At 71.1% G+C, this 98,904-nt stretch carries 93 protein-coding genes and 2 pseudogenes (1 of these 95 cut by a window edge); 47 read left to right on the top strand and 48 right to left on the bottom strand.

Annotation, left to right across the window (positions count from 1 at the left end; all coding sequences use genetic code 11):
* The 3 genes from ACZ5XS_RS20295 to ACZ5XS_RS20285 all read right to left on the bottom strand — a co-directional run.
* A partial coding sequence (locus ACZ5XS_RS20295) for a PAS domain-containing protein (RefSeq protein ID WP_468653145.1) occupies positions 1-1,502 on the bottom strand: 1,502 nt, incomplete at its 3' end.
* A gap of 429 nt (positions 1,503-1,931) precedes the next feature.
* Positions 1,932-2,231, bottom strand: a complete 300-nt coding sequence (locus ACZ5XS_RS20290) for an acyl-CoA thioesterase (RefSeq protein ID WP_468653143.1) — start codon at positions 2,229-2,231, stop codon at positions 1,932-1,934.
* Between the two features lie 8 nt (positions 2,232-2,239).
* Positions 2,240-3,034: a MarR family winged helix-turn-helix transcriptional regulator gene (locus ACZ5XS_RS20285; protein ID WP_468653155.1), complete on the bottom strand. Its 795-nt coding sequence runs from the start codon at positions 3,032-3,034 to the stop codon at positions 2,240-2,242.
* 153 nt (positions 3,035-3,187) lie between these two features.
* On the opposite strand from ACZ5XS_RS20285, the gene ACZ5XS_RS20280 reads away from it, so the two are divergent.
* The 5 genes and pseudogenes from ACZ5XS_RS20280 (at position 3,188) to ACZ5XS_RS20260 (ending at position 6,345) form a co-directional block, all read left to right on the top strand.
* Positions 3,188-4,348: an ABC transporter substrate-binding protein gene (locus ACZ5XS_RS20280; protein WP_468653141.1), complete on the top strand. Its 1,161-nt coding sequence runs from the start codon at positions 3,188-3,190 to the stop codon at positions 4,346-4,348.
* A 97-nt stretch (positions 4,349-4,445) separates the two neighbouring features.
* Positions 4,446-4,988 (top strand): ABC transporter ATP-binding protein C-terminal domain-containing protein, encoded by a 543-nt coding sequence (locus tag ACZ5XS_RS20275; protein ID WP_468653139.1) that lies wholly within the window; start codon positions 4,446-4,448, stop codon positions 4,986-4,988.
* Positions 4,897-5,127: pseudogene (locus tag ACZ5XS_RS20270) on the top strand (hypothetical protein); the annotation flags it as partial. The gene ACZ5XS_RS20275 and the pseudogene ACZ5XS_RS20270, both read left to right, overlap by 92 nt.
* A 4-nt stretch (positions 5,128-5,131) precedes the next feature.
* Positions 5,132-5,737 (top strand): ABC transporter ATP-binding protein, encoded by a 606-nt coding sequence (locus ACZ5XS_RS20265; protein WP_468653137.1) that lies wholly within the window; start codon positions 5,132-5,134, stop codon positions 5,735-5,737.
* Positions 5,734-6,345, top strand: a complete 612-nt coding sequence (locus ACZ5XS_RS20260) for a branched-chain amino acid ABC transporter permease (protein WP_468653153.1) — start codon at positions 5,734-5,736, stop codon at positions 6,343-6,345. Before ACZ5XS_RS20265 ends, ACZ5XS_RS20260 begins: the two co-directional genes overlap by 4 nt.
* Before the next feature lie 199 nt (positions 6,346-6,544).
* Here ACZ5XS_RS20260 and ACZ5XS_RS20255 read toward each other — a convergent pair whose 3' ends face one another.
* Positions 6,545-7,510, bottom strand: coding sequence for a pirin family protein (locus tag ACZ5XS_RS20255; RefSeq protein ID WP_468653135.1), 966 nt, complete (start codon positions 7,508-7,510; stop codon positions 6,545-6,547).
* A 135-nt stretch (positions 7,511-7,645) separates the two neighbouring features.
* Here ACZ5XS_RS20255 and ACZ5XS_RS20250 point away from each other — a divergent pair, with 135 nt between their 5' ends.
* Both ACZ5XS_RS20250 and ACZ5XS_RS20245 read left to right on the top strand, forming a co-directional pair.
* Entirely contained in the window at positions 7,646-8,122 is a 477-nt protein-coding gene (locus tag ACZ5XS_RS20250) for a MarR family transcriptional regulator (RefSeq protein ID WP_468653133.1), read from the top strand.
* 101 nt (positions 8,123-8,223) lie between these two features.
* Positions 8,224-8,571 carry a tetratricopeptide repeat protein gene (locus ACZ5XS_RS20245; protein WP_468653131.1) on the top strand — a complete coding sequence of 116 codons (348 nt, stop codon included), beginning with the start codon at positions 8,224-8,226 and terminating at the stop codon, positions 8,569-8,571.
* 88 nt (positions 8,572-8,659) lie between these two features.
* On the opposite strand, the gene ACZ5XS_RS20240 is transcribed toward ACZ5XS_RS20245, so the two are convergent.
* Positions 8,660-10,108 carry a PepSY-associated TM helix domain-containing protein gene (locus ACZ5XS_RS20240; protein WP_468653129.1) on the bottom strand — a complete coding sequence of 483 codons (1,449 nt, stop codon included), beginning with the start codon at positions 10,106-10,108 and terminating at the stop codon, positions 8,660-8,662.
* A gap of 149 nt (positions 10,109-10,257) precedes the next feature.
* Here ACZ5XS_RS20240 and ACZ5XS_RS20235 point away from each other — a divergent pair, with 149 nt between their 5' ends.
* Positions 10,258-10,989, top strand: a complete 732-nt coding sequence (locus ACZ5XS_RS20235) for a peptide deformylase (RefSeq protein WP_468653127.1) — start codon at positions 10,258-10,260, stop codon at positions 10,987-10,989.
* Here ACZ5XS_RS20235 and ACZ5XS_RS20230 read toward each other — a convergent pair.
* A complete protein-coding gene (locus ACZ5XS_RS20230; RefSeq protein WP_468653125.1) occupies positions 10,986-12,419 on the bottom strand; it encodes a dihydrolipoyl dehydrogenase family protein in 1,434 nt (477 codons plus the stop codon). The genes ACZ5XS_RS20235 and ACZ5XS_RS20230 overlap by 4 nt on opposite strands.
* A gap of 120 nt (positions 12,420-12,539) precedes the next feature.
* Here ACZ5XS_RS20230 and trxA point away from each other — a divergent pair, with 120 nt between their 5' ends.
* A complete protein-coding gene (trxA, locus tag ACZ5XS_RS20225; protein WP_383872777.1) occupies positions 12,540-12,926 on the top strand; it encodes a thioredoxin in 387 nt (128 codons plus the stop codon).
* Positions 12,927-12,944: 18 nt separating this feature from the next.
* On the opposite strand, the gene ACZ5XS_RS20220 is transcribed toward trxA, so the two are convergent.
* The 4 genes from ACZ5XS_RS20220 to ACZ5XS_RS20205 all read right to left on the bottom strand — a co-directional run bounded on the left by ACZ5XS_RS20220 (position 12,945) and on the right by ACZ5XS_RS20205 (position 17,385).
* Positions 12,945-14,381 (bottom strand): benzaldehyde dehydrogenase, encoded by a 1,437-nt coding sequence (locus tag ACZ5XS_RS20220; protein ID WP_468653123.1) that lies wholly within the window; start codon positions 14,379-14,381, stop codon positions 12,945-12,947.
* A gap of 30 nt (positions 14,382-14,411) precedes the next feature.
* A complete protein-coding gene (locus tag ACZ5XS_RS20215) occupies positions 14,412-15,590 on the bottom strand; it encodes a 4-hydroxybenzoate 3-monooxygenase (protein WP_468653121.1) in 1,179 nt (392 codons plus the stop codon).
* A gap of 18 nt (positions 15,591-15,608) precedes the next feature.
* Complete coding sequence (locus ACZ5XS_RS20210) at positions 15,609-16,643, bottom strand: LacI family DNA-binding transcriptional regulator (protein WP_468653119.1); 1,035 nt, start codon at positions 16,641-16,643, stop codon at positions 15,609-15,611.
* 73 nt (positions 16,644-16,716) lie between these two features.
* A complete protein-coding gene (locus tag ACZ5XS_RS20205; protein WP_468653118.1) occupies positions 16,717-17,385 on the bottom strand; it encodes a TetR/AcrR family transcriptional regulator in 669 nt (222 codons plus the stop codon).
* 118 nt (positions 17,386-17,503) lie between these two features.
* Between ACZ5XS_RS20205 and ACZ5XS_RS20200 the strand changes: the two genes are divergently transcribed.
* Positions 17,504-18,067, top strand: coding sequence for an NAD(P)H-dependent oxidoreductase (locus tag ACZ5XS_RS20200; protein ID WP_468653116.1), 564 nt, complete (start codon positions 17,504-17,506; stop codon positions 18,065-18,067).
* Positions 18,068-18,187: 120 nt separating this feature from the next.
* Here the strand turns inward: ACZ5XS_RS20200 and ACZ5XS_RS20195 are convergent, their stop codons facing one another.
* Positions 18,188-19,093, bottom strand: a complete 906-nt coding sequence (locus ACZ5XS_RS20195) for a LysR family transcriptional regulator (RefSeq protein WP_468653114.1) — start codon at positions 19,091-19,093, stop codon at positions 18,188-18,190.
* A 113-nt stretch (positions 19,094-19,206) separates the two neighbouring features.
* Between ACZ5XS_RS20195 and ACZ5XS_RS20190 the strand changes: the two genes are divergently transcribed.
* A complete protein-coding gene (locus ACZ5XS_RS20190; RefSeq protein ID WP_468653112.1) occupies positions 19,207-19,461 on the top strand; it encodes a hypothetical protein in 255 nt (84 codons plus the stop codon).
* A 28-nt stretch (positions 19,462-19,489) separates the two neighbouring features.
* On the opposite strand, the gene ACZ5XS_RS20185 is transcribed toward ACZ5XS_RS20190, so the two are convergent.
* A complete protein-coding gene (locus tag ACZ5XS_RS20185) occupies positions 19,490-20,458 on the bottom strand; it encodes a TerC family protein (RefSeq protein ID WP_468653110.1) in 969 nt (322 codons plus the stop codon).
* A gap of 246 nt (positions 20,459-20,704) precedes the next feature.
* Between ACZ5XS_RS20185 and ACZ5XS_RS20180 the strand changes: the two genes are divergently transcribed.
* From ACZ5XS_RS20180 to ACZ5XS_RS20165, 4 genes are all read left to right on the top strand, one after another.
* Positions 20,705-21,688 carry an alpha/beta hydrolase gene (locus ACZ5XS_RS20180; RefSeq protein WP_468653108.1) on the top strand — a complete coding sequence of 328 codons (984 nt, stop codon included), beginning with the start codon at positions 20,705-20,707 and terminating at the stop codon, positions 21,686-21,688.
* A gap of 938 nt (positions 21,689-22,626) precedes the next feature.
* Positions 22,627-23,619 carry a helix-turn-helix domain-containing protein gene (locus ACZ5XS_RS20175; protein ID WP_468653106.1) on the top strand — a complete coding sequence of 331 codons (993 nt, stop codon included), beginning with the start codon at positions 22,627-22,629 and terminating at the stop codon, positions 23,617-23,619.
* A 183-nt stretch (positions 23,620-23,802) separates the two neighbouring features.
* Positions 23,803-24,261: a MarR family winged helix-turn-helix transcriptional regulator gene (locus tag ACZ5XS_RS20170; protein ID WP_468653104.1), complete on the top strand. Its 459-nt coding sequence runs from the start codon at positions 23,803-23,805 to the stop codon at positions 24,259-24,261.
* Positions 24,258-25,451 carry a CaiB/BaiF CoA transferase family protein gene (locus ACZ5XS_RS20165; RefSeq protein ID WP_468653102.1) on the top strand — a complete coding sequence of 398 codons (1,194 nt, stop codon included), beginning with the start codon at positions 24,258-24,260 and terminating at the stop codon, positions 25,449-25,451. The genes ACZ5XS_RS20170 and ACZ5XS_RS20165 overlap by 4 nt, the downstream gene beginning before the upstream one ends.
* Positions 25,452-25,508: 57 nt before the next feature.
* Here ACZ5XS_RS20165 and ACZ5XS_RS20160 read toward each other — a convergent pair whose 3' ends face one another.
* From ACZ5XS_RS20160 to ACZ5XS_RS20150, 3 genes are all read right to left on the bottom strand, one after another.
* Positions 25,509-26,186 carry a formylglycine-generating enzyme family protein gene (locus ACZ5XS_RS20160; protein ID WP_468653100.1) on the bottom strand — a complete coding sequence of 226 codons (678 nt, stop codon included), beginning with the start codon at positions 26,184-26,186 and terminating at the stop codon, positions 25,509-25,511.
* Between the two features lie 125 nt (positions 26,187-26,311).
* Entirely contained in the window at positions 26,312-27,205 is an 894-nt protein-coding gene (locus ACZ5XS_RS20155; RefSeq protein WP_468653098.1) for a hypothetical protein, read from the bottom strand.
* 101 nt (positions 27,206-27,306) lie between these two features.
* The gene (locus ACZ5XS_RS20150; protein ID WP_468653096.1) at positions 27,307-27,918 is read right to left on the bottom strand and encodes a hypothetical protein; all 612 of its coding nucleotides are present in this window, start codon (positions 27,916-27,918) and stop codon (positions 27,307-27,309) included.
* Positions 27,919-28,513: 595 nt separating this feature from the next.
* On the opposite strand from ACZ5XS_RS20150, the gene ACZ5XS_RS20145 reads away from it, so the two are divergent.
* The 3 genes from ACZ5XS_RS20145 (at position 28,514) to ACZ5XS_RS20135 (ending at position 32,904) form a co-directional block, all read left to right on the top strand.
* Positions 28,514-29,320, top strand: a complete 807-nt coding sequence (locus ACZ5XS_RS20145; RefSeq protein WP_468653094.1) for a pectate lyase — start codon at positions 28,514-28,516, stop codon at positions 29,318-29,320.
* A 260-nt stretch (positions 29,321-29,580) separates the two neighbouring features.
* Positions 29,581-31,659, top strand: a complete 2,079-nt coding sequence (locus ACZ5XS_RS20140) for a bifunctional polysaccharide deacetylase/glycosyltransferase family 2 protein (protein ID WP_468653092.1) — start codon at positions 29,581-29,583, stop codon at positions 31,657-31,659.
* Positions 31,660-31,689: 30 nt separating this feature from the next.
* Complete coding sequence (locus tag ACZ5XS_RS20135; RefSeq protein ID WP_468653090.1) at positions 31,690-32,904, top strand: LCP family protein; 1,215 nt, start codon at positions 31,690-31,692, stop codon at positions 32,902-32,904.
* 20 nt (positions 32,905-32,924) lie between these two features.
* On the opposite strand, the gene ACZ5XS_RS20130 is transcribed toward ACZ5XS_RS20135, so the two are convergent.
* A complete protein-coding gene (locus tag ACZ5XS_RS20130) occupies positions 32,925-34,112 on the bottom strand; it encodes a N(5)-(carboxyethyl)ornithine synthase (RefSeq protein WP_468653088.1) in 1,188 nt (395 codons plus the stop codon).
* Between the two features lie 675 nt (positions 34,113-34,787).
* Between ACZ5XS_RS20130 and ACZ5XS_RS20125 the strand changes: the two genes are divergently transcribed.
* From ACZ5XS_RS20125 to ACZ5XS_RS20115, 3 genes are all read left to right on the top strand, one after another.
* Positions 34,788-35,864: a fatty acid desaturase family protein gene (locus ACZ5XS_RS20125; RefSeq protein ID WP_468653151.1), complete on the top strand. Its 1,077-nt coding sequence runs from the start codon at positions 34,788-34,790 to the stop codon at positions 35,862-35,864.
* Positions 35,865-35,955: 91 nt separating this feature from the next.
* The gene (locus ACZ5XS_RS20120) at positions 35,956-36,438 is read left to right on the top strand and encodes a DUF2975 domain-containing protein (protein ID WP_468653086.1); all 483 of its coding nucleotides are present in this window, start codon (positions 35,956-35,958) and stop codon (positions 36,436-36,438) included.
* Positions 36,438-36,701, top strand: a complete 264-nt coding sequence (locus ACZ5XS_RS20115) for a helix-turn-helix domain-containing protein (protein ID WP_468653085.1) — start codon at positions 36,438-36,440, stop codon at positions 36,699-36,701. The genes ACZ5XS_RS20120 and ACZ5XS_RS20115 overlap by 1 nt, the downstream gene beginning before the upstream one ends.
* Positions 36,702-37,505: 804 nt before the next feature.
* On the opposite strand, the gene ACZ5XS_RS20110 is transcribed toward ACZ5XS_RS20115, so the two are convergent.
* Positions 37,506-38,792 (bottom strand): MFS transporter, encoded by a 1,287-nt coding sequence (locus ACZ5XS_RS20110; protein WP_468653083.1) that lies wholly within the window; start codon positions 38,790-38,792, stop codon positions 37,506-37,508.
* Positions 38,793-39,252: 460 nt separating this feature from the next.
* Here ACZ5XS_RS20110 and ACZ5XS_RS20105 point away from each other — a divergent pair, with 460 nt between their 5' ends.
* From ACZ5XS_RS20105 to ACZ5XS_RS20095, 3 genes are all read left to right on the top strand, one after another.
* On the top strand, positions 39,253-39,744 hold the full coding sequence (locus ACZ5XS_RS20105) for a nucleotidyltransferase domain-containing protein (protein WP_468653081.1): 492 nt from the start codon (positions 39,253-39,255) through the stop codon (positions 39,742-39,744).
* A 171-nt stretch (positions 39,745-39,915) separates the two neighbouring features.
* A complete protein-coding gene (locus tag ACZ5XS_RS20100) occupies positions 39,916-41,580 on the top strand; it encodes an alkaline phosphatase D family protein (RefSeq protein WP_468653079.1) in 1,665 nt (554 codons plus the stop codon).
* A gap of 167 nt (positions 41,581-41,747) precedes the next feature.
* The gene (locus tag ACZ5XS_RS20095) at positions 41,748-43,112 is read left to right on the top strand and encodes a carbohydrate-binding protein (protein ID WP_468653077.1); all 1,365 of its coding nucleotides are present in this window, start codon (positions 41,748-41,750) and stop codon (positions 43,110-43,112) included.
* 90 nt (positions 43,113-43,202) lie between these two features.
* Here the strand turns inward: ACZ5XS_RS20095 and ACZ5XS_RS20090 are convergent, their stop codons facing one another.
* The 5 genes from ACZ5XS_RS20090 to ACZ5XS_RS20070 are packed head-to-tail and all read right to left on the bottom strand — an operon-like array spanning position 43,203 to position 47,127.
* On the bottom strand, positions 43,203-44,291 hold the full coding sequence (locus ACZ5XS_RS20090) for a serine hydrolase domain-containing protein (protein ID WP_468653075.1): 1,089 nt from the start codon (positions 44,289-44,291) through the stop codon (positions 43,203-43,205).
* On the bottom strand, positions 44,288-45,208 hold the full coding sequence (locus tag ACZ5XS_RS20085; protein ID WP_468653073.1) for a DUF6895 family protein: 921 nt from the start codon (positions 45,206-45,208) through the stop codon (positions 44,288-44,290). Before ACZ5XS_RS20085 ends, ACZ5XS_RS20090 begins: the two co-directional genes overlap by 4 nt.
* Positions 45,205-46,215 (bottom strand): DUF6895 family protein, encoded by a 1,011-nt coding sequence (locus ACZ5XS_RS20080; protein ID WP_468653071.1) that lies wholly within the window; start codon positions 46,213-46,215, stop codon positions 45,205-45,207. The genes ACZ5XS_RS20085 and ACZ5XS_RS20080 overlap by 4 nt, the downstream gene beginning before the upstream one ends.
* Positions 46,212-46,925 carry a hypothetical protein gene (locus ACZ5XS_RS20075; protein WP_468653069.1) on the bottom strand — a complete coding sequence of 238 codons (714 nt, stop codon included), beginning with the start codon at positions 46,923-46,925 and terminating at the stop codon, positions 46,212-46,214. The genes ACZ5XS_RS20080 and ACZ5XS_RS20075 overlap by 4 nt, the downstream gene beginning before the upstream one ends.
* A gap of 13 nt (positions 46,926-46,938) precedes the next feature.
* Positions 46,939-47,127, bottom strand: a complete 189-nt coding sequence (locus ACZ5XS_RS20070) for a hypothetical protein (RefSeq protein ID WP_468653067.1) — start codon at positions 47,125-47,127, stop codon at positions 46,939-46,941.
* 349 nt (positions 47,128-47,476) lie between these two features.
* Between ACZ5XS_RS20070 and ACZ5XS_RS20065 the strand changes: the two genes are divergently transcribed.
* Positions 47,477-48,145 carry a TetR/AcrR family transcriptional regulator gene (locus tag ACZ5XS_RS20065; RefSeq protein ID WP_468653065.1) on the top strand — a complete coding sequence of 223 codons (669 nt, stop codon included), beginning with the start codon at positions 47,477-47,479 and terminating at the stop codon, positions 48,143-48,145.
* A 101-nt stretch (positions 48,146-48,246) separates the two neighbouring features.
* On the opposite strand, the gene ACZ5XS_RS20060 is transcribed toward ACZ5XS_RS20065, so the two are convergent.
* A complete protein-coding gene (locus ACZ5XS_RS20060) occupies positions 48,247-48,930 on the bottom strand; it encodes a hypothetical protein (protein ID WP_468653063.1) in 684 nt (227 codons plus the stop codon).
* A gap of 120 nt (positions 48,931-49,050) precedes the next feature.
* On the opposite strand from ACZ5XS_RS20060, the pseudogene ACZ5XS_RS20055 reads away from it, so the two are divergent.
* The 3 genes and pseudogenes from ACZ5XS_RS20055 to ACZ5XS_RS20045 all read left to right on the top strand — a co-directional run.
* Positions 49,051-50,172, top strand: a pseudogene (locus ACZ5XS_RS20055) (amylo-alpha-1,6-glucosidase); the annotation flags it as partial.
* 162 nt (positions 50,173-50,334) lie between these two features.
* A complete protein-coding gene (locus ACZ5XS_RS20050; protein ID WP_217237638.1) occupies positions 50,335-50,703 on the top strand; it encodes a BlaI/MecI/CopY family transcriptional regulator in 369 nt (122 codons plus the stop codon).
* The gene (locus tag ACZ5XS_RS20045; protein WP_468653061.1) at positions 50,700-51,611 is read left to right on the top strand and encodes a M56 family metallopeptidase; all 912 of its coding nucleotides are present in this window, start codon (positions 50,700-50,702) and stop codon (positions 51,609-51,611) included. Before ACZ5XS_RS20050 ends, ACZ5XS_RS20045 begins: the two co-directional genes overlap by 4 nt.
* Before the next feature lie 300 nt (positions 51,612-51,911).
* On the opposite strand, the gene tnpA is transcribed toward ACZ5XS_RS20045, so the two are convergent.
* Positions 51,912-52,340 (bottom strand): IS200/IS605 family transposase, encoded by a 429-nt coding sequence (tnpA, locus tag ACZ5XS_RS20040; protein WP_468653059.1) that lies wholly within the window; start codon positions 52,338-52,340, stop codon positions 51,912-51,914.
* 23 nt (positions 52,341-52,363) lie between these two features.
* On the opposite strand from tnpA, the gene ACZ5XS_RS20035 reads away from it, so the two are divergent.
* The 4 genes from ACZ5XS_RS20035 (at position 52,364) to ACZ5XS_RS20020 (ending at position 58,000) form a co-directional block, all read left to right on the top strand.
* Entirely contained in the window at positions 52,364-53,644 is a 1,281-nt protein-coding gene (locus ACZ5XS_RS20035; RefSeq protein ID WP_468653057.1) for an RNA-guided endonuclease InsQ/TnpB family protein, read from the top strand.
* A 329-nt stretch (positions 53,645-53,973) separates the two neighbouring features.
* Entirely contained in the window at positions 53,974-54,834 is an 861-nt protein-coding gene (locus ACZ5XS_RS20030) for a DUF5134 domain-containing protein (protein ID WP_468653056.1), read from the top strand.
* 478 nt (positions 54,835-55,312) lie between these two features.
* Positions 55,313-55,606: a heavy-metal-associated domain-containing protein gene (locus ACZ5XS_RS20025; RefSeq protein WP_468653054.1), complete on the top strand. Its 294-nt coding sequence runs from the start codon at positions 55,313-55,315 to the stop codon at positions 55,604-55,606.
* Between the two features lie 111 nt (positions 55,607-55,717).
* The gene (locus tag ACZ5XS_RS20020) at positions 55,718-58,000 is read left to right on the top strand and encodes a heavy metal translocating P-type ATPase (protein ID WP_468653052.1); all 2,283 of its coding nucleotides are present in this window, start codon (positions 55,718-55,720) and stop codon (positions 57,998-58,000) included.
* A gap of 254 nt (positions 58,001-58,254) precedes the next feature.
* Here the strand turns inward: ACZ5XS_RS20020 and ACZ5XS_RS20015 are convergent, their stop codons facing one another.
* The 3 genes from ACZ5XS_RS20015 to ACZ5XS_RS20005 form a co-directional block, all read right to left on the bottom strand.
* On the bottom strand, positions 58,255-58,548 hold the full coding sequence (locus ACZ5XS_RS20015; protein WP_468653050.1) for a putative quinol monooxygenase: 294 nt from the start codon (positions 58,546-58,548) through the stop codon (positions 58,255-58,257).
* A gap of 31 nt (positions 58,549-58,579) precedes the next feature.
* Entirely contained in the window at positions 58,580-61,141 is a 2,562-nt protein-coding gene (locus ACZ5XS_RS20010) for a GH32 C-terminal domain-containing protein (RefSeq protein ID WP_468653048.1), read from the bottom strand.
* Between the two features lie 223 nt (positions 61,142-61,364).
* Positions 61,365-62,327 (bottom strand): carbohydrate kinase family protein, encoded by a 963-nt coding sequence (locus ACZ5XS_RS20005; protein WP_468653046.1) that lies wholly within the window; start codon positions 62,325-62,327, stop codon positions 61,365-61,367.
* A 260-nt stretch (positions 62,328-62,587) separates the two neighbouring features.
* On the opposite strand from ACZ5XS_RS20005, the gene ACZ5XS_RS20000 reads away from it, so the two are divergent.
* The 4 genes from ACZ5XS_RS20000 to ACZ5XS_RS19985 all read left to right on the top strand — a co-directional run bounded on the left by ACZ5XS_RS20000 (position 62,588) and on the right by ACZ5XS_RS19985 (position 66,732).
* Entirely contained in the window at positions 62,588-63,616 is a 1,029-nt protein-coding gene (locus ACZ5XS_RS20000; protein WP_468653044.1) for a substrate-binding domain-containing protein, read from the top strand.
* A 180-nt stretch (positions 63,617-63,796) separates the two neighbouring features.
* Positions 63,797-64,792 (top strand): ABC transporter permease, encoded by a 996-nt coding sequence (locus ACZ5XS_RS19995; protein ID WP_217237647.1) that lies wholly within the window; start codon positions 63,797-63,799, stop codon positions 64,790-64,792.
* Complete coding sequence (locus ACZ5XS_RS19990) at positions 64,789-65,625, top strand: ATP-binding cassette domain-containing protein (protein WP_217237648.1); 837 nt, start codon at positions 64,789-64,791, stop codon at positions 65,623-65,625. Before ACZ5XS_RS19995 ends, ACZ5XS_RS19990 begins: the two co-directional genes overlap by 4 nt.
* A gap of 75 nt (positions 65,626-65,700) precedes the next feature.
* A complete protein-coding gene (locus ACZ5XS_RS19985) occupies positions 65,701-66,732 on the top strand; it encodes a LacI family DNA-binding transcriptional regulator (RefSeq protein ID WP_468653041.1) in 1,032 nt (343 codons plus the stop codon).
* Positions 66,733-66,763: 31 nt separating this feature from the next.
* Here the strand turns inward: ACZ5XS_RS19985 and ACZ5XS_RS19980 are convergent, their stop codons facing one another.
* Positions 66,764-68,152: a glycoside hydrolase family 43 protein gene (locus ACZ5XS_RS19980; RefSeq protein WP_468653039.1), complete on the bottom strand. Its 1,389-nt coding sequence runs from the start codon at positions 68,150-68,152 to the stop codon at positions 66,764-66,766.
* Between the two features lie 256 nt (positions 68,153-68,408).
* Here ACZ5XS_RS19980 and ACZ5XS_RS19975 point away from each other — a divergent pair, with 256 nt between their 5' ends.
* The 9 genes from ACZ5XS_RS19975 to egtD all read left to right on the top strand — a co-directional run bounded on the left by ACZ5XS_RS19975 (position 68,409) and on the right by egtD (position 77,341).
* The gene (locus ACZ5XS_RS19975; protein ID WP_468653037.1) at positions 68,409-69,833 is read left to right on the top strand and encodes an amidase; all 1,425 of its coding nucleotides are present in this window, start codon (positions 68,409-68,411) and stop codon (positions 69,831-69,833) included.
* Between the two features lie 26 nt (positions 69,834-69,859).
* On the top strand, positions 69,860-70,078 hold the full coding sequence (locus ACZ5XS_RS19970) for a hypothetical protein (RefSeq protein ID WP_254401349.1): 219 nt from the start codon (positions 69,860-69,862) through the stop codon (positions 70,076-70,078).
* A 135-nt stretch (positions 70,079-70,213) separates the two neighbouring features.
* A complete protein-coding gene (locus ACZ5XS_RS19965) occupies positions 70,214-71,701 on the top strand; it encodes an SPFH domain-containing protein (RefSeq protein WP_468653034.1) in 1,488 nt (495 codons plus the stop codon).
* A gap of 61 nt (positions 71,702-71,762) precedes the next feature.
* Positions 71,763-72,209 carry a type II toxin-antitoxin system PemK/MazF family toxin gene (locus ACZ5XS_RS19960; RefSeq protein WP_468653032.1) on the top strand — a complete coding sequence of 149 codons (447 nt, stop codon included), beginning with the start codon at positions 71,763-71,765 and terminating at the stop codon, positions 72,207-72,209.
* A 368-nt stretch (positions 72,210-72,577) separates the two neighbouring features.
* On the top strand, positions 72,578-73,915 hold the full coding sequence (egtA, locus tag ACZ5XS_RS19955; RefSeq protein ID WP_468653030.1) for an ergothioneine biosynthesis glutamate--cysteine ligase EgtA: 1,338 nt from the start codon (positions 72,578-72,580) through the stop codon (positions 73,913-73,915).
* On the top strand, positions 73,912-75,258 hold the full coding sequence (egtB, locus tag ACZ5XS_RS19950; RefSeq protein ID WP_468653028.1) for an ergothioneine biosynthesis protein EgtB: 1,347 nt from the start codon (positions 73,912-73,914) through the stop codon (positions 75,256-75,258). The genes egtA and egtB overlap by 4 nt, the downstream gene beginning before the upstream one ends.
* Positions 75,258-76,049, top strand: a complete 792-nt coding sequence (gene egtC / locus ACZ5XS_RS19945; protein ID WP_468653026.1) for an ergothioneine biosynthesis protein EgtC — start codon at positions 75,258-75,260, stop codon at positions 76,047-76,049. Before egtB ends, egtC begins: the two co-directional genes overlap by 1 nt.
* Positions 76,046-76,297 carry an L-histidine N(alpha)-methyltransferase gene (locus ACZ5XS_RS19940; protein ID WP_468653024.1) on the top strand — a complete coding sequence of 84 codons (252 nt, stop codon included), beginning with the start codon at positions 76,046-76,048 and terminating at the stop codon, positions 76,295-76,297. Before egtC ends, ACZ5XS_RS19940 begins: the two co-directional genes overlap by 4 nt.
* Positions 76,298-76,360: 63 nt before the next feature.
* Positions 76,361-77,341 carry an L-histidine N(alpha)-methyltransferase gene (gene egtD, locus ACZ5XS_RS19935; RefSeq protein ID WP_468653022.1) on the top strand — a complete coding sequence of 327 codons (981 nt, stop codon included), beginning with the start codon at positions 76,361-76,363 and terminating at the stop codon, positions 77,339-77,341.
* A gap of 297 nt (positions 77,342-77,638) precedes the next feature.
* On the opposite strand, the gene ACZ5XS_RS19930 is transcribed toward egtD, so the two are convergent.
* The 11 genes from ACZ5XS_RS19930 to ACZ5XS_RS19880 form a co-directional block, all read right to left on the bottom strand.
* Complete coding sequence (locus tag ACZ5XS_RS19930) at positions 77,639-78,409, bottom strand: cysteine hydrolase family protein (RefSeq protein WP_468653020.1); 771 nt, start codon at positions 78,407-78,409, stop codon at positions 77,639-77,641.
* The gene (locus ACZ5XS_RS19925) at positions 78,402-79,997 is read right to left on the bottom strand and encodes an amidase (RefSeq protein ID WP_468653018.1); all 1,596 of its coding nucleotides are present in this window, start codon (positions 79,995-79,997) and stop codon (positions 78,402-78,404) included. The genes ACZ5XS_RS19930 and ACZ5XS_RS19925 overlap by 8 nt, the downstream gene beginning before the upstream one ends.
* Positions 79,994-80,425, bottom strand: coding sequence for a cupin domain-containing protein (locus ACZ5XS_RS19920; RefSeq protein ID WP_468653016.1), 432 nt, complete (start codon positions 80,423-80,425; stop codon positions 79,994-79,996). Before ACZ5XS_RS19920 ends, ACZ5XS_RS19925 begins: the two co-directional genes overlap by 4 nt.
* Positions 80,426-80,436: 11 nt before the next feature.
* A complete protein-coding gene (locus ACZ5XS_RS19915; protein ID WP_468653014.1) occupies positions 80,437-81,222 on the bottom strand; it encodes a creatininase family protein in 786 nt (261 codons plus the stop codon).
* Positions 81,219-82,595 carry an FAD-binding oxidoreductase gene (locus tag ACZ5XS_RS19910; protein WP_468653012.1) on the bottom strand — a complete coding sequence of 459 codons (1,377 nt, stop codon included), beginning with the start codon at positions 82,593-82,595 and terminating at the stop codon, positions 81,219-81,221. Before ACZ5XS_RS19910 ends, ACZ5XS_RS19915 begins: the two co-directional genes overlap by 4 nt.
* Positions 82,595-83,767: a substrate-binding domain-containing protein gene (locus ACZ5XS_RS19905; RefSeq protein WP_468653010.1), complete on the bottom strand. Its 1,173-nt coding sequence runs from the start codon at positions 83,765-83,767 to the stop codon at positions 82,595-82,597. The genes ACZ5XS_RS19910 and ACZ5XS_RS19905 overlap by 1 nt, the downstream gene beginning before the upstream one ends.
* 74 nt (positions 83,768-83,841) lie before the next feature.
* Positions 83,842-84,723, bottom strand: coding sequence for an ABC transporter permease (locus ACZ5XS_RS19900; protein WP_468653008.1), 882 nt, complete (start codon positions 84,721-84,723; stop codon positions 83,842-83,844).
* Complete coding sequence (locus ACZ5XS_RS19895; RefSeq protein WP_468653006.1) at positions 84,720-85,478, bottom strand: ABC transporter ATP-binding protein; 759 nt, start codon at positions 85,476-85,478, stop codon at positions 84,720-84,722. The genes ACZ5XS_RS19900 and ACZ5XS_RS19895 overlap by 4 nt, the downstream gene beginning before the upstream one ends.
* 118 nt (positions 85,479-85,596) lie before the next feature.
* Positions 85,597-86,814: an amidohydrolase family protein gene (locus ACZ5XS_RS19890; protein WP_468653004.1), complete on the bottom strand. Its 1,218-nt coding sequence runs from the start codon at positions 86,812-86,814 to the stop codon at positions 85,597-85,599.
* A gap of 2 nt (positions 86,815-86,816) precedes the next feature.
* Complete coding sequence (locus ACZ5XS_RS19885; protein ID WP_468653002.1) at positions 86,817-87,701, bottom strand: MBL fold metallo-hydrolase; 885 nt, start codon at positions 87,699-87,701, stop codon at positions 86,817-86,819.
* A complete protein-coding gene (locus ACZ5XS_RS19880; RefSeq protein ID WP_468653000.1) occupies positions 87,698-88,219 on the bottom strand; it encodes a flavin reductase family protein in 522 nt (173 codons plus the stop codon). Before ACZ5XS_RS19880 ends, ACZ5XS_RS19885 begins: the two co-directional genes overlap by 4 nt.
* A gap of 193 nt (positions 88,220-88,412) precedes the next feature.
* Between ACZ5XS_RS19880 and ACZ5XS_RS19875 the strand changes: the two genes are divergently transcribed.
* Positions 88,413-89,054, top strand: a complete 642-nt coding sequence (locus tag ACZ5XS_RS19875; protein ID WP_468652998.1) for a helix-turn-helix domain-containing protein — start codon at positions 88,413-88,415, stop codon at positions 89,052-89,054.
* Between the two features lie 140 nt (positions 89,055-89,194).
* Positions 89,195-89,320, top strand: coding sequence for a hypothetical protein (locus tag ACZ5XS_RS19870; RefSeq protein ID WP_468652996.1), 126 nt, complete (start codon positions 89,195-89,197; stop codon positions 89,318-89,320).
* Between the two features lie 275 nt (positions 89,321-89,595).
* On the opposite strand, the gene ACZ5XS_RS19865 is transcribed toward ACZ5XS_RS19870, so the two are convergent.
* From ACZ5XS_RS19865 to ACZ5XS_RS19825, 9 genes are all read right to left on the bottom strand, one after another.
* A complete protein-coding gene (locus tag ACZ5XS_RS19865; protein ID WP_468652994.1) occupies positions 89,596-90,204 on the bottom strand; it encodes a TetR/AcrR family transcriptional regulator in 609 nt (202 codons plus the stop codon).
* A gap of 289 nt (positions 90,205-90,493) precedes the next feature.
* On the bottom strand, positions 90,494-91,498 hold the full coding sequence (gene hpaD, locus ACZ5XS_RS19860) for a 3,4-dihydroxyphenylacetate 2,3-dioxygenase (protein WP_468652992.1): 1,005 nt from the start codon (positions 91,496-91,498) through the stop codon (positions 90,494-90,496).
* Complete coding sequence (gene hpaE, locus ACZ5XS_RS19855; RefSeq protein ID WP_468652990.1) at positions 91,498-92,982, bottom strand: 5-carboxymethyl-2-hydroxymuconate semialdehyde dehydrogenase; 1,485 nt, start codon at positions 92,980-92,982, stop codon at positions 91,498-91,500. The genes hpaD and hpaE overlap by 1 nt, the downstream gene beginning before the upstream one ends.
* Complete coding sequence (gene dapA, locus ACZ5XS_RS19850) at positions 92,979-93,926, bottom strand: 4-hydroxy-tetrahydrodipicolinate synthase (RefSeq protein WP_468652988.1); 948 nt, start codon at positions 93,924-93,926, stop codon at positions 92,979-92,981. Before dapA ends, hpaE begins: the two co-directional genes overlap by 4 nt.
* Positions 93,923-95,380, bottom strand: coding sequence for a fumarylacetoacetate hydrolase family protein (locus tag ACZ5XS_RS19845; RefSeq protein WP_468652986.1), 1,458 nt, complete (start codon positions 95,378-95,380; stop codon positions 93,923-93,925). Before ACZ5XS_RS19845 ends, dapA begins: the two co-directional genes overlap by 4 nt.
* 15 nt (positions 95,381-95,395) lie before the next feature.
* Complete coding sequence (gene hpaB, locus ACZ5XS_RS19840) at positions 95,396-96,847, bottom strand: 4-hydroxyphenylacetate 3-monooxygenase, oxygenase component (RefSeq protein ID WP_468652984.1); 1,452 nt, start codon at positions 96,845-96,847, stop codon at positions 95,396-95,398.
* 38 nt (positions 96,848-96,885) lie between these two features.
* Positions 96,886-97,389: a flavin reductase family protein gene (locus tag ACZ5XS_RS19835; RefSeq protein ID WP_468652982.1), complete on the bottom strand. Its 504-nt coding sequence runs from the start codon at positions 97,387-97,389 to the stop codon at positions 96,886-96,888.
* A 184-nt stretch (positions 97,390-97,573) separates the two neighbouring features.
* Positions 97,574-98,203: an MBL fold metallo-hydrolase gene (locus ACZ5XS_RS19830; protein ID WP_468652980.1), complete on the bottom strand. Its 630-nt coding sequence runs from the start codon at positions 98,201-98,203 to the stop codon at positions 97,574-97,576.
* Positions 98,204-98,904, bottom strand: partial view of an S-(hydroxymethyl)mycothiol dehydrogenase gene (locus ACZ5XS_RS19825; protein ID WP_468652978.1) — the 3' portion only. Its footprint extends 382 nt past the window's final position; the window shows 701 of its 1,083 coding nt (coding positions 383-1,083); its start codon lies beyond the right edge, outside the window; its stop codon occupies positions 98,204-98,206.

Genomic DNA, 98,904 nt, shown 5'->3' with positions numbered 1-98,904 from the left:
TGGATGCCGTGCCCGACCACGTCGCCGACGACCAGGGCGACCCGTGCGCTGGACAGCGGGATGACGTCGAACCAGTCGCCGCCCACTCCGGCGAGCGCGCTGGCGGGCAGGTATCGGGAGGCGACGTCCACGGCTTGCTGCCGTGGCAGCTGTTGCGGCAGCAGGGTCTTCTGCAGCGCTGTCGCGGTGTCGCGCTCGTGGGTGTAGCGGCGGGCGTTGTCGATGAACACGGCGGCCCGGCCGGTGATCTCTTCGGCAAGCAGCAGATCGTCCTCGCTGAAGGGCTCCTGCCGTTGATGGCGGACGAAGACGGCGATGCCGAAGGTGGTGCCGCGAGCACGCAGGGGCACGGCCATGACGGAGTGCATCCCGAAGGCGCGGACCGAGGATTCCCGGCGCGGGTGCCCCACTGACCAGTCGGCCTTCGACGGTTCGAACGTCGCGTGGAGCACGGCCCGGCCTGTGGCGAGGCACTCGGCGGTCGGCGAGTCGGCGGCGTAGGCGTCCACCTCCCCGAGGGGGACGACCGCCTCCGGAGTGCCGGGGAGTACGGACTGGTGGGCCACACGGCGCAGGCGGACAGCGCCCGGTCGGGCGGTTGCAGGCACCGGTCGGGGGACGGGGTCGGGGAGCAGATCAACGGTGGCGAAGTCGGCGAACTCCGGCACCGCCACCTCGGCCAGTGCTTGCGCTGTGCGCGCCACATCGAGGCTGCTGCTGATCCGGGCGGTGGCGTCGTTGAGCAGCTGCAGCCGCTTGCGCGCCCAGTACTGCTCGGTTATGTCGTGGCTCGCCATCCCCACGCCGCACACGGCGCCGCCCTCGTTCCGCACCGGGTACGCGACGTGGGACCAAGCATGCTCCCGGCTGTCGCCGGGAGCCTGCGCGTAGGTCTCCACGTGCTGCGGCTCCTCGCTTTCCAGCACCTGGTGCACGGCTCGTTCCAACCGTGCGGCTACCGGATGGAGGTCGCACTCCGAGAACCGCAGCCCGCGCATCTCAACCTCGTTGAGGCCCAGCGCACTCTCTGCGAAGTTGTTGGCCAGGCGCACGCGCAGACGCGTGTCGAACATAAGCGTCCCGCAGCTGGGCGACTGATTGAGCATCCATTCCATGAGCGGCTTGTCCTGCGGGGTAGCGGCCCCGGCGAGGGAACAGATCAGAAGCCAGTCCGGGCCCGTATCCCTCATTGTCCGGTGGTGAGCGAGCAGACCGGCCTCCACCCGGTGCCCGTCCCGGTGCCGCAGCCGCGCCCGGCCGCTCCATCTCCGCTGGGCCTGGATCTCGCGCAGCGTCTCCGAAGGAAGTTCTTCATCGAGCAGGCGGGCAGCGGGCGTGCCGACGATCATGTCCGGCAGGTAGCCCAGCAACTGCCGGGCACCCTCGCTCCATTCCGTCACCATGCCCTGCTGATCGACAACAGCCCACGCCGAGCCACCGTCGTCGACCATGTCGCCGGGCAGGCCCGGACGTTCGGCGATGGGGGTCCGTCGCTGTTCCATCGCCGTCTCGTTTCCACTGAGGCTCGGGGGCTTCCGCTTGTCGGCGCCGCGCTGCGCGTCCGCCCCCGTGTCTCCATTATGGCTCGCCCCACCCGAACGGCACCTGGTGGCGCTTCGTCAGTGGGTGACGGCAGAGAGAAGGGCTTGTCGTCATGTCGTCGTTCAGCGGCCGTGGAAAGCTGCTGTCCGGCGGTGACCTCGATGGAGGTGGAGCGGTTACGGGGCGGGGGAACCGGCCGGACGGTGCGCGCGGCCGGCGCTTCATCGCGCTGGAACGCGGAGTGCCGGCCTCCTTCTCGGACCGGGCCCCGTGCAAGAACAAGGTCCACGGGCGCCGTCCCGAGCGGTACTGGCCGAGGCCGAGCACCTGCGCGGACAGCGGGCCGCCGCCGGTGATCCCGCCGAACGGGTCGTGATCGACCGGTCCCCCTATGAAGTCGTGGCCGATCGCCCGGCTGCCTCCGTGGACGCACCTGCTGTCAGCGCCGTGCGCCAGGCGGCCGGCCAGGGTGCGCTGCCGCCCGCCTCCTTGTCGGGGACGTACACGGTGACGTAGCTGCCCCGGGCGGCACGTCGGCGCGGCCCGCTGGCGGCGGCCTCCCGCCACACCTCGAAGGCGAAGGTCATCGTGGACCGGCCGAGGCGGACAAGCTCGATCCGGGTCAATACCTCCTCGCCAAACCGCAGGGACGCCTCGAACTCCACCTCGTAACGCACTCTGGGCGCCACCGGGTGATCTATCGCGATACGGCAGATATCGGTTGGTACGCGGGCCACCGCGCACGCAGGCGATGGAACCGGGTCTGGGCCTGGCGGCGGTCGGGCATACCGAGCGCAGAAGCGATCTGCTCCCAGGTCTGCCCCTGGGCTCGGGCTTGGTCGATGAGCTTGAGCTCAGTGAACTCGACATCGCTGCGGGCATGGGAGATCCGGGCCAAGCCGGCTGTGAGGTCCTCGTCGGCCAGAGCGTCGACCATCGCCGTGACGTCATCAGAATGATGACCCTCCGAAGGAATGTCATCGTTTTGATGACAATCGGGGATCTCCCCGCTCGGGACAGGGACATCACCCAGCCCCTTACGGATCCCGGGCTGCAGCAGTGCCGTGCAGATCCCTTCCAGCTCATCAAGCTGCTGGGGGCTGAGCACGTCGAGGACCGCTGAGCGCACGGCCGCCACATGGCCCGGGGCTATGGCCGCCACCTTGGCGTATCCCGCGTCGGTCAGCACGGCGACGCTGCCCCGTCCGTCCTCGGCGGCACGCTCGCGGCGGACCCATCCCCGGCGCTCCAGGCTCGCCACCTGATGAGACAGTCGCGACGGAGAGCCGTAAGCCCTGGATGCCAGGTCGGTCATGCGCACGGCCCGCCCCGGCGCCTCCGACAGTGCGGAGAGGACCCCGTACCCGAACTGCGTCAAACCGGCGGCACGCTGCAATTGCGCCTCCACCTCGTCGGGCAGCGAAAGGAGCACGGCCGCGAAGAGCCGCCACACCCGCTCTTCACGCGCAGTCAACCAGGGCACCTGTTCCATCACACCGACACGATACGAGAGTCCCGCTCGGCCCGAGCGGGCGCGTTGGGACAGACCTGTGTGACAGCCGAAATACTTGACGTCTCAATGAGATGGTCGTAGCGTCGCCGCCAGTTACTTGAGACTTCAGTTACTTCGAAAGGGCTCGGTCCCATGACCTCATTCAGCAGGCGGCGGATACTCGGCGGCGCGAGCGCTGCACTCGGTACGGTGGCGCTGGGCACGTCGATCACCACCGGCAGCGCCGCTGCCGCACCCAGGGACGACGCGGACTCGGCATCCGGCTTCCGTAGGCGCGTGCCGGAAGAGAAGAAGTCTCTCGACGAGTTGTACGCCGACGCCAGACGTGAGGGCGGCGAACTCGTCATCTACGCCGGCGGCGACACTCCTGACGCACAGGACGCAACAAAGCAGGCGTTTGTGTCACAGTTCCCGGGCATCAAGCCCACCGTGGTCGTCGACTACAGCAAGCACCACGACGTACGCATCGACAACCAGATCGCCACGGACACGCTCGTCCCCGACGTGGTGCAACTGCAGACCGTGCAGGACTTCACCCGGTGGAAGGCCATGGGCATGCTCCGGCCGTACAGGCCGGCCGGCTTCTCCGCGCTGTACCCCCAGTTCAGGGACCCGGACGGCGCGTGGGTGAGTATCGCGGTGGTTGCCTTCAGCTACATGTACGACCAAACCCTCGGCAGCGACGGCCCAGCCACACCGCGGGACCTGGTCGACCCGCGGTGGCAGGGCGCCCTCTCCTCCACCTACCCGCACGACGACGACGCGGTCCTGTACCTGTACAAGCTCTACACGGAGGCGTACGGCTGGGACTGGGTGCGCCGGCTCGCCGCGCAGAACGTCCAGTTCGGCCGCGGCAGCGTCACTCCGATCTTCTCGGTCGCAGGCAAGCAGAAGCTGATCGGTATCGGTGGCGCCGGCTCACTGACCGGGCCCATCGCGCCCGGCGTGAAGTGGGCGGCGCCGGACGGCCACCCCTTCATGGCGTGGGGACAGCGCGCGGCGATCCTCCGCCGCGCCAAGCGCCCCGCCGCAGCCAAGCTCTACCTCAACTGGCAGCTCTCCCGCCCCGTGCAGGAGCAGTCCTTCGACGGCTGGTCGGTGCGGACCGACGTCACTCCCCCAGGCGGGCTCAAGCCGATCTGGGAATACCCCAACGCCCATCTCGACGGGTTCCCGCGCTTCATGGCGGACCGCGCCGAGGTCGAACGCTGGAAGCAGACCTTCGCCCTCTACTTCGGCGAGGTGCAGGGCGCCCCCACCCCGGGCTCGCTCGGGCTGCACCCCGGCCAGTAGAGCGGCCATGCGGGTGCGATCGGCCACCTAGGCCCACCCGTCCCGCGCTGCGGCGGGCCGCCCGGCGCAGCGCGAAGCGGCACGCCCCGAGGGCGGCGTGAGCTTCCAGCACCATGACGTCACCCGTTGGAAGGCCGACCGCCGCTGCCGCAGTGGCATCGGGCGCTCGCACCAGGTGCCGCGGCCGTTCACCGGCATGACCGCGTACGAGCACGTCCTGGTCGCGTCAATGGCGGGGGCGGCCCTGTGGCGGCGCGCGGCTCAGGAACACGCACTCGACGTGCTCCAACGCTGTGGCATGCTCGCAGTCGCCAACCGGCCCGCCTCGGCACTCACCCTGCTGGAGCGCAAGCGGCTGGAGATGGCCAGGGCGCTGGCCACCGATTCCCAGGTGCTGCTGCTGGACGAGATCGCCGGCGGCCTCACCGACGTAGAGACCACAGAACTGGTCCTCACCATCCGGCAGTTGCGCACGGACGGCCTGGCGATCGTCTGGATCGAGCATGCGATCCACGCTCTGTTGCGGGTGATCGACCGTCTGGTCTGCCTTGCGCAGGGCCGGGTGCTGGCCGAGGGCGAACCCGAGACCGTCATGTCCGATCAGCGCGTCATCGAGGCCTATCTGGGGAGCGCGGCATGAGCCTGCTGTCCGTGGAGAACCTGGAAGTCCTGCACGGCCTGCTGCACGCGGTACGCGATGTGTCGTTCGCTCCGAGGGCGACGACATCGCGCTCGTCGGGGCCAACGGCGCCGGCAAGTCGACCCTGATACGGGCCGTGGCCGGTGCGCACCGGCCCGCGCAGGGCCGCATCGCCCTGGACCGGTGCGAATGTCACCACCCGGCGCGCGCACGACCGTGTCGCGGCCGGGATCGCGCTGGTCCCCGACGGGCGGCGACTGTTCGCCGACCTGACCGTCGAGGAGAACCTGCTGGTCGCCGCGCGTGTCCGGCGACCCGGACCGTGGGGCCTGGCCGCTGTCGTGGCCGCCTTCCCACTGCTCGACGGGCTGCTGCGGCGGCGGGCCGGCGACCTGTCAGGCGGGCAGCAGCAGGCCGTGGCCATCGGCCGGGCCCTGATGACCAACCCCCGCCTGCTGCTTCTCGACGAGGTTTCGCTCGGCCTCGCCCCCGTCATGGTGGACACCCTCTGCCAGTCACTCAGCACCATCCTGTCCGGCGGTACGACCGTGCTGCTGATCGAGCAGGACCTCGGCCGCGCGCTGGGCGTGGCCCAGCGGGTGCTGTGCATGCTCGAAGGCCGCGTCGTACTGGACGAACCGGCCGCCCACGTCACCCGCGAGCGGGTGGTCGAGGCGTACTTCGGGCTGGGCCGCGCCACTGCCGACCGGCAGGACCTTCACGACGACGCTGCCAGGGAGCCGGCATGAACTGGATCAACGCCGTGGTGCAGGGCGTCATCCTCGGCGGCCTCTACGCCCTCTTCGCCTGCGGGCTGTCGCTGATGTTCGGTGTCATGCGGACCGTCAATCTCAGCCATGGCGACCTCGCGATGCTGGGGGCCTTCCTTATCGCCGTCCTGGCGGCGGCGGTGGGGATCAACCCGTTCTTCGCCCTGCTGCTGGTGCTGCCGGTGATGGGGTTGATCGGAGTCGCGTTGCAGCACGGCGTCCTCAGCACCGCACTGCGCAGCGGTGAGATGTCCCCGATGCTGGCCACCTTCGGACCAGGATCCGGACCAGGTGCGGACCAACTCGGCTCAGCACCAAACGATTCCACCCTTTGCCGCAGGTCAGAGGTGACGGTGATCGTGTACCACCAGCAGACGAAGAACCTACTGGTGGTCCTACAGCACAGTAGTAAGCAGCGACGGCACGGACCTTGTCGACTCTCGACAAAACGACAACACAAGCAGCGTCGTCCAGCGCCGACGCCCGACTCGGCCGCGCGTCAGGTCAGCATTCGTCCGGTCGCCGCCGAACCCGCAAAGACCGGCTTCCGTGGCAGAGCTGCGAAGAGAACCTGGCGATCCACCTGACAATACGTCAGCAAAGTCAGCGTAGGTCAGCAAAGGCTCTGCCGCAGCCGCCCACAGACAGCCACCCGTGGAATCGCCAGCAACACCGACCCGCGCCGGCCACCTGCTCAGCCGCAGTCCGGCGAGCGGTCGAAGAGCGTAAGGCATTGCCTGGCCGCCTCCCGCTCGACAGCCACCGACCTTCAGGCATTCCCGCAGGTCAGCGCACCCTCCCCCTCGGCTTCAATGCCACAGGCGGCAGCTCCGGAGCGGGCAGCGGGGCACCGTCATACCCCTTCACCTCGCCGAACCTCGACCCCTCCATCCAGTCCCGGCGCGCCTGTTCGATCTCTTCCTGGGAGCGCCCGATCCAGTTCCAGAACATGATCAGCTCCTCCTCGAACGGCTCACCGCCCAGAAGCATCAGGTCCGCGTCCGACTCGGCACGCAGCGGGAGTTCGGTGCGGCCGCAGCCGAGGTAGAGCATCGAACCTGGCAACAACGGCACACCGTCCACATGCGCCTCGCCGGACATGGACAGCACGGCGTACTCGAAGTCCGGCTCCAGCGGCAGGCGTACGTCCGTGCCGCGGGCGAGGGCGAGGTCGGCGCCGACGATCGGGGTGTAGGTGGTGCCGGGCGAGGTCGCGCCGTCGAGGGTGCCGAGGATGAGCGTGGCCGTCACGCCCGGCGCCGTGACGAGGGGCAGCTCGGCGTGGTGCTCGAAGTGCGGGTCGGTGTGCCGGTGGCCGTCCGGGAGCGCGACCCACAGCTGGGCGCCGTGCAGGAGGGCGGCGTGGGGCCGGGGGCTCTCCTCGGAGTGGCTGATCGCCCGGCCGGAGGTCATGAGGCCCAGCTCGCGTGGGCGGATCGTCTGGAGGCTGCCGGTGGAGTCGCGGTGCAGCACCTCGCCCTGGTGCAGCCAGCTCACGGTCTGCAGACCCATGTGGGGGTGCGGCGGCACCTGCATACCGGGTTCGTCGGCGATGTCGTCGGGGCCGTAGTGATCGACGAAGCACCAGGCGCCCACCATGCGGCGGCCCAGGTTGGGCAGCAGGCGGCGGACTTCGGTGGACTCGCCGAGCTTGACGTGACGCGGGCTGAGGAGTTCCCGGACGGGCTCGGTCACCACGAAGCCGCGGCCGCCGCACAGGGCGGGAACCGCCTCGCGATCAAGATTGCTCATGGCGCTCAACCTAGCTCCGCGGGGGCTCCCGCGTCAGGTCAACGAATCGTCGCCATATTTAATAGCCATGGATATAGTCGCCATGTACTGTATTTATGCCCGGGGAGCCACCAACCGAGGGACAGAGGAGCAGTCATGACCACCGCTTCACCCACTACCGCACCTGCCGCACCCACTGCCGCGCCCACCGTCGACGGCCGCGCGATCGCGCTGGCCCACTACGCCGGACGCGCGGTCCTGGAGAGCGTCCTGACCCGCCACGGCCTGACGTTCCAGCAGTCGGTGACGCTCAGGCCTGTCGCCATCGCCGACACCGCCGTCGAGCGCGACGAACTTGTCGCGCAGGTCGCCGACGCGCTCAAGATCGGGGCGGCGGACGTGCACGGCGTCGTCGATGAGCTGGCCGCCCAGCGGCTGATCGCCGTCGAGGGTCCGAAGCTGCTCGTCACGGACGCCGGACGGGACCTGTACGCCGGGACGAGCACCGAGACCGGGAAGATCTCCGCCCGGATCTATGCCGGCCTCTCCGCCGAGGACCTCGCGACCGCCGGGCGAGTACTCGCCCTGGTCACCGAGCGGGCGAACGCGGAACTGGCCGCGCCCGCCGAGTAAGTCACAGGAGCCGCAGGAGCCGCACCAGCCGCCGTAGCCACGAAGAAGTAGTGGAATGTTTGACCATCTCGCGCGGTTGAAGGCGCCGAAGGAGGTCAGCAGTGGACATGACGTACTACGACCACGGAACGCCGGCCGATCGCTGGGAGCGGGCGGGGATGTTCTTCGACGCGAAGGACTACGCCGCCGCGGCGCGGGTCCTGGGCGAGCTGGTCGAGGAGGTGCCGGAGCAGACCGGACCCCGGCTGCTGCTGGCCCGCGCCTACTACCACTCGGCGCAACTGCGGCGCGCGGAGAGCGAGTTGCGCGTGATCGTCGAGCGGGACCCGGTGGAGCACTACGCGCGGCTGATGCTGGGCCGCACCTTGCAGCGGCAGGGCCGGCACGAGGAGGCGGAGCCGCACATGCGCCTGGCCTCGGCGCTCGCGGGCGACTTCGAGCAGCTCTGAACCGACCGTTGTCCGGGCCCGGTTCCCTCCCTGGGAGCCGGGCCCGCGCGCCCTGTGTCGTCACGCCACCCTCGGCGGTCGCAGCCCGCTACGTCGCGTCGGCGCCGCTCGTCCGCGTGCGCCGGCCCCGCCGGTGGGCGATCTCGCCGAGCACGACGTCCACGGCGACGAACGCGGCCAGCGGGATGCCGAGCAGCGGGACGAAGTAGCCGAGTACGGCGATCACCGCCACACACGGCAGCAGGATCTGAGGCGGCACCTGCTGCCAGGCACCGCGCGGGATCGGCCGGCCGAAGGAGGACCCGCGGCCGCGCTGCCACCACATGCGGTACCCCAGCGCGATCAGCAGGATCAGCGAGAGCGCCAGCAGCATCAGCGTGATCTGGTTGACCAGACCGAACAGGACGCCGGTGTGCAGGTCGATGCCCCAGCGGGTCAGCTTGGCCAGCACCGGGTAGTCGGCGAACCGCAGGACGTCGGTGACCTCACCGGTGGCCGGGTCGATCGCGACCGAGTCCTGCTTCTCGGGCCAGCTGCGCTGCACCTGCCTCACGACGTACGCCGACGAGGCGTCCGCCGGCGGGACGAGCTCGACGGGGTCGCCCAGTCCTTCCGCGCGGGCGGCGGCCAGGATCTTGTCGAGGCCCACGCCGTGTTCCGCGTCACCGGCCGAGTCGGACGCGCCGTGGCCCGAGTGCTCGCCGGCCGCGGTCGACGTGACCGACGGGGTGGACTGGCCGAGCGAGGTGCGCAGTTCGTCGATGTTCGCGCCGGCGTAGGTCGACCAGGTCAGGCCGGTCGCCGACAGGAAGATGAAACCGGCCGCGGCCCACACGCCGACGGTGCCGTGCAGGCCGAGCGTGCGGCGGCGTCCGCCGGTGCCGCGCACCTTGCGCAGGGCGCGGCGGCGGGACAGCCACAGGATCAGGCCGCCGGCCGCGATCACCCCCAGCCAGCTCGCGGCGAACTCGCTGTACAGGCGGCCGTTCTCGCCAAGGTGCAGGTCGCGGTGGAACTCGTCGATCCAGGTGCGCAGCGGCAGCGCGCCGGTCGAGCCGTACTGCTCCAGCGCGCCCTGCACCTTGGCGGTGTACGGGTCGACGAACACCGCGAGGGTGTGGTTCGGGTCGACGCCCTCGACGCCGGACAGCAGCACCCTGGTGGTCGCGTCGTCCTCGGGCGAGGGGCGTATCGCCGAGACCGTGCCCCCGGGGTGCGCCTCACGGGCGGCCGCCACCTGCTCGGAGATCGGCAACTTGGCGTCACCGACGGCGGAGACGGTCGTCTCGTCGGCGTAGACGATCTTCTCGGCCTGGAACGCGCCGGCGTACAGGAAGCCGGTGACGGCGGCGACGAACAGGAACGGCGCGACGAACACGCCGGCGTAGAAGTGCAGGCGCAGGATCAGCGGGCGCAGCGGGGCCCATCTGCTGGGGGACGACGGCGCCGTGGCGGCGGGTTTCGGGGCCTCGTCCGATGGGGGTCCCCCCGCTGGAGCGGAGCCGGAAGTGGGGGAGGTCGAGGGAGCGGTGGACATCGGCGGGCTTCTCCCGGGGCAGGGGATGATTCTCGGCTGTAGCGGTCCAGAAGTCGGGGAGAAGGGGCGCCGAGTTCCCGAGGGCTCTTGTGGTGTGCGTCACACCGGACCGTGAGAGGTGCTCGGACGCCTCGTGGCATCCTGGCGCGATGGCATCTTCCCGTGATCGCGCGCCCCTGGCGGAACTGGTCGAGGAACTGCTGGCCGCGGACGGGCCGTTGCCCATCGTCGCCGCCGGTGATCCGGTGCTGCGGCGGGGCACCGAGCGCTTCGACGGACAGCTGGAGCCCGCGCTGCTGGCCCGGTTCGTCGAGGCCCTGCGGGTCACGATGCACGCGGCGCCGGGCGTGGGCCTCGCCGCGCCTCAGGTGGGCGTGCCGCTTCGGATCGCCGTCATCGAGGATCCCGCCCCGGTGCCTGAGGAGGTACGGCTGGTGCGCGGGCGGGTGCCGCAGCCGTTCCGGGTGCTGGTCAATCCCTCGTACGAGCCCGTGGGCACCGCCCGTGCCGCGTTCTTCGAGGGGTGTCTGAGCGTGCCGGGCTGGCAGGCGGTGGTGGCCCGGCCCGCCGAGGTCCGGCTGACCGGCCAGGACGAGGCGGGCCGCGCGGTGGACGAGGTGTTCACCGGCTGGCCCGCACGGATCGTCCAGCACGAGACGGATCACCTGGACGGCATGCTGTACCTGGACCGGGCCGAGCTCCGCTCGCTGTCCTCGAACCAGGCGATGGCGGAGCGGTGGACGCAGCCGTCACCTCAGGAGGCGGCCGCGTCCCTGGGCTTCCCGCTGCCCAAGGCCCAGCGCCTCATCGACGCAGGTGAGCGGGGCCTGGCGGCGTGCCAGGCCCCGCCTCTGCGGCATGATCTGCCGGAAAGGCCCTAGTTGTCCCGGTACGCCTCCAGCAGCCGCAGCCACACCTCGCTGATCGTCGGATACGACGGCACGGCATGCCACAGCCTGCTGATCGGCACCTCGCCGGCGACCGCGATCGTCGCCGAGTGGATCAGTTCGCCGACGCCGGGGCCGACGAAGGTGACGCCGAGCAGGATCTCGCGTTCCAGGTCCACGATCATGCGGGCGCGGCCCTTGTAGCCGTCGGCGTACAGGCCCGCTCCGGAGACGGCGGCGAGGTCGTGGTCGACCGCGCGGACGCGGTGGCCTGCCTGTTCCGCCTCCGCCAGGGAGAGGCCCACGGAGGCCGCCTCGGGGTCGGTGAAGACGACCTGGGGGACGGCCGCGTGGTCGGCGGTGGCGGCGTGGGCGCCCCAGGGGTCGGACTCCAGGAGGGGGACACCGGAGGCGCGGGCGGCGATGGCGGCGCCCGCGATGCGGGCCTGGTACTTGCCCTGGTGGGTGAGCAGGGCGCGGTGGTTGACGTCGCCCACGGCGTACAGCCACTTGCTGCCGGTGACGCGCAGGCTGTCGTCGACCTCCAGCCAGGAGCCGGGTTCCAGACCGATGGTGTCCAGGCCGATGTCGTCGGTGCGCGGGGCGCGTCCGGTGGCGAAGAGGATCTCGTCGGCCTCGATACGGTCACCGGTGTCGGTGACGACCACGACCGTGCCGTTCTCACGGGTGACCGACTCGACGGAGGTGCCGGTGCGCACGTCGGCGCCGGCCTCGACGAGGGCTTCGGCGACCAGTTCGCCGGCGAAGGGCTCCATGCGGTTCAGCAGGCCTTTGCCGCGGACGAGGAGGGTGACCTGCGAGCCGAGGGCCTGCCAGGCGGTGGCCATCTCGGTGGCGACCACTCCCCCGCCGACGACGACCAGCCGGCCGGGCGCCGCCTTGGCGCTGGTGGCCTCACGGCTCGTCCAGGGCTTCACCTCGGCGAGGCCGGGCAGGTCGGGCAGGACGGCGCGGGTGCCGGTGGAGACGGCCACGGCGTGCCGGGCCGTCAGTGTCTTCTGCCCGCCGTCGGGGCCGGTGACCGTGACCGTGCGCGGTCCGGTGAGGCGGCCGTGTCCGCGGTAGAGGTCGACGCCGATGCTGTCGAGCCACTGGATCTGGCCGTCGTCCTTCCAGTGGGAGGTGTAGTAGTCGCGGTGGGCGAGGACCGCGGCCGTGTCGAGGGGGCCCTGGACGGCCTGGCTCAGGCCGGGCGTGCGGCGGGCGTCGGCGCGGGCGATGACCGGGCGCAGCAGGGCTTTGCTGGGCATGCACGCCCAGTACGAGCATTCGCCGCCGACCAGTTCGCTCTCCACGACCGCGGTGGAGAGGCCGGCCGCACGGGTGCGGTCGGCGACGTTCTCCCCCACGGGTCCGGCCCCGAGCACCACGACGTCGTACGCGATGGATTCCGTTTCCGTCATGGGGTCAGTCTGGTGGGTGGTGTGCGCCGAGGCCACATGGGTACGTGCGCGGAATATGCACCAGGGCCGCCGTGTTGTGCCGACGGCTTCGCCCCCACACCAGGAAGTAGGGATCACGCCATGAGCAGCACCGTGGAGCTCACCAAGGAGAACTTCGACGAGACGGTCACGGAGAACGAGTTCGTCCTGATCGACTTCTGGGCGTCCTGGTGCGGTCCGTGCCGTCAGTTCGCGCCGGTCTACGAGAAGGCGGCCGAGGAGAACCCGGATCTGGTGTTCGGCAAGGTGGACACCGAGGCGCAGCCGGAGCTGGCCGCGGCCTTCGGTATCCAGTCGATCCCGACCTTGATGATCGTGCGTGACCAGGTCGCCGTGTTCGCCCAGCCGGGCGCCCTGCCCGAGGCCGCCCTGACGGACGTCATCGGGCAGGCCCGGAAGCTGGACATGGACGAGGTCCGCAAGGCCGTCGAGGACCAGCAGGAGCAGGCCGAGCAGAACGGCCAGTGACCCGCTCCGCCGAAGGCGCTAGAAGGGGTACGGCGCCACGTCCGGGCGCACGGTCGTCCAGCGCACGTCGGTGAAGGCCTCCAGGTTGGCCTCGCCGCCGAAGCGGGCGCCGGTGCCGGACGCGGCGACGCCGCCGAAGGGGGCCACCGCCTCGTCGTTCACGGTCTGGTCGTTGATGTGGACGATGCCGGTGGGGATCCGTTCGGCCAGGTCGAGACCGCGGGCGGCGTCCCGGGTGACGATGCCGAGCGAGAGTCCGTACGGGCCGGTCGCGGCCAGGGCGGCCGCCTCCTCGGACGTGCCGAAGGACCGTACGGGCGCGACCGGACCGAAGACCTCCTCCGCGTAGGCGGGCGTGCTTTCGTCGACGTCGGCGAGGACCGTCGGCCGGTAGAAGAGGTCCTCGTGCGTGCCGCCCGCGGCCAGTTTGGCGCCCCGGGCCGTGCTCGCCTCCACCAGGCCGTGGATCTTGGTGAGCTGGCCGGAGTCGATGATCGGGCCGAGGTGGACCTGGCCGCGGAACGGGTCGCCGACGGCGAGCGAGTCGGCCTTCGCGGCCAGCCGCTCGACGTACTCGCCGTACAGCGACTCGTGCACCAGGTGGCGGCCGGTGGTCATGCAGATCTGGCCCTGGTGGAAGAAGGAGCCCCAGGCGGCCGTGGAGATCACGGCGTCGAGGTCGGCGTCCTCCAGGACGATCAGGGCCGAGTTGCCGCCGAGTTCCAGGTGGACGCGCTTGAGGTGGCGTCCGGCGGCCTCGCCGACGGCCCGGCCGGCCGCGGTCGACCCGGTGAAGGAGATGACCGGCACCCGCGGGTCGGTGACCAGCGCCTGACCGGCGTCCGCGCCGCCCGGCAGGACGTGGAACAGCCCCTCCGGGAGGCCCGCCTCGGCGAAGACCGCGGCGAGTGACAGTCCGCCGCACACCGCCGTACGCGGGTCGGGCTTCAGGACGACGGCGTTGCCGAGGGCGAGCGCCGGGGCGACCGAGCGGATGGAGAGGATCAGCGGGGCGTTGAACGGCGAGATCACGCCCACGACTCCGGCCGGAACGCGCCGCGTGTAGGACAGCCGGGCCGCCTCGCTGGGCAGGACCTGCCCGGCCGGGCGGGAGGCGAGGGCCGCGGCCTCGTAGCACTCCTGGGCGGCGACATGCAGTTCGAAGTCGGCTTTGCCGGGGATGGAGCCGGACTCCCGGACCAGCCACTCGCGCAGTTCGTCGGCGTGCGCGGCGAACAGGTCGCCGGCCTTGCGCAGCACGCCCGCGCGGACGAAGTGGGGCACGCGGGCCCACTCGGCCTGGGCGGCGCGGGCCGCCTCGGCGGCGGTCGCGACGTCCTCGGCGGTGGCGAGGGTGACGGTGCCGAGCGTCTCGCCGGTGGCGGGTTCGGTGACGGCGTGTTCAGGTCCTGACATGGTGCGCGATTGCCAGGTCTTGGGGTCGAGCAACGGCATGACGGCTCTCCGTTCGGTCACCGGAGGGACTCACAGAGTGAGCGGGAGTCCCGAGTAGTTCGCGGCCAGTTCTGCCGCCGCGTGGCGGGATGCGGTGATCCGGCGCAGCCGTGCGAGCTGCATCCGGTCGTCGAACACATCCCCATTTGGTTGAGCGTGCAACATCCTAGTCATGTCGTACGAGAACCGGGTCGCCTGCCATACCCTCGCGAGGCACAACTCCGAGTAGCGTTCCAGCAGTTGCGCCGATCCGGTGCGATGCAGCTCGGTGAGGGCCCGGGCCAGGACGCGGACGTCGGACACCGCGAGGTTGAGGCCCTTGGCGCCGGTCGGCGGGACGATGTGGGCGGCGTCCCCGGCGAGCAGCAGCCGTCCGTGGCGCATCGGCTCGTGCACGTGACTGCGCATCGGCGTCACCGACGTGGCGGTGATCGGGCCGCGGGCCAGGGTCCAGTCGGCGTCGATCGCGAAGCGGGCGGCGAGTTCGTCCCAGATCCGCTCGTCGGGCCAGTCGCCCGGATCGGTCCCGTTCGGGACCTGGAGGTAGAGCCGGGAGACGGCCGGGGACCGCATGCTGTGCAGGGCGAAGCCGCGCTCACCCCGGGCGTAGACCAGCTCCTCGCAGGACGGCGGGACGTCGGCGAGGATCCCCAGCCAGGAGTACGGGTAGTCGTGGGCGTACGTCCGGCTCGTCGCCGTCGGGAAGGCGTCGCGGGCGACGCCGTGGGAGCCGTCGCAGCCGACGACCCAGTCACAGGCCAGCGTCCGTTCACGGCCCTCGTGCCGGAAACGTACGACGGGCCGCTCGCTGTCCGGCTTCTCGACCGCCAGCGCCTCGGCCCCGAACAACAGCGGTGGCCCCTGGTCCAGTTGGAGGGCGATGAGGTCCTTCACGATCTCGGTCTGAGCGTAGATCGTGACGCTGCGGCCGCCGGTGAGGGACGGGAAGTCGATGCGGTGGCGCTCGCCCGCGAACCGCAGCTCGATGCCGTGGTGCACCAGCCCTTCGGCGTCGAGCCGGTCGGCGGCACCCGCCTCACGCAGGGCGTCGACCGTGCCCTGCTCCAGCATTCCGGCACGCTGGCGCTGCTCGGCGTACTCCCGCGTCCTGCTCTCCAGGACCACGCAGTCGATGCCGGCCCGGTGCAGCAGCCGGGCCAGGAGCAGTCCGGCGGGGCCACCGCCGATGACGCCGACCGTCGTACGCATGGCCCGCCTCCCTGGGCTTCAGCTGGAGTCGCGGTGGACCACCGAGGCTCCCAGCACCGTGTGCGTCTCGGGCGCGGCGCCGGGGTTGCGCGCCGCGCGGTCGACCAGTTCGGCCAGGTCGCGGCCGGACGGCAGCTCGATGTGGACAGTACTCAGTCTGGGCCGTAGCAGCCGTCCGAGCATCAGATCGTCGGCACCGATCACCGCCGTCTCCTCGGGGATGCCGACGCCCTCGTCCTGCAGGGCGCGCATGAGCAGCATCGCGTACTCGTCGTTGTACGCGAACACGGCGTCCAGGCCGAGCGTGCGCCAGCAGGCGGCGAGCCGTGCGGCGGCGGCCTCCTCGTAGGCGAGGGGCAGGTCGGTGACGGTGGCGTCGGTGCCGTTCAGGGCCCGTCGTACGCCTTCCAGGCGGGGCGCGGAGAAGGCGTCCAGGCCGGGTTCCTCGGGGACGACGACGCCGATACGGCGCCGGCCGCGGGCGTACAGGTGGGTGCCGGCGCAGAGGCCGACGGCCTCGTGGTCCATGAGCAGGGCGTGGGCGCCCTCGACGGCCTCGGGGCCGAGGGTGACCACGGCCCGGGCGCCGGAGCGCTTGAGGACCGTGACGCCCTTGGGGCCGAGGCCGGTGCCGGGCACCAGTACGGCGACCGGCCGTAGTTCGGCCCAGGCGCGGGCGGCCTCGTCGCCGTGCACGCCGACCGCGCCGAACTGCACGACCGTGTAGTCGAGGCGGCCCAGGGCCCACTGGAGTTCGCTGATGAACTGGCTGTAGAGCGGACCGACCGGGAAGGCCGGCGCGGGCATCAGGACCATCCGGCTGTGCCCGGCGCGCAGGCTGCGGGCCGCCGCGTGCGGCACGTACCCGAGCTCCTTCGCGGCCTCGTGGACGCGGCGGCGGGTGGGCTCGCTGATCCGGACGGCGCTGGTGTTGTTGAGGACGTAGGAGACCGTCGCGCGCGACACGCCGGCCAGGCGGGCCACATCGGCGCTCGTGGGCACGGAGCGCGGTACGGCGGACACGGGCGCGGGCGTTTTCGGTATCTGCACCATGACGTACCGCATCTTTGCAGAACCTGTGCGTGGAACTTTCGGGTGGGGGAACTTCGCGGCGAAAAAAAGACGCTCAGCGCGACTGTTCGCCCGCGGTGGCCGTCATCCGGTCGACCAGGTCGCACCAGCCGGCCTCCAGGCGCTCAGGCGGCATCCCGCACTGCCGGCTCAGGTGATGGACCAGGTCGGGGCTCACATACCCCATCAGCGTGTGGGCGAGGAGCTCGACGTCCGCGTCCGGAACCGCCTGGCGCAGCAGTAGAGCGACATGGCTGTACAGGACGCGGCGGGGCGGGTTGGAGAACCGGCGTTCCGCGCTCGGTTCGGCAGCCAGCTGCAGGTCGAGTTCGTCGGCCGAGCGGCGCAGCATGGCGCAGCCGAACGCCCGCAGCCGCTCGACGGGGGGTGCCCCGGGGCCCAGCGGCGGCGGGCCGCTGAGGAAGGCGGCCTGGAACTTCTTCTCGGAGTGGTCGAGCAGGGCGGTCAGCAGACCGGTGCGGTCGCCGAAGCGCCGGAAGACCGTCCCCTTGCCGACGTTGGCGGCGAGGGCCACCGCCTCCATGGTCACGCCGGCCGCGCCTTGCTCCGCCACCAGCCGGGCGGCGGCCTCCAGCAGCCGGGCCCGGTTGCGCGCGGCGTCGGCGCGCAGGCAGGGCTCCTCCTCGAAGGAACCGACCTGCAGCAACTCGGGCTGGGCGGTGGGCTCCTGGGGGCGCGGGAAGGGAGGCAGGACGGCGGACATGAAAACAGCGTAAAGCATCGGGAACAAAACTGGACCGCGGTCCGGTTAGGGTGCTAGAAAGTTAAACGGACCTCGGTCCGGATTGTCACGGCACCGTTTAAGCACCCGGGAGTTTCGTATGTCTGTTCGTATCCTCGCGCTCGTCGGCAGCCTCCGCGCCGGTTCGACCAACCGCCAGCTCGCCGAGGCAGCCGTCAAGCACGCTCCCGAGGGCGCCGACGTGGTGCTGTTCGAGGGCCTGGCCGACATCCCCTTCTACAACGAGGACGTCGACGTCGAGGGCGGTGTCCCGGCCGCCGCCGCCAAGCTGCGTGAGGCCGCCGGCTCCGCCGACGCCTTCCTGCTCTTCTCTCCCGAGTACAACGGCACCATCCCGGCCGTCCTGAAGAACGCGATCGACTGGCTGTCCCGCCCGTACGGCGCCGGCGCCTTCGGCGGCAAGCCCGTCGCCGTGGTCGGCACCGCCTTCGGCCAGTACGGCGGCGTCTGGGCGCAGGACGAGGCCCGCAAGGCCGTGGGCATCGCCGGCGGCAAGGTGATCGAGGACCTCAAGCTCTCCATCCCCGGCTCCCTGACCCGCTTCGCCGAGACCCACCCGGCCGACGACGCCGAGGTGGCGGCGCAGCTCACCGAGGTCGTGACCCGTCTGCACGGCCACGCCGGCGAAGCGGTCGCCGCCTGACGGGTCCGGACCCCGCCCAGGTCTGGCACCGGCGTATCACCGCAGGTCCCGGAGGGGCCGGAGCGCACGCAGCGCTCCGGCCCCTCGGCGTTGTCCTGCGCGGGCCGCGCCGCTCGTACGTCATGCCACCGCCGTGGGCGCCAACTCCCGCAGCTCCGCCAGCGCGGCCACCACGGCCGGGCGGGTCCGGCCGCCCCGGCGGGTACAGGTGAGCAGTTTGCGGTGCGGGTCGCCCGTGCACTGCACGCGGGCGATCGGCAGGTGCGGGGTGAGGTGGGCCAGCCGGGGGATCAGCGCCACGCCCAGCCGGTTGGCGACCAGGTGGGCCGTGACGTTCCAGTCCAGGGCGTGGTGGACGATGTCCGGCGTGAACCCGGCCTCACCGCAGGCCGACAGCACATGCGGACGACAGGGGCTCTCGGGGAGCGGGGCGATCCAGTCCTCGCGCGCCGCCTCCGCGAGGTCGACGCGTCCGCGCCCGGCCAGCGGATGGTCCGCGGGGACGACCAGGTCGAAGGGGTCGTCCAGGAGGGGCTGCTGGTCGAAGCGCGCGTCGCCGAGCGGCGGGTTGTGCGGGGTCGCCTCGACGACCGCCAGATCCGTCTCCCCCTCGAACAACAGGTCGAAGCTCTCCGGAACGCCCGCCTCCCGGATCCGGACGGCCAGCCGCGGGTGCCGCTCGCGCAGCCGGGCCGCCATCGGGGCCAACAGCACCGAGATGAGCACCGGGAAACCACTCGCACGCAGCGGCCCGGCGGGCTCGCCGTGGTCGGCCCGCAGGTCGAGTTCGGCCTGTTCCCAGCGCGCCTGGATGGCGTCGGCGTGCGCGAGCAGGCTCTCGGCGGCCGGGGTGAGCCGTACTCCGCGCCCCTGCGGTTCGAGGAGGTCGACGCCCAGATCGCGGGAGAGCTGGCGGATCTGCTGGGAGGCCGCGGAGGTCGTGAAGTGCAGGGCGGCCGCCGCGGCGGTGACCGTGCCGTAGTGCGCCACCGCCCGCAGGACATGAAGCCGACGCAGGTCAATCATGAAGCCCACGCTTCAAGGTCTGCTCCGGAAAGTCAACCTGGACGAGCACGAAGACTCCGACGCACCCTGGCTGTGTCGCGACGGCCCATCAGCCCCCGTACGCAGGAGTCCCCATGACCAGCACGACCAGCACCACCAGCACCACCAGCACGACCAGCACGACCGGCGCCGTCTGCCCGCACTGCGGCCGGCCCGACGGCGCCGAACCCTTCCAGGTGGTGTCCCGGCACTGCACGGCGGCGGGAACCACGGTGTGGACCCGCTGCGGCTGCGGTTCGCTGCAGGTGCGCGTCGCCGACGGCCGGGGCACACGGATCGTCTCCCGCAGCCGCCCGGCCGCCGCCCGGGCCGGCTCCGCCGGCCGCTGAACTGAAGTCGAACGTGACCGGGGTGCCGTCAGGCCACGCGTTCGGGCTCGGCGGCCTCCTGCTTCCTCGCGGCCCGCAGGCTGGTCAGCGTGGTGACCGTCAGGACGAGCACGATGAAGCCCAGCGAGAAGGGGATGCCGATCTCCGGGACGTGGACGCCGGACTCGTGCAGCGCGTGCAGGACCAGCTTGACGCCGATGAAGCCGAGGATGATCGACAGGCCGTAGCTGAGGTGGACCAGCTTCCTGAGCAGACCGCCGATCAGGAAGTACAGCTGCCTCAGGCCCATCAGGGCGAAGGCGTTGGCCGTGAACACGATGTACGGATCCTGGGTGAGCCCGTAGATGGCGGGAATCGAGTCCAGGGCGAACAGCACGTCGGTGGAGCCGATCGCGAGCATCACGACCAGCATCGGGGTCATCACCCGCTTGCCGTTCTCCCGGACCCACAGCTTGGTGCCGTGGTAGCGGTCGGCCACACCGAAGCGCCTCTCCACCGCTTTCAGCAGCTTGTTCTCCTGGTACTCCTCGTCGTGCCCTTCCTTACGGGCGTCCTGGATCAGCTTCCAGGCGGTCCAGATCAGAAAAGCCCCGAAGAGGTAGAACACCCACGAGAACGCGGAGATGATCGCCGCACCGGCCGCGATGAAACCCGCCCGCAGCACCAGGGCCATGATCACGCCGACCATCAGCACGCGCTGCTGGTACTGGGACGGAACCGCGAACTTCCCCATGATCAGCACGAAGACGAAGAGGTTGTCGACGCTCAGCGACTTCTCAGTGACGTAGCCGGCGAAGAACTCACCGGTGGGCTCGGCACCACCGAAGAGGAACAGGGCGACGCCGAACAGGCAGGCAAGGACGACCCAGACGACCGTCCAGGTCCCGGCCTCCCGCACCGAGACGTCATGGGGCTTCCTGCCGATGAAGAAGTCCGCGGCGACCAGCGCGCACAGGGCTGCGACGGTCAGCAGCCAGACGGTGACGGAGACGTTCACTGATACTCCTGGTGCGTGGGGGGCATCGGCAGCGTCGTCAGCGCGTCGGATCCGTTCCACCGACGGTGGATGAAGAACTGGCCATGTCTCGGCAAAGAACGGCAGGTCAGACCAGGACATGGCGGAAAAGTGCGGGCGCCCACCCGCCGTACGGCGGGCAGGTCCCGCCGTACGGCGGCGCTCCGCGCCCGTCGTGTGCGCGAATCATGGCGCAACGAGTCGCCGCGCCCCGCGTCAGGAGATCCCATGAGCTTCGTCCCACCCCCGTTCGACCCGGAACTCGCCGCCGCCCTGGAGATGATCAAGGACGTGCTGTCCCCCGGTCTCACCCCGGAAGAGATCGACGTCCTGCGCACCGGGCCGGCCATCCTGATGCTGGCCGAGCTGGACCTGACCATGGACGGGCACTTCGAGGTCGAGGACCGTACGGTGCCGGGTCCCGAGGGGGAGCCCGACATCTCGCTGCTGATCTGCCGGCCGGCCGCACCTGAGCTCGCGGACGTGCCGCTGCCGGTCCTCTACCACGTGCACGGCGGCGGCATGGTCCTCGGCAACAACCGGGTCGGCGTGGACGTGCCGCTGACCTGGGCGAAGGAGCTGGACGCGGTCGTGGTGTCGGTGGAGTACCGGCTGGCGCCGGAGCACCCGCACCCGGCGCCGGTCGAGGACGTCTACGCCGGCCTCGTCTGGACGGCGGAGCACGCCGCGGAGATCGGCGGCGACCCGGACCGCATCGTCGTGGCGGGCGCCAGCGCGGGCGGCGGTCTGTCCGCGGCGCTGGCCCTGCTCACGCGGGACCGCAAAGGGCCGGAGCTGATCGGCCAGGTACTGCTGTGCCCGATGCTGGACGACCGCAACGACACCCCGTCCTCGCACCAGATGGCGGGCCTCGGCGTGTGGGACCGCACGGCGAACGAGACCGGCTGGGGAGCACTGCTCGGCGAGGCGCGCGGCGGTCCCGACGTGTCCGCGTACGCGGCGCCGGCCCGCGCCGAGGACCTGTCCGGGCTGCCGCCGGCCTTCCTCGACGTGGGTTCCGCGGAGACCTTCCGGGACGAGGTCGTCGCCTACGCCTCCCGGCTCTGGCAGGCGGGCGGGGTGGCCGAGCTACACGTGTGGCCCGGCGGCTTCCACGGCTTCGACGGCTTCGCCCCCCAAGCGGCGCTCTCCCAGACGGCCCGCGCGGCCCAGTCGACGTGGCTGCGGAGGTTGCTGGGCGGGGGGATCTGAGGCGAGGGGTCTGAGGCGAGGGGTCTGAGGCGCGGGGCGGGGCCCTGGGTCCCCGGGTTGCCTGGGGCGCGCGGCGCCTGAGACGCGGAGGGCCGGGGGTCTCGATCCTGGGGCGTGCGGCGTCTGGGGCGCGGAGGGTCCGGGACGCGGAGGGTCTGGGGCGTGCGGCGTCCTGGGGCGCGCGGCGTCCTGGGGCGCGCGGCGTCCTGGGGCGCGCGGCGTCCTGGGGCGCGCGGCGTCTGGGACTCGGGGCCTTTGGAACGCCGGGACTTGGGACATGGGGCTCTCTGGCCCAGGTCTCTGGGGCGCAGCTCTCTTGGGCGCAGCTCTCTTGGGCGCAGCTCTCTTGGGCGCAGCTCTCTTGGACACAGGAGGTCTCTGGGGCACAGGAGGTCTCTGGGGCACAGACCCGCGAGCGCAGGCCCTTGGAGCGTGTGCCCTTGGGCGCCACTCTCGGGCACGGGTCTCTCGGGCGCCGGCCCATGGAGCGCCAAGTGCCTCGGGCACGGGTCGCACGGGCGCAGGTCCATGGGGCGCAGACCTCCGGGAGCGCAAACCTCCGGGCACAGGCCTCCGGGAGCGCCAGGCCTTTCGGGCGAAGGCGCTGGAGGCGCAGGCACCTCGGGGCCGCAGCCGCTCAAGGCGCAAGCCTCCCCAGGCCGCAGGCACTGAAAACGCAAGCCTCCTGGGGTCACAGGCACTGAACCAGAAACGCCTCGGGGCCGCAGCCGCTCAAGGCGCAAGCCTCCCCAGGCCGCAGGCACTCAAGGCGCAAGCCTCCCCAGGCCGCAGGCACTGGCGGCGCAGGAGGACGCTGGATGCGCAAGCCTCTCGGAGCGCGGGCTCCGGGGGCGTGTGGCGACCTCCGGGGCCGTGCGCCCGAATGACCTCACCCCACAGGCACCGCCAAACGTGACGGAATAGCGCACCATGGACGCATGAAAGAGCTGGCCGGGCGCCTGACCGCGCTGGACCCGGACGCCGGCGCCGCCGTCCAGGTCATCGCCTACTTCGACCGACTGGCCGAGTCCCGGGCCGGGCTGGAGGCGCTGGTCCGTGGGGCCGCGGTGCTGGCCGGGGTGCCGGCGCGGCTGGTCGACGCCGACCGGCGGGTGCACGTCCGTGTCGAGGCCGACGGCACCCGCCGCGAGACGGACCGTCCGCCGGACGCCGCCTGGCCGTCCGCCGCGCTGGCGCCGGGCGGGGCCGCGACCCTGTGGCTGGAGCGGGCGGAGGCGGCGCCCCCCAGCGTGGTGGACGCGGTGATCCTGGAGCGGGCCGCCGGCGCCGTACGCCTCGTCCTCGACCGCACCCGGGGGCGGGCTCGCTCCGACGATCCCGCGCTGATCGAGACGGCCCTGGACGCCTCGGCCCCGGAACCCGCCCGGCTGCACGCGGCCCGCGGACTGGGCCTGGACCCCGCTGCCCCCGCACGCGCCCTGGCCCCGCGCGACGGCCGGCCCCGGATCGTCGCCGCGCACCCGGAGGCCCGGCTCCCCACCGGCCGGCTCGGCGTCGGCCCCGCCGTCCCGGTGCTGGACCTGCCACGTTCCTGGGCCGCCGCCCGTACCGCCCTGCGGTTCACCGCGGACGGCACCGCACAGGACCCCGGACCGCGCGTGGTGTACGCCGACGAGCTCGGCGGCATCGCCCTGCTGGCCGACCTGGTCGCCCCGGGCGCCGAACCGCCGCCCGACGTCCGGGCGCTGGAAGCGGCGGCCGCGACCACGCCCTGGCTGCCGGCCACCCTGCACGCCGTGGCCTCGACGGCGAGCCTGCGCGCGGCGGCCGTCGAGATCAACGTGCACCACTCCACGCTCCAGGACCGGCTGACCCACGCCGAGCACCTGCTCGGCTGGGCCCTGCGCACACCGCAGGGCCGACTGCGACTGCAGTTGGCCCTGACGATGCGGCACCTGGCGCGGTCGTAGCGGGTCACGCGCGCGCCGTCGGACGGCCATGGCGATTTCCCGGCGATCACGGCCAACTCACGGCCATCACGGCCATCACCATCACGGCGATGCTTGCATGCGCGCGATAAGCGCATCCGCTGGAAATTTCAAGCATGGCCTATCCTGGATGGTCAGTCACCTCGGGACGGAGGAGCAGGCCCCATGACCGCCACAGACCCCGCACTCACCGCCCTCGCACAGGGCTGGTGCGCCCTCTCCCTGCTGCACGGCAGGATCGAGGCCCACATCGAGCGGGCCCTGCAGGCGGGGCACGACCTGAGCGTGCGCGAGTACTCCCTGCTGGACGTCCTCGGCCGCCAGCACGACGGCGAGGGCGGCCACCTCCAGATGAAGCAGGTCGCCGACGCCGTCGTCCTCAGCCAGAGCGCCACCACGCGCCTGGTGACCCGCCTCGAAGACCGCGGCCTGCTCTCCCGCTACCTCTGCCCCACCGACCGCCGCGGCATCTACACCGACGTCACCGCGGCCGGTCGCGAACTCCTTGAAGAAGCCCGTCCCACCAACGAGAGGGCTTTGCGCGAAGCCCTCGACGAGGCCGCGCGGAACCGGGAACTCGCCCCGCTGGTACGGGCCGTCGAGACCCTCGGCGTAGCCGCATGAGCCTGCCGCCGCTTCCGCTGACCGGGATCACCGTGGTCAGCCTGGAGCAGGCGGTGGCCGCTCCCTTCGCCACGCGGCAGCTCGCCGATCTCGGTGCCCGGGTGATCAAGGTGGAGCGGCCGGGCGACGGCGACTTCGCGCGACGCTACGACACGACCGTGCACGGCCACTCCAGTTACTTCGTGTGGCTCAACCGGTCGAAGGAGTCCCTCACGCTCGACCTCAAGGACCCCCGGGGGCGCGAGATCCTGCACGAACTCCTCGATGGCGCCGACGTGTTCGTGCAGAACCTCGCACCGGGAGCCGCCGACCGGCTGGGCCTGGGCGTGGACGGCCTCCAGGAGCGGTGGCCGCGACTGATCCCGTGCACGATCTCCGGTTACGGCACCTCCGGGCCGTGGGCCGACCGCAAGTCGTACGACCTGCTGGTGCAGTGCCAGACGGGCCTGGTGTCCCTGACCGGCACGGCCGAAGAGACCGCCCGCGTCGGCATCTCCGTCGCCGACATCGCGGCCGGGATGTACGCCTATTCCGGCGTCCTCACCGCCCTGTTCACGCGCGCCACCACCGGCACGGCACACCCGGTGGAGGTGTCCCTGTTCGAGGCGCTGGCCGAGTGGATGGGCCAGCCCGCCAACTACACCCGGTACGGCGGCACCCAGCCCCCGCGCCTGGGCACCCAGCACGCCACCATCGCGCCGTACGGCGCCTACACGGCCGCCGACGGCAGGGACGTGCTGTTCTCCATCCAGAACGAACGCGAGTGGGCCGCACTGTGCGCCGACTTCCTCGGGCGGCCCGAACTGGCCGCCGACCCGCGTTTCGCCACCGGCTCCGACCGGGTCGTCCATCGCGATGAGCTCAACGCCGTCGTCGCCGAGCGCGTCGAGCGCTCCGCCGCCGAGGAGATCCTGAAGGACCTGGAGGCCATCGGCATCGCCTGCGCCGGGGTCAACGACATCGCCGGGTTCCTCGACCACCCGGTCCTCGCCGCCCGTGGTCGCTGGCGCGAGGTGGGCGTGCCCGGCGGGGCGACGGTGCAGGCGCTGCTGCCGCCGGCCGACCTGGCGGGGCTGCCGGCGCGCATGGACCCCGTGCCGGGTGTGGGCGAGCACACCGAGGCGATCCTCACGGAACTCGGCCGCGGCCCCGCCGACATCGAGGCACTGCGCGCCGACGCCGTCATCTGACCGCGGAGGACCACCGATGCGGCGGCCGAGTGCGGCCGGGCCGGCCGCGGGCGGGCCTCACCAGGACGTCCCGGAACGCGTGACGCGGAATCCGACGTCGTCCACCCGGAACGTCGGATGGCTGCGGCGGCGTACGGACGCCCGGCAGCTCCAGTGCTCGTCGAACCAGCCGCCGCCGCGCAGGACCCGGTAACTGCCGTAGACCTCCGGGTCGTAGAGATCCCAGCACCACTCCCAGACGTTGCCGAGCATGTCGTACAGGCCCCACGGGTTGGGCCGTCGGCCGCCCACCTCGTGGAGCCGTTCGTCCGAGGTGCCGCGGTACCAGGCGATCTCGTCGAGCGGCCCGTACCGCGGCCCGGTGGTACCGGCGCGGCAGGCGTGCTCCCACTCGGCCTCGGTCGGCAGCCGGTACCCGTCGGCGTCCGTGTCCCAGTCGACTGCTTCGCCGTCGGAGTGGACCCGGTACGCGGGGGCCAGCCCGGCCCGCTCCGACAGGGCGTTGCAGAACCGGACCGCGTCCCACCAGGAGACCCCCTCGACGGGTAACCGGTCACCTGGCGCCGCGCCGGGCCGATGCCCCGTCACCTGGGCGTACAGCTCCTGGGTGACGGGGTACGCGGCCAGCCGGTAGGGCCCGAGTTCCACCTTCCAGGTGCGTTCGGTCCGCCGGTCGGCCAGCGTGACCTGTCCGGCGGGGACGGCGATCATCCGGTGCTCCGCGCTCTGGTTCATGCGCGGATGATCTCACCGGCGGGCTGCGGGCCGGCCGGGGCCCGGCCGCTCGGTCCTGGTCCTGGTCCCGGTCCCGGTCCTGGTCCCGGTCCCGGTCCCGGTCCTGGTCCTGGTCCTGGTCCTGCTCAGTAGCCGTAGCGGCTCTTCACATGGCGCCAGAAGTCGCGGAACATCCACTTGTCGAACTCCGTGATCTGCGCGGCGCTGCCCGCCTTCATGAGGAAGCAGCACTGGCCGGTCGGGGTCCAGTCGTAGAAGTCGTCGAGGCCGAAGGTGTGGCCGACCTCGTGCAGGTAGATGTGGATGTTCTCCTGGTCCAGCGCGCCGGTGAAGTACTCCTGGCCGACCCGCTGGCCCCAGTCACCGCCGGCACCGCCCTGGAATCCCTTGGTCAGCCACAGCGACTGGTCGTAGTGGCGGGCGGCGCCGCCCGGGCACCTGGAGTAGTTGCCGTCCTGGTGGAAGAAGCGGCCGCAGTCCGGCGCGCACTGCGGGGCGCCGCCGCCGTCGAGGTTGCCCGCGTAGATGTCGACGGAGTTGTCGGTCCACTGCAGGGTCGACCGGGACTTGACCGCCCAGCCGACGATGTTGACGGGGACGGTGGTGTACGGCCAGGCGTTGTGTCCCCTGCCGCCTTCGACCATGGCCGCCGTCCACTTGCCGAACTGCTTCTTGAGCGCGGTGTGGATCCGGTCGCGCAGGGCGGCGCTGACCGGGGCGTCGGACTCCCAGCGGACGCAGTAGTTGACGCTTCCCTTGTTGGCCATGACCTGGTCCCAGCCGTAGTTCCGGAAACCGTGGAGGTCCGGGTAGGTCGACTGGACGTGGTTCCAGACCTCGTTCAGGGGCTGGACCAGGTTGGCGGGGGGATTCCAGTCGTCGGCGGCCGGGGCCGGGATGGCCGCGGCCCCGGCCGGAGTCGCCGCCGCCTGTGCCGGGGTCACCGACACGCCCGGCAAGGCGAACACTGCGGCCAGGGCGGCCAGGACGGCGATCAGACGCGCAATGCGGGTGCGCATGGTGAACTCCCTTGATGGGGTACGGGATTCACCTTCGTGTCGCCGCCGACGCCCGGCGGGTTGCCGCGTCCTGTCCGGCCGGTTGCCGCGCCCCGCCCGGCTCAGCCGGTGAGCGGTGCCGTCGCCAGGTCCGCCGTGGGCACCGTGGTCAGCTCCGTCGCCGTCGGAAGGTCCGCCGTCGGCACGGTGGTCGACTCTGGCGCGCCGCCGCCCAGCACTCCCGTGACCAGTCCGGTCACCGGCGTCAGCAGCCCGGTGACCTGGCCCAGTACCGCGCCCAGATCGAGCGAGGTGAGCGCCCCGAGGATTCCGTCGATCGACGACTGGAGCTCGGTGAGCAGGTCGGAGACCGGGTCGGCGGCCGCGGCCGCCGGCACCGAAGAAGCCAGCCGCTGCTGAACAGCGGCATGTGCGGTCCGTACGGCGCGGTCGTACGCGGCGGCGTCCGCCGGGTCGAGACGGCTGCCCTCCGACGCCGCGATGGAGTTGACCACGTCGACGAGCGGGGTGAACACGGCGGCGCGGTCCGCTCTTTCCAGCGCGTCGAGCCGTTCCACGACCGCGTCCGCCGCCGGGGCGGAGCGTGCCACGGCGGTCCGGTCCACGGCCTCCGAGGAGGTGTCGCTCGCGGCGGCGGTGCCGGCCGATGCGAGCAGCAAGGCCGAGCACAGCAGGGGCGGCAAGAGAAGACCGCGGGTAACCAGGTGACGCATGCACGTTCCTTTCCCTCACGCTGTTCACGCTGTTCAACGCTTTTCCTGCGCCCACCGTGGAAAGCACCCCGGCCCTCCGCAACCGCTCCTGCAGCCGGTGACCCGCCCGACGCCTCGGCGAGGTCACGCTGACCAGCACCTTCCCGGACAGCACGGCCGCTGTGAGCGCTACGGGCACGTTCGCCCGTCAGGGTGCGCCCCCTTTGTTCTGCTGCTCCGTCCGGACGGGCGACCGGGGACGGACACACATCTCACGGAATCCGCGACCTTCACAGAATTCCGGCAACCTTTGCGGCAGCGGTGGCGACTGGTGGGCGACGCGCTCCACGAACTGCCGAACGAAGGTCACCACGTGAGTACAAGAGCAGCCCTGCACCGCCGGACGCGGCGCGGGAGAACCAGCCGTCGGACTGTTCTGATCAGCGCGGTGGCCACCGCTCTGGTCGGGGGCGTGATCATCGGCGGTGTCCTGATGAGGTCATCGGCCTCCGGGCCGGCGGCGGCCAAAACCAGGTCCGCGCCGTCCGCTTCGGCGTCACCTTCCCCTTCGGGTTCGTCATCGTCTCCTTCCCCCTCGGCGTCCTCGTCGGCCTCCGTGTCCGCCTCGCCCTCGGCCTCGTCCTCGGCTTCGGCTTCGGCATCCGCGAGCAAGAGCCCGTCCGCCTCCGCCGCCAGGCGCCCCTCCCCCTCCCCCTCCCCCGCCTCCGCCCTCGGCTCCTGGCCGACCGCCACCGGGGGCAAGCCGGTGACGTCCACCATCCAGGTCTCCGGCAGCTACGACGGCGGCCTGCGACGCTTCTACGGCTCCGGCGCCCTGGGCGGCGACGGGCAGGACGAAAACCAGGACCCCGTCTTCGAACTCGCCGACGGAGCCGTCCTGAAGAACGTGATCCTCGGCGCGCCGGCCGCCGACGGCGTGCACTGCCTGGGCAGTTGCACCCTGCAGAACGTGTGGTGGCAGGACGTCGGCGAGGACGCGGCCACCTTCAAGGGCACCTCGCCCTCGGCCACGTACCTCGTCGTCGGCGGCGGCGCCCGGAAGGCGGACGACAAGGTCTTCCAGCACAACGGTGCCGGCACGCTGACGATCAGGAACTTCCAGGTCGCCGAGTTCGGCAAGCTCTACCGCTCGTGCGGCAACTGCGAGACGCAGTACGAGCGCCACGTCGTGATCGACAACGTCAGGGTGACCGCCCCCGGCAAGGTGCTGGCCGGCGTCAACGCCAACTACGGGGACACCGCCACCCTTTCCCGTGTGACGATCGTCGGCGACAGCGGCAGGGACATCACCGTCTGCGAGCGCTTCCAGGGCAACACCAGCGGCGCGGAGCCGAGCAAGATCGGCAGCGGTCCGGACGGCACGTCCTGCCGTTACAGCGCGTCGGGCATCGCCTACAAGTGACCGACGGCGAGTTCCTGTGAGACTCGGTGTTACGGCCATGCAAACGAAATGCCGTGGCTAGACTCCCGCCCCATGCGTAACTCCAGTCCCATCAGGCAGTGGAAGAAGACGTCCCCTCGCGCCTCGCGCCCCGACACCCACGACTGGAGAAGAACGGTCCGGAACGTGGCCCGTCGGGGCGCGAGGCGCCTCAAGGCGCCTGTGCCGCAGGCCACGTGCGACCCGCTCGGCACACCGGCCGAGAGGGGGGACGACGTTCCGTGAAAGCTCGGCACAAACAGTCCCGCGACCCGCGCGGACACTGGCTGTTACTGATACTCGTCCTCCCCGCGATGTTCGGGGCCCTGCTCTTCGAGGGCTGGACCAACCACGAGGTCGACGCGGCGAAGACACGGTCCGCGTGCACCTCGCCCGTTCCCGACGCCGTGGCCGGCGGCGGCCCCGTGGTGGGGATCAACCGCAACGGCATACAGACCGGCTCGATGCCCGCCCGCACCGTCGCGCTCACCTTCGACGGCGGTCCCGACCCCGTGTGGACCCCGCGCCTGCTCGACCTGCTGCGACAACACCGGGCGCGCGCCACCTTCTTCCTCTTCGGCTCCCAGGCGGCCCGCCATCCGGACCTGGTACGGCGGATCCGCGACGAGGGCCACGAGATCGGCTCCAACACGTACACCGGTGCCGCCCTGGGTGAGACGTCGCCCGCCCGCTTCTCCGCCGAACTGGACCTGACCCAAGGTGCGTTGGCCGGTACCGCGGGTCTTCGCACCAATCTGCTGCGGATGCCGCGGACCACCTCGCCGGACACCCTGTGCGGCCGCGAGTGGCAGGCGGCACGGCGCGCCACCGCCCGGGGATACGTCCTGGTCGCCGCCGACAAGGTGTCACGGAAGCCGGCACAGGGCCTGGTCCGGCAGCTCAGCCAGACGGCGACCGCGTACCGGCAGGCGGCGAAGCTGCTCGGGAACCGGAACGTCGACCGCTTCACCACCGTCTCGGCAGGGCTCCGGCTCACCCCGTACGCCCCGGTGTCGACCCTTGAGAGGTGGCGTGGCACCGCCCTCGTGTGGGCCACCACCGTCGGGCACGCGTTCTCGAACGCCATGACCTGGACGCTCGGCATCGCGGGCGCTCTCGGGGTGCTGCGGCTGGTGCTGCTCGCCGTCTTCGCACGTGCTCACGTCCGGCGTCTGGAGCACTCCCGGCCGGGCGCGCCCTGGCTGCGGGAGGTGACGGAACCGGTGACGGTGCTCGTGCCCGCCTACAACGAGGAGGCCGGCATCGAGTCCACCGTCCTCTCCCTGCTCGCCTCCGACTACCCCCAGTTGCAGATCATCGTGGTCGACGACGGCTCGACGGACCGCACGGCGGAGCTCGCCGACGGCATCGGCGATCCGCGCGTGCTGGTGATCCGCAAACCCAACGGTGGAAAGGCCGCCGCCCTCAACACCGGTTTGGCGTACGCGAGTTACGGCATCGTGGTGATGGTCGACGCCGACACCGTCTTCGAACCGGACGCCATCCGCCATCTCGTGCAGCCGCTGGCACACCCGGCCGTCGGCGCGGTCAGCGGCAACACCAAGGTCGGCAACCGGCGGGGCCTGCTCGCCAAGTGGCAGCATCTCGAGTACTGCTTCGGCTTCAATCTCGACCGCCGGATGTTCGAGGTGCTGGAGTGCATGACCACCGTCCCGGGCGCCATCGGGGCGTTCCGCCGGGACGCGCTGACGGGCGTCGGCGGGATCAGCGACGACACCCTCGCCGAGGACACCGACCTCACGATGGCGTTGTGGCGGGCGGGCTGGCGGGTGCTCTACGAGGAGTCCGCCGTCGCCTGGACCGAAGTGCCCACCTCCCTGCGCCAGTTGTGGCGTCAGCGCTACCGCTGGTGCTTCGGCACGATCCAGGCCATGTGGAAGCACCGCGGGGCGGTCCTGGAAGTGGGAGTGGCCGGGCGCTTCGGCCGGCGCGGACTCACGTACCTCGCGCTGTTCCAGGTCGTCCTGCCACTGCTCGCGCCGGTCATCGACGTCTTCGCCCTGTACGGCGTGCTGTTCCTCGACCCACTGAGTTCGGCCGGGGTGTGGTTCGCCTTCCTGGGCGTCCAACTGGTGTGCGCCGGTTACGCGTTGCAGCTCGACGGGGAGCGGAAGCGGGCCTTGTGGTCGATGCCTTTCCAGCTCTTCGTCTACCGGCAGCTGATGTACCTGGTCGTCGTCCAGTCCGTGGTCGCCGCCCTGGTGGGCAGTCGGCTGACGTGGCAGCGCATGAAGCGTTCCGGTACGGCCGCTGAACAGATCGGAGGTCCGGCCTCGTACAAGAGCCTGCCGACGAGATGATTCCGACGTGGTGAGGGACTGAGCAGGCCGATGAGTGACGGGACCGACCGCCCGGCGGGCCACTACGACCCGAGCGGTGGTGTGGCGCGGCCAGCGCGCGTCGTCACGGGGCGGGTGACGCGCGGGACCGCGGCCTCGCCCACGACGCGTACGGCACCACTGCCGGGCATGCCCTCGCCGGCCACTCCGGGCCGTACGGGCCACGGGCGCGGGCCCTTCGGGGACGCGGGCGGCCGTCGCTCCCCCAGGCCGCGTCCCACCCGGCGCCGCAGGGTCACGCGGCTGGCGATCGTCCTGGTCTGCGCACTGTCCGTCTCCTTGGCCGGTACGTACGTGTGGGCGGACACCGAGCTCGACCAGAAGGTCGACCTCGGTGCGCTCCCGGACCGTCCGGCGGAGGGAAGGGGGACCAACTACCTGATCGTGGGCTCCGACAGTCGTGCGGGCCTGTCGGAGCAGGCCCGGAAGGATCTGCGCACCGGCTCGGCCGAGGGCCGCCGCACCGACTCGATGATGCTGCTGCACACCGGCGCGAACGGCACCACGATGATGAGCCTGCCGCGCGACTCGTGGGTGACCCTCCCGCCGTACGTCCGTCCCGAGACCGGCAGGAACTACCGCGCCGAGCCCGACAAGCTGAACGCCGCGTTCTCCCTCGGCGGCCCCGACCTGCTCGTACGTGCCGTGGAGCGCAACACCGGGCTGCGCGTCGACCACTACGCGGAGATCGGCTTCGCGGGCTTCGTCGGCGTGGTGGACGCGGTCGGTGGCGTGGACCTGTGCCTGGACCGTGCCGTCAAGGACGAGAAGTCGGGCGCGGACCTGCCGAAAGGCTGCCAGACCCTCGACGGCGGCCAGGCGCTGGCGTTCGTCCGGCAGCGCAAACAGGAAGCCCAGGGTGATCTGGGACGCACCCGCAACCAGCAGAGGTTCCTGACCGCGCTCGCCAGGAAGGCCGTCACCCCGCAAACGCTCCTCAACCCCGCCAAGGCCCTTCCGACCCTCGGCGCGGGCCTCGACACGCTCGTCGTGGACAAGGACACGGAGCTACGGGATCTCGTGTCGCTGTTCCAGGCGATGCGGGGCGTCACGGCGGGCGGCGGCAGACAGGTCAACGTGCCCGTCTCCGACCCCGCCCTCGCCACCTCCAAGGGCAGCGCCGTGAAGTGGGACGACCGCCGGGCGCGGAAACTCTTCGCGGAGCTGAGGGACGACCGGCCGGTGACGCTCCCGCGGGAGAAGTGACCACCCCGGCCGGCGGCCGGTCAGGCCCGGCGGGCGGAGGAGCTCATCGCCGGGGCGCCGACGGAGGCCTCGGGGACGTGGGGGTAGGCGGCCGTCCGGTGCTGGAAGGACAGGATCTTCGGGTTCTGTACGACACCGTCGCGGATCTCGATGGCCTTGCCGACCGTGGCGTCGGCGTCCCACGCCTCGGACCCGCTCATGACCTTGCGCAGGTACGGCAGGAGCGCCTCGCTGATCTCCCACGTCGCCGAGTTCCACAGGTGGGACGGACTGTGGTCCACCGCGTAGTAGTGGCAGCCCGGGCCCACCGTGGGCATCGGCTCGCCGAAGGAGGTCGGCCGGGCCCACTCGAAGCCCATGCCCTCGTCGCAGGCGACGTCGATGAAGAAGGTTCCCGGCCGGAACAGGGCGAGCTCGTCCTCGGTGACGAACGTCAGCGGCGCGTCGGTGTCCTGCAGGACGCAGTTGACGATGATGTCGAACCCGGCCAGGTACTCCGCCAGCGGCTTGGGACCGGCCGCGGTGATCGCCAGCAGGCGCGAGGAATCGTCGTCCTGCTCCTCGAAGTGGCCCATCACGACCGACGGCATCGGCGAGGCCACCGCCGCCGCGGCGCGCTGGGTGAGCACGGTGACGTCGGAGACGCCCATGGCGCCCAGGCCCGTGACCGCTCCGCGCGCGGTGGCGCCGAAGCTGATGACCGCGGCGCGCAGGCGGCGGCCGTAGCTGCCGGTCAGCCCGCCGAGCTGAAGGGCGTGCAGCACCGAGCAGTAGCCGGCGAGCTCGTTGTTCTTGTGGAAGACGTGGACGCTGAAGGCGCCCGTGGAGGTCCAGTGGTTCATGGCCTCCCAGGCGATGAGGGTCAGCCGCCGGTCGATGGCGAGCTGGGTCATCTTCTCGTCCTGCACGCAGTGCGGCCATCCCCACAGCACCTGGCCCTCGCGCAGTGCGGCGACGTCCTCGTGCATGGGCTTGGGCAGCAGCAGCACGTCGCACTCGGCGACCAGTCGCTCACGGGGGCGCAGGCCCGCCACGAGCGGCCGCAGAGCGTCGTCGGCGACACCGAACCGGTCGCCGTACCCCTCTTCGAGGAAGATCTTCTCGCGGATGTCCGGCGCGATCCGCTCGAGGTGGGCGGGGTGCAGCGGCAGCCGGAACTCGTTCTCCTTGCGGGAGGAGGCGAACACTCCGAGACTCAGCAGGCTCATGCGCTTCCTCAATCATTCAGTTCTTGGTGGTGCTCGGGTCGTGCGTGAGGTCCCGGAATGCCTCTCGGGCCCTCGGGAAACAGGAAAACCGCAGAGGCGGGGCGCGGCGCGAAAACGGGATACGGACGGCCTGTGCCGTGCTCCGAGGGCGACGCCGAAACGGCTCACGGCGTGCGAGGTGCGCTCGATACCGCAACCGTACTCCTCCTCTGGGTCCGGACCCGACCGTCCAGGCGTCGCGGGCCCCTCCCCCGCCCGGCCGGGAACCTTGCCGGCACTCCGGACGTTCTGGAGAGTGGTTGTAGTTGAAGTTTGCGAACGTGTGAGCGCCCGCGGAGTTCTGACAGCGGGCGCTTCGTCGTTTCAAAGTTTTCTTCGACGGCTGGCGACCAGCAGCCCGGAGTACGCGCGAGCGCGCGTACTCCGACGTACTCGCCAACTCGGAGGAGACCGCACATGGCCGACCTTTTCGCCCCCCACTCGGCGATCGACACCTCGATGCACACACGGGCCGACCAGGTCCGCGCACTCTGAGGACACCCCGTTCTGATGCAGGCCCGCGGCGCGGGCCTGCATTGCGCTGCTTCCCCACGGGCTTCACGCACCCGACGCCCTGCCCCCGCGCCGGCACCGGCCCGCACGCTCTCCGAAAGGCAAACCGTGACCACTGACATCATGAACCGGGGCACCGATCCGGCGGATCCCGCCGGGATCTCAGAACCCTCGCCCGGCAGCCGGGGCAGCGAGTACGCCGCCCTGTCCCGCGAGGTGAAGCAGAGCGGGCTGCTGAAACGGCGCCCGGGCTACTACTCGGTGAAGGTGGGGGCGAACCTGCTTCTGCTGGCCGCCGGATGGACCGCGTTCGCCCTGATCGGCGAGTCGTGGTGGCAGCTGCTGACGGCCGCCTTCCTCGCGGTGATGTTCACCCAGACCGGGTTCATCGGGCACGACGCGGGACACCACCAGATCGCCGCGTCCAAGCGCGTCAACAACCTGCTCGGCCGGGTGCACGCCGACCTCCTGATCGGTCTCAGCTACGGCTGGTGGATCGCCAAGCACAACCGGCACCACTCCCACCCCAACTACGTCGACCGCGATCCCGACATCGCCGACGGCGCGATCGCCTTCACCCAGGACCAGGCCCGCGTGCGCAGCGGGGCGTATGCCTGGCTGGGCCGTCACCAGGCCTGGCTGTTCTTCCCGATGCTGCTGCTCGAAGGGCTCGCCCTGCACGTGGCCGGCGTACGGGCGCTGTTCGACCGCGCCGGCACCCGTACCTCACGAGTGACCAAGCTGTCCGAGGCGGGACTGCTGACCGCGCACCTCGTCGGCTACCTCGCGGCCGTGTTCCTGGTCCTGCCCCCCGTCCAGGCCGTGTGCTTCATCGCCGTGCACCAGGGACTGTTCGGGCTGTACATGGGGTGCTCCTTCGCACCCAACCACAAGGGCATGCCCATGTTCGCCAAGGACGACAAGGTCGACTTCCTGCGCCGGCAGGTGCTGACCTCTCGCAACATCCGGGGCCACCGGTTCACCGACTTCGCGCTCGGCGGTCTGAACTACCAGATCGAACACCACCTGTTCCCCTCCATGCCGCGGCCCAGCCTGCGCCATGCCCAGGAGATCGTGCGCGCGTTCTGCGCCCGGCACGGCATCGCCTACCACGAGACCGGGCTGCTCAGCTCCTACGCACAGGTGCTGCGGCACCTCCACGCGGTCGGCGGACCGCTTCGCCCCGAACTCGAGTACTGATCCTTTCGGCACTGCCGTCTGACGCGGTCCCGCTTGCCGCTCCTATCGAATTTCGATAGATTTCCATCGTACCTCGATCGAAGGAGAGGCGATGGGGAAGCTGACAGTGCTTGCGCTGCGCGCCGTGCTCGTGATGCTGCTCGCCGGTTCGCTGGGCGTGCAGGCGGTGATGGTGCCGCTGCTGGCCCTCGACTTGAGGGACTTCGGCCGGCGCACCCCGGTCCTCGTGATCGTGGTCCTCGGGATGGTGACGGTCCAGGTCGTCCTGGTCTGCGTGTGGCGGCTCGTGACGATGGTGCGGCGGGGAACGGTGTTCTCCCACGCCGCCTTCCGGTACGTGCACATCGTGATCGGCACGATGGTGACGGCCGCGCTCCTGGTGTTCGCGCTCGGGGTGGTCCTGGCGCCGGGAGAGGCCGTCGCCCCCGGCATCGTGCTCCTGCTGGGCGGGATCGCCCTGGGGGTCCTGGGGGTCGCGCTCATCGTGCTGGTGCTGCGGATGCTGCTCGCTCAGGCCGTCGCACGCGACGTCGAGGCGGCGCAGTTGCAGGCCGAGCTGGCGGAGGTGATCTGATGCCGATCGCCGTCGACATCGACGTCATGCTGGCCAGGCGGAAGATGTCCGTGGGCGAGCTCGCGGACCGCGTCGGCATCACGCCCGCCAACCTGGCGGTGCTCAAGAACGGCCGCGCCAAGGCGGTGCGCTTCGCGACACTCGCCGCGCTCTGCGAGGTGCTCGAGTGCCAGCCGGGTGACCTGCTGCGCTGGGAGGCCGACGACGCCGACGACGAGTTCGCCGACCTCACGGCCTCACCGGCAGCGCCTGGCGGCACGTAGGGATGCCCCATGCTGTTCGGCCGTCGTGCCCCCGGGGCGACGGCGGACCGATCAAGGGGCGTGCGGCGACGCCCGGCGGCACACGGTCCTTTCGGTGCGGACCTCCGCTCCCAAGCACCCGAGGGCACCCGGACCCGGTCGGCACTCGGCCCCCGGACGCGGCCCCTCCGCGAGGCACCTGGTCCCCAGCCCTTGACCCGGAGCGCGCCGGGGCGCCCGGCCGGACGGCACGCGACCCTTGGACGCGGGCCTCCGCGAGGGACCTGCCCCCAGCCTGCCGGCACACGGGACCTGACCCGGAGCGCGCCAGGACGCCCGGCCGGACGACACGTGGCCCCTCGCGACGAAGGGCCCTCGCGCCGAAACACGCGCCCCCCGGCCCCGGCCGGACCGCACGCGACCCTTCGACGGGGGCCTCCGCGAGGGACCTGCCCCCAGCCTGCCGGCACACGGGACCTGACCCGGAGCGCGCCAGGACGCCCGGCCGGACGACACGTGGCCCCTCGCGACGAAGGGCCCTCGCGCCGAAACACGCGCCCCCCGGCCCCGGCCGGACCGCACGCGACCCTTCGACGGGGGCCTCCGCGAGGGACCTGCCCCCAGCCTGCCGGCACACGGGACCTGACCCGGAGCGCGCCAGGACGCCCGGCCGGACGGCACGCGACCCCTCGCGACGCAGGCCCTCGCGCCGAAACACGCAACCCCCCGGCCCCGGCCGGACGGCACGCGACGCTTGGGCGGGGGCCTCCGCGAGGCCCACGGCCCCGGCCGGGCCGCGCGCGGCCCTTGGCTCGGGGTGATCCGTCAGGCGGCGGTGCTCAGCGCTTCCCGATCCGCCGCGTCGCCCGGCTTCGACGGCAGGGCCACCAGCCCCGGGACCCGCCGTGCACGCAGGGCGAAACCCGCGCCGATCGAGCCGGCGATGATCAGGCCGCCGGTGACGAGGGCACCGCGCGCTCCCGCCATTTCCATGAGTAGGCCCAGCGCCGGCGGGCCGCCCAGTCCCCACACCGTGCCGATGCTGCTCCACACGCCGAGCACCCGTCCCCGCAGATGAGCCGGCGGGTCGGTCTGCAGGACGGCCGTTCCCGCGGTGTCGGAGAGGGACTCCACCACGGCCATGGGCAGAACGAGTACCAGCAGCACGGCCAGTGACGGCGACAACCCCGCCACCGCCTGCAGCAACGCCCCCGCGGCCGCCAGGATGCCCACGAGCCGGACCGAGGGCCTGCGCAGCCGGGCGCCGAGCACCGCGCCGAGGATGCCGCCGACGGCGAGGACGGTGGAGACCGTGCCGAACGCGCCAGCGCCGCCCGCGAGCGGCCCGGTGACCAACACTGCGAGGGTGAGTGCGTAGTTGCGTCCGAAAATCGCGCTGATCCCGGTGACCCCGGCCAGCGCGACCAGGCGGGGCCGACGCGCGAAGAAGGCGAGCCCTTCGCGCACGCCCATGTCGTCACCCTTGTCGCGCTGCTTCAAGGTGCCACGCCTGTCGCGTGGCTGCGCGGCGTCCTGCCGGTCCGGGACGGCATGCCCGGCCGCGCCGTACGCGGGCCGCAGGAACGGAATGACCGAGGTGACGAACAGGAACGACAGCCCGTTGACCGCGTACGCGGCGGACGTGCCCAGCAGGCCCACCGTCACGCCGGCCAGCGCGGCGCCCACGAGCCGGCCCGCGTTGTGCACCAGCGCGCCGACGCCGATGGCGGAGGGGACGTCCGCCACGGGTACGAGGTCGTTGCCCAGCAGGGCGCAGGCCGGACCGTCCACGGTGGCGATGGCCCCGGTCACGGCGGCCAGCACCAGCAGGGACGTCATGTCGAGCCGGTCCAGTGCCACGAGCACGGCGGTCGTGAAGGCGACGGCGCCGAGGAGCGCCTGGCTGACGGCGGCCGTCAGCTTGCGCGGCCAGCGGTCGACGGCCGCACCGCCCAGCAGGCTCATGAACAGGGCGGGAGCGGCCTGGACCGACATGGACAGCCCGGTCGCGGCCGCGGAGCCGGTGATCTGGAGCACGAGCAGGTTCTGCACCGTGAGCTGCATCCAGGTGCCGGCGTTCGACACGAAGTTCGCGACGGACCACCAGCGCATGCTGCGGTACCGCAGAGACCGCCACGGCGAGCGTGACGCCTCCTTGGCCAAGGCCGCAGACGTGTTCGATGCAGGGGCGGGGACGGGGGCAGGAGGAGATGCGGAAGACACAGTGCGGTACCCGAGTGGCGAGGCGAAGGTCAGACAGGTCGGCGAAACCGAGGGACGCCGGCTGCGCTGCGCGGCCACTCCACCGAGTCGGTCACGGCGCGGACCATCGTGGCAGACGGGACGGGCGCGTCGAGGACGGCGCACCCCGCCGCAGCCCGCTCAGGACCCCAAACTCCCCTTGACCACGGACATTTGCCGGGCCGAGTGGGGTTGCTCACAGACCCGCCGGGCCGCTGCCCCGGCACACACGGCCACCGGGGCCCTCCGGCGTCCCGAGCGGCCTCGTCGGCGCTCGGACGGCTCCGGAGCGTACCGAGAAGAGGCGAGCCCATCTAGCCTGCGTCGAGTGATGACAGCGGACGACGTGTTGTTCGTCCTGGCCCTGCTGCGCCGGGCGAAGGTGGACGTCTGGATCGGTGGCGGATGGGGGATCGACGCCCTGCTCGGCGAGCAGACCCGAGACCACCGTGACCTGGACCTGATGCATCGGCAGGACCAGGAGGCCACGGCGACGGCCGCCCTCTCGGCGGCGGGTTTCGCGGAGAGCCTGGACTGGAGGCCCGTCCGCTTCGTCGTGACGGCTCCCGACGGGCGGGAGATCGACCTTCACCCGCTCGTCTTCGCCGGCGACGGCTCAGCCGAACAGGCATCACCCGAACCGGACCGGCCTTTCACCTACCCGTCCTCGTGCTTTGTGACCGGCACGATCAAGTCAGTGCCCGTTCCGTGTCTGTCCGCCGAGCAGCAGGTCTCCTTCCATCAGGGATACGAGCCGTCGGAACGCGACCGGCACGACATGGCACAACTCCGCCGCGCCTTCGGGATCGCCACGCACTTCTGACCGGCACGGGCGGCCGACGCGAGGCACGGAAGACGGCCCCGACGCTCTCGGGATCTCACACCTGCCGTAATTGCGATCTTTGTCTGCTTAGCATTCAGATGTCCGCTTCTTACGGCTCTGTCGTACGTAGCTCACAGGTCCTTCGTGCCCTCACCCGCGAGAGGAGGCCCCATGGCCTCGACAGGCCGTCGTAGATCGCTGCTGCAGGACACCTCTTCGCGCCACGACCCCGAACTGCGGGCCGCCGCCCGGCACTTCGGGCGGCGCCGTTTTTTCACGGTCACCGCGGCGGCCGCCGCCCTTGCCTTCACCACCAACCTGCCGGCCCGTGGCGCGGCGGGCTCGCGCGAGCTCGACTCGGCGAGGATCTCCTCCGATCCGTTCACGCTCGGCATCGCCTCCGGAGACCCGCTCCCCGGTTCCGTGCTGCTGTGGACCCGGCTCGCCCCGGCCCCGTACGAGCCGGGCGGCGGTCTGCCCGAGCAGTACGTGGTCGTCCACTGGGAGGTGGCCATCGACGAGCGCTTCGCCCTGACCGTCCGCAGCGGCGTCGCCGTCGCCTATCCCGAGTACAACCACTCCCTGCACATCGAGGTCGAAGGTCTCGAGCCCGACCGCGTGTACTACTACCGGTTCAAGACCGGAGCCTGGATCAGCGAGACAGGCCGTACCCGCACGGCACCCGCCCCCAGTGCCGCCGCCGCGACGCTCTCCTACGCCGCCGTCGCCTGCCAGGCCTACCACGACGGCTACTACACGGTGCACCGCCATCTCGCCCAGGACGACGTCGACGTGGTTCTCCATCTCGGGGACTACCTGTACGAGTACGCCGTGAACTCCACGGGCGGGGCGCGCAACTACACGAACCGGAAGCTGCCCGACGTCTTCAACCGTGAGGCCATGACCCTGGAGGACTACCGGCTGCGCTACGCCCTCTACAAGAGCGATCCGGACCTGCGGGCGGTCCATGCCGCGCACCCCTTCGTCGTCACCTGGGACGACCACGAGACGGAGAACAACTACGCGGGCTCCATCAGCGAGAACAACGACCCGCCGGAAACGTTCCTGTTGCGACGCGCCGCCGCCTACCGGGCGTATTGGGAGAACCAGCCGCTGCGCAGCGGCCAGTTGCCCAGTGGGCCGGACCTGCGGCTCTACCGCCGGCTCCAGTGGGGCACGCTCGCCCAGTTCGACGTCCTCGACACCCGGCAGTACCGCTCCGACCAGTTGTTCGGCGACACCAAGCACGTTTACGGAGCCGAGGTGGACGACCCGTCGCGCACCATCACCGGGGCCGCGCAGGAGAGCTGGCTGATCGACGGCTGGCGCGCCTCGCAGGCCCTGTGGAATGTGATGCCGCAACAGGTCTGCTTCTCGCAGCGCAAACTCGACCTGAACGCCGAGGCGAAGATGTCCATGGACGCGTGGGACGGCTACCGGGCCTCGCGCCGGCGGATCCTCGACGGGGCGAAGGCGGCCGGGGTCGAGAACCTGGTGGTGATGACCGGGGACGTGCACGTCGGCTACGCCTTCGACATCAAGGACGACTTCGACGATCCGGCGTCCACGACCCTGGGCACGGAGATCGTCGCCACGTCCGTCGCGAGCGGCAGGGACGGCGCCGAGAGGCCCCCCAACTGGGACACGTACCTCAAGGCCAACCCTCATCTGAAGTTCTACAACGGGCAGCGCGGCTATGTGAGGGTCGAACTGGGCCGGCAGGCGGCACGGGCCGACTTCAGGACCGTGTCCGCCGTGACGAAGCCGGGCGCGCCGATCGCGACCGTCGCGTCCTTCGTGACGGAGGCCGGCAATCCGGGCCTCACGCCCGTGTGAGACACCAGTACCTGGTGTCGGAGCGTCAGCATCCGGTACTGCGCCGGCCGGGCCCCTCATGTCGTCCGATGCGCGGAACGGGCGGGATGCGCACATCTTCTGAGTCGCTTTCGGCAAAACCTAGGGTTTCGAGGCCCTTCTGCCACCGAAAACCGAGGAGACTCTTGATGGTCCACAGACACGCCGGAGTCGGCTGTGCCGCCTTGACGGTGCTCGGCGCACTCGTGCTCGCGGGGCTACCCCAAGCCGCGGCCGTCGAGCCCCCCGCGCCGACGCCGGCGCCCACCGCCGCCGAGACGCTCGGCGCCGCCAGTCCGTCGCCCATGGTCCTGCGCGCGCTGGAGCGCGATCTGGGCCTGACGGACACCCAGGCCAGGACGCGTCTGGTGAACGAGGCGGAGGCGGGCACGCGCGCCGGCCGGCTGCAGAACGCGCTCGGTGAGCACTTCGCGGGCGCATGGGTGCGCGGAGCGACCTCCGCCGACCTGACCGTCGCGACCACCGACGCCGCGGACGTTGCCGCCATCGAGGCCGGCGGAGCGCGGGCGGCGGTCGTCAGGACCGCGCTGCAGGACCTGCGGAAGGCCAAGGCGAAGCTGGACGGCGCCGTGACCGGCAAGGCCCTCGACACGCCGGTTCGGTACATCGACGTACGGACCAACCGGGTGACGGTGCAGGCGACGAGCCGTGCCGCCGCGGACAGGCTCATCGCGGCCTCGGGCGTCGGCCGCGGGGTCATGAACGTCAGGGTGTCGGCGGACCGGCCGCGCGCCCTGCACGACATCCGGGGCGGTGACGCCTACTACATCGACGACATGGCTCGCTGTTCCGTGGGATTCGCCGTCACCAAGGGCGCCCAGCAGGGGTTCGCCACGGCCGGCCACTGCGGGAAGGCGGGGGCCAAGACCGCCGGCTTCAACAAGGTCGACCAGGGTACCTTCCAGGCCTCCGTCTTCCCCGGTAAGGACATGTCGTGGGTGGGCGTCAACAGTGACTGGACCGCGACGCCCGACGTGAAGGCGGAAGGCGACCAGACCGTCCAGATCGCCGGCTCGGTGCAGGCCCTGGCGGGCGCCGCGATCTGCCGGTCCGGTTCCACCACGGGCTGGCACTGCGGGACGATCGAGCAGCACGACACCAGCGTCAGCTACGCCGAGGGCACCGTCGACGGCGTGACGCGCACGACGGTGTGCGCGGAGCCGGGCGACTCCGGCGGCTCCTACGTCTCGGGGACCCAGGCCCAGGGCGTCACTTCGGGCGGCTCCGGCGACTGCACGAGCGGGGGAACCACCTTCTACCAGCCAATCAACCCGCTGCTCGGCGAGTACGACCTCACCCTCAAGACCGTCACGGGCGAGAGCGGTACGCCCGCCCCCCAGGACGGCCAGTCGGGCGGCTGGGCCACGGGGCGGGTCTACGAGATCGGAGCGCGGGTGACCCTCGACGGCGTCTCCTACCAGTGCTTGCAGGCGCATCAGGCGCAGGGCGCCTGGCAGCCCGCCCTCACCCCGGCCCTGTGGCAGCGCCTCTGACGGACCGGTGATGTCGGCGCGGCGCGAGGTCCTGGTCTGCGGACTCGGTCCTCGCGCCGCGCCATGGTCTCGGTCCGCCCGGCTCTTCGGTCATGCCTCGGCCAGCAGTGCGTACGCGGTCGGCACGAAGGCGTCGCGGACGCGGAAGCGGCGGGTGCACAGGGCGGCCAGCGCCGTTCCGGTGTCGGGCCGGAAGCCCAGGAAGGCCTGCTGTCCGAGTGTCGCCCCACCGTGGAAGTACATCGGACCGTGCTCCGTGGGGTGCTGGAACCAGGCCACCGTGTGCACATGCCGGTGCCCGAGACCGCGCCGGAGCACAGGGTGGCGTACCGCCCGCAGCGCACCGGTCAGGGGCCGGCCCGACGGTTCCACGTGTGCTTCGAGGAACGTGAGCAGGTCGTCCGGGGTGGCCCGGACGGCGCCGGCCGCCTGGAAGCCGCCGACGAACAACGGGGGCGTGGGTGTCGCGCCGTCCCTGCGGTGTCCGGTGGCGTCGACGTCCGGGCCGCCGGGACGCAGGACGGTGTCGCCCAGCCGCAGGGGACGCAGCACGTTCGCGGTGAGCAGGTCGTCCCACGGCGTCGCGGTTGCCGCCGACAGGGCGTGACCGAGTACGGCGACACCGAAGTTGGAGTAGTGCCAGCGCGTGCCGGGCCGGCGGTGGTGCCGATGCCGCAGAAACGCGTCGACCACCCGCCCGGCCGGATAGCGGGCGTAGGGGTTGGTACGCCACGCGGGCAGGGCCCGGACGAAGAAGTCGGCGGGCAGGGCGGGCAGTCCGGAGGTGTGGGTGATGAGGTGGGCGAGCGTGACGGGGTCCGGGCCGGCTCGCCCGGCCGGGTCCAGAAGGGCCGCGGCCGGCTCGCCCGCGGACAGCAGACCCGTCTGTGTCAGGTGCGCCAGCAGCAGTCCGGTGAACGTCTTGGACGCCGATCCCAATTCGTAGCGCAGCCGGTGACGCGGGACGGGCGGGGGCGGCGCGGTGCCACCGCACCGCACGGTGCGGTGACCGTTCCGGGAGAGCGCGAAGACGACGTCGGGGGCGTCCACGGCGTTGACGGCCGCGTCGAGCCGCACCACGTCGTCGTCCGAGGACGGATCCGTCGGCGGGGCCTCGGGGCGGAACATGTCGCTGCCGTCGAGCGGAACGCCCGGCCAGGGGGCGGGTCGAGTGGTCATGCCGGCGCGTGCGCCAGCTGCGTCAGGGCGCGGGAGGTGGCCAGGACGGAGGCGAAGGCGGCGACCAGTGTCGGGTGGTAGACGACGTCGAAGACCTCGTCGGGCTCGCCCTCGGGCATGGTGCGCAGGGCGGGCATCGCGCCGTCGGGCTGCTGGGCGGCGGCGAAGCCCTCCCAGGCCCGCTCGTCCAGCGTGGGGCGGGGCAGGCAGGCATCGACGACCAGCAGCTCACCGAGCAGGTCCCAGCGTTGCAGGTCGAGCCAGTCGTCCAGCCAGGCCGGCAGCCAGGTCGCGAGATAGTCGGCCACCCGGGGCGGCAGGCCGTCGGGGTTCTCTCCCCAGTCGGTGAGGTGGAAGACGGTGTGGGTGATGTCGTAGGCGATGTGCCCTTCCACCGTCCAGGGCTCGGGCGAGCGTCCCAGCCACGTCCTGCCGACGACGTCGGTCTCCGGCGATCGGGGCGGCAGCCCGAAACGGCGCTGGAACGCGGACAGCCCGAGGCGGCGGACCGGCGACATCTCCAGGGCGGCGTAGCTGTCAAGGCGGTGGTTGAGCCGGAAGGCCTGCTCGACCTCGGGATGGCTGTAGCCCAGTTCCCTGAACGGGAGGTACACCTCGAAGGGGATGGGTGAGATGGGCTCGGTGCGCTGGCCGCGCACCAGCATCCGGCCGCCGTCCAGTGTGTGGCGCCAGGCGTGGTCGATCAACTGCCGTGCCAGCTGCGCCTGCCGTGATCCGGCCACGCCTTCGCGGAACAACACCTTGCAGATGATGGCCAGTTCACCGACCGGTTTGAAGCGCTCCAGAAAGCCCACTTCCGGGTCGACGTCCACCTCCAGCCGGAAGCCGTCACGGTGGGCGTGCAGCCATTCGAGGGCGCCGACCCCGACGTTGTGGAGGAGACGGGTGCTGGTCATCTGGCCACTCCTTGTCCGCCGTCGCCGGAATGCCGGACGGGCTCGAGGGCCCCCACCGCATCCGCCGCCGCGCCGTCCACAGCGGGCTCCCGTAGCCGGTTGATGGTCAGCACGGCGGCGAAGACCGTCATCAGGGTCGAGTGGTAGCGGCCGATGAAGTCGTGCGCCGTGGTCCGGTCGCCTCCCCGGGCGCCCACCTCCGGGACGGCGCCGGAGTCGTCCTGCGCCACCGCGAGTCTGGCCCAGGAGTCCTGCAACAGGGCGCGCTGCGGCGGGCCCGGCAGGCTGCTCGCCACGGCCAGCAGTTCGCAGCTCAGGTCCCACTGCTCGTCCTCCAGGCAGGTGTCGAGCCAGGGCGGGAGCCACTGCCGCAGGTAGTCCGCCACCGGCGGGGGCACCGCCTGCGGGGTCAGTCCCCAGTCGGTGAGGTGGAAGACCACATGGGTGAGCGTGTAGCCGGCGGCCAGTTCGAACGTCCACGGCTCCGGCAGGCCCGCCAGCCAGGTGCGCCGCAGGGCTTGCGGCATGTCCTCGTGTTCCGGGATGCCGGTGCGGCGCTCGGAGTTGAGGACGCTCAGGCGCCGGTTCGGTTCCTGTTCCGTCACGTGCCAGCCGCGGGTGCGGGCCACCGTCGCGGTGGCGCGCTCGTAGCCGCCGTGGCGCAGGCCCGCCGACGCGAACGCCGCGTACACCTCCAGTGGGTAGGTGGCGAAGGGTTCGAGGCGCTGCAGCTCGACGAAGAGGGCGCCGCGCCGGGTCTGTTCCCACGCGAACGCCAGCAGGTCGGAAGCGGTCTCGTGGAGCGGGTCGGCCCGGTCGGTGTGCCGGCGGACACAGACGCACACCTGGGCCAGCTCGCCGAGGGGCTTCCAGGTGAGGTTGACGTTGCCGTGCTCGGCGAGGGCGTCGTCGCCAAGCACGAATGCGCCGCGATGGGCGGACAGCCAGGCCAGCGCGGCCTCGCCCAGCCGCCGGATTTCGTTCGTCTGCCGGACTGGCGCCGTCACACCGGCACCCCGACCCGCATCAGCTGCGCCGCTCGCACCTGCAGTGCCACGCGGGCGTCGTCGCAGCCCATCTGTGCCACGAACTCGAGTCCGGTGTCCAGACCCAGGGTTTGCGGCACACCGTCGAGGATGGCCAGCCAGCGTCCCGCTCCGGCCGCCTGGAGCCAGTCGCGGCGGCGGACCGCCCGTACGAATCCCCGGGCGACGTCGACGGGTCGGCTGCGCGCCGCCCGCGCCACCCCGCAGTCCTCGCCGGGAAGCGCGAGGGGGGCGAGCACCGCGAGTTGGTGGGTCAGGAACTGCCACGGGGCGTCGTCGAGCCAAGTCGCCTCGGGTTCCCGGTCGTTGCCCGACGCGCCGTCGAGGGACGCGTCCAGCCGCAGGAGCGCTCGCCGCATGGCCCAGTGGCTCCACACCGAGGTGGGAGAGGCGCCCGCCGAGGGCGGGTAGGCGTGTACGGCCTTGCCGAACACGGTGAGATCGGCGGATTCGGGGGGCGGCGCGCAGCGCAGGGCGCTCGGCAGGACGACGTCGGCTCCTACCACCCGTACGGCGGCAAGGGCCAGGTCGGCGGTCGCCTCGGGTCCGTCCCCGTCCGCGACGCGGCCTGCGAGCCGAAAGGGGTCCCCGCTCTGGAGAGCGGAGACCAGTTCCGACGTGAGGCCCTGCACTGCGCCCGCCAAGCGGGGCGAAGTGCCTGACTGCTCCATTCGGGTGCTCCCGTCAGCCCTTCTTCGGCCGTGGCGTCGGAGGCGACAGCAGAAGGTTGCTGGACGAGGAGGTCAGGGCGAGCGCCGCGCACTGGCGGCTGTCGCGGTAGGTGCCGTCGGCCTCAGTGGGATCGAGCGCCGCTTCGACGTCCAGGCCCTGCACCTCGGTGAGGTCGTCGAGCAGGAATTCGGTGGAGGACATACCACCATCTCCTTTGTGGGGGGTTGTGGGGGGATGTTCACTTCTCCTTCCATGTGACCGCATAGGGGAGAGTTATGCAAAAAACCTGGATATGTCTTTTTGGTGTGGGCTTCAATTTCCCGCCCGCCAGTAGTTGAACGACCAAAATTTTCGGGAACACACGTTCGGTGCGCGGTTCGCACCGTGGGAAGGCAACCCACGGTCAACCCATGGGCGGATGCGGCATGTGACGGACATTCAGACGGTGCCGGGTGGCGAACGGGCCACCGCGTCGGCCGAACTGCTCCCGCCTCACGGCCGATTCCCGTCTGACGATTCCATCAGATATGTGATCGCTTACACTGCGGCCATGAAGCCAGCACGCTCGGGAGACTCCGGCGAGGCGAAGCCTGCGTCCCGGCTGGAACGCCGGAAGGCCCAGACCCGCCGGAAACTGATCGACGCCGCACGGGCGATGCTGGCCGAGGACACCGCTCGTCACGCGAGCATCCAGAGCATCACCGAGGCCGCCGACGTCGGCTTCGGCTCCTTCTACAACCACTTCCCCAGCAAGGACGAGCTCTTCGAGGCAGCCGTCGACGACGTACTGGAGGAAACCGGGGCGCTGTTCGACCAGCTCAGCATCGACGTCGACGACCCGGCGGCCGCCTTCGCCCAGTCGGTGCGGCTGGCGCTGCGGGTGAACCGGTCGCATCCCGACATGGCGAAGGTGCTGGTACGGCACGGCTTGTCGTACATGGACTCCGACCACGGCCTGGCCCCCCGGGCCCTGCGCGACATCCGCGACGGGGTCGCGGCCGGCCGGTTCCACGTGGAGAACACGCGGCTGGCCCTGGCGACCGTGGCGGGCTCACTGCTGGCCACCCTGCACCTGTCCCTGTCCGACCCCGAACTCGTCGACGACCGGGCGTGCGACCAGGTCGCCGAGCAACTGCTGCGCATGCTCGGCCTGCCGCCCGACGAAGCAAGGGAGCTCGCCACGGCGCCCCTGCCCGACCCGGACGCCGCGCGGACCTGACTCCACGTCGACGCCCGCTCCTGCCCCCTCCCATGGCGGACACTTCCCGTTGCGGGCGGGCGACTTGTCGTCGTCCGCCCACCACGCCCGGGCCCCGAGGGCTACTTCCGCGTCAGAGGTGTGACGGCGATCCGGTCGATCACCGGCGCGTAGGGGGAGCGCTGGTCGTACTGGTTGTAGCCGTCGCCGTCGAAGTCCGGCAGTTCCTCCGCCGTGAAGGTGAGCCGGTTCGTGCCCTTCTTGAGCGTGACCGGGACCGTGAGGTCACGGAAGTCGTTGAAGTGGAACGTCGTCGGGAACAGCACCCGGCGGGCCGGTCCGCCGTTGACCGACAGGTCGGCGTGCCGGGCGATCGGGTCGGGGTTGTAGTGGGTGGCGGGCGCCTGTTCCGCGTTGGAGTATCGGATCGTCACCGCGTGCCGTCCGGACCTGGCGGCCGTCACGTCGAACGTGAGGGAGTTGGCGGTGCCGTTGCCGACGTCGGTGACGGACCTGCCGTTCGCGGCGAAGGTGTACTGGTCGGTCGTCCTGGCCGCTCCGGAGAGCGTGCCGTCCTCGGCCTGGTACACGGTGGGCACCAACGTGCCCTCGGACGGCGACACCGTGAGGCGGTCGAGTACCAGTTCACGGGAGGTGCCGGTGACGGTGATCTTGTTGATGCCGGCGGACAGGAACATCGTGACCGCGTCCGTACCCGGCTCACGGCTTCCGGTCCTCGGACGGTCGAGTTCCTCACCGTTGAGCGACAGGCTCGCCCTGCCGCCGCCGAGGTGGCCGACTGACACCGTCGATTCGCCGTCGGTGGGTGAGTGGACCCAGAAGGTCGCGGAAGCACCCTTGGGCAGGGGCACCGTACCGGGGCCGGAAGCACCGGGGTGCGTGTAGACGGGGCGGGTTCCGGTGTCGCGGTGGCCCCGTGGCGCTCGGCCTCCACCCCGGCCGCCGAACTCGCCGCCTACGTGGTGTGGTCCGCGACGGTGCGTCCGGCGGGCCTCGTCACCCGGCCCGCGGTCCTGATGTCCAAGCACTGGATGGACAAGGTGTGGAGCTGGGACCACTGCTTCAACGCCCTCGCTCTGGCGCCGGGTTCACCGGAGCTGGCCCGTGACCAGTTCGCGCTGGTCTTCGACCACCAGGACGAGAGCGGGGCGCTGCCCGACTCGGTGACCCACTCCGAGGTCCTCTACAACTTCGTCAAACCGCCCATTCACGGCTGGGCCCTGCGCCACCTGCGCAGGCGGCTCCCCGTGCCCCTCGACGCGGCGGAACTGGCGATGACGTACCACCGGCTGGCCCGGTGGACGACCTTCTGGCTCACCCACCGGCGGGCACCCGGCGCACCCCTGCCCCACTACCAGCACGGCAACGACAGCGGCTGGGACAACGCCACGACCTTCGACCCCGAGCGGCTGATCGTCACCGCCGATCTGGCCGCCTTCCTCATCCTCCAGCTGCGTGAACTCGCCGACCTGGCCGACGAGTTGGGGCGAGCCGACGACGTCCGGCACTGGACGGGCACGGCGGACGCGACCCAGGCGGCGATGCTCGACCGGCTGTGGACCGGTGACCGGTTCGTCGCCCGCTCGGCGCACGGCGAGGACGCCTGGGGCAGCTCCAGTCTGCTCGACCTGATGCCCATCGCCCTGGGCGAGCACTTGCCGGAGAGTGTCAGCGGCGTGCTGACCGAGCGCATCGAGGCCCACCTCACCCCGCACGGGCTGGCCACCGAACTGCCCACGTCACCGCACTACCGCTCCGACGGCTACTGGCGCGGCCCGATCTGGGCACCGGCCACGGTCCTCATCGAGGACGGCCTGCGCCGCGGCGGCCATCACCGCCTGGCGGACGAGATCAGCGCCCGCTTCCGCGCCCTGTGCGAGACCTCCGGCTTCGCGGAGAACTTCGACGCCCTGACCGGCACCGGCCTGCGCGACCGCGCCTACACCTGGACGGCCAGCAGCTACCTCCTCCTCGCCGAAGCCCACGAACTCCGGCACGCGGCGCCCGCCGAGACCGTCGGCGGCTGAGAGTCGTACGGGTCGGGTCCGGGACGGCGGGACGGCTGATGAACCTGCGGCGCGCGGCGGTCATTCTGGAACTCGTCCGTCCCAGGAAGCCCGGCAACCCGGCCGTCTACCATGACCTTGCGTATTCGCTTGCGCATTCGGTGGTGAAAGGGAGTCAGGGTCATGCGGCGGCTGGGGGAACTCGAGGCGGAGATCATGGACCGTCTCTGGACGTGGAACCGCCCGGCCACGGTGCGTGAGGTCGTCGACGACATCAACAGGACCCGGCCCGTCGCGTACACCACGGTCATGACCGTCACCAACATCCTCTACACCAAGGGCTGGCTGCTGCGCGACAAGCAGGGCCGCGCCTGGCTGTACACGCCGGTCCGCAGCCGCGAGGCGTACGCCGCCGCGCTCATGGAGGACGGCCTCGGAGAGAGCAAGGACCGGCCTACGGCGCTGGTCCACTTCGTCGAGAACATGTCCGAGGACGAGGTGGCCGCCTTGCGGAAGGCCCTGCGAAGCGTGGGACGACAGGCGAAGCCGTGAACGAGGCCCCCGTGCTCATCGGTTACTCGGTCGCGGTGGGTTTCGTGGCCCCGCGTCTGATGCTGCGGGCAGGGTGGCCGCACCGGGCGCCCGCCCTCGCCGTCGCCGTGTGGCACACCCTCGCGGTGTCCTTCTCGATCGGGATCGCACTGTCCGCGTACAACCTCGCCATGCCGACCGAACACGTGCACGCGGGCCTGACGGGCCTGCTGCACTCCTGCGGGCTCGACGTGGGCGCGGACAGGCCCGGTCCCGGGACGGCGGACCGACCGGCCGTCGGCGTGCCCGCCGCCATCGCGATCGCCCTGGCGGGCAGCTTCGCCTTCCACCTGACGGGGGCCCGTCGGGCGCGGACGGAGCACCGGGAGGCCCTCGACCTGGTGGGCCGCCACTCGCCGCGGCTGAGCGCCACCGTCCTGCCGTACGACATCCCCGCCGCGTACTGTCTGCCCGGCCGCCGCCCCCGGATCGTGATCAGTGACGCGGCCGTGCGCGAGCTGACGCCGGCGCAGGTCGGCGCCGTACTGGAGCACGAGCAGGCCCACATCTCGGGCCGCCACCACTTGGCCCTGGCGGCCGTGGAAGCCTTCCACTCGGTGTTCCGCCGGCTCCCGCTGGCCCGCCACGCCCGTGAACAGACGGCACTGCTGCTGGAGATGATCGCGGACGACCGTGCCCTGCGCAGCCACTCCGACGAGGTGCTGGCCACCGCCATGTACGAGATGGCCGCAGCGCGTGCTCCCAAGGGCGCGCTCGCCGCGGGGGGGCACACCGTGCTCATCCGCCTGAAGCGGATCCTCGGTCCGCGCAAGGCGCCCCACCCGGCCCTGTGGGGGTCGATCGCCGCCACGGCCGTGGCGGTCCTGCTGCTGCCGCTGCTGTTCGCCTGCCCGCCCGGCCTCGGCTGACCGATTCACCTGAGACGCCTGCGACTCGGACTGACTGGCGATGCGAACTACTGATCTACTAAGTTCTACCGCACTTGACTGGTCGGCGCCCCGAGCGCCGGTACGACGGCCACCGGCCCCGTCGCCTGGCACACAGGCCGCGCAGAGGAGTCACCGCGATGGGAACCCACCGTCGGCCCAAGCCGCCCATCGTCTACCTCTGATCTTGGCCAGTGCTCCGCCCTTCAGGGCGGGGGTGAAGGCCGTCCTTGGCCCCGAGGCGCGGAGCGCCGAATTGCTCTGCGCCTGGGGGGGTGACGGTCAGACGGGGCGCTGCTGGTTTTCGATGTACTGCTTGACGACGCTCAGGGGTGCTCCGCCGCAGGATCCGGCGAAGTAGGAGCCGGACCAGAAGTGTCCGCCCCACAGGTACCGGCGGACGTGGCTGTCGTACTCCTGGCGGAGCCTGCGGGAGCTGACGCCCTTGAGGGAGTTGACCAGCTTGGAGAGCTGGACTTTGGGCGGGTAGTGCACGAGCAGGTGCACGTGGTCCTGTTCGCCGTTGAACTGTTTCAGCTCGGCCTCGAAGTCGGTGCAGACCTCCCGCATGATCTCTTCGGTGCGGATCAGCATGGCGTCGGTGAACGCGTTCCGCCTGTACTTGGTGACGAAAACCAAGTGAACGTGCAGGTTGTAGACAACATGGCGACCTGATCTGACATCGGGATTAGGGTTCCAACGCGGTGACATAAACCAATGCTAGGTTCTCGATTGTGAGTCAAGAGACCCTGGTCAAGCGGCAGTTCGGGCACCGTGCTCGGCTGTCGCTGTCTCCTGCCGGGATTCGCGCAGCGGATGATCAGGCGCACGCGGCCCGCACGATGTGGAACCTGCTGCACGCGTGGTGGCGGATGATGCCGAAGGAAGAACGGACTCTCGCGAACGCCGACGCCGCGATCCGGCAGGCCCGCGAGGACATCGACTTTCTCGCCGTCCTGCCCGCCCAGGCCGCGCAGGCGGTGCTCAAGACGTACTTCCGGGCGTGGAAGAACTGCTGGGAGGGCCGCGCCGACGCCCCGAACTTCAAGGGCCGGTTCCGCACAGTGATGTCCGTGGACATTCCGCAGGGCCGGGACCTGAACATCAGCCGGGTGCACCGCCGGTGGGGCATGGTCAACATTCCTAAAGTGGGCCGGGTCCGGTTTCGGTGGACCAAGGACCTGCCCGTGGGCAAGCGTGCGGGCGCGGAGAACCGGATCACCGGGGCACGACTGACCAAGGACGCGCTCGGCTGGCACATCGCCTTCCGTGTCCAGACCTCGGAGGCCAAGCCCGAGCCGCACCAGGGGCCGGACATCGGCATCGACGTGGGCGTCACCGTGCCCATTGCCCTCTCGGACGGCGAAACGTACGAGCACGGCGAATGGCTGTCCGGCAAGGAGAAGGCCAAGCTCCTGCACCTGGAGCAGCGCGCCGCGCAGCGTCAGCGGCACCGCAGGCCCGGCGAGCACACCAGCCGCCGGCTGCACCGCACCTACGATCAGATCACAGGACTCCGCGCGAAAGCCAAGCGCCGGGCCCTTGACTGGCAGCACCAGACGACCACCGCCATCGCCCGCACGTACGGCACCGTCGTGGTCGAAGCCCTCACCATCACGAACATGGTCAAGTCCGCCAAGGGAACGATCGAAGAGCCGGGGAAGAACGTTGCCCAGAAATCCGGGCTGAACCGCTCCATCAGCCAGGAGGCCTGGGGGCGCACAGTCACCATGCTGGCGTACAAGACCGCTCAGCTCGGCGGCACCTTGGTCAAGGTCCCCGCTCCCGGCACTTCCCGGCGCTGCTCGGCGTGTGGCTTCACCACGCCCGGCAGCCGGGAGTCCCAGGCCGTGTTCGTGTGCAAGAACCCGGACTGCGGATGGTCGGGCAATGCCGACCACAACGCGGCCCAGAACGTCTTGCACCTGTACCGGATGGGCCTCGCGCTCATCCCGGCTGCCGGGAGGGCAGTCGTCAGGCGCGCGAAGCGCGTCAAGCCCGCTGCCGCAAGGTAAGCAGGAATCTCCCGGCTTCAGCCGAGAGAGCACTCCAATGGTACAACGACAACCAGCACCAACGGCATGTACGTCGGCAACGGCCAGGCCATCCACGCGCCCCGCACCGGCAAGAACATCGAGATCGTCCCGCTGGACTCCATGGCGGTTCTTCGCCGCGTCCCGGCCCTGAGCCGGCGGCCCCTGAACACCCGCCGCCCTCGGTACGTACTAAGGGCACTAGCAGTTGGCGGCCCGGGAGGCGTCCACGAGTGCTCCGCGTGACGAAGCCGCCTCGGCACCGCGCTTCGACCACGCTCGGACGAACCGGGAAGGTGAAGATGGGAACCATGGCGCTCAGTTGGGCCATCGCGGCGGTCGCCGCCCTGGTCGCCGCCGTCAGCGCGGTCCGCGTCGTGACCACCGGCGGTGAACCCCGGTACGTGGCCGGAGGTGATCTCCTGATGGGCCTGTCCATGGCGGCCATGGCGCTGCCGGCGACGGTCGCCTGGTACGCGGACCACGGCATGTGGTGGTCGGGGGCATTCGCCCTCCTCGGGCTCGCCGGTGTGGCGATGACGGTCAAGCACACCCGCACGCGCGGGTGGAAGCGCGGCCGTCACTGGGTGCACCTCATCGTCGGCAGCACGGGCATGGTGATCATGACGCTCGCCATGACGAGTACGTCCTCCGGCCCGGTACTTGCCCTGGGTCATTCGTCCATGGCGCACATGCCGGGCATGGAGAACACGGCGAGCTCGTCGCACACGCACGGGACGGACGGCATGGAGTCCACGGAGGGAGGGGAATCCATGCACGGGATGGACATGTCCGGCATGACGCACGCCACGGCCGACACCGGCGGCTCCGCGGGTTCCGGCTCCCTGTGGCGGCTCCTGATCGTGGCGCTCGCCGTGTACTTCGTACTGTCGATCGGCGCGTCCGTCTGGGCCAGGGCCCGCGGCACCGGCAGGCGTGGCCGGGGTGGAGGCTCCGGGGCCGGCTGGGGTCGCTGGCTGCTCGCCATGCCGGACACCGTGTTCGTCGCCCTGGCGTCGTTGACGATCTCGGTGTGGGACAGGGGCCGAACCGCACAGCGGACCGGCCACGGGCGGCGCCGCAAGCTCGGAGCCGCCCCCGACGCGGCGCTGGCGGCCCACATCGGGATGGGCGGGACCATGTCCGCCATGCTGCTGATGATGGCGGTGTGAGGGCAGGACACCTCCACGAGGCTGCCTGGCGCTGGTCCGCCCGGGCGCATGAATAACTCGGGTCCATTCTCCGTCGCGGGGCTCCGTGATCCCCAGCCCGGGCCGCCCGTGGGCGCCCCTGCGAAGTGCCCGTTCCGAGTTCCGATGTCGCCTTCACATCGCCGCCTACGTGCCGCACCGCTGGCGCTCTGAGTCGCCGGCGCCCTGCCGCTCGCGTCGGCCTGTTTCCGGCGGGGATGGCGAACCCTCCCCGGCCTCCGACCCGGACATGACGGGCACCTTTGCCGTGCGTCGAGTCACCGGAGACCCCGGTCGGCGCACGTGTCCCACCCCCGATCGCCCCGAAGGAATGACTTCGGGGCGATCGGGGGTGCCATAAATACCCCTAGGGGGTATAGTGGAGGCGTCTGCGGGAGGGTCGGGGAACCACACCCCTCCCGGAGAACGGGCCACGCATCCACACACTGAGGAAGTAGCCATGACCACCGAGACGAACCCCGGTTCCTGCTGCGGCTCCCACTCCTGCGGTTCCGACGCCGCGGTCGACGTCCAGGGCGTCGGCGTCACCACGGTCTACAAGGTGTCCGGGATGACCTGCGGCCACTGCGAGGGCGCCGTGTCCCAGGAGATCTCCGCTCTGGAGGGCGTCAGCGCGGTCAAGGCCGTCGCCGACACCGGCGAGGTGACCGTCACCTCGGCGTCCCCGCTCGACGAGGAGGCCGTCCGCGCCGCCGTCGACGAGGCCGGTTACGAACTCGTCGGCCGCGCCTGACACCCTGGTCGGGGCCACCACAGCCCCGGACCGCGAATTCCTCCCGCGCCGGGACGTACCGCTCCGCTGATACGGACGCCGCACGTCCCGGCCTCCCCCTGGAGATACGCAATGACCAGCACGGCTCCCGAGAAGACCCTCCCCGGCCCGGCGCCCGCACCCGCCGCCGAGGTCGAGCTCTCCATCGGCGGCATGACCTGCGCCTCCTGCGCGGCGCGCATCGAGAAGAAGCTCAACCGCATGGACGGCGTCACCGCGACCGTCAACTACGCCACCGAGAAGGCGAAGGTCTCCTACGCGGACGGGATCGAGGTCGCCGACCTCATCGCCACCGTCGAGAAGACCGGATACACCGCCGAGGAACCGCCTCCGCCCCCATCGAGCACCACGGACGAGGGCGAGACCCGGACCGCTCCGGCGGCGGACGGAGAGCTGCTGTCCCTGCGCCAGCGCCTGTACGTGTCGCTGGCGCTCACCGTGCCGGTCGTCCTGATGGCGATGGTGCCGGCCCTGCAGTTCGACAACTGGCAGTGGCTGTCACTGACCCTGGCGGCTCCCGTCGTGGTCTGGGGTGCCTTGCCCTTCCACAGGGCCGCCTGGACGAACGTCCGGCACGGCGCCGCCACCATGGACACCCTGGTGTCGCTCGGCACGCTCGCCGCGCTCGGCTGGTCGGTGTGGGCGCTGTTCTGGGGAGACGCCGGAATGCCGGGCATGCGGCACGGCTTCGAGTTCACCGTGTCCCGGGGGGACGGTTCCTCCTCCATCTACCTGGAGGCCGCGGCCGGGGTGACCACGTTCATCCTCGCCGGGCGCTACCTGGAGGCGAAGTCCAAGCGCAAGGCGGGTGCGGCGCTGCGGGCGCTCATGGAGCTGGGCGCCAAGGACGTCTCGCTGCTGCGCGACGGCAAGGAAGTACGCATCCCCGTCGGCCAGTTGGCCGTGGGTGACCAGTTCGTCGTACGGCCCGGAGAGAAGTTCGCCACCGACGGGACCGTCGTCGAGGGCGCGTCGGCGGTGGACGCCTCGATGCTGACCGGCGAGTCGGTGCCGGTGGACGTGAGCGTCGGGGACGCCGTCACCGGCGCGACCGTGAACGCCGGGGGGCGGCTCGTGGTCGAGGCGACCCGCATCGGCGCGGACACCCAGCTCGCGCGGATGGCGAGGCTGGTCGAGGACGCGCAGAACGGCAAGGCCGAGGTGCAGCGCCTCGCCGACCGGATCTCCGGGATCTTCGTGCCGGTGGTCATCTTCATCGCGGTCGCGACATTCGGGGTCTGGCTCGGCGCCACCGGCGACACCGTGGCCGCCTTCACCGCGGCCATCGCCGTACTGATCATCGCCTGCCCCTGCGCCCTCGGCCTCGCCACACCGACCGCGCTGATGGTCGGCACGGGACGCGGCGCCCAGCTCGGCATCCTCATCAAGGGCCCCGAGGTCCTGGAGTCCACCCGCCGCGTCGACACCGTCGTCCTGGACAAGACCGGCACCGTGACCACCGGCCGGATGCGGCTCCAGGACGTCTTCGCCGCACCGGACGTCGACGAGAGAGAACTGCTGCGGCTGGCGGGCGCGCTGGAGCACGCCTCGGAACACCCCATCGCCCAGGCCATCGCGGCCGGTGCCGCGGAGCGGGCCGGAAGGCTTCCCGTGCCGGAGAACTTCGAGAACGTCGCCGGCCTCGGCGTCCAGGGCGTCGTCGACGGCCACGCCGTGCTCGTCGGGCGGGAGAGACTTCTCGAGGAGTGGGCCATCGAGCTCCCTCAGGAACTTGCCGAGGCCAAGGCCGCCGCGGAGGGTGAGGGACGTACGGCGGTCGCCGTCGCCTGGGACGGCAAGGCGCGCGGTGTCCTCACCGTCGCCGACGCGATCAAGGAGACCAGCGCCGAAGCGGTGGCCGAGCTGCGCAGGCTGGGACTGAAGCCGGTCCTGCTGACCGGCGACAACCAGCTCGTCGCCGAGTCGGTCGCCAGGGCCGTCGGCATCGACGAGGTGATCGCCGAAGTCCTCCCGCAGGACAAGGTGGACGTGGTCAGGCGACTGCAGAGCGAGGGCCGTACGGTCGCGATGGTCGGTGACGGCGTCAACGACGCGGCCGCTCTCGCCACCGCCGACCTGGGCCTGGCGATGGGTACCGGCACGGACGCGGCGATCGAGGCGGGCGACCTGACCCTCGTACGCGGCGACCTGCGGGTGGCCGCCGACGCGATCCGCCTGTCCCGCAGGACGCTGGCCACCATCAAGGGCAACCTCTTCTGGGCCTTCGGCTACAACGTCGCCGCCCTGCCCCTCGCCGCCGCCGGCATGCTCAACCCGATGATCGCGGGAGCGGCGATGGCGTTCTCCTCGGTGTTCGTGGTGACCAACAGCCTGCGGCTGCGGTCCTTCAAGTAGGCGTGACTCCGACAGCCGGGGCGCCTGGCCGGACGGCCGGGCGTCCCGGGCGCGTTCGCGTCACCGTGCCGTCCCGCCGGGAGCGATGTGCCGCGGACACGCTGGTGCGGGAGCCCGAGTGACACCCCCGCGGCGACGTACGCCACGACGCGCGCGGCCTGGCGGGAGGGCCGGTGCTCGACGCCCTGACCGGACGGGCGTGATCTGACGCCGGCCGGGCCCGGCCGGCGTCGGATCACCGGGTCGAGGGAGCGTCAGGTCACCGGGTCGAGGAAGGTCAGCACCGAGGCGTCCTCCTCGATCAGCGGAGTGAGCGCGGTGTTGAACGGGCCGCCGTAGGGGGCCGACAGATGCGCCTGGAAGGCGTCCTCGTCCCGGTACACCTCGAAGATCCAGAACGCGCGGGGGTGGGTCGCCTTGGTGTAGACGTCGAAGGCGAGGTTGCCTTCTTCCTGGCGCACCTTCCGCGCGTACTCCAGGGTCAGGCGGGCGACCTCGTCCTGCGCGCCCTCGCGGGCGGTGAACTCGGCGAGCAGGGTCTTGTTCACGGTGTGACGTCCTTCGTGGTCGGGATGGTGATCAGTCGCGGTAGGAGCCGAGGTGCCAGACGCGGGCCTGGTCCAGCCTCACCGAGCCGTTCTCGGCGAAGATCTCCACTCCCCGGCTGGCGGGGTCGGGGAAGATCTGGTCGGTGATCACCACTTCGCCGCTGCCGCCGAACACCTCGACGGAAGACCGGTCGACGAGGATCCGCAGCTTCACCTTGCCGTTCCTGGCCTGCAGCGCGGCTCGCTGGACGCCGGGGAACGTGCTGTTGAAGTCCACCGCGCCGGAGCGGGTGCGGTCGACGTAGAGCTCGCGTGTCGTGGTGTCGTAGCCGATGACGGTTTCCTCGCCGCCCGCGCCGGTGCGCACCTTGAGGCCGAAGCGTTCGGCGTCCTTGAGGGAGAAGGTGGCCTCGATGTCGAGTGCGTCGCCCTTGGCCGCGGGGCCGATCAGAGGCTGGGTGGTGCTGGTGACGGTGACGCCGGTCGCCGTGGCCGGGCTGTTCTGCCGGAGGGACGCCAGGCTGTCGACCGGCTTGCTGGTCAGCCGGACCTGGCCGTCGATCGTGCGCAGGGCCATCTCCCGGGGGGCGCTTTGCGCGCCGCGCCAGGGGGAGGTGGGGACGGCGCCGCCGTAGTCCCAGTTGTTCATCCAGCCGATCATGTGGCGCTTGCCGCCCGGTGCGTTCTCCCAGGACACGGCCGCGTAGTAGTCCTTGCCGTAGTCGGCCCAGTCGGCGCGCTGCACGACGGACTTGGCGGGGGCGGCAGCCGTGGTGAACCGGTCGGCCAGGATGTGGCCCCAGCCGGCGGTGTTCATGTCGACGATCTGGATCCGGGCCTTCTTGCCGGCGTAGGGGCGCATGTCGAAGGAGGCCCAGTCCAGGATCTCGCTGTTGGAGCCGGTGGCGCTGCGGACGACCTTGCCGTCGACGATCAGGTTGACCGACGTCTCCTGGGAGACGGGCTGAGCCGCACTGTCGGACAGCATGATGTGGTCGACGTTGAGGTGGCCCCAGCCGCCGGCGTTGTCGTCGACGATCCTGATCCGCGCCTTCTTGCCGGCGAGGTCGCCGACGTCCCACGAGGTCCAGTTGAGCGCCTCGCCGTCCTTTCCGGTGGCGCTGCGCACCACCTGGCCGTCGACGAGGAGTTCCACGGCGGTGGGGTCGGCGGAGCCGGCGGGGTGGTTGCCGCCGCCGATGAGGAAGTTGATGTGGCTCTTGTCGAGGGTGAATTCGGGTGAGGTGAGGGTCCCCGTGGTGGCGTCGCCGTTCAGGTAGGTGTTGACCAGGCCGCCGCCCAGGAAGCCCGAGACTTCCTGCTGGTCGGGGAGGGTACCGGTGGCCGGTGCCGTGCCGAAGGCGTCTCCGGTCGTCGTCCAGTCGCCGTAGCCGCCGCCTTCGAAGTCGGCGAGGACCGTGCCTGCGGGCGGCGGTCCCTGCTCCATGACGGTTCCGGACTCGTGCGGGTGCCGTCCGCCGCCGACCTTGAAGTTCAGGTAGGGGCTGTCGACGGTGAAGTCGGGTGAGGTGAGGGTGCCGGTGGTGGCGTCACCCGAGTGGAAGCTGTTGGCGAGGCCCTTGCCGTCGAAGCCGTCGACGGTCCCCTGCCCGGCCACCGCCCCGGCCGCCGGTCCGTCGCCGAACGCGGTGCCGGTGGCCGCCCAGGTACCGAAGTCGGTGCCCTCGAAGTCCTGGACCACCGTGCCGGCGGGCGGGGTGTAGCCGCCCTTGTCGTCGGCGGTGAACTTCTTGCCGTCGAAGTCGCCGACGAAGTACTGGGCGGCCGAACCTCCGGCGATACCACCGGGGTTGATGTTGACGACCAGGACCCACTTGACGTTGTTCTCGTCCCCGTCGACCGCGAGGGGGAACAGGTCGGGGCACTCCCACACGCCACCCGTCGCACCGGCCGGCCCGAACTCGCTGAGCGGGTCCCAGTCCTTGAGGTTCTTCGACGAGTAGAACCGCACCTTGTGCTCGGTGGACAGCGACACCGTCATCAGCCAGCTCCTGGTCGGCGCGTACCACTGGACCTTGGGGTCGCGGAACTCCTTGGAGCCGATGTCGATGACCGGATTGCCCTGGTACTTGGTCCAGGTGCGGCCGCGGTCGGTGCTGTAGGCGAGCGACTGGGCCTGGATGCCGGTGTCCTTGTAGGCGCTGGTGTAGATCGCCACCATGGGCGGGTTCTTCCTGGTGCCGAAGCCGGTGGTGTTGTCCCGGTCGACGACCGCGCTGCCGGAGAACACCATCTCGTTGTCGTCGTGCGTCAGGGCGAGCGGCAGCTCCTTCCAGTGCACGAGGTCCTTGCTCACGGCGTGGCCCCAGGACATGTCGCCCCAGGAGTTGCCGTTCGGGTTGTACTGGTAGAAGAGGTGGTACTCGCCCTGGTAGTACACGAGGCCGTTGGGGTCGTTCATCCAGTTCTTCTCCGGCGTGAAGTGGAACTGGGGCCGGTAGGTCTCGGAGTACGGCGGGGAGTCGGCGGCGACGGCCCGCGGGGCCGTCGGGGCTGCGGACAGGGCGCAGACGGTCGCCACCGCCGCGATCATCCGGGTGCGGGCATGCCGGGATACACGTCCAGAGCTCATGGGATCTCCTGTGCCGCGGCCGTCCACACCGCGGAGCCTGCTGCCCGGCGCGGACCGGCCGTACAAGTGACTCCTTGCCGACGCCGTCGTCCGCGGCGTCGGCAAGAAGTGTCATCGTTGACTTGTGTCATCGATGACATCGAGTGGCCCGATGATGCGGGCAACCCGGCCCACGCGTCAACCAGTTGGCCTGGGACGTGCCCTTACACGACTCCCCCGCCTGTCATGCGCCGTCGGCTGTGGCGAGTTGCGCCAACTGGTTCCGCCACGGCGGATTGGGGCCGGCGACCGAGCAGGTCAGAGCCGCGACCCGGGTGGCGAACCGGCAGGCTTCCTCGACTTCACCGATGCGGAGTTCCGTCAGCCGGCCGCCGAGGAGGCCGCGTATGCCGAGGTGGTGCAGCAGCCCGGCGGTGAAGGAGTCCCCCGCGCCGACCGTGTCGACGACGGTCGTCGTCACCGCGGGCACCTGGATCCGTTCGCCGTCGAGTGAGGCCAGGGCGCCGTCGGCACCGCGCGTGATCACGACGAGCCGCGCCCCGGCAGCGTGCCAGATGTCGCAGGCCTGCTCGGGAGGCGTCCCCGGCAGCAGCAGTTCGAGGTCGTCCTCGCTCAGCCGGAGCACATCGGCGAGGGCGCACCAGTGCGCCAGCCGGGCACGGTAGACGTCGGGATGGACGAGCAGGGGCCGGACGTTGGGGTCGATGCTGATGGTCGCCCGGGGGGCGGCGGCCGCCAGGAAGTCCTCCACCACCGCCGCCCCGGGCTGCTGGACCAGGGCCAGGGATCCGGTGTGCACGCAAGCGGTTTCGGCAAGGCCCACCGGCGCCAACTCCTGTGCCGTCCACTGCCAGTCGACCGTGTTCTGCGCGTGGAAGGAGAACGCGGCCTGCCCCTCGGAGTCCAGTTCCGCCACGGCCAGCGTGCTGGGCTCGGCGGCCCGGACGGCACTCGACAGGTCCACTCCGGACGCCTCCAGGTGGGCGCGGAACAGGCGGCCGAACACGTCGTCGGACAGGCGCGCGAGGAAACGGGCCGGGGTGCCGAGCCGGGCCAGGGCCACCGCCGTGTTCGCCGGGCCGCCGCCGGGCAGGACGCGCAGGGCGAGTTCGTTCGCGGTGCTCGCGGATTCGGCGAACGCGTCCGCGACGCACTCCCCCAGGACGGTGATCTGGCGCGTGCTCATGGGCTGCTCTTCTCTGACGGACGTCTGACGAAGGTGTGGGCAGGCCGGACGCGTCGCGGCGCGGCCGCCGGACGGCTACGAGGGCAACGGCCCCGGGGCGTTGCCGATTTGTGACGAGCGCAGGGCATTGACGTTTCCGGGAAACGGAGTCCATCATCCTCGCCAGGCGGTGTCAACGATGACATAAGTCAACGATGACACCCCAGGGACGGCATGCTCCGATGCCGGCCGCGCCGCTCGCAATCCCGCAGGAGTCGTTCATGCCTCGCACCGCTCGTCTGCCCATGTCCCTCCTCAGAGCCGCTGCGTGCACGGGCATCGCGGCCCTCACCCTGACCGCCTGCGGATCCGGTTCCGGCTCCGGATCGAGCTCCGCCGGCACCGGTTCGGGCGAGGTCAAGGTCGGCCTGATCACCAAGACCGACACCAACCCGTTCTTCGTGAAGATGAAGGAGGGTGCGGAGAAGGCCGCGAAGGCCGAGGGCGTCAAGCTCATGACCGCGGCCGGCAAGTTCGACGGCGACAACGCCGGTCAGATCACGGCCATCGAGAACATGGTCGCCTCCGGGGTGAAGGGCATCCTGATCACCCCGAGCGACTCCAAGGCCATCGTCCCCGCGATCGCGAAGGCCCGCGCCAAGGGCGTCCTGGTCATCGCCCTGGACACCCCGACCGAGCCGGAGAGCGCGGTCGACGCCCTCTTCGCCACCGACAACGTCAAGGCCGGTGAGCTGATCGGCGAGTACGCCAAGGCCGCCATGAAGGGCAAGGCCGCCAAGATAGCCACCCTCGACCTCGCGCCGGGTGTGTCCGTCGGCGTCCAGCGGCACGAGGGCTTCCTGAAGGGCTTCGGCATCGGGGAGAAGGACCCGGCGGTCGTCTGCTCCCAGGACACCGCGGGCGACCAGGCCAAGGGCCAGACGGCGATGGAGAACTGCCTCCAGAAGGAGCCCGGCATCAACGTCGTCTACACGATCAACGAACCGGCCGCACTCGGCGCGTACACCGCGCTCAAGGCCAAGGGCCGGGAGAAGGACGTCCTGATCGTGTCCGTCGACGGCGGCTGCACCGGGACCCAGGCCGTCAAGGACGGCAAGATCGCCGCCACCTCGCAGCAGTACCCGCTGAAGATGGCCTCCGAGGGCGTCAAGGCCGTCGTGACGTACGCCAAGGACGGCAAGAAGGCGTCCGGTTACACCGACACGGGCGTCACCCTGATCTCCGACAAGGCGCAGGCCGGGGTCACGTCGAAGGACACCGGTTACGGCCTGGAGAACTGCTGGGGCTGAGCCGCCCCCCGAGGCCCGTACGAGTCCGCCTCCGGCCAGGACCGTACGCCTCCGTCTCTCCCCTCAGTGGGGCGGCCGTCCTTCCCTCCCCGACCGGGGGCGGCCGCCCGCTTGTCCTCTTGTCCCCTTGTCCTTCGACCAGGGCGGGCAACGACTTCTGTCTTCCGACAAGGATCTCGCATGACAGCCACGACCTCGCCGTACGCCGAGCTCAAAGCACCGACCACGGCCCGCAGACTGCTCACGGCACCGACCACCGGCCCACTGGTCGCTCTCCTCCTGGCCTGCGCCTTCTTCTCCCTCTCGACCGACCAGTTCCTCACGGGCGGCAACTTCTCGCTGATCGTGCAGCAGGTCATGGTCGTCGGCACGCTCGCCATCGGACAGACCCTGATCATCCTCACGGCGGGCATCGACCTGTCCTGCGGAGCCGTGATGGCGTTCGGCAGCATCGTGATCGCCAAGATGGCCGCCGAGGGCTCCCTGCCCCCGCTCGTCGCGATCGCCCTGGGCCTGGCGGTCTGCGGCGGATTCGGGCTGCTCAACGGGGTGTTGGTGCAGAAGATCCCGCTGCCGCCGTTCATCGTCACCCTCGGCATGCTCAACGTGGCGTTCGCGCTGACCCACATCTACTCCGAGGAGCAGACGGTCACCAACCTGCCCGGCCCGCTGACGGCCCTCGGGCAGACCTTCCCGCTCGGCCGCACCGACATCACGTACGGCTCCCTGGTCACCATCGCCCTGTTCCTGTTGCTCGCCTACGCGCTGAGCAGCACCGGCTGGGGCCGGCACGTCCACGCGCTGGGCGACAGCCCGGAAGCGGCGCGGCTGAACGGCATCCGCACCTCCCGGCTGACCATCGGCGTCTACACCGTGGCCGGTGTCCTCTACGGCATCGCCGCCCTGCTGCTCATCTCCCGCACCGGAGTCGGCGACCCCCAGGCGGGACAGACCGACAACCTCGACAGCATCACGGCCGTGGTCCTCGGCGGCACCAGCCTCTTCGGCGGACGCGGTTCGGTCCTGGGCACCTTCATCGGCGTCCTCATCGTCGGCGTCTTCCGCAACGGCCTGCAGCTGATGGGCGTCGCCTCCATCTACCAGACCCTGATCACCGGAGTCCTGGTGATCCTCGCGGTGACCGTCGACCAGCTCTCCCGGAAGAAGGCCCGATGACCGCCACCTCCTCCCCCGCCCCCGTGCTGCAGGCCCGCGGTCTGGTCAAGCGCTACGGTCACGTCACCGCCATCGACGGCGCCGACTTCGACCTGCTGCCCGGCGAGGTCCTCGCCGTCATCGGCGACAACGGAGCCGGCAAGACCAGCCTGATCAAGGCACTCACCGGCGCGCTGGTCCCCGACGCCGGCGAGATCCGCCTCAACGGCGAACCCATCACCTTCTCCGGGCCGCAGAGCGCACGCGCCCACGGCATCGAGACGGTCTATCAGGACCTGGCCGTGGCCGCCTCCATGGACATCGCCTCGAACATGTTCCTCGGCCGCGAGCTGCGTCGCCCCGGCGCCCTCGGCAGTGTCTTCCGCATGCTGGACAAGAAGCGGATGCGCCAGGAGGCCGCCGAGCACATGGCCGACCTGAAGATCGGTCTGCGCTCGCTGACGCAAGCGGTGGAGACGCTGTCCGGCGGGCAGCGGCAGGCCGTCGCGGTCGCCCGTTCCGTCGCCTGGGCCCGCAGCGTCGTCGTCATGGACGAGCCCACCGCCGCCCTCGGGGTCAAGGAGTCCGGTCAGGTCCTGGACCTCATCCGCCGCGTCCGGGACAAGGGCATGCCGGTCGTCCTGATCAGCCACAACATGCCGCACGTCTTCGAGATCGCCGACCGGATCCACGTCCACCGGCTGGGCCGGCGGGCCGCCGTGATCAAGCCCTCCGACTACTCCATGGCGGAGGTCGTCGCCATCATGACCGGCGCGCTCACCGTTGACGAGGCCGGGGATACTGTCGTAGCGGATTCCAAGGCGGCGAAGGCCGCGGGCGTCCAGGCCACCTGACGTACGACTGAAGCACTCACCGATTCCGGCCGAGGCCGCGGCCGGAACCGACGAGCACAGGAGACCGTTTCCTCCATGGCAGCGAACCGCCGCCCCACCCTGGCAGACGTCGCCCGAGAAGTGGGCGTCAGCGCCAAGACCGTGTCCCGCGTCCTCAACGAGGACGGGCCCGCCTCGGCGCAGACCCGGGAGCAGGTTCTCGCCGCCGTGGCCAAGCTCGGCTTCCAGCCCAACCTCATGGCCCGCAACATCCGCGTCGGCGGGCCCGACACCACCATCGGACTGGTCATCCCGGACCTCGGCAACCCCTTCTTCGGAGCCGTGGCCCGGAGCATCGAGGACAGCGTCCGCGACCGCGGCCTGACCCTGCTCATGGGCTCCTCCGCGGACGATCCGGGCCGCGAGCGCGCGCTGACGGACAAGTTCCTCGCCCGGCGCATCAGCATCCTGCTGGTCGTGCCGTCCGTCGGCGCCGACCACTCCCACCTCAGGACCCACCGCGCCACGGGCCTGCCCGTGGTCTTCATCGACCGCCCGGGCGTGAATCTGGCCACGGACAGCGTCGTCAGCTCCAACCGTGCGGGCGCCCATGACGGTGTCGCCCACCTGATCGCCCACGGACACCGGCGCATCGGCTTCATCGGCGATCTGCCCACCGCGCTCTACACGCGCCGCGAGCGACTGGCCGGATACCGCTCCGCTCTGCGGGAAGCCGGCCTCCCCGCCGACCGTGCCCTGATCGTCAACGCCCACGACCGGCACGGGGCCTCCGCCGTGACCGCCCAGCTCCTGGACCTGGCGGATCCCCCCACCGCCCTGTTCGCGGGCAACAACATCGTCGCGCTGGGGATCGTCGCCGAACTCGCCCGCGGCAAGCGCAAGGACGTAGCCGTCGTCGCCTTCGACGACGTGGAGCTCGCCGAGGCGCTCGAGCCGGCCCTGACCGTCGTCGCCCAGGACGCCGAGGAGATCGGCAGAACGGCGGCGACCACCGCCCTGGCGCGCCTGGACGGCGACCGCTCCCGCGCCCGCACGATCACCGTGCCCACCCGGCTGATCGTCCGGGGGTCGGGGGAGCGGCCGGCTCTCGCGCTGCGCGAGGCATGACCCCCCGTCACCGGGTGGGCAGGGACGCGGCTCAGGCCCAGGCGGTCACCGGCACGAACGAACTGTCCTGCCGGAACAGGTCCGTCCCGTCGGTCCGGGCCACCCGGAGCTGATAGTTGTAGTGGCGCAGGTAGTAGCCCGGGTAGTTGTACGACTCGAAGCGCAGTGAGCCGCTCGCCGTGCCGGTGCGGGCGATGAACGTGGCGTCCTTGGCGAAGGTCGACGTCCCGTCGTTCGCGTCGAAGCGGGCGCGGAAGTCCCAGTGGCGCAGGTACTTTCCGGAGGCGTCCCGGAAGGAGTAGGCGTTCGCGTCGGCGAGGCCGGCGACGACCGTGAAGGTGGACGCCTGCTTCTCGGCGGTGGTGCTGGAGGCGCTCACCACGGGGAGGTTGAGCAGCGACGACTGGTTCTGCCAGTGACGGGTGGTGAAGTTGGCCGAGCGGAAGGAGCGGGTGACGTTCTTCGCCAGGCTCGGGCCGCCCGAGACGGTCTCCTTGATCACCGTGAAGTGCCGGGCCGTACCGGAGACGACGGGCAGCGCGGCCGGGGCGGACCAGGTGGCGAAGGTGTCGTAGCTGTCGCTGTAGTAGTAGGTGCCGTCGCCGTAGCCGTCGAAGAAGATCCGCCAGCCGCCGTTGTCGAGCTGCACCAGCGCCGCGCCCTCGCGGTAGCTGCCCCAGCCCGCCCAGTTGCCGGTGCGGCTGATGGCGTAGGGGCCGGTGAGGCTGGACGCCGTCGCGTACTCGATGTACTTCGACGTCTCGTTCTTCGTGAAGGCGTGGTAGGTCGAGCCGATCTTCACGATGTACGTGTCGATGTGGTTGGCACCGATGCCGGACAGCGCGACCGGTGAACTCCACGCGGTCAGACCGGTGTTGGTGGCCTTCAGCAGGTACGGGGTGAAGATCCACTCGTCGTTGGCCGTCGAGCAGGAGACGATGATGTTCACACTGCCGTCGCTGTCGACGAACCACTCCGGCGCCCAGGCGCGGGACAGGTTGGCGATCGGGACCGTGTAGTCGTACAGGAAGGTCCAGTTGACCCGGTCGGTGCTGCGGGCGAAGCCGATGGTGGTGCTCGGGTCCTGCCAGGTGTGGGTCGTGTAGGTGATGTAGTAGTAGCCGTTGGTGTGCTTGAAGATGCTCGCGTCGCGGATGCGGTTGCCGGGCGGGGTGTAGGCGGACGACTTGGCCAGCCGGAAGTCGGTGGCGTCGTCGGACTGGTACACGTTCACGGTGCCGTCGTTGCTGTCGAGGAACGGCACGATGGTGTAGCGGGTGGCGGAGCCGCTCGGCGGGGCGGCGGCCGAGGCCGTGCCGAGCAGTCCGGGCATCTCGCCCAGGACCAGCGCCGAGGCGGGCAGGACGGCCATCGCCCGCAGCAGGGTGCGGCGCGACGGCGCGGGGGGTCGTGTGGTCACGGGCGGCTCTCCCTCGGACACAAACACATGCGGCTCTGATGTTCGATATTCCGAACCAAGTTCGGAAAGTCGATCAGAAGGTAGGGCCGAGGGTGGGACGCGTCAATGGTTCGCACAGGACTCCGTGGGCCCCGTGGGAAAGCTGTGGCGTGCACTGATGCGGCGAGAGGCCACCGGCATTCCGCGCCGGGGCGTTCCGCCGCGGCCCACCGGACGTTACCGTTCGGTAGACAACGCCGTCCCGGAGGTGTCCCGCATGACGCTCGACCGTTCCGAAGGCCTCGCGGAGTTGGCCCGTGCGCTCGCCGACGGGGAGGTGACGTCCCGGTCGCTCGTGGAGCGGGCGCTGGCGCGGATCGAGGCGACGCAGACAACGCTGAACGCCTTCCGGATCGTACGGACCGAGGCGGCGCTCGCCGAGGCGGCGGCAGCGGACGAGAAGCTGGCCGCGGGCGTGCGCGGGCCGCTGCTCGGGGTGCCGGTGGCGGTCAAGGACGACATGGACGTGGCGGGCGAGCCGACCGCGTTCGGCTGCCGGGGCGAGTTTCCGCCGGTCACCGAGGACGGCGAGGCGGTACGGCGGCTGCGCGCGGCCGGAGCCGTGATCGTCGGCAAGACCAACACCTGCGAGTTCGGGCAGTGGCCGTTCACCGAGGGGCCCGCCTTCGGCGCGACCCGCAACCCGTGGAGCACGGAGCACACCCCGGGCGGCTCGTCCGGCGGTTCGGCCGCCGCCGTCGCCGCCGGTCTGGTGCCGGCCGCGCTCGGCTCGGACGGCGCCGGTTCGGTGCGCATTCCGGCCTCCTGGACCCATCTCGTCGGCATCAAGCCGCAGCGCGGCCGGATCTCCACCTGGCCGCGCGGCGAGTCCTTCCACGGCATCACGGTCAACGGCACGCTGGCCCGTACGGTCGCCGACGCGGCCCTCCTGCTGGACGCGGCGGCCGGCAACCACGAACGGGACCCGCACCGGCCGCCGGTCGTCGGAGCCCTGGAGGCGACGAAGCGGGACCCCGGCCGGCTGCGCATCGCGCTCTCCCTGAAACCGCCGTTCACCGCCCTGCCCGCGCGGCTGCGGCCGGAGGTGCGCGCCCGGGTCGTACAACTCGCCGAGAAGCTGAGCGACCTGGGGCATGTCGTCGAGGAGGCCGACCCTCCGTACGGCCAGATCGGGCTGACCTTCGTGCCCCGCGCCACCGCCGGTATCGCCGAGCGCGTCCGCGAGGCGCCCTTCCCCACCCTGCTGGACCGACGCACCCGCGACGCCGCCCGGCTGGGCGGACTGCTCGGCGGGGTGCCGCTGCGGGCGGCGCGACGCGCGGAGGCGGTTCTGCACCGGCGTATCGGCGCGTTCTTCACGACGTACGACGTGATCCTCGCGCCGACCACGGCCGCTCCCCCGCCCCGCATCGGCGCCCTGCTGAGCCTGGGCGGCCTCGCCACCGACCGCGCCATGATCGCGGCCTGTCCTTACGCCTGGCCGTGGAACGTGCTGGGCTGGCCCGGGGTGAACGTGCCCGCCGGTTTCGTGGGCGGCGGTCTGCCGGTCGGCGCCCAGTTGCTCGGGCCGGCGAACAGTGAGCCGCTGCTGGTCTGCCTCGCCGCACAGCTGGAGGCGGAGCTGCGCTGGCACTCGGCGTGGCCGCCGGAGCACGCGGTCACGGACTCACCGGCCGCGTAACGGCGTTCGGCCCGTACCCTGTGACCATGGACGACGCGTCGATGGTCGGGCTCATGGGACGGGTCACCGGGGCGGTCGGGCCCGGACTGGTCGGTGAGGTGATCGTCCGCGTGCGGGGCGGCGCCGAGCACTTCCTCGCCTACCCCGCCACCGCTACGGACCGCATCGAGCGGGGCACGGTGGTCATGGTCGTGGAGTACCTGCCGCCGAGAACGGTCTATGTGCAAGCGGCGTACGACAGTTGAGCCCGCTTCCCCGCAGGTGAGACCGGGTTTGTATCAAGGTTTCGACAAGGATGGGTCAGCGCCTGTACCCAGGGCCTCGCACAGGCGCACACTCCCTTCGTTCGGTGCCGAAAGGGCACCATCACAAGGGGGCGTATGCCGATGGTTGTCGGCGTCGTTGCGGGGGTGGCGGTTGCCGCCGTCCTCGTTCTGATCGGTCTGTTCAAGATGATGTGGCGTGTCGCGGAACCGAACGAGGCACTGATCATCTCCGGCTCCAAGCACAAGACGGAGGGCCTCGAGGCGGGCATGGGCTTCCGTATCGTCACCGGACGCGGCACGCTCGTGCTGCCCGGAGTGCAGGCGGTCCGCAAGCTCTCGCTCGACCTGAACGAGACCGAACTGCACGTGGACTGCGTGACCCACCAGGGCATTCCGCTCAAGGTGCGGGGCGTGGTCATCTTCAAGGTGGGCGACGACTTCGTGTCGATCGCGAACGCGGGCCGCCGTTTCCTCGACCAGCAGAAGCTGATGTCCGAGCGGGTGCACAACGTCTTCGCCGGTCATCTGCGCTCCATCGTGGGCGGGTTGACGGTCGAGGACATGATCCGCGACCGGGAGAAGCTCACCGGGCAGACCCGGGCGGCCTGCGGCACGGAGATGGAGAAGCTGGGCCTGATCGTCGACTCGCTGCAGATCCACGAGATCGAGGACCCGACCGGGTACATCCAGAACCTGGCGATGCCGCACGCGGCGGCCGTCCAGCGGGACGCGCGGATCGCGCAGGCGGAGGCGAACCGGCTGGCCACCGAGGCGGAGCAGCAGTCGTACGCCCGGATGGCCGAGGCCACCCGGGACAGCGAGATTCTGCAGGCCGGCTACCAGGCCGAGCGTGACAAGGCGGGTGCCAAGTCCCGCCAGGCCGGACCGCTCGCCGACGCCGCGGCCCGGCAGGAAGTCGTCGTCCAGGAGACGCGGGTCGCCGAGCTGGAGGCCCAGCGGCGTGAGCAGCAACTCCAGGCGGACGTGCGCAAGCCGGCGGACGCGCAGGCCTACGAGAAGCGGACGATGGCCGAGGCGGAGCGCGACGCACGCATCTCCGCGGCCCAGGCCAAGGCGCAGGAGACGGAGCTGGCGGCAGCGGCCGAGGCGACCCGGGTCAAGACGGCCGCGGGCGCCGAGGCGGAAGCAACCAGGGCCCGGGGCACCGCCATGGCGGCGGCCACCCGCGCCACCGGCGAGGCCGAGGCGGCCGCGGCACAGGCCAGGGGCCTCGCCGAGGCCGAGGCTGCCAAGGCCAAGGGGCTCGCGGAGGCGGACGCCATCAAGGCCCGCGCCGCCGCCCTCGCCGAGAACCAGGAGGCCGTCGTCGCCCAACAACTCGCCGAGAACTGGCCGGAGATCGTCAGGGCAGGCGCGTCCGCCTTCGGCAGCGTCGACAACATGGTGGTGCTCAACGGCGCCGACGGCATGGCGGACATGCTCACCAAGGCGCTCACCATGGGCGGCACGGGCCTCGGCCTGGCCCGCCAGCTGCTCGCCTCGATGAACCAGAACGGGCCTGCCGTGAACGGGACTTCGTCCCTCAACGGGGTCGTCCCGCCACCGGTCCAGAAGGTGCCGGTGGAGCAGGACGGGGGGTGACGGACGACCGGACCCAGGGGTGAGGGAACCGGCTCGGGGCGCGGGCTCTAACGTTACGTACGTGACTGCGTCTGTCGATGAGAACGCCCCCGGCCGGTTCGGCCCCTCCGCCACCACCGAGGCCGACCCCCGCGAGGTGGGCCGGGTGCGCACGGAGTACTCGCCCGCGCACGACGGGGACCCCGATCCCGGCGAGATCGTCTGGACCTGGGTCCCCTACGAGGAGAACGACGGCCGGGGCAAGGACCGCCCCCTGCTGGTCGTCGCCCGCGAGGCCGGCGGCACCTTCCTGGCCGTCCAGCTGTCGAGCAAGCGGCACGACGGCGACCGGGAGTGGGTGCCGATCGGCAGCGGACCCTGGGACCGGTCGGGGCGGGACTCGTGGGTCGACGTGGACCGCGTGCTGCGGCTGCACGAGGCCGGGATGCGCCGGGAGGCGTGCGCCCTGGACCGGATGCGGTTCAATCTCGTCCGGCACCGGTTGTGGGAGCGCTACGGCTGGAGCTGACGGCCACCGGGCCGGGAAGCCGCAAGCAGCTCCCGCCGATCGCCGCGAACGACGTGAGGCCGCGCGGACGCGCGGACGCGGCCCGACCCCCGTGCGCGCCACGACCGTGCGTCCGCGCGGCCTCCCCCGTCGTGCTCACAGACGCATCCTGAGCGATTCTGGTCTTGCCCCGCAACAGGGTTTTCCGGGCCGGACGTGCCCGGAAAACTCCTCGAGAACAGCCAGGAAACGGAGATCCTCGGCCCCTAATACGACGATGTGCACCCTTGTGCGATCGGACGCGAGGGTCTTGGGTGGAACGAGTGACGCCGGCCCGCCCCATCAGACTCCGGGCCGGTGACATGGTGGAATCTCAGGAGGATCCCGACATGTCCCATACGCCGAGTGACTGTACGGAGACCCGTACCGCTGTCACCGAAGCCGAGGTGGAGGCCCTGGTCCGGGGCATCTGCTTCAAGACCGGTCCGCCCCACACCGTCGGGGTCGAAGTGGAATGGCTCGTGCATGAGCTGCGGACACCGCAGCTCCCGGTGACACCCGAACGACTCGAAGCGGCCTACGCCGCACTGCGTACCGTGCCCCTGAGGTCGGCGCTCACCACAGAGCCCGGCGGCCAGCTGGAACTGAGCTCGCCGCCCGCCGCCTCCCTGATGGAGTGCATCGGTACCGTCTCCGCCGACCTGACCGCCGTCCGCACGGTGCTGGCCGAGGACGGCCTGGGCCTCGTCGGTATCGGCCAGGACCCCTGGCACACGCCCCGCCGGTTCCTGCGCGAGCCGCGCTACGACGCCATGGAGGCCTGCCTGGACCGCACCGGCCCGGCCGGCCGCGCCATGATGTGCACCTCCGCCTCCGTCCAGGTGTGCCTGGACGCCGGCCACGAGGAGCCCGGGCCGCTCGGTCTCGGGCGGCGCTGGTGGCTGGCGCACCAGCTGGGGGCGGTCCTGGTGGCCGCGTTCGCGAACTCCCCGGCGGCCGGGCACGAGCCCACCGGCTGGCTCTCCAGCCGCCAACTGCTGTGGATGGACATCGGCCCCGGCCGTGCGGGCGCTCCCCCGCTCGACGTCGATCCGCGGACCGCCTGGGCCCGGCACGTGCTGGACGCCCCGGTGATGTGCGTACGGCGGGACGGCGGCCCGTGGGAGGTGCCCGAGGAGCTGACGTTCCGGGAGTGGACCAGGTCGGGGGCGCCGAGGCCGCCGACCCGGGAGGACCTCGACTACCACGTCACCACGCTGTTCCCACCGGTCAGACCGCGCGGCCATCTCGAACTGCGCATGATCGACGCCCAGCCCGGCGACGACGGCTGGATCGTGCCGCTGGCGGTGACGACGGCGCTCTTCGACGACCCTGAGGCCGCCGAGAGCGCCTACCGGATCGTGAAGCCGCTGGCCGAGCGGGCCCTGTCGCTGCCCGCGCCGCACAATCCGCTGTGGATCGACGCGGCCCGCCACGGCCTGACCGACCCCGAGCTGCACGAGGCGGCCGTCGCGTGCTTCGAGGCTGCCCTTCGGGCCCTGCCCCGGCTCGGCGCCACCGCCGAGGTCACGGCGGCCGTCACGGCGTACCGGGACCGGTACGTCGTCCCCGGCCGCTGTCCCGCCGACGACCTGCTCGAACGCCTGCACGGCATGGACCTGCCCCCGTCCCGGTACGGCTCGACCGAGGGGACCTCCACCGCCCACGGGAAGGACATCCGCACATGACCGACCCCGCCCTCGACACCGAACGCGTCGTCGACGAGGCCGTCGATGCCGAAGCGCTCCGCGACCGGGCGCTCACCACCCTGACCACGGCCCGCGACCGTACGACGCTGCTGACCAGCTGCGTGGAGGACCCGGACCTGACCGCGCAGCACTCGCCGCTGATGTCGCCGCTGGTGTGGGACCTCGCGCACATCGGCAACCAGGAGGAGCAGTGGCTGCTGCGGGCCGTCGCCGGGCAGGAGGCGATACGGCCCGAGATCGACAGCCTCTACGACGCGTTCGAGCACCCGCGCTCGAAGCGGCCCTCGCTGCCGCTGCTGGCGCCGGCCGAGGCCCGCGCGTACGCGGCGGACGTGCGCGGCCGGGTGATGGACGTGCTGGAGCGCGCCGCGTTCCACGGGACGCGGCTGACGGAGGCGGGCTTCGCCTTCGGGATGGTCGCGCAGCACGAACAGCAGCACGACGAGACGATGCTGATCACCCATCAGCTCCGCACGGGGCCGCAGGCCCTGACCGCCCCGGACCCGGACCCGGTGCCGCTGTTCACCGGCCCGGCCGAAGTCCTCATTCCGGGCGGCCCGTTCACGATGGGAACCTCCACCGAGCCGTGGGCGCTGGACAACGAACGCCCGGCGCACCGGCGTGAGGTGGCGCCGTTCTCCATCGACACGACTCCTGTGACGAACGGCGCGTACCAGGCGTTCATCGAGGACGGCGGCTACGACGACGAGCGCTGGTGGACGGCGGCGGGCTGGGCGCACATCCGCCGCAACTCCATCCACGCGCCGCTGTACTGGAGCCGCGACGGCAGGCAGTGGCTGCGGCGCCGCTTCGGGGTGAGCGAGGTGGTCCCGCCCGAGGAGCCGGTGCTGCACGTGTGCTGGTACGAGGCCGACGCGTACGCCCGCTGGGCCGGGCGCCGGCTGCCCACCGAGGCCGAGTGGGAGAAGGCCGCACGGCACGACCCCGCCGGCGACCGTTCGACGCGTTACCCGTGGGGCGACGCCGACCCGGCTCCCGAGCACGCCAACCTGGGCCAGCGACACCTGCGCCCGGCGCCGGCCGGCAGCTACCCGCAGGGCGAGTCCCCACTCGGCGTACGGCAGTTGATCGGTGACGTGTGGGAGTGGACGGCCAGCGACTTCCTGCCGTACCCGGGCTTCACGGCGTTCCCGTACAAGGAGTACTCGGAGGTCTTCTTCGGCCCCGACCACAAGGTGCTGCGCGGCGGTTCGTTCGCCGTGGACGCGGTGGCCTGCCGGGGCACGTTCCGCAACTGGGACCTCCCGATCCGGCGGCAGATCTTCTCCGGGTTCCGCACGGCCCGCTCGGAGGCCGTCTGATGTGTCGTCACCTGGCCTATCTGGGCCCCGAGGAGCCGCTCGGCCGGATCCTCGTCGAGCCGCCGCACAGTCTGTACCGGCAGTCCTGGGCGCCGAGGGGGCAGCGGTACGGCACGGTCAACGCCGATGGTTTCGGCGTCGGCTGGTACGCGGAGGGGGATCCGGCGCCGGCCCGTTACCGACGGGCCGGACCCATCTGGGCGGACCAGTCGCTCGCCGACCTGGCCCGGGTGGTCCGCTCGGGGGCCGTGCTCGCCGCCGTACGGGACGCGACCCTGGCGGGCGCGGACGCGGAGGCCGCGGCGGCGCCGTTCGCCGCGGGCCCCTGGCTGTTCAGCCACAACGGCGCGGTCAAGGGCTGGCCGCACTCCCTCGCGCCCCTCACGCGGACCCTGCCCGCCGCCGACCTGCTGTCCCTGGAGGCCCGCAACGACTCGGCGCTCGTGTGGGCCCTGGTCCTCGCCCGGCTGCACGGCGGCGACGAGGAGGGCCAGGCGCTGGCCGACACGGTCCTGGAGGTCGCCGCGGCGGCCCCCGACTCCCGGCTCAACCTGCTGCTGACCAACGGGGAGAGCATCACCGCGACGGCCTGGGGCGACACCCTCTGGTATCTCTCGGAGCCCGGCCGCCGCACGGTCGTGGCCTCCGAGCCCTACGACGACGACCCGCACTGGCAGGAGGTCCCCGACCGCACCCTGCTCGCGGCGAGCCGCACGGACGTGCTGCTCACCCCGTTGAAGGAGCCGAGCTCCCCCCTGTCACCCGCGTCCGCGAAGGAGCCCCGCACGTGAGTCCGTTCCTTCTCACCCGCACCCTGCCCGAGGACGCCACCGACGGCGCCCTGCGCGCGGACGTCCTCCAGGGCCTGACCCGCACCCCGAAGCCCCGGCCGCCGATGTGGTTCTACGACGCCCACGGCAGCGAGCTGTTCGAGCAGATCACCGAGCTGCCGCCCGTAGTCGCGGCACTCGGCGTGTCCCGCACAGGTCGTGTTGCCTCAGGGGTGGCCAGCGGTCTTCTCAAGGAGTACCGGGCCTGACTTCCGGTTCCCGCAGCCACTCCAGGAATGCACCGGCAGGACGTCGACCGAAATGAGGCAATCATGACCGGCACCCGCGCCTACGGCTACACCGACACCCTCGATGCCGAGCACTACGCCAAGGCACTGCGCGCCGACATCAGCGACGGGCTGACCCGCACCCCGAAGTCCACGGCGCCCACGTGGTTCTACGACGCCCGGGGCAGCGAATTGTTCGAGGAGATCACCCAGCTCCCGGAATACCCCCTGTGGAGGGCGGAACTGGGGTTGCTCCAACTCCATGCCCGTGACGTGGCCGCGCGGACGGGGGCCCGCAGCATGATCGAGCTCGGTTCCGGGAGTTCGACGAAATCCAAGCTGATCATCGAGGCGTTGGGGCCGGCCGATCTGAACTACGTCCCCGTCGACGTCAGCGCGGACGCGCTCCATCAGGCCAGCGCCCAACTCGTCCAGGACTACCCGGGGATCCGTCTGCACTCCCTGCGCGCAGACTTCACGGCTTCCCTCGTCCTCCCGACGCTGCCCGAGGACGGCCCACGCCTCATCGCCTTCCTCGGCAGCACGCTGGGCAATTTCCGGCGCCCGGCCCGTGGACCGTTCCTCCGCGGGCTCCGAGACACCCTCCGCCCCGAAGACTTCCTTCTCATCGGCGCTGACCTGGTCAAGACCGAGCAGGAAATGATCGCCGCCTACGATGACGTTCAAGGCGTCACGGCTGCGTTCGACAAAAATCTGTTGCACGTCTTGAACCGCGAGTTGAACGCCGACTTCGACCCAGATTCCTTCGACCACGTATCGGTGTGGAACGGCACGGAAAGCCACATCGAAATGAGGCTGCGCAGCAGAGTCGAACAGCTCGTCAAAATCCGGGACCTTGACCTGGCAGTGAGTTTCACGCGCGGAGAGGAATGGATCACCGAGCGGAGCTCGAAATTCACCCAAGACGGACTTCAGGAAGAAATGACTGAAGCCGGTCTCCGTACGAATCAGGTCTGGGCAGACACCGACGCCGGCTTCGCACTCATTCTCGCCACCGCTCGCTGAACACACTGGTGCACGATCGTCGATGAGTCCAGATCGCTGCTCTGCTGACCGGCCGGCGGAGCAGCGACAGCCGGTAAGCGACGCGCTCGCTCGCTCGACCTCGACCTGCGCTCTTCGGGCCGGTCCGGATCGCGCAGGGTGGCCCCGCAGCGACGGAGGCGGCCGGGTCGCGGCCCTGGCCCTCGAGGACCTCGTGGCTGATGGTGTCGAAGGTGACGGTCTCGCCCCCGAGCGGACGGTCAGCGCCGGCTTTGCGGTGGCGTTGGGGAGCGGGCCCCAGTGCATCCGGGAGGAGATTCACTTCAGGGCCTCTCTCAGGGCTTCGGAGGTGAGGGTGAATCCGAAGCACTGGCGGACGTTGTAGAGCGTGGCGTCCATGCAGTACGCGGGCGAGGTGGTGGCCACCGCGTCCTCCACCATGAGGACGTCGTAGCCGAGGTTCGCGGCGTCCATGAGGGTGGCCAGGACGCACTGGTCGGCGTTGACGCCCGCGAACAGCAGGGTGTCGACCCGCAAGTTGCGCAGCACGCTGTCCAACTCGGTGTCCTGAAAGCCGCTCATCCGGTACTTGGCGACCTGGATGTCTTCTTCCGCCGCCTCCAGACCGGCGACGAGCGCGGCTGAGGGGCTGCCGTGCTCCAGCACCCGGCCGGCGCCGCCCGGCAGCTGTGCGCCGATGCCGCCGCCGGTGCCGTCCGGGTCGTAGACGTGCAGGACGCCGGGGGGAAGGTTGGCCCGGTCGGGGCGGTTGCCCCAGTTGAGCCAGACGACCGGGACGCCGACCGCACGGAGCGGGGCCAGCAGGCCGGCGATGACCGGGATCGGGGCGCGGGCGGGGGTCACGTCCACGCCGATGGAGGCGAGCCAGCCGTCGGGAGAGCAGAAGTCGTTCTGCATGTCGACGACGATCAGCGCGGTGGCGGCGAGGTCGGCGACCACGGTCTGCGGCAGCGCCTCGACGGTGACCGGACGCGGGTCTCGGTGCGGTCGGGCCAGGGTGACGGACCTGCCGTCGGCCCGCCAGGCGTTGCGGGGGTTGGGCCCGATCAGACCGTGGGACTCAGCCATCCGTGGGGCTCCTCGATTCGGTGGTGAAGGCGGTGAGGGCGGCGGCGAGGTCCAGCAGCGCCCGGTCGGTGCCCCGGGCGCCCAGCGCGCACAGTCCGACGGGCAGTGAGCGCACCCGCAGCAGCGGCGCGACGACCGCCGGGAGCCCGGCCAGGGAGGCGAGGCAGGTCAGGCGGAGAGTGGCGGCGCGTACGGCCTCCACCTCCTCGGGCGGCGCGTCGGCGCGGACAGCGGGACCGCTCGTGGCGGGCAGCAGCAGGGCGGTCCCGGGCTGCGGTACGGCGTCCAGGGCTTTCCGCGCGTCGGCCAGGACCTGGTCCGCCGCCGCCCGCTCGGCCGTGCTCACCCGGCGTCCGTTCTCGAAGCGCGCCGCGACGTCCGGGGCGAGCGCGGCCGGGTGACGGGTGATCCAGGCGCCGTGCTGCTCCCAGGCCTCGGCGGCCTGGACCGTACGGAAGGCGGCCAACCACTCCTGCACGTGCTCGGCGGCTCCGATGGCCGTGCGCACCAGGGGCAGCCCGGTGCGCAGGGAGAGCGCGCGGCAGGCGGCCTCGAAGGAGGCGCGCACCTCGGGCTCGGCGTGCGACGCCAGTTCCTCGTCCACCATGAGCTCGGCGACCGGCACAGGGGCGTCGTCCAGGGGCAGCAGCACCTCGGCTGCCGTCCGCAGCAGGGCGGGGTCGCGGGCCAGGAGTCCGGCGGTGTCGAAGGAGGGGGCCAGCGCCAGCAGGCCCCCGGTGGGGGTGGCACCGTGGGTGGGGCGCCAGCCGAACAGGCCGCAGTAGGAGGCGGGTACGCGGATCGAACCGGCGGTGTCGGTGGCCAGTCCCAGGTCCGCCCAGCCACGGGCCACGGCGGCGGCCGGGCCGCTGCTGGAGCCACCGGTGATCCGGCCGGGCGCGGCAGGGTTGGCGGGGGTGCCGTAGTGCGCGTTGGTACCGGCGAGGCCGAAGGCCAGCTCGTCGGTCTGGGCTATGCCGGTGAGTTCGGCGCCGGCGTCGAGCAGCCGTCGTACAGCGTCCGCATGCGCGGGTTCCGGGCGTGCCTCGGCCAGCCAGACGGAGTTGCCCGCGCCGACGCGCTGCCCGGCCACGGCGAACAGATCCTTCACGGCGGTGCGGACGTGCGCCAGCGGGCCCTGTCCGGCGGACGCCACCAGCGGCCCACCGTCCTCGTGGCGACCTGCCACGCGCCACACCGCCGGATCCGGGCGGTCGTGCGGCGTCGGCGCGGCTACGGCGCTCACGTGCGCGGCGGCGATCCGCCACCCGGCGTCGGTGTGCTGCCACACCTGGGTCTGCAGCCCGCGCGTCCCGTCCTGCCGCCGGGTTTCGGCGGTCACGACCGCGACCTCGGTTGCCGGCCGGATCACGTGCACGCGCTCGACGACTCGCGCCGGAGCCCCGCCCCGTCCGCGCCGGAAGCCGGCGATGGCGGTGTGGCCCACCAGCACGGTGTCGCCCTCGGCGCGCAGGGTGCCCGGTGCGTCGAGGAACCAGTGGTCCAGGCCGGTCAGGTCGTTGGCGGCCAGTGCCTGTTCGTACGCCCAGAAGGCGGCGAGAAGGTCGGCGTCCGGGGAGTCGGTCACGATGTTCCCGCCCGCAGTACGGCCAGGTCCTGCTCGTCGAGCGTGGCGAGCGGCCCGCGTTCGACGAGGTCGGCGAAGCCCTCGTCGGGGGACATGACGGTGAGGGTGTAGAGGCGTTCGGTGGCCGACGTGTTGACGATGCGGTGCTTGGAGCCGGCGGGCAGGACCAGGATGTCGCCGGGGGCGAGGTCGCGTTCGTGCTCGTCGCTGGCGGCGCGGCCGTGGCCGGCGAGCACGACGAAGGTCTCGACCGCCTCGGGGTGCCAGTTGAGGGGCTGGGCGCCGCCCGGTTCCCAGACCTCGAAGACGACCGTGGTCGGTGAGCCGTCACGGGGACCGGTGAGCACGGCGAGCTTGACGGTGTCGCCCGCGGTGATGTGGTGGGCGGTGATGTCACGCAGCGGGGTGTGCAGCGGGGGGTTGGCCATGGCGGGCTCCCTCAGGAGGTCAAGGGGCGGTCGGGCAGGAAGCGTGCGCATTCGCGCAACGCGGCGGCGGCCGCGGCGATGGACGCGTCGACGAGCTTGCGGCCGAGTTCGGGCGTGGCTCCCGTGGGATCGCCGATGAGGCCGTTGCCGGTGGCGAAGTCGTCGCTGGTCCAGCCGAAGGACACCGGCTTGCCGAAGCCGATGTGCTCGTAGGCGGTGAGGTGTTCGGGGACGCTGCGGCGGGCCTGGGTCATGTCCACGAGGTCCGGGCGGAGGTGGAGCATGGCGGCGGTCTCCTTGAGCCCGCCGTGCACACCCATGCCGTACTCCGTGGTCGGGGACGTGCCGCCCTGGTCGGCGGGGAGGGAGGCGTGCAGCAGGAAGGTACGCAGGCCGTGCCGGGTGCGCAGTTCGCGCAGGGCGACGCCGAGCAGGGCGCTGTTGCCGCCGTGCGCGTTGAGGAAGGCGAGCCGGCGTACGGGGCCGGCGGCCAGGGAGCGGCCGAGGTCGTCGAGGACGGACAGCAGGGTGCGGGCGCTGAGCCACAGCGTGCCCGGCGACCAGGCGTGTTCGTCGGACTTGGTGTAGGCGAGCCCCGGCAGCAGCGTGATGTCGCAGCTCTCCCCGGCGAGCCGGGCGGCGCCTTCGGCGACGGCCTCGGCCATGTAGTAGTCGGTGGCGACGGGCAGATGGGGCCCGTGCTGCTCGATCGCGCCGACGGGCAGTACGGCGACGGTGTCCTCGCTGAACCGCTCGATCTCCGGGCCGCGGAGGTCGATGAACCGGGTGAAGGTCACGGGGTCTCCTCGGATGCGGCGGGGATCTTTCCGGGGTTGAGCAGGCCCAGCGGGTCGGCGGTGCGGGCCGCCTCCCGGACCAGGTCCAGGCGGCGGTCGACGTGCCAGTTGTGCGGGCTGTGCACACCGACGCCCAGGGCCTGCAGGGCGGCGATGCCGTCGTACACGGTCTGCTCGTCCTGGTAGCGGGCCATGAGCATGCCGACCGTGCCGGAGCGCATGCCCTCCAGGTGGAGCAGGGTGTCCGGGAAGACCCTCCTGATCTCGGTGGTGTCGCCGAGCAGGACGTCGCCGCCGATCTCCAGGTGGAACCAGCCGTCCTCGGCCTTCATCAGGTGGTAGGTCGGGTGGTTGAAGGACAGCGAGCTGATCAGCGCGGGGCCGTCCGGTTCGGGGCGGACGTCCAGGACTCTGCCGCCGGACGCCTCGACGATGGCGCGGGCCTGGTCGACGGCCTCCTCCTCGACGATCGCGCGCAGGCTCAGGGCCGTGGGGTCCAGTGCCGGGTCCGGTCGGTAGACCCTGACGAGACCGGCCTCGTCCAGCGAGGCAAGGCGCGGTGCCGGTTCCATCCGTACGAGGGCCGAGAGGGCGGCGGTGGCGGACGCCCAGTCGGCGAAGGAGGCGAACAGCCCCGTCCACGTGCGGGCCCGCTGGAGCCGTACGGTCGCGGTGGCGATGAAGCCCGTGGTGCCGTAGGCGTGGATGTACGGCAGCGCGTCCGACTCCCGCACGGCGAAGGGCTCGGCGTCCGCCGTGCAGGGCACGACCGTCAGCTCCCGGACGAATCCGTCGCTGTTGGTCCTGTGCACGAGCGAGCCGGTGCCGCCGCTGCCGCCGGACAGGAAGCCGCCGAGGGTGGTGCCGAAGGTGGACGGGAACATCCACAGCTCCTGGCCCAGTGTGCGGGCGTGAGCTTCGAGGTCGGACATCTTCGCCCCGGCCTCGGCACGGATCCAGCCGTCGCCGGCGTCCAGGATGCGGCCGCAGCCGGTGAGGTCGAGCACGGCACCGTCGTACAGCGGGATCGCCTGGCCGTAGTTGCCGGTGCCCTTGCCGCGCGGGGTGAGGGGAACGCGGTGACGGTGGGCCAGGGCCAGGATGCCCGGGAGCTGCTCGTGCGAGGTGGGGCGCAGGACGGCCTCGGCGTGCCCGGCGGGGAGTTTCGCGGACAGGATGGGCGACATGTGCGCCCAGTCGCAGGAGGCCTTCTCCCGTGCTGCCCGATCGCGGATCACCCCGTCGGAGCCGAGGATTTCGGCGGCCTCGGTGCAGAATTCCTCGATGCCGGGCGTCGGCTGACGTTCCGTCACCATCGTCGTCGGCCCTTCGTCGACGAGGTCGGTGAGTGCGGTCAGGTTTCCGGTCGTCATCACTTCAGTCCGATCGAGGTGTCGATGAACTCGTCGGTCGCCACGTCCTTGGCGGTCAGGTCCGGCTTGACCTTGGCGCCGCTCTGCTCGACGAGTGGGGTGAAGGTCTTCAGGGCGGAAGCGACGCGCTTCATGTCGAAGCTCCCGATACTGCCGTCCAACTCGTTGCCGAGGATGCCCAGCTTGACCATCTGCTTCGCGGCGAAGGTGCCGGTGCCTTCGGAGTAGACCCATCCGGTGTTGTACTGCTGCACCAGGTCGCTGATGACCTTGACCGTCGCCGACGGCTCAGCCGCGAAGTCGACGGCCGACTGCTGCAGGACGGGGACGAGCTTCTTCAGGCAGGGGCTGAGCGACTTCAGCTCACCGCTGCGCACCGACAGGGCTTCCGGATAGACGTTGAAGCCCACGTCCGCGAGCAGCTGGTACTTGATCGGCTTCTTCCAGGCCGACACCTCGTGCTGGTAGATGTACGGCTCGGCGGTGGCGAAGCCCTGCTGGGCGATGCCCGGGTTGGACACGAAGCGGGCGGGTGCGCCGTCGTAACTCCCGTCCAGCTGGCTCTTCTTGATGAGGCCCTTCGCGACCAGCATCGAGGCGTAGGTGCTGCCGTCCACGTAGACGACCTTCGCGTTCGACTTTCCGATGTCCGCGATCGTCTTCCAGTCGGGGTGGGTGGCGGGGTCCCACATCAGGACCTGCGGGCTCTTCTTCATCAGCGCCGCCACGGCCGTGACCGGCTGCTTGGCGGACGCCGTGATCGCCACGTCGGTGGTGACCGTGCCCAGGGTGATGCTCTTGTCGACGTACATCTGCGAGGGGACGCTCTGGTAGCCGATGGCGGAGCCGCCCGCCCGGATCTGGATGTCGACGCCGGTGTCCTCGCCGTCGACGACCAGCGGACCGGTGACCCGCTTCTTCGCGGTGTCGACCGTGTAGCCGGGGCCGACCAGGTGGTAGAGGGGGCCGTGTTCGGCCTCGGGCTCCCAGTCGACCTGGACGACGACCGTCTTGGGGCAGACGCCGGCCAGGCGCTGGGCGGCGGGGGCTGCCGGGAGTTTGTCCGCGGAGCCGGTCGAGGCGGTGGAACCACCGCCGCAGGCGGTGACCGATACCAGGGTGATGACGGAGGAAACGCCCGCGATGGCAGCGCGTCTGGCGGATGAAGGCATGACTGACTCCCTGAGGGACCAGAGGGAAGGTGAAGGGAAGGCCGGGGTGAAGGGGAGGCGCGGAAAGGGCGGGGCTACGTCCGGTCGGCCGAGGCGTGCCAGGAGCCGACGGCGAGCCGCGCGACGAGGGTGAAGACGGCGAAGACCGCGACGCCGAAGAACGAGGCGAGGATGATCGCGGCGAACAGATCCTCGGACTGCAGCCGGGAGCGGTAGACGTCGAGCAGGGTGCCGATGCCGGGCTCGCCCTGCTTGAAGAACATGTCGCCGACGATCGCGCCGATCACGGACAGGCCGGAGGAGGTGCGCAGCCCGGTGAAGACCGAGGGCAGGGCGGCAGGCAGTTCGAGCTTGCGCAGCCGGGCCCAGCGGCTCGCCCGCTGGAGGGTGAACAGGTCGTGGTGGGTACGGTCCACCGACTGGATGCCGAACAGTGTGTTGGCGATCATCGGGAAGAGGGCGATCAGGACGCAGACGACCACCCGGCTGGTGAAGCCGAACCCGAACCAGAGGCCGATCAACGGCACGATCGCGAGGATCGGCACGGTCTGCAGGATCACCGCGTACGGGTACAGGGAGCGTTCCAGCCAGCGGGCCCTGCTCATCAGCACCGCCGCCGTCACACCCAGCGCGGAGGCGATGAGCAGGCCGACGAGCGCTACCTGGGCGGTGAGCCGCAGCGCCTGGAGCATCGGCTGCAGATGGGTCCAGTCGAGGAACGACACGGTGAGGACCTGCTGCGGGGGCGGGACGAGGAAGCGCCTGGCAGGGCTGAGCAGCAGATAGCTGACGGCGTACCAGATGCCGACGGCCGCGCCGAGCGACCCGAGCGGCGCGAGCACCGCGACGGTCCGGGCCCGGCGTCGGCGTACGGGGACCGCAGGCGTGGCCTGCGTGGAGTCCGTTGCCGGCAGGACGTCCTGGGACTCAGCGGTGACGGTGACGTGGGCACTCACTGGAAGCCTCCTCGAAGCGCCGCCGAGACCTCGCCGGCGATACGGCCGAAATCGGGGTCGTAGCGCAGCTCGGCCGGACGGGGATGGGCGAAGGGCACCTCGAAGGAGGCGGTGATCCGGCCGGGGCGGGCCGACATCACGACGACCCGGCCGGCCAGGAAGACGGCCTCGGTCACCGAGTGGGTGATGAACAGAGCGGCGAAGCCGGTCTCCGCGTAGATGCGCTGGAGTTCCTCCTGCATGCGCAGGCGGGTCATCTCGTCGAGGGCACCGAACGGTTCGTCGAACAGGAACAGCGAGGGACGGGCCATGAGAGCGCGGGCCAGGGACACGCGCATCCGCATGCCGCCGGACAGCTGCCCCGGCAACTGCTTCTCGAAGCCCTCCAGGCCCACCAGGCGCAGGGCGTCCAGCGCCCGTTCCCGCCGTTCGGCCTTCGGGGTCCCGGTGAGTTCGGCGGGGAGTTCGACGTTGGCGAGAACGGTGCGCCAGGGCAGCAGGGTCGGGTCCTGGAAGACGTAGCCGACCGAGTCGGTGGGGGCGTGGACGGTACCGCCGGTTGCGGTGTCCAGGCCTGAGGCGAGGCGGAGCAGGGTGGACTTGCCGCAGCCCGAGGGGCCGACGACGGCGACGAACTCGCCCGGGGCGATGGAGAGTTCGACTCCGGTGAGGGCGGTGGTCCCGTTGTCGAAGTGCTTGTCGACGCCCTCGAATCGCAGCGTCGCTTCGAGTGTCGCTTCGGCGGTGGTCGGCACGTCAGCTCCCTTCAGTGCCACAGTCAGGAATGTTGATAGTATGAACATTGGTTGTTTCCGGCCAATGTCGTGGCCGTATCCGTTCGCCGAGAGCTGCCGAGCGGCAGACTCAGAGGATTCAGAAGATTTCGCGGACCACCGATGTACGGCTGACCAGCCGCCCGCCGGCGAAGACCAGCCGCTCGGGACAGGACGCGCCGAGAACCTCCGACACGGTCTGCGCGCGCACAGCCAGCAGATCGGCGACAGCGCCCTCGTGCGGTCCCGCCGCAGGCAGCCCGAGGACCGCCCGAGCTCCCCCGGTGACCGCGTGCAGCGCCTCGTCCGGGGTGAGATGCCCGGCCGTGACCAGCAGGGACGCCGTCTCGAGCGGATCCGCCCGGCCCACGGGGTTGAAGGGGTCCTGGATGTTGTCACCGCCGGCCGCGACCGTCACGCCCGCGTCCAGCAGGGCGCGTACGGCGGTGAGGCCACGCGGGGTGGACGACGGTCGGTCGCGGCCCTGGAGGTAGAGGTTCGTCAGCGGGAGGGTGACCACGCCGATGCCCGCGGCCGCGACTTCCTTGGCCGTGCGGGCCGCTTCGTCCGGCTCCACCACGCCCAGGCTGACGCAGTGACTCGCGGTGACGCCGGAAACGAAGCCGCGCTCCAGCACCGCACGGGCGAGCAGGCGCAGATCCCCCGCCCCCGGGTCGAGGGTCTCGTCGGCGTGCAGGTCCACTCCGACCTGGTGCTCGGCGGCGATGCGCAGGGTGCGCTCCACGGACGCGGCCGGGTCCGCGGACAGGTGGGGGCAGTCGCCCAGCAGGTCCGCGCCGAGGTCGAGCGCCTCGTGCAGCAGCTCGTCCGGGGCGTCGACGTGCAGGACGGCGATCTGGAGCCGCACCCGCCCGCGGAGCTGTCTGCGCAGGTGGAGCAGGGCGCGCAGGCCGCGCAGCGGGTCACCGCCGTAGCCGCCGTCGTCCCTCAGGAGATCCACGTGGGTCCTGACCGCCGTCACGCCGTTCGCACACAGCTCGTCGACCGCCCGCCTGGCGCGCTGGAACACATCCTCCTCGGTGACCCGCGCGGCGTACGCACGCCAGGCGGTGACGGCGGAGGGCAGGTCCCCCGGCAGTGCGCCCGCCAGGTCCCAGGTCAGGGCCTTGTCCAGATGGGCGTGCGGTTCCGCGAGGGCGGGCAGGAGCAGGTATCCGGTCAGGTCGAGCTCGTCGGGACCGGAAGGCAGCAGACCGGGCGGGGCGACCCGCGCGACAAGGCCGCTGTCCGTACTGACCAGGACGTCGCGGACGCCCTCGTCCGGCAGGCGCGCGCCGCGCAGCAGCAGTCGTGACATGTTCAGTGCTCCGTTCCGTGCGGCGCGGTGAGCACCGCGAAACCGTCGAAGTCATGACGGCGTACCGGGACGCCGAACATGTCGGTGGAGGCGAACGGACGAGTACGTCCGTCCCGTACGGCCGCGAACGCATCGGCGACCCGGCCCACGAAGTCCGCCGACTCCCGGTGCCGCAGGTTGTGACCGAGCAGCGCGGTGGCGACGGGCAGCTCGGCCAGGCGGCGCGTCGAGGCGGCGAAGGCGGTCACATCGGCGCCCGGCACATGGGCGAAGAAGGTACCGCTGATCAGCGTGTCCCCGGCCAGCAGCAGCCCGGTCTCCGGCTCCCACAGGCAGACGCCGTCCGGAGAGTGCCCGGGGGTGTGGAGCACCTCGAGGCGCCGGCCGCCCAGGTCGAGGACGTCTCCTTCGCGCAGCAGCCGGGTGGGGCGTACGGCCTCGATCCGCCAGCCGGCCAGGTCGGGAACCGGACGCACCTCTACGCGGGAGTCGGTCAGGAAGAACCCGCCGACGTCCAGGGTGTGGAACTCCTCGTACCGCTTCCGCAGGCCGTGCGCGATGTGCGCGTACGCCTCCAGCCACTCGCGCGGAGCCGGATCTTTGTGCAGTGCGGCGCCGGTGGCGTGTACGGCGATGTCCTCGGCGTACCCGGCCACGGAGGCGTTGCCGCCGCGGTGGTCGAAGTGGTGGTGGGAGTTGACGACGAGCAGCGGCAGCCGGGTCAGCCGTCGTACCCGCTCGCCGATGTCGCCGACCCCCATGCCGGTGTCGTAGAGCAGGGCCAGTTCATCGCCGAGCACGAGGTAGCTGTTGACGTGGCCGGGCTCGGCGATCACGAACGCGGCCGGGCCGGTCTCGGCGACCTGGAACCAGTCGGACCCGCTCACGCGGCACCGAGCGCGTGATAGCGGCGGTCGTGATGCACGAGTGCCGTCGGTCCGCCCGTGCCGGGCACGACGTGCTCGACGGCCGCGACGATCAGCTGGTGGTCCCCCGCCGGGAGGTCGCGCACGACGCGGCAGAGGACCGCGTACGAACTGTGCGCGAGCAGGAGGGGTAGTCCGCCGCGCTCCTCGGCCGACCACTCCAGCTCCGCGAACCGGTCCGCGGAGCGGTCGGCGAAGCGCCGCGAGACGTGCTCGCCGCCGGCGTGCAGGATGTTCAGCGCGAACCTGCGGCTGTCGAGCAGCGAGGTCAGCGTGCGGCCGCGGCGGCCCACTCCGATGGCCACCAGCTGCGGTTCGCGGCTGACGCTCATCACGGCGGTGCTGGTGAAGCCGACCGGGCGCCCGTCGGCCGTCAGGGCGGTGACGACACAGACGCCTCCGGCGAGGGCGGCCATGGCGTCGAGGAAGCCGGAGTCCGGCGGGGAGTCGACGGGACGGTCGGAGGTGGCCGCGGCCATGAGAGCTCCCTATGGGCTGGACGGGACGGGAAAGCACGTACGCCGCGTGCGACGCGATGGACTCGACGGCATCTAGAATGTTCGTGCCATCAACATTGAGCGTAGAGCCCTGGTGTTTCACCGGCGTAAAACCTCTCCCCAGGCCGCCGGGGCCCCGATGGCCCGCCGACCCCGACCCTTTAGGATTCCTGCCATGCCGGCCCAACCCGCCCACAGCACATCGCCCGCCGCCGAGGACGCGGACGCGCCGTTGCGCGCCGAACTCGGCAGCGCGATCCGCCAGTTGCGCAAGGAGCGGGGGCTGACCCTTGTCCAACTCGCCGAGCGCGCCGCGCTCTCCCACCCGTTCCTCAGCCAGCTGGAGCGGGGACTGACCCGGCCGAGCATGCCGTCCCTGCACCGCATCGCCCGCGCCCTCGGCACCACACAGCAGGCACTCATGGCCGCAGCGGTGGTGCCGCAACCCGACGCCTCGGCCGACTCGGCCCACCTGGTGCGCTCGGGCGAGGGCCTGCCCGTGGACAACCCCGGCGGCACGGCGCGCATGCTCGGCGCCCCTGCCTACTCCGTCCACCCCGTGGAGTACACCGGGACCCGGGAGCGGTTCGAGGAGTACTACGACCACCCCGGCGACGAGTTCGTCTACGTCGTTGCCGGGGAGATCGAGATCGACCTGCACACCGGGGACGGACCTCGTCTCCACGTGCTCGGCCCGGGCGACAGCATCTGCTACCCCGGAGGAACTCCCCACCGCTGGCGCGCCGTCGGTGACGGTTCACGGGTGCGGCTCCTCACCGTCCAGAACGCGACGGGCGAAGCCGACCGCCACTCCTGACGCGGACACGAGCAGGCCTGTTCGCAAGCCTGTCCGGCTGCTGCGCAGGGTGGAGCCGCCCGTGGCCGCAGGCTCCGGCGAGCACCTCGGTCCGGGTCACGCCACCCGTCTCCGCACCACCGCGACCGCCGCCCCGGGCGTTGGCCTCCCTGCGGGACCTGGCCGTCGGCGCGCTCCGCCTGGCGGGGCGGGACAGCATCGCCGAGAGCCTGCACCATCACGGCGGGGACATGGCCCGGCCGCTGGCGATCCTCGAACTCACGTGATCATTCCCGGACGATCGCGAGAACGACGGAGCCCTGAACTTCTGGCCGATCGATCGATGCCTGTGAGCATGAGGGAGCCGATCCTGGCCGCGGCCGTAGGAGCTCGCGCTCGATCAGCCGCACCATGGGGCCGCCCTGGTGCGGCCGGTTCCGAAAGGGCCCACCCACATGAGCGGCTCACATATGCGGCCCTCTCGGAACCTGAAGCTCTTGGCGGCAGCCGAACGAAGCCGTACCGCAGGGCCGCCGGAGCCGACCGGGAACGACAATCCGCGTCACGTGGCGCGGGTCAGCAGCGGCATGGCAACCTCGTCGACCAGATACTCGACGAACTCCGCATCCAGGGGCAGGCCGAGCAGAGCGTGGCGCATGAACAGGGCCGGCACACAGAGCTCGTCGATGAATCGCACGTCCTGGCCCGGGGCGAGTTCTCCACGCCGTTCTGCGCGCTCGCAGACAGCCCGGACGGGCGGTACGGCGGGGATCAGCAAGGGGCGCAGCAGCGCCGCGAGCTCAGCGTCATTGCGCATGGTGACGAAAAGACCGCTGATCACGGCGCCTGGCTCGCCCCCCATCCACTGGGCGAGCAACTGGAGGTATGCCAGGAGGTCGCCGCGCAGCGTGCCGGTGTCCGGTACCTGCAGGTCTTCGGCCGGGCGCAAGCTCATGGCCGTGGTCACCAGTTCCGCCTTGGTGGGCCAGTGCCGGTACAGCGTGGCCTTGCTCGTCCTGGCGCGGGTCGCCACTGCCTCGTAGTGCAGTCCCTGGTAACCGGACTCGGCGAGTATCTCGTAGACGGCTCGCAGGATGGTCCGCTCACGGCTTGCCGAGAGCCTCTTGGCAGGCCGGGCGACCGCCGCGGTCGATGCCGCCGGCTCAGACATGGCACCCCCTCGCTCTACAACATGGACAATCTCGGCGCGTGCCCGAACGCTCATCCCACAACGGCGGAGTCGGGCAGTTGTTGCAACAAAGTCGACGCTTTGGACGACTCCTTGATCCTTTACAGGATACGCGGCAGTCGACGCAGCCACCCAACGGCTCCGAGGTCGGGTCACCGCTACTGACCAGGGATGATGCCGGTTCTGGCGGCCAACGGGGCCGGATTCACGTTCTGGCCCCGCTGTGCCGGCAGCTCCGGTGCCGCACCCGGCACCGGAGCTGTTCGCGCGGTCAGCCGAGTCCGTCGGCGCCGACCTGGACAGCGGACTCGTCCAGCAGTGAGCTGCTCACCGGCTGCTGCCGTCCGTCGAGGTCGAGAACCGGGGTCGCCTCCTTGTACCAGGACTCGATCACCGCGTTGCCCCAGAAGTCGCGGCGGCGGTCGTCGTTGACGTTCCACCGGTACGTCTCGTGGTCCGGGTCGCCGGTGTAGTAGTCGGAGGTGTAGATCTCCACCCGGTGGCCGTCGGGATCGCGCAGGTAGACGTAGAAGGCGTTGGAGACACCATGTCGGCCGGGCCCGCGCTCGATGTGCTTCTCCTCGTGCAGCGCGCCGAAGATGTCGGCGGTGCGCAGCACCTGGTGGGACTCGTGGGTGGCGACGCCCAGGTGGTGCAGGCGGGGGCCGGCCCCGCCGGTGAAGGCGACGTCGTGGACGGTCTGTTTGCGGTACATCCAGGCCGCGTACAGCTCGTGCTCGTCACCCTCGATGGTCTCCGAGCAGCCGAAGCCGAGGGACTGGTAGTGGGCGTAGGCGGCGGGGATGTCGGGGGTGCAGATGTTGAAGTGGTCCAGGCGGGCGATCTGGGCGCCGCGGTGGAGGTCGTACCGCTGGATGAGGCGCTCACCCCGCTCGATCTCGTGGAAGAACTCGACCGGGAAGCCGAGCGGGTCGACGACGCGTACGGCGTCCCCGACTCCGACCGCGCCCTCGCCCTTCTTCAACCGCTTGACGGGGCGGCCGAGTTGGCGGAAGAACTTCTCCGCCTTGTCGACGTCCTCGGGGGTGCGGACGCGGTAGGAGATGTGGTCGAGAGCGGCGATCTCGCCCTTGCGCAGCACGAGCGAGTGATGGGTGAGCTCATCCGTCCCGCGCAGGTAGAGGGAGTCGGCATCCTCGTACTGGACGTGGAATCCGAGCATGTCCACCCAGAACCAGCGGGCCCTGGCCAGGTCGGTGACGGCGAGCTGGGCGTAGGCGGAGCGCACGACGTCCGGTGCGGCTGTTCCAGTCATCAGACGGCTCCGAATCGTGGGGTGTGGACGTCACCGAGGGCGACGTGGACGATCTTGGACTCGGTGTAGAAGTCGATGCTGTGGGCGCCGCCTTCCCGGCCGACGCCGGAAGCCTTCACACCACCGAAGGGGGTGCGCAGGTCACGGACGTTGTGCGAGTTGATCCAGACCATGCCGGACTCGACGGCGTGCGCGATGCGGTGGCCGCGCTTGAGGTCCGAGGTCCAGATGTACGCGGCCAGGCCGAACTGGGTGGCGTTGGCCAGCTCGATCGCCTCGGTCTCGTCGTCGAAGGGCGCGACGGCCACGACGGGGCCGAAGATCTCCTCCTGGAAGATCCGGGCGTCACGGGACACGTCGGCGAACACGGTCGGCTGGAGGTAGTTGCCCTCGGTGAGGTGGTCCGGGCGGGCGCCGCCCGCCGCCAGCCGGGCTTCCTTCTTGCCGATCTCGACGTAGTTCAGGACGCGCTCGTAGTGCTCCGTGTGGACCAGCGCGCCCACCTCGGTGGCGGGGTCGGAGGGCAGGCCGACCCTGACACGGTCGGCTCGCTCGGCGAGGCGGCGGGTGAACTCCTCGTACAGCGGGCGCTCGACGAGCACCCGGGAACCCGCCGTGCAGCGTTCGCCGTTGAGCGAGAACACGCCGAAGACCACGGAGTCCAGGGCCGCCTCGACGTCGGCGTCGGCGAAGACGACGACCGGGGACTTGCCGCCCAGCTCCATCGACGTGGTCTTGAGGTGCTCGGCCGAGGAACGGATGATGTGGCGGCCCGTGTCGGTCGAGCCCGTGAAGGAGATCAGCGGCACGTCGGGGTGGTCGACGAGGGCCTGCCCGGCCTCCTCGCCGATGCCGTGGACGATGTTCACGACTCCGGCGGGCACGCCCGCCTCGGCGAAGATCTCCGGCCAGAGCGAGGCCGACAGGGGCGTCCACTCGGCTGGCTTGAGGATGAGCGTGCAACCGGAGGCGAGGGCCGGCGCGAGCTTCCAGCTCTCCAGCATGAACGGGGTGTTCCACGGGGTGATGAGGCCGGCGACCCCGACCGCGGTGCGCACCACGTAGCTGAACTGCTCACCGCCCTGCCGGAAGGCCTCCTCGCCGAGCGCGACGATGACGTCGGCGAAGTAGCGGAAGTTCTCCGCGGCGCGCCGGGCCTGGCCCTTGGCCTGGGTGATCGGCAGACCCGAGTCGTAGGACTCGAACAGGGCGAGGCGGTCGTGGCGGGCCTCGACGGCGTCGGCGATGCGGTACAGGACGCGAGCGCGTTCGCGGTTGGATATCGACGACCAGCCGGGGAAGGCGGCCCGCGCTGCCTCGACGGCACGCTGGACGTCGTCCCGCGCACCACGTGCGGCCTGTGTGTAGGCGGTGTTGGACACCGGGTCGGTGACGTCGAAGGTGCGGCCGTCGGCCGCGTCGACGAGTTCGCCACCGATCCAGTGCCGGATGGTCGAGGGCAGGCCCTCGGGGACGGTGCTCACTTGTCGGCTCCGTTCGCTTGCGTTGCGAGCTGCTGCGTCAGGTCCCCGCCCTCGGCCAGGAGGGTGCGGATGCGGGCCAGGCCCGGGGCGGTGGGCGTGATGAGCGGCGGCCGTACGTGAGGCGAGGCGATCCGTCCCTGCTGGGCGAGGACCCACTTCGCCGGGGCCGGGTTGGTCTCCACGAACAGCAGGTCCACCAGCGGGTGCAGGCGGTAGTGCAGGTCCCGTGCGCCGTCGAAGTCCCCCGACTCCCACAGCTCGTACATCCTGGCCACGGCGGTCGGCGCCAGGTTGGCCACGGCGCTGACGAAGCCCGCGCCGCCCAGGGCGAGCAGCGGCAGGCAGAGGAGTTCGATGCCGGACCACACCAGCAGCGAGCGGCCGCAGGCGTGCAGCACGCGGGAGAAGTGCTCGAAGTCCTTGGTGGTCTCCTTGACTCCGACGAAGTTGTCGAAGTCGGTGAACAGCCGCCTCACCGTCTCGGGGGCGATGTCGACCGCCGTGCGGGAGGGCACGTTGTACGCGACGATCGGCAGGTCCGGGAACTCCCGGGCCACCCTGGCATACCACTCGTACAGCGCCTCCTGGGTGGGGCGCGCGTAGTAGGGGGTGATCACCAGGGCCGCGTCCGCGCCCAGGTCCTGGGCGGCGGCCGTCAGCTCCAGGGTCTCGTTCAGCTTGTGCGAGCCGGTGCCGGGCAGGAAGGGCACCCGGTCGCCGGTCTCCTCGACGGCCGTACGCATGGCGGCGATCCGCTCGGCGACGGTCTGTGCGCTGGGCTCGCCGGTGGAGCCGCCGAGTGAGATGCCGTGCGAACCGGACTCCAGCTGGAAGCGGATCAGGGAGCGCAGGCTGTCGTGGTCGACGGCACCATCGTCGGTGAACGGGGTGACGACCGGGGCGATGGATCCGCGGATGGTGGCGGGATCACTGCGGAACTTCATGCGGTTTCTCCTTGCGACTCTTGCGAAGGGGCCTTGCTGCGGCGCCATTGCTCGAATGGTTCGAGCCAGTCGGGGCCGAGGGGATACAGCCCGTCGACGCTGTGCCCGGCACGCACCTGCTCGGTGATGAAGCGCTCTCGCAGCTCCTGCTGACGGCAGTCGGCGATCAGCTCCTCGGCCAGGTCAGGTGGTACGACCACGACACCGTCCGCGTCACCGACGATCAGGTCGCCCGGCTGCACCAGGGCGCCGCCGCAGGCGATGGGCACGCCCGAGTCCCACGGGACGTGGCGGCGGCCCAGGACGGAGGGGTGCTCCCCGCCGTGGTAGACGGGCAAGCCGAGTTCGGTGACCGCGGCGCTGTCGCGCAGGCCGCCGTCGGTGACGACGCCTGCCGCACCACGCGTCTGGGCGCGCAGCGCGAGGATGTCGCCGAGGGTCCCGGCGGAGGTATCGCGGCGGGCGTCCATGACGAGCACGTGGCCCGGCCTCAGCTCCTCGATCGCCCGCTTCTGGGCGTTCATGCCGTTGCCGTACTTCTTGAAGAGGTCCTCGCGCAGCGGCAGATAGCGCAGGGTGTGCGCGACGCCGACCATGATCCGGTCCGGCAGCGTGGGGCGGACGCCGTCGATGGACATGTGCGGCAGGCCGCGGGCACGGAGCTGCGCGCTGAGGGTGGCGACGGCGACCGAGCGCAGCCCCTCCTCCAACTGCTTGTCCAGCAGGGGCGCAGGAGTCCACGCCGTCCCGTACGCGGCCTCCCGCTCCGCCGGATCGGCCTTGGGCATCGCCCCGTACGGCTCCAGCGCGGGCCCGGCGGCGACGGGATTGCGGAGGCGGCCGGTGGACAGCCCGTTTCCGGTCACCTCGACCTCGACCACATCACCGGGGGCGACCACGGAGGCCCCGGCCGGCGTGCCGGTGAGGATGACGTCCCCCGGCTCCAGGGTGATCTGCCTCGACAGGTCCGCGATCAGCTCGCCGAACGGGAACAGCAGGGTGTCCGTGGTGTCGTCCTGGACCAGTTCGCCGTTGACCCAGGTCTGCAACCGGAGGGCGGCCGGGTCGAGTTGGCGTGCGTCCAGCAGTCGCGGCCCGATCGGCGTGAAGCCGTCTCCGCCCTTGGAGCGGAGGTTGGAGCCGCGGTCGGCGTAGCGCAGGTCGTACACGCCCGCGTCGTTGGCGGCGGTCACCCATCGCACGTACTGCCAGCCGTCCTCGGGCCTCACCCGCTGCGCGCGCGAGCCGATGACGAGGGCGATCTCGCCTTCGAAGCCCAGGAGTTCGCATCCCTCGGGACGGACGAGTGCGTCCTTGGTGCCCGCCAACGACGAGGGTGGCTTGAGGAAGTAGGACGGATGGGCGGGGATCCGGCCGCGCTCCTTGGCGCGGCTTGGGTAGTTGAGATGCAGAGCGATGATCTTCGACGGGGAGTTTCCGAGCGGGTGCGTCATGTCGTCCGTCCGGAATCAGGCGCGGTCGAGGAAGGTCTGGACCCTGGCCTTGTACGGCTCGCGGTCGTAGCTCTTCACGTACGCGCCGGCCATGCGGACGGGGTCACCGAAGAAGTAGTACTCGTACAGGGCCTGGCGGCTGGAGAAGGCGGAGATGCAGGTGTCCCACACCAGGCGGAAGAGCTTCACGCGCTCGGGGCCGGACAGGGTGGCGGACTGCAGGTACGCCTCGATGTCGGCGGCAGCGGGCCCCTGGATGTCGAGTTCGGTCGGGGTGGCCATCAGGCCGGAGGCGCCGAGCTTGCGCAGGATCTGCGGGAAGCGCTGGTAGAGCTTGGGGTAGAGGTTGCGGGCGGCGTTCAGCGGGGCGAAGGCCGGGGTGAGGACCCCGTACTCGTTGACCTCGGCGTCCGCCTCGGCGGCGCGCAGGAAGGCCCGCAGCATCTCCAGCGTGGTGATGATCTCGGCGACGTCCTCCTGGACGTGCTGGAACTGCTCGATGCCGATGGCCTCGGTCAGCAGGGACACCAGTCCGAGGATGTACTCGGTCTTGGCGGTGGTGCGGGTGACGACCTGGTGGGTCATGTGCACCACGGAGGCGGTCTGGGAGTAGAAGCCGTTGCACAGTTCGGCGTCGCCGAGGGCGAAGCAGCGCTCGTACGGCACGTGGACGTCGTCGAAGACGACGACGCAGTCCGACTCCTCGAAGCGGGAGGCGAGGGGGTGGTCGTGCCGGGGGCGGTCGTAGTCCAGCGGTTCGCGGGCGATGTAGCGCAGGCCGGGGGTGTCGTTCGGGATGGCGAAGGCGTACGAGTACGGCTTGTCCTCGGGGGTGCCGCGGAGCACGGTCGAGGGGAAGACGAGCATCTCGTCGGCGAAGGGGGCGATGGTGGCGAGCATGCGCGCTCCGCGGATCACCACGCCGTTGTCGTCCTCCTTCACGATGCGGGCCGCGAGCTTGCCGCCGGCCTGCTGGGTACCGGCCACGGCCCGGTTGACCTGCGGCGGGATCAGCGTGTGCGTGCACAGCAGGTCCTCTTCGCGGGCCTTCTCGTAGTAGCGGCGGATGTTCTCGCCGAAAGCGGGGTTGGCCTGGGCGAACCAGTCGGCGGCCGAGGCGAGCGCCATCAGGGAGCTGTTCATGTAGTCGCCGGTGCGGCCGAGCATGCCGTTGCTGTGGTCGGCCCACACCTTGAACGCCTTGCGGCGCTTGACCAGGTCGTCCGGGGTCTTCGGGGTGAGGAAGGACGTGCCGACCGGCTCACCGGACGTGGGCGAGGTGTAGGTGAGGACGTCCTTGTGCTCGTCCGAGTGCTGGAGGTCGAACAGTTCGGCGTAGGTCTGGACGACGTTGCGGAAGGCGGGGTGGTCCTGGATGCCGCCGGTGACGGTCTCGCCCTGGATGTGGACGGTCGGGCGGGAGGCGGCGAGGCGCTCCAGGTATTCCTTGCCGGTGCGTGCGGCCATGGTGGTTCTCCTGTGAGGTGATCAGCGGGGGGGGCGGTTCAGATGAGGTGTTCGATGCCGTCGGTGGACTCGGCCGCCGTGCCGAAGCGGCTCCAGGCGTAGGTGAGGGCGTCGCCGTCGCGGTGGCCGAGGTCGGTGACGCGGCCGACGAGGAGGGTGTGGTCTCCGCCGTCGTACGCCTGCCATGGCTCGCACTCCACCCATGCCAGGGGGTTCGTGAGGCGGGGCACCCGGGCCGCGGTCGCCCAGCGGGGCTCGGTGGCACCCTGTGCCCCGGCGAACAGCCGGGCCACCGGCTCCTGTTCGGCGCCGAGGATGTTGACGCAGAAGGAGCTGTCGATCAGCTGGTCGTGGCAGCGGGCGCGTCGGGCGACGCTGACGAGCACCAGCGCGGGATCGGCGGAGACCGACGTGAAGGAGTTCATGGTCGCGCCCCGGGGACCGTCCTCGCCCGCGTACGTCACGACGGTGACGCCGGTGGCGAACCGGGACATGCAGGCGCGCAGGGCGCCAGGGCTGGGAGGGGCAAGGGAGCGGGACATGAGGAGGACTCCTTGGGTCGATCGTCGGCTGTGCCCTTTGGCAAAGGGCCGGGGAGGGGGCGGCGCCGGCCCAGCAGGGCTGGGGACGAAGCGGGCAAGATCCTGATCAAAGCATGTAATCAAAGCTTTGATTATTTGGACGGTACCTGTGCCGACCGCTCCTGGGAAGGCCGGAGCGGAGAATTCAGTGGCCGCGGACGATCCACTCCTCCAGATGCGGAGCCTCGGCCCCGATGGTCGTGGTCGCTCCGTGCCCGGTGAGCACCCGGGTGTCCGGCGGCAGGGGCAGGAGTTCGCTGCGGATCGAACGGATGATGGTGGGGAAGTCCGAGAACGACCGTCCGGTGGCCCCCGGGCCGCCGGCGAAGAGCGTGTCGCCGGTGAAGACGGTGCCGAGGTCCGGCGCGTACAGACAGATGGCCCCGGGGCTGTGGCCGGGAGTGTGCAGCACGATGAGTTCCGTACCGGCGACCGTGAGCCGACGCCGGTCGGAAAGGTAACCGTCCGGGGATCTGTCCGGGTGGACGTTCCGCCACAGGATGCGGTCGTCCAGGTGCAGAAGGATCGGCGCACCGGTGCGGGCGGCGAGCGCCGGAGCGGCGTTGATGTGGTCGTTGTGCCCGTGCGTGCACACGATCGCGGTCAGCCGACGCTCGCCGACGGCTGCGGCGATCGGGTCCGCGTCGTGGGAGGCGTCGATGACGAGGGCCTCCTCGTCGTTCCCGACGATCCAGACGTTGTTGTCCACTTCCCACGTACCGCCGTCGAGGGTGAACTCCCCGGTGGTGACGACGTGTTCGACTCGTGCGGCCACTCAGAACACCACCACGGACCGCAGCACCTCACCTGAGTGCATCTTCTCGAAGGCCTTCTCCACCTCGTCGAGGTTGATCGTTTCGGTGACGAAGGCGTCCAGGTCCAGTCGCCCTTGCCGGTACAGGTCGACCAGCATCGGAAAGTCCCTCGAGGGCAGGCAGTCGCCGTACCAGGAGGACTTCAGCGCCCCACCGCGGCCGAAGACGTCCAGCAGCGGCAGCTCCAGCTTCATGTCCGGCGTCGGGACTCCCACCAGCACGACGGTTCCGGCCAGGTCACGGGCGTGGAAGGCCTGCTGGTACGTCTCCGGACGGCCGACGGCATCGATCACCACGTCCGCTCCGTGCCCGCCGGTGAGCTCGCGGATCGCCGTCACGGGGTCGGTGTCGCGGGAGTTGACGGTGTGTGTGGCGCCGAAGGTCTCGGCCAGGGCCAGCTTCCGGTCGTCGATGTCCACCGCGATGATCCTGGCCGCTCCGGCGAGGCGGGCACCGGCGATCGCCGCGTCGCCGACGCCGCCGCAGCCGATCACCGCGACGCTCTGTCCCCTGGTGACCGGTGCGGTGTTGAGCGCGGCTCCCAGCCCGGCCATGAGCCCGCAGCCGAGGAGGCCGGCCGCTTCGGGCCGGACCTGGGGGACTTTCGTGCACTGGCCGGCGGCCACGAGGGTCTTCTCCGCGAAGGCCCCGATACCGAGGG

This window comes from Streptomyces sp. NPDC033131 (assembly GCF_055578365.1).
The sequence above is the reverse complement of the archived record's forward strand: the minus strand, read 5'-3'. Positions and strand labels throughout refer to the sequence as shown.

Excerpts from the sequence above, each read along its gene's own strand:
- ACZ5XS_RS20285 (WP_468653155.1), bottom strand. The coding sequence starts at position 3,034 with ATGGAACAGGTGCCCTGGTTGACTGCGCGTGAAGAGCGGGTGTGGCGG.
- ACZ5XS_RS20280 (WP_468653141.1), top strand. The coding sequence starts at position 3,188 with ATGACCTCATTCAGCAGGCGGCGGATACTCGGCGGCGCGAGCGCTGCA.
- ACZ5XS_RS20260 (WP_468653153.1), top strand. The coding sequence starts at position 5,734 with ATGAACTGGATCAACGCCGTGGTGCAGGGCGTCATCCTCGGCGGCCTC.
- ACZ5XS_RS20255 (WP_468653135.1), bottom strand. The coding sequence starts at position 7,510 with ATGAGCAATCTTGATCGCGAGGCGGTTCCCGCCCTGTGCGGCGGCCGC.
- ACZ5XS_RS20250 (WP_468653133.1), top strand. The coding sequence starts at position 7,646 with ATGACCACCGCTTCACCCACTACCGCACCTGCCGCACCCACTGCCGCG.
- ACZ5XS_RS20240 (WP_468653129.1), bottom strand. The coding sequence starts at position 10,108 with ATGTCCACCGCTCCCTCGACCTCCCCCACTTCCGGCTCCGCTCCAGCG.
- ACZ5XS_RS20235 (WP_468653127.1), top strand. The coding sequence starts at position 10,258 with ATGGCATCTTCCCGTGATCGCGCGCCCCTGGCGGAACTGGTCGAGGAA.
- ACZ5XS_RS20230 (WP_468653125.1), bottom strand. The coding sequence starts at position 12,419 with ATGACGGAAACGGAATCCATCGCGTACGACGTCGTGGTGCTCGGGGCC.
- trxA (WP_383872777.1), top strand. The coding sequence starts at position 12,540 with ATGAGCAGCACCGTGGAGCTCACCAAGGAGAACTTCGACGAGACGGTC.
- ACZ5XS_RS20220 (WP_468653123.1), bottom strand. The coding sequence starts at position 14,381 with ATGCCGTTGCTCGACCCCAAGACCTGGCAATCGCGCACCATGTCAGGA.
- ACZ5XS_RS20215 (WP_468653121.1), bottom strand. The coding sequence starts at position 15,590 with ATGCGTACGACGGTCGGCGTCATCGGCGGTGGCCCCGCCGGACTGCTC.
- ACZ5XS_RS20210 (WP_468653119.1), bottom strand. The coding sequence starts at position 16,643 with ATGGTGCAGATACCGAAAACGCCCGCGCCCGTGTCCGCCGTACCGCGC.
- ACZ5XS_RS20205 (WP_468653118.1), bottom strand. The coding sequence starts at position 17,385 with ATGTCCGCCGTCCTGCCTCCCTTCCCGCGCCCCCAGGAGCCCACCGCC.
- ACZ5XS_RS20200 (WP_468653116.1), top strand. The coding sequence starts at position 17,504 with ATGTCTGTTCGTATCCTCGCGCTCGTCGGCAGCCTCCGCGCCGGTTCG.
- ACZ5XS_RS20195 (WP_468653114.1), bottom strand. The coding sequence starts at position 19,093 with ATGATTGACCTGCGTCGGCTTCATGTCCTGCGGGCGGTGGCGCACTAC.
- ACZ5XS_RS20190 (WP_468653112.1), top strand. The coding sequence starts at position 19,207 with ATGACCAGCACGACCAGCACCACCAGCACCACCAGCACGACCAGCACG.
- ACZ5XS_RS20180 (WP_468653108.1), top strand. The coding sequence starts at position 20,705 with ATGAGCTTCGTCCCACCCCCGTTCGACCCGGAACTCGCCGCCGCCCTG.
- ACZ5XS_RS20175 (WP_468653106.1), top strand. The coding sequence starts at position 22,627 with ATGAAAGAGCTGGCCGGGCGCCTGACCGCGCTGGACCCGGACGCCGGC.
- ACZ5XS_RS20170 (WP_468653104.1), top strand. The coding sequence starts at position 23,803 with ATGACCGCCACAGACCCCGCACTCACCGCCCTCGCACAGGGCTGGTGC.
- ACZ5XS_RS20165 (WP_468653102.1), top strand. The coding sequence starts at position 24,258 with ATGAGCCTGCCGCCGCTTCCGCTGACCGGGATCACCGTGGTCAGCCTG.
- ACZ5XS_RS20160 (WP_468653100.1), bottom strand. The coding sequence starts at position 26,186 with ATGAACCAGAGCGCGGAGCACCGGATGATCGCCGTCCCCGCCGGACAG.
- ACZ5XS_RS20155 (WP_468653098.1), bottom strand. The coding sequence starts at position 27,205 with ATGCGCACCCGCATTGCGCGTCTGATCGCCGTCCTGGCCGCCCTGGCC.
- ACZ5XS_RS20150 (WP_468653096.1), bottom strand. The coding sequence starts at position 27,918 with ATGCGTCACCTGGTTACCCGCGGTCTTCTCTTGCCGCCCCTGCTGTGC.
- ACZ5XS_RS20135 (WP_468653090.1), top strand. The coding sequence starts at position 31,690 with ATGAGTGACGGGACCGACCGCCCGGCGGGCCACTACGACCCGAGCGGT.
- ACZ5XS_RS20130 (WP_468653088.1), bottom strand. The coding sequence starts at position 34,112 with ATGAGCCTGCTGAGTCTCGGAGTGTTCGCCTCCTCCCGCAAGGAGAAC.
- ACZ5XS_RS20125 (WP_468653151.1), top strand. The coding sequence starts at position 34,788 with ATGAACCGGGGCACCGATCCGGCGGATCCCGCCGGGATCTCAGAACCC.
- ACZ5XS_RS20120 (WP_468653086.1), top strand. The coding sequence starts at position 35,956 with ATGGGGAAGCTGACAGTGCTTGCGCTGCGCGCCGTGCTCGTGATGCTG.
- ACZ5XS_RS20115 (WP_468653085.1), top strand. The coding sequence starts at position 36,438 with ATGCCGATCGCCGTCGACATCGACGTCATGCTGGCCAGGCGGAAGATG.
- ACZ5XS_RS20110 (WP_468653083.1), bottom strand. The coding sequence starts at position 38,792 with ATGCGCTGGTGGTCCGTCGCGAACTTCGTGTCGAACGCCGGCACCTGG.
- ACZ5XS_RS20105 (WP_468653081.1), top strand. The coding sequence starts at position 39,253 with ATGACAGCGGACGACGTGTTGTTCGTCCTGGCCCTGCTGCGCCGGGCG.
- ACZ5XS_RS20100 (WP_468653079.1), top strand. The coding sequence starts at position 39,916 with ATGGCCTCGACAGGCCGTCGTAGATCGCTGCTGCAGGACACCTCTTCG.
- ACZ5XS_RS20095 (WP_468653077.1), top strand. The coding sequence starts at position 41,748 with ATGGTCCACAGACACGCCGGAGTCGGCTGTGCCGCCTTGACGGTGCTC.
- ACZ5XS_RS20090 (WP_468653075.1), bottom strand. The coding sequence starts at position 44,291 with ATGACCACTCGACCCGCCCCCTGGCCGGGCGTTCCGCTCGACGGCAGC.
- ACZ5XS_RS20085 (WP_468653073.1), bottom strand. The coding sequence starts at position 45,208 with ATGACCAGCACCCGTCTCCTCCACAACGTCGGGGTCGGCGCCCTCGAA.
- ACZ5XS_RS20075 (WP_468653069.1), bottom strand. The coding sequence starts at position 46,925 with ATGGAGCAGTCAGGCACTTCGCCCCGCTTGGCGGGCGCAGTGCAGGGC.
- ACZ5XS_RS20070 (WP_468653067.1), bottom strand. The coding sequence starts at position 47,127 with ATGTCCTCCACCGAATTCCTGCTCGACGACCTCACCGAGGTGCAGGGC.
- ACZ5XS_RS20065 (WP_468653065.1), top strand. The coding sequence starts at position 47,477 with ATGAAGCCAGCACGCTCGGGAGACTCCGGCGAGGCGAAGCCTGCGTCC.
- ACZ5XS_RS20050 (WP_217237638.1), top strand. The coding sequence starts at position 50,335 with ATGCGGCGGCTGGGGGAACTCGAGGCGGAGATCATGGACCGTCTCTGG.
- tnpA (WP_468653059.1), bottom strand. The coding sequence starts at position 52,340 with ATGTCACCGCGTTGGAACCCTAATCCCGATGTCAGATCAGGTCGCCAT.
- ACZ5XS_RS20030 (WP_468653056.1), top strand. The coding sequence starts at position 53,974 with ATGGCGCTCAGTTGGGCCATCGCGGCGGTCGCCGCCCTGGTCGCCGCC.
- ACZ5XS_RS20025 (WP_468653054.1), top strand. The coding sequence starts at position 55,313 with ATGACCACCGAGACGAACCCCGGTTCCTGCTGCGGCTCCCACTCCTGC.
- ACZ5XS_RS20020 (WP_468653052.1), top strand. The coding sequence starts at position 55,718 with ATGACCAGCACGGCTCCCGAGAAGACCCTCCCCGGCCCGGCGCCCGCA.
- ACZ5XS_RS20010 (WP_468653048.1), bottom strand. The coding sequence starts at position 61,141 with ATGAGCTCTGGACGTGTATCCCGGCATGCCCGCACCCGGATGATCGCG.
- ACZ5XS_RS20005 (WP_468653046.1), bottom strand. The coding sequence starts at position 62,327 with ATGAGCACGCGCCAGATCACCGTCCTGGGGGAGTGCGTCGCGGACGCG.
- ACZ5XS_RS20000 (WP_468653044.1), top strand. The coding sequence starts at position 62,588 with ATGCCTCGCACCGCTCGTCTGCCCATGTCCCTCCTCAGAGCCGCTGCG.
- ACZ5XS_RS19995 (WP_217237647.1), top strand. The coding sequence starts at position 63,797 with ATGACAGCCACGACCTCGCCGTACGCCGAGCTCAAAGCACCGACCACG.
- ACZ5XS_RS19990 (WP_217237648.1), top strand. The coding sequence starts at position 64,789 with ATGACCGCCACCTCCTCCCCCGCCCCCGTGCTGCAGGCCCGCGGTCTG.
- ACZ5XS_RS19985 (WP_468653041.1), top strand. The coding sequence starts at position 65,701 with ATGGCAGCGAACCGCCGCCCCACCCTGGCAGACGTCGCCCGAGAAGTG.
- ACZ5XS_RS19975 (WP_468653037.1), top strand. The coding sequence starts at position 68,409 with ATGACGCTCGACCGTTCCGAAGGCCTCGCGGAGTTGGCCCGTGCGCTC.
- ACZ5XS_RS19970 (WP_254401349.1), top strand. The coding sequence starts at position 69,860 with ATGGACGACGCGTCGATGGTCGGGCTCATGGGACGGGTCACCGGGGCG.
- ACZ5XS_RS19965 (WP_468653034.1), top strand. The coding sequence starts at position 70,214 with ATGCCGATGGTTGTCGGCGTCGTTGCGGGGGTGGCGGTTGCCGCCGTC.
- egtA (WP_468653030.1), top strand. The coding sequence starts at position 72,578 with ATGTCCCATACGCCGAGTGACTGTACGGAGACCCGTACCGCTGTCACC.
- egtB (WP_468653028.1), top strand. The coding sequence starts at position 73,912 with ATGACCGACCCCGCCCTCGACACCGAACGCGTCGTCGACGAGGCCGTC.
- egtC (WP_468653026.1), top strand. The coding sequence starts at position 75,258 with ATGTGTCGTCACCTGGCCTATCTGGGCCCCGAGGAGCCGCTCGGCCGG.
- egtD (WP_468653022.1), top strand. The coding sequence starts at position 76,361 with ATGACCGGCACCCGCGCCTACGGCTACACCGACACCCTCGATGCCGAG.
- ACZ5XS_RS19930 (WP_468653020.1), bottom strand. The coding sequence starts at position 78,409 with ATGGCTGAGTCCCACGGTCTGATCGGGCCCAACCCCCGCAACGCCTGG.
- ACZ5XS_RS19920 (WP_468653016.1), bottom strand. The coding sequence starts at position 80,425 with ATGGCCAACCCCCCGCTGCACACCCCGCTGCGTGACATCACCGCCCAC.
- ACZ5XS_RS19910 (WP_468653012.1), bottom strand. The coding sequence starts at position 82,595 with ATGACGACCGGAAACCTGACCGCACTCACCGACCTCGTCGACGAAGGG.
- ACZ5XS_RS19905 (WP_468653010.1), bottom strand. The coding sequence starts at position 83,767 with ATGCCTTCATCCGCCAGACGCGCTGCCATCGCGGGCGTTTCCTCCGTC.
- ACZ5XS_RS19890 (WP_468653004.1), bottom strand. The coding sequence starts at position 86,814 with ATGTCACGACTGCTGCTGCGCGGCGCGCGCCTGCCGGACGAGGGCGTC.
- ACZ5XS_RS19880 (WP_468653000.1), bottom strand. The coding sequence starts at position 88,219 with ATGGCCGCGGCCACCTCCGACCGTCCCGTCGACTCCCCGCCGGACTCC.
- ACZ5XS_RS19875 (WP_468652998.1), top strand. The coding sequence starts at position 88,413 with ATGCCGGCCCAACCCGCCCACAGCACATCGCCCGCCGCCGAGGACGCG.
- ACZ5XS_RS19865 (WP_468652994.1), bottom strand. The coding sequence starts at position 90,204 with ATGTCTGAGCCGGCGGCATCGACCGCGGCGGTCGCCCGGCCTGCCAAG.
- hpaD (WP_468652992.1), bottom strand. The coding sequence starts at position 91,498 with ATGACTGGAACAGCCGCACCGGACGTCGTGCGCTCCGCCTACGCCCAG.
- dapA (WP_468652988.1), bottom strand. The coding sequence starts at position 93,926 with ATGAAGTTCCGCAGTGATCCCGCCACCATCCGCGGATCCATCGCCCCG.
- ACZ5XS_RS19845 (WP_468652986.1), bottom strand. The coding sequence starts at position 95,380 with ATGACGCACCCGCTCGGAAACTCCCCGTCGAAGATCATCGCTCTGCAT.
- hpaB (WP_468652984.1), bottom strand. The coding sequence starts at position 96,847 with ATGGCCGCACGCACCGGCAAGGAATACCTGGAGCGCCTCGCCGCCTCC.
- ACZ5XS_RS19835 (WP_468652982.1), bottom strand. The coding sequence starts at position 97,389 with ATGTCCCGCTCCCTTGCCCCTCCCAGCCCTGGCGCCCTGCGCGCCTGC.